General features: G+C 65.4%; 80 protein-coding genes, 1 pseudogene and 2 riboswitches. Of the genes and pseudogenes, 32 read left to right on the top strand and 49 right to left on the bottom strand.

Annotation, left to right across the window (positions count from 1 at the left end):
- The 4 genes and pseudogenes from KAK09_RS12535 to adh all read left to right on the top strand — a co-directional run.
- Positions 1–510: hypothetical protein (locus KAK09_RS12535; protein WP_210879287.1), on the top strand; the 510-nt coding region annotated here is incomplete at its 5' end.
- A complete protein-coding gene (locus KAK09_RS12530; protein ID WP_210879286.1) occupies positions 507–848 on the top strand; it encodes a hypothetical protein in 342 nt (113 codons plus the stop codon). The genes KAK09_RS12535 and KAK09_RS12530, both read left to right, overlap by 4 nt.
- Complete coding sequence (locus KAK09_RS12525; RefSeq protein ID WP_210879285.1) at positions 845–1,165, top strand: hypothetical protein; 321 nt, start codon at positions 845–847, stop codon at positions 1,163–1,165. The genes KAK09_RS12530 and KAK09_RS12525 overlap by 4 nt, the downstream gene beginning before the upstream one ends.
- A gap of 156 nt (positions 1,166–1,321) precedes the next feature.
- Positions 1,322–1,711: pseudogene (gene adh / locus KAK09_RS12520) on the top strand (aldehyde dehydrogenase); the annotation flags it as partial.
- A 43-nt stretch (positions 1,712–1,754) separates the two neighbouring features.
- On the opposite strand, the gene KAK09_RS12515 reads toward adh, so the two are convergent.
- From KAK09_RS12515 to KAK09_RS12485, 7 genes are all read right to left on the bottom strand, one after another.
- Positions 1,755–2,264, bottom strand: a complete 510-nt coding sequence (locus KAK09_RS12515) for a PhnA domain-containing protein (RefSeq protein ID WP_210879284.1) — start codon at positions 2,262–2,264, stop codon at positions 1,755–1,757.
- A gap of 150 nt (positions 2,265–2,414) precedes the next feature.
- The gene (gene lepA, locus KAK09_RS12510; protein ID WP_210879283.1) at positions 2,415–4,214 is read right to left on the bottom strand and encodes a translation elongation factor 4; all 1,800 of its coding nucleotides are present in this window, start codon (positions 4,212–4,214) and stop codon (positions 2,415–2,417) included.
- A 53-nt stretch (positions 4,215–4,267) separates the two neighbouring features.
- Positions 4,268–6,226 carry a sensor histidine kinase gene (locus KAK09_RS12505; protein WP_210879282.1) on the bottom strand — a complete coding sequence of 653 codons (1,959 nt, stop codon included), beginning with the start codon at positions 6,224–6,226 and terminating at the stop codon, positions 4,268–4,270.
- 124 nt (positions 6,227–6,350) lie between these two features.
- Positions 6,351–7,367, bottom strand: a complete 1,017-nt coding sequence (locus tag KAK09_RS12500) for an extracellular solute-binding protein (protein ID WP_210879281.1) — start codon at positions 7,365–7,367, stop codon at positions 6,351–6,353.
- Positions 7,368–7,429: 62 nt separating this feature from the next.
- Positions 7,430–8,239 (bottom strand): metal ABC transporter permease, encoded by an 810-nt coding sequence (locus KAK09_RS12495; RefSeq protein ID WP_210879280.1) that lies wholly within the window; start codon positions 8,237–8,239, stop codon positions 7,430–7,432.
- Positions 8,236–8,985: a metal ABC transporter ATP-binding protein gene (locus tag KAK09_RS12490; protein ID WP_210879279.1), complete on the bottom strand. Its 750-nt coding sequence runs from the start codon at positions 8,983–8,985 to the stop codon at positions 8,236–8,238. The genes KAK09_RS12495 and KAK09_RS12490 overlap by 4 nt, the downstream gene beginning before the upstream one ends.
- Complete coding sequence (locus tag KAK09_RS12485) at positions 8,976–9,467, bottom strand: transcriptional repressor (protein WP_210879278.1); 492 nt, start codon at positions 9,465–9,467, stop codon at positions 8,976–8,978. The genes KAK09_RS12490 and KAK09_RS12485 overlap by 10 nt, the downstream gene beginning before the upstream one ends.
- 95 nt (positions 9,468–9,562) lie before the next feature.
- Between KAK09_RS12485 and KAK09_RS12480 the strand changes: the two genes are divergently transcribed.
- Both KAK09_RS12480 and KAK09_RS12475 read left to right on the top strand, forming a co-directional pair.
- Positions 9,563–10,528, top strand: coding sequence for a zinc ABC transporter substrate-binding protein (locus KAK09_RS12480; protein ID WP_210879277.1), 966 nt, complete (start codon positions 9,563–9,565; stop codon positions 10,526–10,528).
- Between the two features lie 218 nt (positions 10,529–10,746).
- A complete protein-coding gene (locus tag KAK09_RS12475; protein WP_210879276.1) occupies positions 10,747–12,630 on the top strand; it encodes an acyl-CoA synthetase in 1,884 nt (627 codons plus the stop codon).
- Between the two features lie 83 nt (positions 12,631–12,713).
- Here the strand turns inward: KAK09_RS12475 and KAK09_RS12470 are convergent, their stop codons facing one another.
- Positions 12,714–14,279 (bottom strand): 2-isopropylmalate synthase, encoded by a 1,566-nt coding sequence (locus KAK09_RS12470; RefSeq protein ID WP_210879275.1) that lies wholly within the window; start codon positions 14,277–14,279, stop codon positions 12,714–12,716.
- Between the two features lie 251 nt (positions 14,280–14,530).
- Here KAK09_RS12470 and KAK09_RS12465 point away from each other — a divergent pair, with 251 nt between their 5' ends.
- Together KAK09_RS12465 and KAK09_RS12460 are read left to right on the top strand one after the other, a co-directional pair.
- Positions 14,531–15,196, top strand: a complete 666-nt coding sequence (locus KAK09_RS12465; protein WP_210879274.1) for an SDR family NAD(P)-dependent oxidoreductase — start codon at positions 14,531–14,533, stop codon at positions 15,194–15,196.
- Entirely contained in the window at positions 15,190–16,719 is a 1,530-nt protein-coding gene (locus tag KAK09_RS12460; protein WP_210879273.1) for a cryptochrome/photolyase family protein, read from the top strand. The genes KAK09_RS12465 and KAK09_RS12460 overlap by 7 nt, the downstream gene beginning before the upstream one ends.
- On the opposite strand, the gene KAK09_RS12455 is transcribed toward KAK09_RS12460, so the two are convergent.
- Positions 16,720–18,129 carry a 2-isopropylmalate synthase gene (locus KAK09_RS12455; protein ID WP_247651236.1) on the bottom strand — a complete coding sequence of 470 codons (1,410 nt, stop codon included), beginning with the start codon at positions 18,127–18,129 and terminating at the stop codon, positions 16,720–16,722.
- A gap of 189 nt (positions 18,130–18,318) precedes the next feature.
- Between KAK09_RS12455 and KAK09_RS12450 the strand changes: the two genes are divergently transcribed.
- Positions 18,319–19,977 carry an NAD+ synthase gene (locus KAK09_RS12450; protein ID WP_210879271.1) on the top strand — a complete coding sequence of 553 codons (1,659 nt, stop codon included), beginning with the start codon at positions 18,319–18,321 and terminating at the stop codon, positions 19,975–19,977.
- A gap of 72 nt (positions 19,978–20,049) precedes the next feature.
- Positions 20,050–20,844, top strand: a complete 795-nt coding sequence (locus tag KAK09_RS12445) for a CE1 family esterase (RefSeq protein ID WP_210879270.1) — start codon at positions 20,050–20,052, stop codon at positions 20,842–20,844.
- Between the two features lie 6 nt (positions 20,845–20,850).
- Here KAK09_RS12445 and KAK09_RS12440 read toward each other — a convergent pair whose 3' ends face one another.
- Together KAK09_RS12440 and KAK09_RS12435 are read right to left on the bottom strand one after the other, a co-directional pair.
- Positions 20,851–21,246 (bottom strand): metallopeptidase family protein, encoded by a 396-nt coding sequence (locus KAK09_RS12440; RefSeq protein WP_247651223.1) that lies wholly within the window; start codon positions 21,244–21,246, stop codon positions 20,851–20,853.
- 54 nt (positions 21,247–21,300) lie between these two features.
- Positions 21,301–22,218, bottom strand: a complete 918-nt coding sequence (locus tag KAK09_RS12435) for an MBL fold metallo-hydrolase (protein WP_210879268.1) — start codon at positions 22,216–22,218, stop codon at positions 21,301–21,303.
- A 146-nt stretch (positions 22,219–22,364) separates the two neighbouring features.
- Here KAK09_RS12435 and KAK09_RS12430 point away from each other — a divergent pair, with 146 nt between their 5' ends.
- The gene (locus tag KAK09_RS12430; RefSeq protein WP_210879267.1) at positions 22,365–23,684 is read left to right on the top strand and encodes an MFS transporter; all 1,320 of its coding nucleotides are present in this window, start codon (positions 22,365–22,367) and stop codon (positions 23,682–23,684) included.
- A gap of 65 nt (positions 23,685–23,749) precedes the next feature.
- Entirely contained in the window at positions 23,750–25,075 is a 1,326-nt protein-coding gene (gene gltX / locus KAK09_RS12425; RefSeq protein WP_210879266.1) for a glutamate--tRNA ligase, read from the top strand.
- A gap of 97 nt (positions 25,076–25,172) precedes the next feature.
- Here gltX and KAK09_RS12420 read toward each other — a convergent pair whose 3' ends face one another.
- Positions 25,173–25,784, bottom strand: coding sequence for a gamma-glutamylcyclotransferase family protein (locus KAK09_RS12420; protein WP_210879265.1), 612 nt, complete (start codon positions 25,782–25,784; stop codon positions 25,173–25,175).
- 48 nt (positions 25,785–25,832) lie between these two features.
- On the opposite strand from KAK09_RS12420, the gene KAK09_RS12415 reads away from it, so the two are divergent.
- From KAK09_RS12415 to gcvP, 4 genes are all read left to right on the top strand, one after another.
- The gene (locus KAK09_RS12415; RefSeq protein WP_210879264.1) at positions 25,833–26,285 is read left to right on the top strand and encodes an RrF2 family transcriptional regulator; all 453 of its coding nucleotides are present in this window, start codon (positions 25,833–25,835) and stop codon (positions 26,283–26,285) included.
- A gap of 30 nt (positions 26,286–26,315) precedes the next feature.
- Positions 26,316–26,402, top strand: a riboswitch (glycine riboswitch).
- 2 nt (positions 26,403–26,404) lie between these two features.
- Positions 26,405–26,470, top strand: a riboswitch (glycine riboswitch).
- Positions 26,471–26,560: 90 nt separating this feature from the next.
- Complete coding sequence (gene gcvT / locus KAK09_RS12410) at positions 26,561–27,685, top strand: glycine cleavage system aminomethyltransferase GcvT (protein WP_210879263.1); 1,125 nt, start codon at positions 26,561–26,563, stop codon at positions 27,683–27,685.
- 20 nt (positions 27,686–27,705) lie between these two features.
- Entirely contained in the window at positions 27,706–28,065 is a 360-nt protein-coding gene (gcvH, locus tag KAK09_RS12405) for a glycine cleavage system protein GcvH (RefSeq protein ID WP_210879262.1), read from the top strand.
- 96 nt (positions 28,066–28,161) lie between these two features.
- Complete coding sequence (gene gcvP, locus KAK09_RS12400) at positions 28,162–31,011, top strand: aminomethyl-transferring glycine dehydrogenase (RefSeq protein ID WP_210879261.1); 2,850 nt, start codon at positions 28,162–28,164, stop codon at positions 31,009–31,011.
- 65 nt (positions 31,012–31,076) lie between these two features.
- Here gcvP and prpE read toward each other — a convergent pair whose 3' ends face one another.
- Positions 31,077–32,969, bottom strand: coding sequence for a propionate-CoA ligase PrpE (gene prpE / locus KAK09_RS12395; RefSeq protein WP_210879260.1), 1,893 nt, complete (start codon positions 32,967–32,969; stop codon positions 31,077–31,079).
- A gap of 215 nt (positions 32,970–33,184) precedes the next feature.
- Positions 33,185–35,464 (bottom strand): NADP-dependent malic enzyme, encoded by a 2,280-nt coding sequence (locus KAK09_RS12390; RefSeq protein WP_210879259.1) that lies wholly within the window; start codon positions 35,462–35,464, stop codon positions 33,185–33,187.
- A gap of 176 nt (positions 35,465–35,640) precedes the next feature.
- Between KAK09_RS12390 and upp the strand changes: the two genes are divergently transcribed.
- Together upp and KAK09_RS12380 are read left to right on the top strand one after the other, a co-directional pair.
- Positions 35,641–36,273, top strand: coding sequence for a uracil phosphoribosyltransferase (gene upp / locus KAK09_RS12385; protein ID WP_210879258.1), 633 nt, complete (start codon positions 35,641–35,643; stop codon positions 36,271–36,273).
- Positions 36,274–36,539: 266 nt separating this feature from the next.
- A complete protein-coding gene (locus tag KAK09_RS12380) occupies positions 36,540–37,619 on the top strand; it encodes an SPOR domain-containing protein (protein WP_247651222.1) in 1,080 nt (359 codons plus the stop codon).
- Here the strand turns inward: KAK09_RS12380 and KAK09_RS12375 are convergent.
- Positions 37,616–38,632: a type I glyceraldehyde-3-phosphate dehydrogenase gene (locus KAK09_RS12375; protein ID WP_210879256.1), complete on the bottom strand. Its 1,017-nt coding sequence runs from the start codon at positions 38,630–38,632 to the stop codon at positions 37,616–37,618. The genes KAK09_RS12380 and KAK09_RS12375 overlap by 4 nt on opposite strands.
- A 95-nt stretch (positions 38,633–38,727) precedes the next feature.
- Complete coding sequence (locus tag KAK09_RS12370; protein WP_210879255.1) at positions 38,728–39,111, bottom strand: hypothetical protein; 384 nt, start codon at positions 39,109–39,111, stop codon at positions 38,728–38,730.
- Positions 39,112–39,350: 239 nt separating this feature from the next.
- Here KAK09_RS12370 and htpX point away from each other — a divergent pair, with 239 nt between their 5' ends.
- Complete coding sequence (htpX, locus tag KAK09_RS12365) at positions 39,351–40,211, top strand: zinc metalloprotease HtpX (RefSeq protein WP_210879254.1); 861 nt, start codon at positions 39,351–39,353, stop codon at positions 40,209–40,211.
- 106 nt (positions 40,212–40,317) lie between these two features.
- Positions 40,318–42,264: a threonine--tRNA ligase gene (gene thrS / locus KAK09_RS12360; protein WP_210879253.1), complete on the top strand. Its 1,947-nt coding sequence runs from the start codon at positions 40,318–40,320 to the stop codon at positions 42,262–42,264.
- A 9-nt stretch (positions 42,265–42,273) separates the two neighbouring features.
- On the opposite strand, the gene ribD is transcribed toward thrS, so the two are convergent.
- The 3 genes from ribD to KAK09_RS12345 form a co-directional block, all read right to left on the bottom strand.
- Entirely contained in the window at positions 42,274–43,368 is a 1,095-nt protein-coding gene (ribD, locus tag KAK09_RS12355) for a bifunctional diaminohydroxyphosphoribosylaminopyrimidine deaminase/5-amino-6-(5-phosphoribosylamino)uracil reductase RibD (protein ID WP_336244454.1), read from the bottom strand.
- The gene (gene nrdR / locus KAK09_RS12350; RefSeq protein WP_210879252.1) at positions 43,365–43,847 is read right to left on the bottom strand and encodes a transcriptional regulator NrdR; all 483 of its coding nucleotides are present in this window, start codon (positions 43,845–43,847) and stop codon (positions 43,365–43,367) included. Before nrdR ends, ribD begins: the two co-directional genes overlap by 4 nt.
- A gap of 317 nt (positions 43,848–44,164) precedes the next feature.
- Complete coding sequence (locus KAK09_RS12345; RefSeq protein WP_210879251.1) at positions 44,165–44,371, bottom strand: cold-shock protein; 207 nt, start codon at positions 44,369–44,371, stop codon at positions 44,165–44,167.
- 172 nt (positions 44,372–44,543) lie between these two features.
- Between KAK09_RS12345 and KAK09_RS12340 the strand changes: the two genes are divergently transcribed.
- Positions 44,544–44,864, top strand: coding sequence for an arsenate reductase family protein (locus tag KAK09_RS12340; protein WP_210879250.1), 321 nt, complete (start codon positions 44,544–44,546; stop codon positions 44,862–44,864).
- Positions 44,865–44,867: 3 nt separating this feature from the next.
- Positions 44,868–45,236, top strand: a complete 369-nt coding sequence (locus tag KAK09_RS12335; RefSeq protein WP_210879249.1) for a hypothetical protein — start codon at positions 44,868–44,870, stop codon at positions 45,234–45,236.
- A 7-nt stretch (positions 45,237–45,243) separates the two neighbouring features.
- Here KAK09_RS12335 and murD read toward each other — a convergent pair whose 3' ends face one another.
- The 14 genes from murD to KAK09_RS12265 all read right to left on the bottom strand — a co-directional run bounded on the left by murD (position 45,244) and on the right by KAK09_RS12265 (position 59,472).
- On the bottom strand, positions 45,244–46,641 hold the full coding sequence (gene murD, locus KAK09_RS12330) for a UDP-N-acetylmuramoyl-L-alanine--D-glutamate ligase (RefSeq protein ID WP_210879248.1): 1,398 nt from the start codon (positions 46,639–46,641) through the stop codon (positions 45,244–45,246).
- 151 nt (positions 46,642–46,792) lie between these two features.
- Entirely contained in the window at positions 46,793–47,875 is a 1,083-nt protein-coding gene (gene mraY, locus KAK09_RS12325; protein WP_210879247.1) for a phospho-N-acetylmuramoyl-pentapeptide-transferase, read from the bottom strand.
- On the bottom strand, positions 47,875–49,311 hold the full coding sequence (locus tag KAK09_RS12320) for a UDP-N-acetylmuramoyl-tripeptide--D-alanyl-D-alanine ligase (RefSeq protein ID WP_210879246.1): 1,437 nt from the start codon (positions 49,309–49,311) through the stop codon (positions 47,875–47,877). The genes mraY and KAK09_RS12320 overlap by 1 nt, the downstream gene beginning before the upstream one ends.
- On the bottom strand, positions 49,308–50,789 hold the full coding sequence (locus tag KAK09_RS12315) for a UDP-N-acetylmuramoyl-L-alanyl-D-glutamate--2,6-diaminopimelate ligase (RefSeq protein WP_210879245.1): 1,482 nt from the start codon (positions 50,787–50,789) through the stop codon (positions 49,308–49,310). The genes KAK09_RS12320 and KAK09_RS12315 overlap by 4 nt, the downstream gene beginning before the upstream one ends.
- 15 nt (positions 50,790–50,804) lie before the next feature.
- On the bottom strand, positions 50,805–52,589 hold the full coding sequence (locus tag KAK09_RS12310) for a peptidoglycan D,D-transpeptidase FtsI family protein (RefSeq protein ID WP_210879244.1): 1,785 nt from the start codon (positions 52,587–52,589) through the stop codon (positions 50,805–50,807).
- Positions 52,586–52,930 (bottom strand): cell division protein FtsL, encoded by a 345-nt coding sequence (gene ftsL / locus KAK09_RS12305; protein ID WP_210879243.1) that lies wholly within the window; start codon positions 52,928–52,930, stop codon positions 52,586–52,588. Before ftsL ends, KAK09_RS12310 begins: the two co-directional genes overlap by 4 nt.
- On the bottom strand, positions 52,930–53,919 hold the full coding sequence (gene rsmH, locus KAK09_RS12300; protein ID WP_210879242.1) for a 16S rRNA (cytosine(1402)-N(4))-methyltransferase RsmH: 990 nt from the start codon (positions 53,917–53,919) through the stop codon (positions 52,930–52,932). The genes ftsL and rsmH overlap by 1 nt, the downstream gene beginning before the upstream one ends.
- A gap of 3 nt (positions 53,920–53,922) precedes the next feature.
- Positions 53,923–54,426: a division/cell wall cluster transcriptional repressor MraZ gene (mraZ, locus tag KAK09_RS12295; RefSeq protein ID WP_210879241.1), complete on the bottom strand. Its 504-nt coding sequence runs from the start codon at positions 54,424–54,426 to the stop codon at positions 53,923–53,925.
- Positions 54,427–55,090: 664 nt separating this feature from the next.
- Positions 55,091–55,336: a hypothetical protein gene (locus tag KAK09_RS12290; protein ID WP_210879240.1), complete on the bottom strand. Its 246-nt coding sequence runs from the start codon at positions 55,334–55,336 to the stop codon at positions 55,091–55,093.
- 64 nt (positions 55,337–55,400) lie between these two features.
- Positions 55,401–55,907, bottom strand: coding sequence for a GNAT family N-acetyltransferase (locus KAK09_RS12285; protein ID WP_210879239.1), 507 nt, complete (start codon positions 55,905–55,907; stop codon positions 55,401–55,403).
- Positions 55,900–56,892 (bottom strand): acryloyl-CoA reductase, encoded by a 993-nt coding sequence (acuI, locus tag KAK09_RS12280; RefSeq protein WP_210879238.1) that lies wholly within the window; start codon positions 56,890–56,892, stop codon positions 55,900–55,902. Before acuI ends, KAK09_RS12285 begins: the two co-directional genes overlap by 8 nt.
- A 94-nt stretch (positions 56,893–56,986) precedes the next feature.
- Entirely contained in the window at positions 56,987–58,093 is a 1,107-nt protein-coding gene (locus KAK09_RS12275; RefSeq protein ID WP_210879237.1) for a dimethylsulfoniopropionate demethylase, read from the bottom strand.
- The gene (locus tag KAK09_RS12270; protein ID WP_210879236.1) at positions 58,093–58,722 is read right to left on the bottom strand and encodes a DUF1326 domain-containing protein; all 630 of its coding nucleotides are present in this window, start codon (positions 58,720–58,722) and stop codon (positions 58,093–58,095) included. Before KAK09_RS12270 ends, KAK09_RS12275 begins: the two co-directional genes overlap by 1 nt.
- Before the next feature lie 15 nt (positions 58,723–58,737).
- Positions 58,738–59,472 carry a DUF2182 domain-containing protein gene (locus KAK09_RS12265; protein WP_210879289.1) on the bottom strand — a complete coding sequence of 245 codons (735 nt, stop codon included), beginning with the start codon at positions 59,470–59,472 and terminating at the stop codon, positions 58,738–58,740.
- An 85-nt stretch (positions 59,473–59,557) separates the two neighbouring features.
- Here KAK09_RS12265 and KAK09_RS12260 point away from each other — a divergent pair, with 85 nt between their 5' ends.
- Positions 59,558–60,292, top strand: a complete 735-nt coding sequence (locus tag KAK09_RS12260; RefSeq protein ID WP_210879235.1) for a FadR/GntR family transcriptional regulator — start codon at positions 59,558–59,560, stop codon at positions 60,290–60,292.
- 89 nt (positions 60,293–60,381) lie between these two features.
- On the opposite strand, the gene KAK09_RS12255 is transcribed toward KAK09_RS12260, so the two are convergent.
- Positions 60,382–61,569, bottom strand: a complete 1,188-nt coding sequence (locus KAK09_RS12255) for a BaiN/RdsA family NAD(P)/FAD-dependent oxidoreductase (protein ID WP_210879234.1) — start codon at positions 61,567–61,569, stop codon at positions 60,382–60,384.
- Between the two features lie 121 nt (positions 61,570–61,690).
- Between KAK09_RS12255 and KAK09_RS12250 the strand changes: the two genes are divergently transcribed.
- From KAK09_RS12250 to KAK09_RS12235, 4 genes are read left to right on the top strand one after another with little or no spacing between them, the layout of a single operon-like run.
- A complete protein-coding gene (locus KAK09_RS12250; RefSeq protein ID WP_210879233.1) occupies positions 61,691–62,854 on the top strand; it encodes a peptidoglycan glycosyltransferase FtsW in 1,164 nt (387 codons plus the stop codon).
- Positions 62,855–62,897: 43 nt separating this feature from the next.
- Positions 62,898–64,001, top strand: coding sequence for a UDP-N-acetylglucosamine--N-acetylmuramyl-(pentapeptide) pyrophosphoryl-undecaprenol N-acetylglucosamine transferase (locus tag KAK09_RS12245; protein WP_210879232.1), 1,104 nt, complete (start codon positions 62,898–62,900; stop codon positions 63,999–64,001).
- A 4-nt stretch (positions 64,002–64,005) separates the two neighbouring features.
- Positions 64,006–65,415 carry a UDP-N-acetylmuramate--L-alanine ligase gene (gene murC, locus KAK09_RS12240; protein WP_210879231.1) on the top strand — a complete coding sequence of 470 codons (1,410 nt, stop codon included), beginning with the start codon at positions 64,006–64,008 and terminating at the stop codon, positions 65,413–65,415.
- Entirely contained in the window at positions 65,412–65,669 is a 258-nt protein-coding gene (locus tag KAK09_RS12235) for a DUF2484 family protein (RefSeq protein WP_210879230.1), read from the top strand. The genes murC and KAK09_RS12235 overlap by 4 nt, the downstream gene beginning before the upstream one ends.
- Before the next feature lie 84 nt (positions 65,670–65,753).
- On the opposite strand, the gene KAK09_RS12230 is transcribed toward KAK09_RS12235, so the two are convergent.
- Positions 65,754–67,253: a CoA-acylating methylmalonate-semialdehyde dehydrogenase gene (locus KAK09_RS12230; protein ID WP_210879229.1), complete on the bottom strand. Its 1,500-nt coding sequence runs from the start codon at positions 67,251–67,253 to the stop codon at positions 65,754–65,756.
- Between the two features lie 108 nt (positions 67,254–67,361).
- Between KAK09_RS12230 and KAK09_RS12225 the strand changes: the two genes are divergently transcribed.
- The 3 genes from KAK09_RS12225 to coaD all read left to right on the top strand — a co-directional run bounded on the left by KAK09_RS12225 (position 67,362) and on the right by coaD (position 69,307).
- Complete coding sequence (locus KAK09_RS12225; RefSeq protein ID WP_210879228.1) at positions 67,362–68,255, top strand: LysR family transcriptional regulator; 894 nt, start codon at positions 67,362–67,364, stop codon at positions 68,253–68,255.
- Positions 68,256–68,316: 61 nt separating this feature from the next.
- A complete protein-coding gene (locus tag KAK09_RS12220) occupies positions 68,317–68,751 on the top strand; it encodes a CBS domain-containing protein (protein ID WP_210879227.1) in 435 nt (144 codons plus the stop codon).
- Positions 68,752–68,815: 64 nt separating this feature from the next.
- Entirely contained in the window at positions 68,816–69,307 is a 492-nt protein-coding gene (gene coaD, locus KAK09_RS12215) for a pantetheine-phosphate adenylyltransferase (RefSeq protein WP_210879226.1), read from the top strand.
- A gap of 4 nt (positions 69,308–69,311) precedes the next feature.
- Here coaD and gap (KAK09_RS12210) read toward each other — a convergent pair whose 3' ends face one another.
- The 8 genes from gap (KAK09_RS12210) to KAK09_RS12175 form a co-directional block, all read right to left on the bottom strand.
- Positions 69,312–70,313 carry a type I glyceraldehyde-3-phosphate dehydrogenase gene (gap, locus tag KAK09_RS12210; RefSeq protein WP_210879225.1) on the bottom strand — a complete coding sequence of 334 codons (1,002 nt, stop codon included), beginning with the start codon at positions 70,311–70,313 and terminating at the stop codon, positions 69,312–69,314.
- Positions 70,314–70,404: 91 nt separating this feature from the next.
- Positions 70,405–70,548, bottom strand: a complete 144-nt coding sequence (locus tag KAK09_RS12205) for a hypothetical protein (RefSeq protein WP_210879224.1) — start codon at positions 70,546–70,548, stop codon at positions 70,405–70,407.
- A gap of 62 nt (positions 70,549–70,610) precedes the next feature.
- Positions 70,611–71,123, bottom strand: coding sequence for a helix-turn-helix transcriptional regulator (locus KAK09_RS12200; RefSeq protein ID WP_210879223.1), 513 nt, complete (start codon positions 71,121–71,123; stop codon positions 70,611–70,613).
- Complete coding sequence (locus KAK09_RS12195) at positions 71,120–71,659, bottom strand: cytochrome b/b6 domain-containing protein (protein ID WP_210879222.1); 540 nt, start codon at positions 71,657–71,659, stop codon at positions 71,120–71,122. The genes KAK09_RS12200 and KAK09_RS12195 overlap by 4 nt, the downstream gene beginning before the upstream one ends.
- A gap of 58 nt (positions 71,660–71,717) precedes the next feature.
- Entirely contained in the window at positions 71,718–71,966 is a 249-nt protein-coding gene (locus KAK09_RS12190; RefSeq protein ID WP_210879221.1) for a PepSY domain-containing protein, read from the bottom strand.
- 189 nt (positions 71,967–72,155) lie between these two features.
- Complete coding sequence (gene gap, locus KAK09_RS12185) at positions 72,156–73,157, bottom strand: type I glyceraldehyde-3-phosphate dehydrogenase (RefSeq protein WP_210879220.1); 1,002 nt, start codon at positions 73,155–73,157, stop codon at positions 72,156–72,158.
- Between the two features lie 154 nt (positions 73,158–73,311).
- Positions 73,312–74,028 carry a CbiX/SirB N-terminal domain-containing protein gene (locus KAK09_RS12180; RefSeq protein WP_247651219.1) on the bottom strand — a complete coding sequence of 239 codons (717 nt, stop codon included), beginning with the start codon at positions 74,026–74,028 and terminating at the stop codon, positions 73,312–73,314.
- Complete coding sequence (locus tag KAK09_RS12175) at positions 74,025–74,363, bottom strand: TraR/DksA family transcriptional regulator (protein WP_210879219.1); 339 nt, start codon at positions 74,361–74,363, stop codon at positions 74,025–74,027. The genes KAK09_RS12180 and KAK09_RS12175 overlap by 4 nt, the downstream gene beginning before the upstream one ends.
- Before the next feature lie 82 nt (positions 74,364–74,445).
- Between KAK09_RS12175 and cysE the strand changes: the two genes are divergently transcribed.
- The gene (gene cysE, locus KAK09_RS12170; protein ID WP_210879218.1) at positions 74,446–75,267 is read left to right on the top strand and encodes a serine O-acetyltransferase; all 822 of its coding nucleotides are present in this window, start codon (positions 74,446–74,448) and stop codon (positions 75,265–75,267) included.
- Between the two features lie 99 nt (positions 75,268–75,366).
- Here the strand turns inward: cysE and KAK09_RS12165 are convergent, their stop codons facing one another.
- The 4 genes from KAK09_RS12165 to KAK09_RS12150 all read right to left on the bottom strand — a co-directional run bounded on the left by KAK09_RS12165 (position 75,367) and on the right by KAK09_RS12150 (position 79,484).
- Positions 75,367–76,665, bottom strand: coding sequence for a pyruvate dehydrogenase complex dihydrolipoamide acetyltransferase (locus KAK09_RS12165; RefSeq protein WP_210879217.1), 1,299 nt, complete (start codon positions 76,663–76,665; stop codon positions 75,367–75,369).
- Between the two features lie 13 nt (positions 76,666–76,678).
- On the bottom strand, positions 76,679–78,055 hold the full coding sequence (locus KAK09_RS12160; protein ID WP_210879216.1) for a pyruvate dehydrogenase complex E1 component subunit beta: 1,377 nt from the start codon (positions 78,053–78,055) through the stop codon (positions 76,679–76,681).
- Between the two features lie 15 nt (positions 78,056–78,070).
- Entirely contained in the window at positions 78,071–79,081 is a 1,011-nt protein-coding gene (pdhA, locus tag KAK09_RS12155) for a pyruvate dehydrogenase (acetyl-transferring) E1 component subunit alpha (RefSeq protein WP_210879215.1), read from the bottom strand.
- Between the two features lie 106 nt (positions 79,082–79,187).
- Positions 79,188–79,484 (bottom strand): FtsB family cell division protein, encoded by a 297-nt coding sequence (locus tag KAK09_RS12150; protein ID WP_210879214.1) that lies wholly within the window; start codon positions 79,482–79,484, stop codon positions 79,188–79,190.
- 131 nt (positions 79,485–79,615) lie between these two features.
- Between KAK09_RS12150 and KAK09_RS12145 the strand changes: the two genes are divergently transcribed.
- Positions 79,616–81,244 (top strand): acyl-CoA dehydrogenase family protein, encoded by a 1,629-nt coding sequence (locus KAK09_RS12145; RefSeq protein ID WP_210879213.1) that lies wholly within the window; start codon positions 79,616–79,618, stop codon positions 81,242–81,244.
- 13 nt (positions 81,245–81,257) lie between these two features.
- Here KAK09_RS12145 and KAK09_RS12140 read toward each other — a convergent pair whose 3' ends face one another.
- On the bottom strand, positions 81,258–82,568 hold the full coding sequence (locus KAK09_RS12140) for an HlyD family type I secretion periplasmic adaptor subunit (RefSeq protein WP_210879212.1): 1,311 nt from the start codon (positions 82,566–82,568) through the stop codon (positions 81,258–81,260).
- On the bottom strand, positions 82,558–83,679 hold the full coding sequence (locus KAK09_RS12135) for an ATP-binding cassette domain-containing protein (protein WP_336244453.1): 1,122 nt from the start codon (positions 83,677–83,679) through the stop codon (positions 82,558–82,560). Before KAK09_RS12135 ends, KAK09_RS12140 begins: the two co-directional genes overlap by 11 nt.
- Positions 83,680–83,965 lie beyond the last annotated feature (286 nt).

Here is an 83,965-nt window from a genome sequence, read left to right as displayed (position 1 = left end):
ACCACGCCCGCGATGATCAGCCCTGCGCAGCTTGCTCAGGTTGGCGGCGGCGGCTGGGAATACTCGCCTGTTGTCGCGACCACCTCTGGCACGGCGTTCGACTTCACGGGAATCCCGGAGGGGGTGACTGAAATAGAGGCAATCTACCGCGACATCCGATTCACGGCCACGGACCATGCGCTCATTCAATTGGGCACCAATGCAGGATTCCAGACGACAGGCTACGACAGCGCATCCGGGACAGGTGTGAGGACATTTATCAAGCGGACAACGGGGTTTGCTCTAGTTGTGGATGGTTCGACAAACAGGGCCTACGGTAAAATGACCATCCTTAATTCCGGCTCTGGAGATTGGGACGAAACGCACAATGGGTCTGAGATGAGGGAGGGGCTTGGGATAAACGGTGCAGGGCATGTCAATATAACCGGAGCGGTTGACAGGCTACGGCTCACCCGAAGCGGCACGGCAACTTTCAACAGCGGCAGCTTTTACATTCGGTGGCGCAAATGACAATCGCGACAATCAATCTCAAGACAGGCGAGCGCGTAACCTCCCAGAATGACGCGCCGTCCTTCACCACGCCAGCCGAGGTGTTGGCACAAGAGCGCAAGACCATGGTCGCCAGCGCCATGCAGGTGCGGCTGGCCCTTCTCGCTGCGGGCCGTCTCGATGAGGTAGAGGCCGTCGTCGCGACAGCGGACCCTGCTACCAAGATCGCGTGGGACAAGGCGACCGAGTTCCGGCGGCTCAGCCCGACGATTGCCACATTTGCAACCATGGTCTCCCCTCCGTTCAGTGCAACTGAATTGGATACGCTGTTCACCGCCGCAATGGAGATCGAGGTATGAGAGACGTCTGGTTCGAAATCCGCTATCTGATAATGGCCCCGTTCACGCTGGCCCTGTTGGTGCAGTTCGCCGTGCTGATGTGGGTGCAGCGCCGGGTGCCGAAGCCGCTGCTCTACCTGTTCTACCCCGCTGCGGCGGTCTTTCTGGTGGAGGACTTCATCTATCAGGTTGTGGTCGGCACCTTCCTGTTCCTTGATCGCCCGCGTGACGTGTTGTTCACGGGACGGCTCAAGCGCCTGGACGCGCAAGACCCGGCTGATTATCAGGTCTGGCGGTTCAAGCGGGTGCTGAACGCGCTCGATCCGGGGCATGTGTGAAGTGGAAGAAACCACAGCGGACTACGCGACGGTGGATGAGGAGTTTCAGGCACCTTTGAAAGCGCTGTTCAAGGGTCTTCGCCCCGCCCTGTTTCAAAAAATCGGTTGCTATAATATAGCTGTAAATCTCTCTAAAGTATTTCGTCACGCTACAGCGAGATCGCGGGCGGTTATTATATCCAGCCCACCATCCTCAAGGGCCATAACAAGATGCGGGTCTTCCAGGAGGAAATCTTTGGCCCGGTCGTGTCCGTGACCACCTTCAAGGACGAGGCCGAGGCATTGGCCATCGCCAATGACACGATGTATGGCCTTGGCGCCGGTGTCTGGGCCCGCGATGGCACCCGCGCCTACCGCTTTGGCCGCGCCATTGAGGCGGGGCGCGTCTGGGTCAACAACTATCACGCCTATCCGGCGCACGCGGCCTTTGGCGGCTACAAACAGTCCGGCATCGGGCGTGAGAACCACAAGATGATGCTCGACCACTACCAGCAGACCAAGAACATGCTGGTCAGCTACAATCCCAACAAGCTCGGGTTCTTCTGAGGCGCGGCGGGAAAGAAGGGGCCGCCGGCGCGATTCGGCGGCCTCACCGCTTCCTGACGAACTCTGTCAGGATCACGATGCGCTGGCCCTCGACGCGGCCCTCGATATGGGCCGGGTTGTCGGCCACCAGCGAAATGCCCCGCACCGCCGTGCCGCGCTTGGCGGTGAAATTGGCACCCTTCACGGGCAGATCCTTGATCAGTACGACCGTATCGCCCTGAGCAAGGGGCACGCCGTTGCTGTCGCGGTGGCCGCTGTCCATGGCGACGTTCTCGGCCCAGGCGCGGGTCTCGTCGTCAAGCCAGAGCTGCCCGGCCAGATCGCGCGCCCATTCATGCGCCGCCAGCCGCGCCAGCATCCGCGCGGCAAGAACCTGCGTGGCCGGGTCTTCGGACCACATCGCAGAGGCCAGACAGCGCCAGTGATCGGGTTCAGGCGTGCCGGTGATCTGGTCCGCACATGTGGCGCAGAGCGCCGCGCTGGCCCCCTCGGGGCCGCCGGGGACAGGGGTGTCGGTCAGCGGGGCATCGGCAGAGCAAAGCGCGCAGGGCATGGGACAGGGTTCCGTCAAATGGGGGCTGTTGGCACGGCTATAGGCGCAATGACACGGCGGGGAAAGGGGGCGTAGGGCGGGTGGCAACCCACCATCACCAGCCCTCGCCGCATCCGTGTGGTGGGGTGGGCACAACCTTGCGCATTGCGCTTAGCTATCCATCTTCAGCGCCGAGATGAACGCCTCCTGCGGGATGTCCACCTTGCCGAACTGGCGCATCTTCTTCTTGCCGGCCTTCTGCTTTTCCAAGAGCTTCTTCTTCCGCGTGGCGTCGCCGCCGTAGCATTTCGCCGTCACGTCCTTGCGCAGCGCCGAGAGTGTCTCGCGGGCGATGACCTTGCCGCCGATGGCCGCCTGAATCGGGATCTTGAACATGTGGCGCGGGATCAGGTCCTTGAGCTTCTCGCACATGGCGCGGCCCCGCATCTCGGCGCGGTCGCGGTGGACCATCATCGACAGCGCGTCCACCGGCTCGTCATTGACGAGGATCTGCATCTTCACCAGCTTGTCCTCGCGGTAGCCTTCGAGGTGGTAATCGAAGCTGGCATAGCCCTTTGTCACCGATTTCAAACGGTCGTAGAAATCGAACACCACCTCGTTCAGCGGCAGGTCATAGACCACCATCGCGCGGCTGCCCGCATAGGTCAGGTCAAGCTGGATGCCGCGCCTGTCCTGACAGAGCTTGAGCACGTCGCCGAGATATTCGTCGGGCACCATGATCGTGGCCTTGATGCGGGGCTCTTCGATGCGGTCTACGTGCGAGGGGTCGGGCATGTCGGCGGGGTTATGCAACTCCCGCATCGTGCCGTCCTTCATGTGGAGGTGATAGACTACCGAAGGCGCGGTGGTGATCAACTCGATGCCATATTCGCGCTCGATGCGGTCGCGGATCACCTCAAGGTGCAAAAGCCCCAGAAACCCGCAGCGAAAGCCGAAACCGAGCGCGGCAGAGCTTTCCATCTCGGAACTGAACGAGGCGTCGTTCAAGGCCAGCTTCTCGATGGCGTCGCGCATGTCGTCGAACTCGGCCGAATCGACGGGGAAAAGGCCGCAGAACACCACCGGCACCGAGGGCTTGAAGCCCGGAAGCGCCTGCGCGCAGGGGCGCTTTTCATGGGTGATCGTGTCGCCTACCTTGGTATCGCGCACCTGCTTGATCGAGGCGGTGATGAACCCGATCTCGCCGGGACCGAGGCTGACGATCTGTTCCATCTGGGGACGGAATACGCCGATACGCTCGACATTGTAGGTGGCTCCGGTCTGCATCATTCGGATGCGGTCGCCCTTTTTCATGCGCCCGTCCATGATCCGCACCAGCACGACCACGCCGAGATAGGCGTCATACCAGCTATCGACCAGCATCGCCTTGAGGGGCGCGGCCTCGTCGCCCTTGGGTGCTGGCAGATGCTTGACGATGGCCTCCAGCGTCTCGGGGATGCCGACGCCGGTCTTGGCCGACACGCGAATGGCACCAGAGGCATCAATCCCGATCACATCCTCGATCTGCTCGGCCACGCGGTCGCATTCGCTGGCGGGCAAGTCGATCTTGTTCAGGATCGGCACAAGTTCGTGGCCCGCGTCGATCGCCTGATAGACATTGGCGAGCGTCTGCGCCTCCACCCCCTGCGTGCTGTCCACCACCAGAAGGCTGCCCTCGACCGCGCGCATCGACCGGCTCACCTCATAGGCGAAATCCACATGGCCCGGCGTGTCGATGAGGTTGAGCACATAGGTCTCGCCGTCCTGCGCCACATAATCGATGCGCACGGTGTTGGCCTTGATGGTGATGCCCCGCTCGCGCTCGATATCCATGGCGTCGAGCATCTGCTCTTTCATGTCACGATCCTGCACCGTCCCGGTCGATTGGATCAGCCGGTCGGCAAGGGTGGATTTGCCGTGGTCGATATGCGCCACGATCGAGAAATTACGGATATGAGCAAGGTCTGTCATGGCTCTGGCATATGTATGGGAAAGGGTTGCTGGTCAAGGTGCACCAGCGCGGTTCAGGTCTGTGGTTGCGCGGGAAGCCAGACGGTGAACGCGGCCCCGCCCTCGGGGCGGTTGTGCGCGGTGATGATGCCGCCCGCCTGACGAATCAGCGTCTGGCTGACCGACAGGCCAAGGCCCGTGCCCTCGCCCGGCTTGGTGGTGAAGAACGGGTCGAATACCGCCGCGATCTTGTCTTCGGGGATGCCCGGCCCGGTATCGGCGACAATGAGCGCCGCGCCATCATGCCCCTCGCGCGCCAGCGGGCGGGTGGCGATCATGAGCCGCCCGCCGCCCTTCATCGCCTGCGCGGCATTGGTGACAAGGTTGATGATCACCTGCTGCAACTCGCCGGGGTTGATGGTGACGAGCGGCGTGTCGGGGGCGTTGGTGATGGCCACCGTGATCCTGGCTTTCGAGAGAACATGATCGACCAGAACGAGGCAGTCGCGCAACACCTGCGCGATGTCCACGTCTTCCTCGAAGGTGCCGAACTCCGTGGGCCGCGCGAACTGCAGCAGTTTCGAGACGATGGCGCTGATGCGTCCCACCTGTCGGTCGATCAGGCCAAGCTCGTGCTGAACCGGCGCGGCGGCGTCGCCGAGGGTCTGGCGGATCACGTCGAGATTGCCCTGAATGACGGCCGCCGGGTTGTTGATCTCATGCGCCACGCCTGCCGTGATCTCGCCGATGGAGGCGAGTTTTTCCGACATGACAAGCTGCTGATAGGTGCTTTCAAGCTTGGCATTGGCCTCGCGCAATTCGGCGGTGCGTTCGTCCACGCGGGCGTTCAACTCCTCGTTCCAGGCCCGCAGGGCGCGGTCGCGCTCCTGCACCTGATCAAGCAGGCTGTCGAGATGCGCGGCCACGGTGCCGATCTCGTCGCGCGCGGGCACGGGGCCGATGCGCGCCTCCAGATCGCCCGCCTCGACGCGCTCCATGGTTCGCGTCATCCGCTCCAGCGGCGCGAAGATGTTGCGCGCAAGCCGCAGGAAAAGCGGCCCGCTGATCGCCAGAACCGCAAGGAAGGCCGCGAAGATGAGGATATAGGCGTTGCGCTTGGCGGCATCGAAGGGCGCTTGCAGAAAGCCCACATAAAGCATCCCCACCCGCCGGCCAAAGCTGTCGGTGATGGGGCGATAGGCCGAGATATACCAGTCATTGACCACAAAGGCGCTGTCAAGCCAGGTCTGGCCCTCATCCAGAACCGCGCCGCGCACCGCCGCCGACACCCGCGTGCCAAGCGCGCGGCTGCCCTCGAACAGGCGCACATTGGTCGAGACGCGCACATCGTCGAGAAACAGCGTCGCCGTGCCCTGCCGCGCGCCGGGCGCGTCGCTGTCGCGATAGACCAACTCGTTGACCGTATCGATGAAATCGAGGTTGCGATTGAGCAGGATGCCCCCCACCAGCACCCCCTCGCGTCCTTCGGTGAGGACCGGCGTGGCGCTGTGCACGATCATGCCGCGATCTTCGGTCCGGCGCGATGTGGGCACGGCGGCGCGGGTCGGAACCAGAGGCACGCGCGCCCGCGCGGCAAGACGCTGGCCGGTCTCGGGAAGGGCGGCGAGGGTGCCGGGCGAGAAGATGTCGATCTCGGTGGCGGGCTGACCGGCGAGCGCGGCGGCGATGACGGGCCAGTCCTGTCGGGCCATGGCGCGGGGCAGGTAATAGAGGAAATCGAGGCCGAGCGCATCGCGTTCCTGCGCAAGGAAGGTGGACAGGCTGTCGGGCGGGTTGCGCAGCGCCGTGTCGAAGCGCAGCGATTCGGCCAGCGCCGTCACATCGCCCCCGGTCGTCGTCAGGATGCGCTGCACATACTGATCCGCCACCCGCAGGTCGGTTTCCACATTGGTGATCAGCAGCGCGTCGTAATTGGCCGACCAGCGCCCGATGGCCAGCGCCAGAAGCGCGGGCATCAGTACCACCAGCGGCAGCAGCGCGAGAATGAGCAGGCGTAGCCGGACAGAGGTCATGTGAAAGGGCCGGGATCCAGTTGCGGAACCCGACCCTAAAGCAATCTCGGGAAAAGGTGGTAGACTTTTTCGGATCGAGATTGCGACAACTCAGGCCAGTGATGCGCAGCGCGCAATTCGCGTATCAGTTCCAGCCAACAGCGTTGAAGATCGTCTGCGCCAAGGCGGCGTGGGTAGCGAAAGTGGAGGTGGGCGTCACGGTATCGGGTTTGAAATCGCCCATGGCCGCCACCTGGCTGTCGATGGCCACGCCCGACAGAACCGGGTATTCGTTGTTGGTCTTGGCGAATTGCTCCTGCGCCGCCTCGCTGACGAGGAATTCCAGAAGTGCTGACGCCTCGGCCTTGTTGGGCGCGTTGGCCGCGATGCCTGCGGCGACAAGGTTTACATGCGCACCGCGCCCGTCCTGATTGGGCCAAACCCAGCCGATGCCGTCCACGCCGGCGCTCAGCCCCGAGACGCCGCCCGCGAGTGCGCGCGCGAAATAATAGGTGTTGGCCACGGCGATGTCGCACTCGCCCGAGACCAGCCCGCGCAACTGGTCGGTATCTCCGCCCTGGGGTGGGCGCGCCATGTTGGCGACGATGCCTTCGGCCCAGACCCCGGCCGCGTCAAAGCCATCGACCTCGATCATCGCGGCCATCAGTGACTGATTATAGACGTTCGACGACGAGCGGATGCAGACCTGGCCCTTGTAGGTCGGATCGGCCAGCGCCTCGTAGGTCCGGGGCGGGTTTTCCACCCGGTCCCTGGCGTAGAAGATGATTCGCGCGCGCTGCGACAGCCCGGTCCAGAGATTGTCGGGATGGCGCAGATGGGCGGGCACGTTGGCCACGATCACTTCGGATGCGAAGGGCTGGAGCAGCCCTTCCGCCTCGGCGCGGGCGATATTGCCCACATCCACGGTCATGAACACATCCGCCGGGCTGTTGGCGCCCTCGGCCTTCATGCGCTGGACAAGCTCGTTGGCATCGGCCTCGATGCGGTTGACCTTGATGCCGGTCGCCTTGGTGAAGGCGGCGTAGAGCGCGTCGTCGCTGTCATAGTGGCGACTGGAATAGAGGTTGACCTCCTGCGCGAGGGAGGGGGCGGCGAGGGCCACGAGGGCGGTCGCGCCGAGAAGGGTCTTGAGCGGGGTCATGGAAAACTCCCTTGGTCCGGGTTTATTGCTCGGGGCTTGTCTCGCAATTCCGACAAAAAGAGTCAACTGGTGTTTCCGAGTGCTCTGGTCAGGTGACTGCCCACCATCACCACGGCAAAGATCAGCGCCGCCACGCAGACGATCGTCGGCCCCGTCGGAGTGTCGAGCCGGAAGGACGCGGCCAGCCCGCCAAGCGCCGCCGTCGCGGCGATGATCGCGGCCAGCACCGCCATGCGCTCGGGCGTGGCCGATAGGGGGCGCGCGGCGGCGGCGGGCACGATAAGCATCGCGGCGATCAGCAGCACACCCACCACCTTGATCGCCACCGCCACCACCACCGCCAGCGCCAGCGTCAGCACAAGCTGTTCGCGGCGCGGGTCGATGCCGCTCGCATAGGCCAGATCGGGGCTGAGCGTCGCCGTCAGAAGCGCCTGCCAGCGCCACGCCAGCAGCGCCAGAACAAGGCCCGCGCCCCCCCAGATCACCGCCAGATCGCCTCGGCTCACCGCAAGGATATCGCCAAAGAGATAGGCCATGAGGTCAATCCGCACGCCCGAGAGGAACGACACGCCGACAAGGCCGAAGGCCAGTGCCGAATGGGCCATCACCCCCAGCATCGTGTCCATGGCAAAGCCGCGCCCTGACAGCGTCGATACGGCGGTGGCCATCACCAGCGACATGACCAGCGCGCCCGCGAAGACCGAGACCGAGAACCCCAGTGCCAGCGCCACCCCGAGAATCGCGGCATGTGCCGTGGCATCGCCGAAATAGGCCATGCGCCGCCAGACGACAAAGCTGCCAAGCGGGGCTGCGGCCAGCGCCACGCCCAGCCCCGCAAGCGCCGCGCGGATCAGGAAATCGTCGAGCATCATTCGGCGGCCTCGTGGGAATGGGGGTGGTCGTGATCGTGATCGTGCGAATGGCCGTGTTCGTGCCGGTAAAGCGCCAGTGCCCCCTCGGTGCCGGTACCGAACAGCGCGCGATATGCCTCGGCCTGCGCTACGATCTCGGGCCGTCCCTCGCAGCAGATATGGCCGTTGAGACAGATCACCCGGTCGGACGCGCTCATCACCACATGCAATTCGTGGCTGACCATCAGCACGGCGCATCCCATCTCCTGCCGCACCTCCGCGATGCGGCGGTAAAACGCCGCCGAGCCGGGTTGATCGAGGCCCTGTGTTGCCTCGTCGAGAATGAGCAGGTCGGGCCGCTCCAGCAGCGCGCGCGCCAGCAGCACCCGCTGAAACTGCCCACCCGAGAGGTCCGCCATCTGTCGTGGCCCCAGATCGGGCAGGCCTGCGCTCTCCAGTGCCATGCGCAAGGCCGCCGCCGGGCGGCGGCGCGGCAGGTTGAGAAACCGCGCCACACTCATCGGCAGGGTCGGGTCGATATGCAGTTTTTGCGGCACATATCCGATGCGCAGCCCTGACGCGCGGGTGATGCGCCCGCGCGAGGGCCGCTGCGCGCCGATGAGCACGCGCAACAGCGTCGATTTGCCCGAGCCGTTGGGGCCGACGATGGTGACGATCTCGCCCCGGTCGAGGGAGAGGTTCACATCGTGCAGCACCTCGTTGCCGCCCAGTCGCACGGCCAGCCCCTCGGCGGATATCAGGCGCATGGGGCCTCCTCGGCCTTGCGGCAGTTGGGGCAGCGGCCAAGCGCCTCGACCACCGCCTGCTCGATCTCGAACCCGGCCTCGGCCGCGGCGCGCCCGAGCATCCCGCGCGTCGGCTCGGCATGGGCCTCTGCCACGGCGTTGCAGCCCCGGCAGATCAGAAAGGCAGGGGTGTGGTCGGTCTCGGGATGGGTGCAGGCGATGAAGGCGTTGAGCCGTTCGATCTTGTGGGCAAAGCCATGGCTCACCAGGAAATCGAGCGCGCGATAGGCCACGGGCGGTTGCGCGCCAAGCCCTTCGGCGCGCAGATGGTCGAGAATGTCATAGGCCCCCATGGCGCGATGGCCCTCCAGCAGCAGTTCCAGCACCCGTCGGCGCACCGGCGTGAGGTTGAGCCGGTGGCGCGCGCAATGCGCCTCGGCGGCGGCCAGCGCCGCATGCACACAATGGCGGTGGTCGTGGTGCTCAAATCCGAGCGGGTCCATGGGGCTCTCCTGCGATGGATTGGGGCTTGATATGTTATATGGTAACGATTATCAAGCGACAACTGTTGTTATACCATAACATATGGAGTCGAATCATGCCGAGCCGTTTTCTTGCCCCGGTCGGGGTTCTTGGGGCACTGGCCGCACCGGCGATGGCGGGCCCGCAAGTGGCCACCGACATCGCGCCGCTGCATTCGCTGGTGGCGCGGGTGATGGCGGGGGCAGGTGAGCCCGCGCTGATCGTGCCGCCGGGGGCGTCGCCGCATGGCCATGCGCTGCGTCCTTCCGAGGCGGCGGCGCTTGACCGGGCGGAGATTGTGTTCTGGATGGGCGAAGGGCTGACGCCCTGGCTTGAGGATGCGATCGGGACGCTGGCGGGTGATGCGCATGTGATCGAACTCCTGGGCGCGGACGGATCGACGGTGCTGGCCTTTCGCGAGGGGCTGGAATTCACGCCATCCGAGGCGGGGCATGGCCATGACATGCCCGGACATGCGGCGCACACTGCGAAGGATGAGGACGGGCATGAAGCGCATGATCACGAGGGTGCAGACCCTCATGCCTGGCTCGACCCGGCCAATGCCCGCGCCTGGCTTGCCCTGATCGCGGGGGAACTGGCCAGGCACGATCCCGACAACGCAGCCCTCTACGCCGCCAACGCGGCAGAGGCGGTGGCCGAGCTTTCGGCGCTCGAGGCCGGGATTTCGGCCCGTCTCGACGCGGTGCGCGATGTGCCCTACCTCGTGTTTCATGACGCCTACCAGTATTTCGAATCGCGGTTCGGCGTCGCGCCTGCCGGGGCGCTGGCGTTGAGCGACGCCGCCGATCCCGGCCCCGCGCGTATTGCCGCTCTGCGCGATCTGGCGCGCGACAGGGGCGTTGCCTGCGTCTTCACGGAGCCGCAATTCGCCGGCGCGCGGGTGCGGGCGGTGTTTGGTGATACGGTGCGTCATGGGGTTCTCGACCCTCTGGGCAGCGCATATACGCCAGGGGCGGGTCTTTATCCTGCGCTGCTAGAGGATATGGCGGCGGCGCTTGTCGATTGCCTCGGCGGGTCGTGAGGCGCACGCCCTATCCTCCTCTTCCGGCCTGACCGCAGCACGTCCTGTCGCCCGAGATCCTCGGGACAGGCCCGAGGGGGACGCGCGCGAAAGGGTCGTCTTCGGTCCCCCACAACGCAGCGTAAAACTTGCGCCTTGGCCAATTCGCGCACATGCTGGTGCCCATGGAGAGGACAACCGTGCCGGGAAAAAGGCGCGGGATAGAGGGAGGAAAGACCATGACGTTCACCTCGCGGCAGGACGCGCTCGCGATTCAGGATGAGATGCCCTGGGAGACGCGCGAGACACCAGCGACGCTCTACCAGATGCTGAGCCAGACCGCGCGCGCCTTTCCCGACCGTCCGGCGCTCAGCTATCAGCTTCTCTCCGGCACGACCGACAAGGCTGTGACCCTCACCTGGCAGCAGTTCAACGACCAGTGCTGTCAGGCGGCCAACCTGTTTCGCAGCCTCAAGATCGGCGAGGGGGATGTGGTCGCTCTCGTCCTGCCCAACACGATCGAGACCGCCGTCGCCATCATCGGCGGCGCGATCGCCGGGATCGTTAACCCGATCAACCCGCTGCTGGAACCCGAGCAGATCGCGGCCATCCTGCGCGAGACCGGGGCAAAGGTGGTGGTGACGCTCAAGGCCTTTCCCAAGACGGATATCGCGCAAAAGACCGCCGAGGCGGTGCGCCATGCGCCCAAGGTGCATACGGTGCTGGAGATCGACCTCAACCGTTACCTCACCCCGCCGAAAAGCTGGATCGTGCCGCTGGTGCGCCCGAAAAATCCGACCGGCCATCACGCCACGTTGATGGATTTCAACAAGGCGCTGGCGGCGCAACCGAAGGCTCTGACCTTCCCTGACAGCACGGGCGACCGGATCGCGGCCTATTTCCACACCGGCGGCACCACGGGGATGCCCAAGGTTGCGCAGCACCGCTATTCTGGGATCGTTTATAACGGCTGGCTTGGTCATACGCTGCTCTTTACCGAGCAGGACAATGTGATGTGCCCGCTGCCGCTCTTCCACGTCTTTGCCTGCCATGTGATTCTGATGGCCTGCATCAAGTCGGGCGCGCATGTGGTCTTTCCCACGCCCGCAGGCTATCGCGGCGAGGGGGTGTTCGACAACTTCTGGAAGCTCTGCGCGCGGTGGGAGATCACCTTCATCATCACCGTGCCTACCGCCGTCTCGGCCTTGATGCAGCGCAAGGTGGATGCCGACCTGTCCACCGTCAAGAACGCCTTTTCCGGCTCTGCGCCGATGCCGCTGGAGCTGTTCAACCGCTTTGAATCGGCCACCGGCATAAAGGTGATCGAGGGCTACGGCCTGACCGAGGCCACCTGTCTGGTGTCGTGCAACCCGCCTGAGGGTGAGAAGAAGGTCGGCTCGGTCGGTGTGCCCTTTCCCTATACGGATGTGCGCATCATCAAGGAAACGCCCCATGGCCCGGTCGATTGCGAGGTGGACGAGTTGGGCGAGATCTGCGTCTCCAACCCCGGCGTCTATGCGGGCAATACCTATACCGAGACGGAAAAGAACAAGAAACTCTACCATTACGACAAGTATCTGCGCACCGGCGATCTGGGGCGGGTCGATGCCGACGGCTATCTCTGGATCACCGGGCGGGCCAAGGACCTGATCATTCGCGGGGGCCACAATATCGATCCCGCCGAGATCGAGGAGGCGCTGATGGCCCACCCTGATGTGGCCATGGCAGGCGCTATAGGCCAGCCTGACGCCCATGCCGGCGAAATGCCCTGCGCCTATGTGGAACTGGTGGCGGGCGGCACGGCGACGGGGGCGGAACTGCTCGAACATTGCAAGGTTCATGTCCACGAACGCGCGGCACAGCCGAAATATGTCGAGGTTCTGGACGAGTTGCCCAAGACCGCCGTCGGCAAGGTGTTCAAGCCAGATCTGCGCAAGCGCGCGATCACGCGGGTCTATAACGCTGCGCTGGAGGAGGCGGGGATCGCTGCGCGTGTGACCTTGGTCGTCGATGACAAGAAGCGCGGGCTTGTGGCCAAGGTCTCGCGCGAGGGCGAGGTGGACGAAGATGGCCTGGGCCATGTGCTCGGGGCGTTTGTGCGGCCCTGGGAGTGGGCGGAATAGCGGGCGCAGCCCCCGCGCAGCGGCCTGTCTTCAAGCGATGATGCGCGCCCCGGAGGTGACCCGGAGCGCGCGCGCGTCATACGTCAGGACACGTCCTTGTAGCTCACTTCGCGCGTGTCGCCGCCCGCTCTCTCGCGCCGCACCAGAAGGCGGTTGAGCGCGTGGACATAGGCGCGGGCGCTGGCCACCACCGTATCGGTATCCGCTGATTGCCCGGTGACGATGCGCCCCGCTTCTTCCATCCGCACGCTGACCGTGGCCTGCGCGTCGGTGCCCTCGGTGACGGCCGCCACCTGATAGAGTTGCAGCCGCGCCTCATGCGGGAAAAGCGCCTTGACCGCGTTGAAGGTCGCGTCCACCGGCCCGTCGCCCGTGGCCTCGGTGGATTTCTCCTCGCCGTCGATCAGCATGGTGAGCGTCGCCTGTTGTGGCCCCTCGGTGCCGCAGACCACACGAAGATGCTTGATCTGCAAGCGGTCGCTCTCGGCGTCGAGCCCGGCATTGACGAGCGCGATCAGGTCGTCGTCGTAAACCTCCTTCTTGCGGTCGGCGAGGTCCTTGAAGCGCACGAACACGTCGCCGAGCTGGTTGTCGGCCAATTCATAGCCCAGATCCTTGAGCTTGGCGCGCAACGCGGCGCGGCCTGAATGCTTGCCCATGACAAGGCTGGTGGCGGCAAGGCCCACATCCTCGGGGCGCATGATCTCGAATGTCTCGGCGTTCTTGAGCATCCCGTCCTGATGGATGCCCGATTCATGCGCAAAGGCGTTCTTGCCCACGATCGCCTTGTTGAACTGCACCGGAAAGCCCGAGACGGCGGCAACACGGCGCGAGATATGCATGATCTTGCGCGTGTCGATGCCGGTCTCATAGGGCATGATGTCGCCGCGCACCTTGAGCGCCATCACCACCTCTTCCAGCGCGGTGTTACCCGCGCGCTCGCCAAGCCCGTTGATCGTGCATTCGATCTGCCGCGCGCCGCCTGCAACGGCGGCAAGCGCGTTGGCCGTGGCAAGCCCAAGATCGTTGTGGCAATGGGTGGCGAATACCACCTCATCCGCCCCCGGCACGGTTTCGATCAGGCGCCGGATAAGGCTCGCGGATTCCTCGGGCGCGGTATAGCCCACGGTGTCGGGGATATTGATCGTCGTGGCCCCCGCCCGGATCGCGATTTCCACCACGCGGCACAGGTAATCCCATTCGGTGCGGGTGGCATCCATCGGCGACCATTGCACGTTGTCGCACAGGTTGCGCGCATGCGTCACCGTCTCGTGGATGCGTTCGGCCATCTGGTCCATGTCGAGATTGGGAATGGCGCGATGCAGCGGTGAGGTGCCGATGAACGTATGAATACGTGGCGAGCGGGCGTGTTTCACGGCCTCCCAGCAGCGGTCGATATCCTTGAAATTGGCGCGCGCGAGGCCGCAGATGGTTGCGTCCTTCGCGTTCTTTGCGATCTCGCTGACGGCGCGGAAATCGCCTTCCGAGGCGATGGGAAAGCCCGCCTCGATGATATCGACGCCCATCTCGTCGAGAAGTTGCGCGATCTCGAGCTTTTCCTCGTGCGTCATGGTCGCGCCGGGGCTTTGCTCGCCGTCGCGCAACGTGGTGTCGAAAATCACCACGCGATCCTTGGTCGGGTTGGTCATGTCGGGTCTCTTTCGGTTGATCCTTGGGCCTCTTGGCGCGAAACGGCACATCCTCTGAGCGCGTGCGCCGGGCGGCACGCTCAGAGGCGGCTAAGGCCTAGGCACAGCGCGCGCGCCGCGCGGGTGGCGCGGGCAGGGCGGGCGGTATGTGCGGTCGCGATCATGCGCGTGACTATAGGCAGGGGCGCACGGCTTGAAAACCCCGAAATTGGCGGCTTGAAGCGGCGCCGCTTTCGGCTAGCTCCCGCGTCATGGATAAGGCATTGATCATCGGCGCATCGGGTGGCATCGGGCGGGCGGTTTCGACGGCGCTTGCGGCGCGGGGCGTGGCGGTGACGGGGCTGTCGCGCAGTGGCAACGGGCTTGACCTGACCGACGAGGCGTCGGTCATGGCGGCGCTCGGGGCCCTCAAAGCCCCGTTCGATCTGATCCTCGTGGCCACAGGCGCGCTGGAAATCGACGGCGCAGAGCCGGAAAAGGCGCTCCGGCAGATCACGCCCAGGGCGATAATGGATCAATTCGCGCTCAACTGTCTTGGCCCCGCGCTGATCTTGAAACACGCGGTGCGCCTCTTGCCGCGCGATCGCCGCTGCATCTTTGCTGCGCTTTCGGCGCGGGTGGGGTCTATCGGCGACAACCGTTCTGGCGGTTGGTATGGCTACCGCGCGGCGAAGGCGGCGCTCAATCAGGTGCTGCACACCGGCGCGATCGAGCTGGCGCGCACCCACAAAGGAGCCATTTGCGTGGCGCTGCATCCCGGCACCGTGGCCACGCCCTTTACCGGGAAATACCTCGGTCGTCACCCTGCCGTCGCGCCAGACGCGGCGGCGGCGCGCCTGCTTTCGGTCCTCGACGGCCTCACACCGGCCGACACCGGTCAATTCTTCGACTGGCAGGGTAAGCGCGTGCCATGGTGAGGCGGCTTGTTCTGGTGCTTGGCGATCAGTTGAGCCATGGGCTGTCGGCGCTCAACGCTGCCAACAAATCCAGCGATCTGGTGGTCATGGCCGAGGTCATGGAGGAGGGCACCTATGTCCCCCATCATCCGAAGAAGATCGCGCTGATCCTCTCGGCCATGCGCCATTTCGCCGAAGAGCTGCGCGCGGCGGGCTGGCAGGTGGCCTATACCCGCCTCGACGACCGCGAGGCCACAGGGAGCATCGTAGGCGAGTTGATGCGCCGCGCCGAGGCGCACGGCACAAGCGACGTCATCGCCACCCAACCCGGCGAATGGCGGTTGATCGCGGCGCTTGACGCGGCCCCCCTGCGCGTGACGCAACTGCCCGATGACCGTTTCGTGTGCTCGCTCGACGCCTTCAATGCCTGGGCCGAGGGCCGCAAGGAGTTGCGGCTGGAATATTTCTATCGCGAGATGCGTCGCAGGACCGGCTTTCTGATGGAGGGCGCGCGTCCCGCAGGCGGCAAGTGGAATTACGATCACGACAACCGCAAGCCGGCGCGCGCCGACCTGCTGCGGGCCAGCCCCATGCGCTTTGTCCCCGATTCCATCACAGCGGAGGTTCTCGATCTGGTCGAGGCGCGCTTTGCCGGCCACTTCGGTCGCCTGCGCCCGTTCTGGTTCGCGGTGAGGGCCGATGAGGCGCGGCGCGCCTTCGATCATTTTGCCACCCACCTCCTGCCGGGCTTTGGCGATTTTCAGGATGCGATGGTCGCGGGCGATCACTTTGTGCATCATTCGGTAATGTCGATGTATCTGAACATCGGCCTGCTTGATCCTCTGGATATCTGTGCCCGCGTGGTGGCGGAATGGCAGGCGGGCCGGGTGCCGATCAATGCCGCCGAGGGCTATGTTCGGCAGGTGATCGGCTGGCGCGAATATGTGCGCGGCATCTATTTTCGCGAGGGGCCGGACTATGTGCGCCGCAATGCACTGGGGCACAGGCGTGCGCTGCCGGCGATGTTCTGGGGGGGTGACACCCGCATGAACTGCGTCGCCCAGGCCGTTGAACAGACACAGCAAGAGGCCTATGCCCACCACATCCAGCGGCTGATGGTGACGGGCAATTTCGCGTTGCTCGCCGGCGTGGACCCGGCGCAGGTCCACGACTGGTATCTCGCCGTCTATGCCGATGCGGTCGAATGGGTCGAGGCGCCCAACGTGATCGGCATGAGCCAGTTTGCGGACGGCGGCATCATCGCCTCGAAACCTTATGTATCATCAGGTAATTACATTGCGAAGATGTCGGATTACTGCGCCGCCTGCGCTTATTCGGTGAAGGCTAGAACCGGCCGTGACGCCTGCCCCTTCAACCTGCTCTACTGGGATTTCCTGATCCGTCACCGCGACCGGTTCGGGCGCAATCCGCGCATGGGGCCGGTCTATCGCACATGGGACAGGATGGATGAAGGCCACTGCGCAACGGTGCTGCGCGATGCGGCACGGGTGCTGGAAACGCTCGATGCGGGCGGCGTGGTCTGATCACTCGCTGCGCGTGATGTTCTCGCTCAGCACGCCATCGTCCCAGGTGCCGCTCTCTTCCTGGCCCCCGGCATAGCGCATCGTGCCTTCACCCTGCCGCTTGCCCGCAAGGAACATGCCCTCGTAGACATCGCCATTGGCATAGGTCGCCACGCCGCGCCCGGAAATCTCGCCATCGCGCCACTCGCCTTCATAGGCAAAGCTCTCGTTCTCGGCTGTGTCGGGATTGTCGGGAATGGTGATGCGGCCCTGACCGTGGCGCTGGCCCCGCGCGAATTCGCCCTCGTAGACCGAGCCGTCTGGATAGGTGACGGTACCTTGCCCGTGGCGCTGCCCGTTCTGCCACTGGCCCTCGTAGCGATAGCCGTCAGGATAGGTCATGACGCCGTGGCCGTGGTTGCGGGCATTGGCGAACTCGCCCTCGTAGACTAGCCCGTTGGGATAGGTGGCGCGCCCCGTCCCCTCGATCACGCCGCCGACCCACTCGCCCTCGTAGGTGGCGCCGTCGGGATAGGTGATCCGGCCCTGCCCGTTGGCCAGATCGTCGCGGAACTGCCCCTCGTAGACCGAGCCGTCGGGATAGCTTACCCGGCCTTCGCCCGAGATCTTGCCGTTCTGCCAGGCACCCTCGTAGCGATAGCCGTCGGTGCCGGTGAATATCCCCTGGCCGTGGCGCATGTCGTCTTTGAACTGGCCTTCATACACATCGCCGTTGGCATAGATCACGCGCCCCTGGCCCTGCCGCCGCCCGGCGGCAAGATCACCCTCGTAGACATCGCCATTGGGTTGCGTGAGCGTGCCGCGCCCGTCGATCTGCCCCTCTTTCCAGGTGCCCTCGTAGACAAGGCCATCAGGCATGGTGAGCCGGCCTGCGCCCTCGCGCGCGCCGCGCGCGACCTCGCCCTCGTAGATTGCGCCGTCAGGATAGGTGATCGTGGCGTCGCCTTCCTTGACGCCACTCACCCAGCCGCCCTCGTAGCGATAGCCGCCCGGGCTTTCCATGCGGCCGCGTCCGTGGTGCATGGCATTGAGAAACCCGCCCTCGTAGCGCACGCCATTGGCATAGATGGCGATGCCCGAGCCGGTGATCTCGCCCTCGGCCCATTCGCCCTCGTAGGTGCCGCCATCAGCAAAGACGATCTTGCCCACGCCATGCGGCTTGCCGCGCTCGAACTCGCCCTCGTAGACCGACCCGTTGGGAAAGCGCGCCACACCGCGCCCGCGAATCTCGCCCTCGACCCAGTCGCCGGTATATTCATAGCCGTTGGGCAGGGTATAGGTGCCGGTGCCGTGTTGCAGCCCGTCCTTGAACGTGCCCTCGTAGATGCCGCCATCGTCGTATTGCTTGGTCTGGACGTTGCCGTCCTGCGCCATCGTGCCTGTGCTTGCCACGCTGCCCAGGACGAGCATGGCGGCCAAAATCGTCTGTGTCGGATAGCGTGTCATCTGTGCCCCGGTGCCTCAAGCCTGCCCGATCCTGTGGCGGGTGGGCCAAATCTAGAGGACCGGCCCCGGCGTGACAACGCCCTTGTGGCAAATCGGCTTTCCCTCGCGCCCCGATCTGTTATCTCGATGGGCAGAAGCGGCAAGGGGGCGCGCATGGCAGACCGGTTTCGCCTGACACTGGCACAAATGAACCCCACGGTGGGCGATCTGGCGGGCAACGCGGCGCTGGCACGTCAGGCATGGGAGACGGGGCGCGCGGCGGGTGCGGATCTCGTGGCACTGCCAGAAATGTTTGTGACCGGCTACAACCCGCAGGATCTGGTGCTGAAACCGGCCTTTCATCAGGCGGCCATCGCCACCATCGAGGCGCTTGCGCGCGACTGTGCCCAAGGCCCCGCGCTGGCCATTGGCGGCCCGGCGCTCGACGGCGTGGGGCTCTACAATGCCTATTACATCCTGCAAGGCGGGCGCGTGAGTGCGCGTGTGCTCAAGCATCATCTGCCCAACGAGACCGTGTTCGACGAAAAGCGCCTGTTCTCAAGCGGTCCGGTGACCGGGCCCTATGCTGTCTCGGGCGTGCGCCTCGGCTCTCCGATCTGCGAGGATGCCTGGCACCCGGACGTGGCCGAGACCCTGGCCGAGACCGGCGCCGAGATCCTTCTTGTGCCCAACGGCTCGCCGCATTACCGCGAGAAGATGGCCGTGCGCCAGAACCTGATGGTGGCGCGCGTGATCGAGACCGGCTTGCCGCTCGTTTATCTCAACCTTCTGGGCGGGCAGGACGATCAGGTGTTCGATGGCGGCTCTTTCGTGCTCAACCCCGGCGGCGCGCTGGCGCTGCAACTGCCGATGTTCGAAGAGGCGGTGGCGCATGTGGATTTCACGCGCGGGGCTGGGGGCTGGCGCGCAGAGCAAGGGCCGCTTGCCCACCTGCCCGACGATCTGGAACAGGATTATCACGCGATGGTGCTGGCCTTGCGCGATTATCTGCGCAAGGCGGGGTTCTCGAAGGTGCTTCTGGGCCTCTCGGGCGGGGTGGACAGTGCGATTGTCGCCACCATCGCGGTGGATGCGCTGGGCGCGGGGAATGTGCGTTGTGTGATGCTGCCCTCGGAATATACCTCGCCAGAATCGCTGGAGGATGCGCAGGCGGTGGCCGAAAATCTTGGCTGCCGCTATGATTTCGTGCCGATCGCAGAGGGGCGCGCCGCGATCACCGCCACGCTCGCGCCGCTCTTTGAGGGCACGCAACCGGACCTGACCGAGGAAAACATCCAGTCGCGCCTGCGCGGCCTGTTGCTCATGGCGCTTTCCAACAAGTTCGGAGAGATGCTGCTGACCACCGGCAACAAGTCCGAGGTGGCCGTGGGCTATGCCACGATCTATGGCGACATGGCTGGGGGCTACAATCCGATCAAGGACCTCTACAAGACGCGCGTCTTCGACATCTGCCACTGGCGCAACGCCCATCACCGCGCCTGGATGGCGGGGCCCGAGGGCGCGGTGATCCCGCCGCGCGTGATCGACAAGCCCCCAAGCGCAGAGTTGCGCGCCGATCAGAAGGACAGCGATTCTCTGCCCGATTACCCGGTTCTGGACGGCATCCTGCAGATCCTCGTCGATCTGGATGGCGCGATTTCCGATTGCGTGGCCGCAGGGTTTGACGAGGCGGATGCGCGCCACGTTGAGCACCTGCTTTACATCAGTGAATACAAGCGCTTTCAGGCTGCGCCCGGCACGCGCCTCACCTCTCGCGCGTTCTGGCTCGACCGGCGTTATCCCATCGTCAACCGCTGGCGCGACCGGGGCTAGGGCCACGGGCTTGTGAATTGCGGACGCGGCCCGGGGTTTGCATCCTGATCCGGCAACCGAACGGGTCCTGCCATGCGCTTTGCTGCCCTTTGCCTTGCCATTGTGCTCGCCGCGCCTGCCCATGGCTGCGGGGAAAAGAGCGATTGCGCGCTGGGCGACCGGCATTACCGCATCGCCCTGCCCGAAGGGGCAGAGCGGCCGGCGGGGGCGGTGGTCTATGCTCATGGTTATCGCGGTTCGGCGGCGGGGGTGATGCGCAATGCGGCGCTGCGGCGGGCACTGTCGGACCGGGGGCTGGCGCTGATCGCGTTGAAATCGCTGGCGGATGACTGGGTGATCCCGCACGCGCCGGGCCATGCCGACGCAACCGGCGTCGAGGAAATCGCCTATGTCGCGGCCGTGCTCGATGATGTGGCGGCGCGGTTCGGCATCGACGAGGGGCTGATGGCGGCGGGCTATTCCTCGGGTGCGATGATGGTCTGGACGCTCGCCTGCGCCCTGCCGGATCGGTTCGTGGGCTTTGCCGCCGTGGCGGGAACGTTCTGGCAGCGCCCGCCCGACACCTGTGCCACGCCGCACGCCAGCATCGTGCATGTTCACGGCACGAACGATCCGACCGTGCCGCTTGAAGGGCGCGCGATTCGCGAGACAAGTCAGGGCGATGTGGGCGCGGTGATGGAATTCTACACGCGGTTCGGCGGGTTCCGGGACGCGGGCGCGGCGGTCACGGGTGATCTTGACTGCACGCAACGGCGCAACGCGGCAGGCGCGATCCTCGATCTCTGCCTGCATCCGGGAGGACATGCCTTCCGCGTCGAGTATATCCTGTTCGCGTGGGAACGGTTCCGTGCGGCGGGGCGGTTCTGAGACCGGTCATTCCCACCAGCGGTCGATGGCGGCTATATCGTCGTCGGACCAGCCGAAATGATGGGCGAACTCATGCACCACCACATGCGCGATGAGATCCTCGAGAGCGACATCGCCACGGTCGCGCCATTCGTCAAGGATCGGCTCTCGGAAAAGCCAGACCGTATCGGGGCCAAGCGGCTGATCGAACTGGGATTTTTCCGTCAGGGGAATACCCTCGTATAGCCCGGTCAGTTCATGGGGATCGTCGATTTCCATTTCGGCGAGGATATGGTCGGGAGGCCAGTCCTCGACCAGCAGCACCACATCGGAGGCGGGCCTGCGAAAGGCGGGGGGCAGCGCGTCGATGGCGGCGAGCGCGAGGCGCTCGAACTCGGCAAGGGAAGGCGGGCGTGTATCCATGCGCGCCATATGGGGCAGGGGGCCGGAATTGTAAATCCAGCCCCCGCGCCGCACTCAGAGCATGAGCTGGTAGCTCACCGGCACATAGCGAAAGCCTTCGCCCGCCGCCTCGACATAGCCTATCCCCGGCCAGGGCATGTGATAGCCCACGAACGGGATACGGTCGGCGGCAAGCATCCCCAACAGGCGCTTGCGCGTGGCCCCGGCCTGCGCCTTGTCCATGTCAAAACGCACCTCCCAATCGGGATGGGCCAACGACCAGACATAATGATTGGCGAAATCGGCGGCGAGCAGGAGCGTCTTGCCCTCGCTTTCCAGCATGTAGCCGGTATGGCCCGGCGTATGGCCCGGAGCGGCCATGGCGGTGATGCCCGAGGCCACGCTTGCGCCGTCGGCGATCATGGTGGTCTGCTCGGCCAGCGGACGCATGTTGGCGTCGAACCGTTCATTGCCGGCGGCGGCCCAGTGATCGAATTCGGCGCTGCCGGTGACGTAGCGGGCATTGGCGAAGGTGGGCGCGCCATCCCGCATCAGCCCGCCGATATGGTCGCCGTGCATATGGGTGATCACCACCACATCCACCTGATCGGGCGTGTATCCTGCCTCGTTGAGCGCGGCCACGATGCCGTCTGGATTGAGCCCGGTGTCGAAGAGGATAAGTTCCGCGCCGGTATTGACGACCGTGGGAGTAAAGAAGAACTGCGCCTGATCGGTCGGCAGGTTGGCGGCGGCAGAGACGGCGTTGAATTCTTCCGCGCTGACATTTAGGCCGAAGATCGTGTGCGGATCGGGGCGCGGCGTGGTGGCCGCCAGAAGCGTCGTGACCTCGAAACCGCCAAGTGTCACGCGGTTGAAGCGGGTGGTGCCCGTGCCCATCATCGGGGCCGCAGCGCGGGCGGGCAGGGCAGTGGCAAGCGGCAGGGCAGCGGTGGCGGCGATCAGGCCGCGGCGGGTGATCTGTCCTCGGGTCATCGACATCTCCTGTTCGTTGACATGAAGCGCTGACGATAGTGCCGCGCGAATCCAGGAAATCGTAGCGCGGATCCAGGGCTCTGCGGTGCGGTTCACGTCAAGTTGATCGTGCTTGCCGTGGCGCCGAACAGGCGTAATCTGCCCCCATGCTGAAAATCCTCGGAAACCGCGATTTCGCCCGTCTCTTTGCCGCACAGGTCGTGGCGCTTCTGGGCACGGGGCTTTTGACCGTGGGCCTCGGCCTGCTGGCCTATGATCTGGCCGGTGCAGCGGCGGGTCTGGTGCTTGGCGTGGCCTATACGGTCAAGATGGTGGCCTATGTGGGCCTTTCGCCGGTGGCGCAGGCCCTGGTGCAGCGCCTGCCGCGCAAGGCGGTGCTGATCGCGGCTGATCTCATCCGCGCCGGTGTCGCGCTCTGCCTGCCGTTCGTCACTGATCTCTGGCAGGTCTATGCGCTGATCTTCGTGCTGCAAGCGGCCTCGGCCACGTTTACTCCGGCCTTTCAGGCGGTGATCCCCGATATCCTCACCGATGAGGGTGACTATACCCGCGCGCTGTCGCTGTCGCGCCTGGCCTATGATCTGGAGAACCTGCTCAGCCCGGCGTTGGCGGGGGTGTTGCTTCTGGTGCTGAGCTATCACTGGCTTTTTCTGGGCACGGTGGTGGGGTTTCTGGCCTCCACATGGCTGGTGTGGCGCGCCACGGTGCCCCCCGTAGCCGACGGGACAGCGCGGCCCTTCCGCGAGCGGTTAGGGCGCGGTGCGCGCATCTATCTGGCAACGCCGCGCCTGCGGGGCCTGCTGGCGCTGAACCTCTCGGCCTCGGCGGTGGGGGCTTTCGTCCTGGTGAACACGGTGGTTCTGGTGCGGGTGGATCACGGTGGAACCGAGAGCGCTCTGGCGGTCGCCATGGCGGCCTTTGGCGCGGGGTCCATGGCGGCGGCGCTGGTGCTGCCACGGCTGCTGGAACGCGCGGGTGATCGGCCGGTGATGCTGGCGGGGGCTGTGGCGCTGGTGGGGCTGGCGCTCGGCCTTGGCGCGGTGCTCTGGTGGGGGCGGGCTCCGGACTGGGCGGCCTTTCTCGCGCTCTGGGCGGCGATCGGCTTCAGCTACGCCGCGATCCTCACGCCTGCGGGGCGGCTCTTGCGGCGTTCGGCCCATGCCGAGGACCGTCCCGCGCTTTTCGCCGCACAATTCGCGCTGAGCCATGCCTGCTGGCTTGTCACCTATCCGCTGGCGGGGGTGACGGGGCGCTGGCTCGGGATGGGGCCTGCTCTGGTGATCGCGGGGCTGGTGGCGGCGCTTGGTCTGATCGTGGCGCGCAGGCTCTGGCCCCGCGATCAGGCGCGCGCGCCGCTGCACGACCACCCCGATCTGCCGCCAGACCACCCGCATCTGCGCACTCATGGCCATGGCCCTCACGCCCATAGCTATGTCATCGACGACCTGCACCGGCGCTGGCCCTGAGCCGGGCCATTCTGGACAAACGCCCCCGCCTGTGACAAAGCCCCGGCCATTGTCAGGAGACGCCCATGACCACCACCCGCTTCGCCCCCTCGCCCACCGGTTATATCCATGTGGGCAACCTGCGCACCGCGCTGATGAACTATCTCATTGCCGCCAAGGCCGGGGGCAGTTTCATCCTGCGCATCGACGATACCGACCCGGAGCGCTCGAAAGAGGAATATGTCGACGCGATCAAGCAGGATCTGGACTGGCTGGGCCTGCACTGGGACCGGGTGGAGCGGCAATCGCTGCGTCTCGACCGATATGCCGAGGCCGCCGAACGGCTGCGCGCCATGGGGCGGCTCTACGAGGCGTTCGAGACCCCGACCGAACTTGATCTCAAACGCAAGAAACAGCTCAACATGGGCCGCCCGCCGGTCTATGACCGCGCGGCACTGGTGCTTTCCGACGAGGAACGCGCGCGGCTGCGCGCCGAGCGCGGCGCTGGCGTCTGGCGCTTCCTGCTCGATCAGGCGCGGATCGAGTGGCACGATGGCATCCTCGGGGATATTTCCATCGACGCGGCGAGCGTGTCAGACCCGGTGCTCATTCGCACCGACGGGCAGGTGCTCTATACCTTCGCCTCGGTGGTGGATGACATCGAGATGGGTGTGACCGACATCGTGCGCGGCGCGGATCACGTCACCAATACCGCCACGCAGATCCAGATCATCGAGTCGCTGGGCGGCACCGCGCCGCGCTTTGCCCACCATTCGCTGCTCACGGGGCCGCAGGGAGAGCCGCTGTCCAAACGTCTCGGCACACTCTCCTTGCGCGACCTGCGCGCGCGCGGCGTGGAGCCGATGGCGCTGCTGAGCCTTATGGCCCGGCTCGGGTCGAGCGATCCGGTGGAATTGCGCAGCGAGATGGCGGAACTGATCGAGGGTTTCGACATCGAACGATTCGGTGCGGCCCCCACGAAATTCGACGAGGCAGACCTCTTTCCGCTGACCGCGCGCTGTCTTGCCGCGCGGCCCTATGAGGCGGTGGCCGGGATCATCGCGGCGCTCGGTGTGCCCGATGATCTGGCGGAACGGTTCTGGGAGGTGACGCGCGAAAATATCACCACGCTGGATGATCTTCAGGCGTGGTGGACCCTGTTCCGCGACGGGGCCGAACCTGCGATCGACGACGAGGACCGGGTCTTTGTGGCGCAAGCCATGGCGCTTTTACCCGAAGGGCCGCTGGACGAGGACAGCTGGGGCAAATGGACCGCGGCCGTCAGGGAGGCCACGGGGCGCAAGGGCAAGGCGCTCTTCATGCCGCTCAGGAAGGCGCTGACCGGGCAGGCCCAGGGACCCGAGATGGCGCAGGTTCTGCCGCTTCTCCAGGTGATCCGGGTAAGGGGCTGACCGCCCGCCTTCGGCGCCACCGAATTTTTTTCTTGAAAAAAATTCCAACAAGAAAATTCGAAGAATTTTCTTGTGCGGAGAGGTGGATCGGGGCGTCTTACCCCGTCGTCGCGATCCTTGTGGCGCCCACCCGGTTCAGATGATCGTCGGTCAGCGCGCGTTCCGGCCCGGACATGGGCAGGTGGCGCGGATAACGGGGCGAAGCGCGGTCGTCGAGGATCGGTGCTTCCCATCCGTCGGTGGTGGAGAAAAAGCGCGCCACACCCGCCTCGCCGAACTCGCACAGATAGCCCTGCACCACCACGTCAATATAGCTCAGCAGGATTGGATGGGTCTCTGTCGGCGCGCCGTGATGGCCCTCGGGAATGGTGTAGACGGCAATCTCGGGCGCGTGGGGCAGGGGATGGCGCACCTGATGGGCGGCGGGCACGCGAATATAGGCCGCCTCGCGCGCATCGAGTTCGGGCCAGTGCGCTTCGGGCACGGGCGCCATCAGCCCGTCGATCTCGGTCCCCGCATCCGGCGCCACGGTGAGATAGGCCACGGGCCGCAGCGTGGTATGCCGCCAGACCCGCCGCCAGCCGCGCAGTTGCGCGGGCATGGCACCCGCGAAATCATGCGTCGCCTGGTTCACGAGACTGCCATAGCCGAAGAAATATGCATCCCGAACCAAGGTTTTTGCCCTCACTTGATTTGTATCAAGGTTCATTTCGATGGTCGGGCCAAACTGCGGCAGTTTCAAGCGAGAGCGTGCCCCATGCGGATCACCAAGCGAACCAATATCGCCATCCGGCTCCTGATGTTTTGTGCGGTCAACCCTGACCGGCTGGTGACCAAGACCGAGATTGCCCTGCGCTGCAACACCTCCGAGAGCCATCTGGCGCAGATCATCAACCGGCTGGGGCAGCTCGGGTTCCTGCGCACGCAGCGCGGGCGCACCGGCGGCGTGACGCTCGGGCGTCCCATGGCCGAGATATCGGTGGGTGACGTGTTCCGCCGGCTGGAGGAAAGCGTGCCGGTTGCGGAATGTTTCGGTGATGTGGACAATACCTGCCCGCTCAAATCCGCTTGCCGCCTGCGCGAGGCACTCACGGAAGCGGTCGAGGCGTTTTATGCCCGGCTTGACGGGGTGACGCTCGATGCGCTGGTGTGCGAGAACGAGGCGCTGCTCGACATCTTTTCCGCGCCGAGCTGTCTCAAACGGGCTTGATCGAAGGCGCGCGGTATACTAGCGTCCACCGTAATCGGACAGGGAGAACCGGCCTCGTGCCGGTGCCGAAGGAGCAACCGCCCCGGAAACTCTCAGGCGCAAGGACCTTCCGATATCGACACTCTGGAGAGACCCCGTTTGCGGGGCGCCGACGGGATAGCGATCTCAGGCCAAAGGACAGAGGGGGCATCGTGGCGCGGGTCCGTGCGGGCTTGTGCGAAATCGGTGCCGGTTCGATCCTTCGGGGGTCCGGCCCAAGACAGAGGAACGATCCGGTGGCCGATCTGCACATGACACCGCTCAATGCGATGCACCGCGAGCTTGGGGCAAGGATGGTCCCGTTCGCGGGCTATGACATGCCGGTGCAATATCCCATGGGCGTGATGAAGGAGCACCTGCATTGCCGCGCCCGAGCGGGGCTTTTCGACGTGAGCCATATGGGGCAGGTGATCCTGCGGGCGCCGGGGGGATATGCGGCGGTCGCCGCCGCGATGGAGCGCCTCGTGCCGGTCGATCTGCTGGGCCTGGCCGAGGGGCGGCAGCGCTATGGCGTCTTTACCGATGAAGCGGGCGGCATCCTTGACGACCTGATGATCGCCAACCGGGGCGATCACATGTTCGTGGTGGTCAACGCCGCATGCAAGGCCGATGACATCGCCCATATGCGCGCGGGGTTGAGCGGTGTGGAGGTCGAGGCGATCACCGGCCGCGCGCTTCTGGCGCTGCAAGGCCCTGCCGCCGAGGGCGTTCTGGCGGCGCTGGTGCCCGAGGTGGCGGCGATGCGTTTCATGGATGTGGGCGTTTTCGACTCGGCGTTCGGCGAGCTGTGGATTTCGCGCTCGGGCTATACCGGTGAGGATGGGTATGAGATTTCGATGACCGAAGGGCAGACCGAGGCGCTTGCCCGCACGCTTCTGGCGCATGAGGATGTGGCGCCCATCGGGCTTGGCGCGCGCGACAGCCTGCGGCTGGAGGCGGGGCTGTGCCTGTATGGTCATGACATCGACACCACGACAACGCCGGTGGAGGCAAGCCTGACCTGGGCCATCCAGAAGGTGCGTCGCGCGGGCGGTGCACGGGCGGGCGGATTTCCGGGGGCCGACAGGATATTGGCTGAGCTGGCCCATGGCGCGCCGCGTGCCCGCGTCGGCCTGCGCCCCGAGGGCCGTGCGCCGATGCGTGAGGGCACACCGCTTTTTGCCGCCGCAGAGGGGGGCAATCCCGTAGGGCACATCACCTCGGGCGGGTTCGGCCCCACCATCGAGGCGCCCATGTCCATGGGCTATGTGCCCGCAGCCCTCAGCCAGCAGGGCACCACGCTTTACGGAGAGGTGCGCGGCAAGCGTCTGGCCACGACGGTCACGGCGCTGCCCTTCACCCCCGTCCGTTTCAAACGCTGATCATCAGGGAGCTTACAGCGATGAAATTCACCGAAGAACACGAATGGCTGCGCGTCGAGGACGATCTTGTCGTCGTCGGCATCACCGAGCACGCCGCCGAGCAGCTGGGCGATGTGGTCTTTGTCGATCTGCCCGAGGTGGGCACGAGCGTCACCAAGGATGACGAGATTGTGGTGATCGAGAGCGTCAAGGCCGCTTCGGACATCCTTGCGCCGCTCGATGGAGAGATCGTCGAGGTCAACGAGATTCTGGCCGACGAGCCGGGCAAGGTCAACGAGGATCCGATGGGCGATGCCTGGTTCTTCAAGATCAAGCCAGAGGATCTGAGCCAGATGGACGATTACCTCGACGAGGCCGCCTACAAGGCCCTTGTCGGCTAGGCCCGGACGCCCGCCGGGGGATGCCTCCGGCGGGAGTATTTTCGGAACGATGAAGCCGGGCGCAGGCCGCCCGAGACATGCGTTGAGGAGAGTGCGATGCCCTTCAAGGCCACCGATTATCTGCCCTATGATTTCGCCAACCGCCGTCATATCGGCCCCTCGCCCAAGGAGATGGCGGGGATGTTCGAGGTGCTGGGTGTCGAAAACCTCGATCAGCTGATCGACGAGACAGTGCCGAAATCCATCCGGCAGGAGGCCCCGCTTGATTTCGGCAAGCCCAAGTCCGAGAGCGAGCTTTTGCATCATATGCGGATCGTGGCCTCGAAGAACAAGGTGCTGACCTCGCTCATCGGCCAAGGTTATCATGGCACGGTCACGCCGCCCGCGATCCAGCGCAATATCCTTGAAAACCCGGCCTGGTATACCGCCTACACCCCCTATCAGCCCGAAATCAGCCAGGGGCGGCTTGAGGCGCTGCTGAATTTCCAGACCATGGTGAGCGACTTGACGGGCCTTGAGATCGCCAATGCCTCGCTTCTCGACGAGGCGACGGCGGCGGCGGAGGCGATGACCATGGCGCAGCGCGTGGCCAAATCGAAGGCCAGGGCGTTCTTCGTCGATGAAAACTGCCACCCGCAGAACATCGCGGTGATGCAGACCCGCGCAGCCCCCCTGGGGATCGAGTTGGTCGTGGGCGCGCCCGAGACGATGGAGGCCGAGCGTGTCTTTGGTGCAATCTTCCAGTATCCCGGCACGCACGGGCACCTGCGCGATTTCACGGATGAGATCGCCGCGCTTCATGGCGCAGGTGCCATCGGCATCGTCATCGCCGATCCGCTGGCGCTTACGCTGCTGAAGGAGCCCGGCGCGATGGGGGCCGATATTGCCGTGGGCAGCACGCAGCGTTTTGGCGTGCCGGTGGGCTATGGCGGGCCGCACGCGGCCTACATGTCGTGCCGCGACGCCATGAAGCGCGCCATGCCGGGGCGGATCGTCGGTGTTTCCATCGACAGCCACGGAAACCGTGCCTATCGCCTCAGCCTGCAAACCCGCGAGCAGCATATCCGCCGCGAGAAGGCCACGTCGAACGTGTGCACCGCGCAGGCGCTTCTGGCGGTGATGGCGTCCATGTATGCGGTGTTTCACGGCCCCGAGGGCCTCAAGGCCATCGCGCAGCGCATCCACCGCAAGACCGTACGTCTGGCCAGGGGGCTGGAAGCGGCGGGGTTCAAGGTCGAGCCGAAGGCGTTTTTCGACACGATCACCGTGGATGTGGGCCTCTTGCAGCGCGGCGTGCTGCAATCGGCGGTGCGCGAGGGGGTGAACCTGCGCCGCGTGGGTGAGACGAAGATCGGCATCACGCTCGACGAGCGCACCCGCACAAAGACCGTCGAGGCGGTCTGGCGCGCCTTTGGCATTGTCATGGAGGACAGAGATTTCACGCCCGAATACCGCCTGCCAGAGCCGCTTGCGCGCGAAAGCGCGTATCTGACCCATCCGATCTTTCACATGAACCGGGCCGAGACCGAGATGATGCGCTACATGCGCCGCCTTGCTGACCGCGATCTGGCGCTAGACCGGGCAATGATCCCGCTGGGAAGCTGCACGATGAAGCTCAATTCCGCCGCCGAGATGATGCCGGTAAGCTGGCGCGAGTTTTCGCTTCTGCATCCCTTTGCCCCCGCCGATCAGGCCGAGGGCTACAAGGAGATGATAGACGATCTGTCGGCCAAGCTCTGCGACATCACCGGCTATGCCGCGATTTCCATGCAGCCCAATTCGGGCGCGCAGGGGGAATATGCGGGCCTTCTGACCATTGCCGCCTGGCACCGGGCACAGGGGCAGGGGCATCGCCGCGTCTGCCTCATCCCGGTGAGCGCGCACGGCACCAACCCGGCAAGCGCGCAGATGGTGGGCTGGGATGTGGTGGTGGTCAAATCTGCCGAGAATGGCGATATCGACGTGGAGGATTTCCGCGCCAAGGCCGAGAAGCATTCAAAGACGCTGGCCGCCTGCATGATCACCTATCCCTCGACCCATGGCGTGTTCGAGGAAACCGTGCGCGAGATATGCGAGATCACCCACGCCCATGGCGGGCAGGTCTATATCGACGGGGCCAATATTAACGCCATGGTGGGCCTTGCGCGCCCCGGCGATCTGGGCGGCGATGTGAGCCATCTCAACCTGCACAAGACGTTCTGCATCCCCCATGGCGGTGGCGGTCCCGGCATGGGGCCGATTGGGGTCAAGGCGCATCTGGTGCCGCATCTGCCGGGGCATCCCGAAACCGGCGGGCAGGAGGGGCCGGTCAGCGCCGCGCCCTTTGGCTCGCCCTCGCTCTTGCCGATTTCCTGGGCCTATTGCCTGATGATGGGCGGCGCGGGGCTGACGCAGGCGACGCGGGTGGCGATCCTCAATGCCAATTACATCGCCAAGCGGCTCGAAGGGGCGTTCGACGTGCTCTACAAGGGGCGGAATGGACGCGTGGCGCATGAGTGCATCCTTGACGTGCGCCCGTTTGCAGAAAGCGCGGGCGTCACTGTTGATGACATCGCCAAGCGTCTGATCGACTGCGGGTTCCATGCGCCGACGATGAGCTGGCCGGTGGCGGGCACGCTGATGGTCGAGCCGACCGAGTCCGAGACCCGCGCCGAACTTGACCGCTTCTGTGACGCGATGCTGGCCATCCGCGAAGAGATCCGCGCCATCGAGGAAGGCCGGATCGACCCCGAGAACAACCCGCTCAAGAACGCGCCGCACACGATGGAGGATCTGGTCAAGGACTGGGGCCGCCCCTATAGCCGCGAACAGGGCTGTTTTCCGCCCGGTGCCTTCCGGGTGGACAAATATTGGCCCCCCGTGAACCGCGTAGACAACGTCTATGGCGACCGGCATCTGGTCTGCACCTGTCCGCCGCTCGAGGATTATGCCGAGGCGGCGGAATAGGGCAAAGTGCATCACGCCCCTTGCCTGACGGCGGGGGGCGTGGCGACAGGTGGGGCAGGGGTGGATCAGCCCTTGGCCAGCCCGATCCCCCGAAGCGCGACGCGAATCTCATCGAGAATCGCCGGATCGTCGATGGTCGCGGGCATCTTGAACTCTTGCCCGTCGGCGATGCGGACCATGATCGCGCGCAGGATCTTGCCCGAGCGCGTCTTGGGCAGACGATCCACCACCACCGCCAGCTTGAACGCCGCCACCGGGCCGATCTGATCGCGCACCAGCTTGACGCATTCGGCGGTGATGTCGGCATGGGGGCGGTTCACACCTTTGGTCAGGCACAGAAATCCCACCGGCGTCTGACCTTTTAGCGCGTCCGCAGCGCCGATCACGGCGCATTCGGCCACGTCCGGGTGAGAGGCGAGCACCTCCTCCATCGCGCCGGTTGAAAGGCGGTGACCGGCCACGTTGATCACGTCATCGGTGCGCGCCATGATCCACAGATAGCCATCCTCGTCCTTCATGCCCGCATCACCGGTCTCGTAATAGCCGGGGAAGGTGTTGAGATAGGATTTGCGATACCGCTCCTCGGCATTCCAAAGCGTCGGCAGGGTGCCTGGCGGCAGCGGTAGCCTGACAGCGATGGCCCCAAGCGTTCCCGGCGGCACTTCATGCCCGCTTTCATCAAGAATTCGAACGTCATAGCCGGGCATGGCCACGGTCGGAGAGCCGATCTTGACGGGCAGCGCCTCACACCCTGCCGGGTTTCCTGCGATGGTCCAGCCGGTCTCGGTCTGCCACCAGTGATCGTAGACCGGCACGCCCATGACTTTTTGTGCCCATTCGATCGTGTCGGGATCGGCCCGCTCCCCCGCGAGATAGAGCGCGCGAAGATGCGAGATGTCGTATTTCGCCAGTTCCTTTGCCTCGGGATCCTCGCGCTTGATCGCGCGCAGGGCGGTCGGGGCGGTGAAGAAGCTCTTGACCTTGTGCTCGGAAATCACCCGCCAGAAGGTGCCCGCATCGGGCGTGCCCACCGGCTTGCCCTCGAACACGATGGTGGTGTTGCCATGGATCAGCGGGCCATAGCAGATATAGCTGTGGCCCACGACCCAGCCCACATCGGATGCCGCCCAGAACACCTCGCCGGGGTTCACATTGTAGATGTTCTTCATCGTCCAGTTGAGCGCCACCAGATGCCCGGCGGTGGGGCGCACCACGCCCTTGGGCGCGCCGGTGGTGCCGGAGGTGTAGAGGATATAGGCCGGATGGTTGCCCTCGACGGGCACACATTCGGCCGGCTCGACCCCGTATTGAAACGCGTGCCAGTCGTAATCGCGCCCCTCGATGAGCTTGGCCACTTCCTCCTCGCGCTGGAAGATCACACAGAAATCGGGTTTGTGCGCGGCCTGTTCGATGGCGCCGTCGAGCAGGGGCTTGTAATGGACCACGCGGCCCGGCTCGATCCCGCAGGAGGCGGCGATGATGCATTTGGGCGCGCAATCGTCGATCCGCACTGCCAGTTCATGCGCGGCAAAGCCACCAAACACCACCGAATGAACCGCCCCGATCCGCGCGCAGGCCAGCATCGCCTCCAGCGCCTCGGGCACCATCGGCATGTAGATGATGACGCGGTCGCCCTTTTCCACACCCTTGGCCCGTAGCGCACCTGCCAGCCGCGCGACGCGGCTGCGCAGTTGCGCATAGCTGATCTTGTGCTTGGTGCCGGTCACCGGGCTGTCATGGATGATCGCCGCCTGCGCGCCGCGCCCGGCCTCGACATGGCGATCGACCGCGTTCCAGCAGGTATTCACCAGCCCGTCGGAAAACCACTCGTAAAGCGGGGCCTTGTCGTCAAAAAGCGCCTTCGAGGGTTTTTGCACCCAGTCGATCTTGCCGGCCTCTTCCATCCAGAAGCTTTCAGGGTCTGCCAAAGACCGCGTATAAATATCCTTGTATGCCATGGTATCCTCCTCCGATCCGTTGCAATCCTGTTACGAGCAAGGTGCCTTTGCGGCAAGCGCCTTGGCGGCGGGCGTGGCAGAAGGCCGCGAAAAATTTGCAGAAACCGTGATGATCTGCCTGCAAACTTTTGCAAATAAGGTGAATAAATACAGTTTCGACGCGCCTCATGGAAAATTTTGCAAATTCAGGCAGGATCATCTGCGAACCCGCGATTCTACCCGTAATGTGCCACCGGCGTGCCGGCGATGGCCGCCATGTTGAGAAGGCCGCGCGCGGTGATCCCAGGTGAGACCACATGCGCACGGTTGCCCATGCCCATCAGGATCGGCCCCACTTCCAGCCCGCCCGCCTTCATCTTGAGGATGTTGCGCACCCCCGAAGCGGCGTCGGCATGGCCGAACACCAGCACATTCGCCGCCCCTTCAAGCCGGTTGCCGGGCAAGAGCCGTTCGCGCAACTCGGGGTCCAGCGCGGCATCGATGTTCATCTCGCCCTCGTAGGCGAAATCGCGCGGTGCGCTGTCCAGAAGCGCAATCGCCTCGCGCAGCCGTTTGCCCGACCCCTCGGCCTGATTGCCGAATTGCGATTGCGAGCAGAACGCGACCTTGGGGGCAAGGCCGAAGCGGCGCACATGGCGTGCGGCACCGATGGCGATCTCGGCAAGGTTCTCGGGCGTAGGGCGCGAATAGACATGGGTGTCGGCGATGAACAGGGGCCCGTCCTCCAGGATCATCATGCTGAGCGCGCCATGCGGGCGATGCGCCTCGTCCTGAAGGAGATGACAGACGTAATTGAGGTGCCAGCGGAATTCCCCGAAGGTGCCGCAGATCAGGCAATCGGCGTCGCCGCGCTTGACCATCACCGCGCCGATGGCTGTGGTGTTGGTGCGCATGACGGCCCGCGCGATGTCAGGCGTCACGCCGCGCCGTGCCATGATGGCATGATAGGTCTCCCAGTAGTCGCGGTAGCGAGGGTCGTTCTCGGGGTTGACGATGGTGAAATCGCGCTCGGGGCGGATCGTCAGCCCCGCGCGTTCGCAGCGCATGGTGATGACCTCTGGACGGCCGATCAGGATCGGCGTCTCGGTGGTTTCCTCCAGGATTGCCTGAGCGGCGCGCAGCACGCGCTCGTCTTCGCCCTCGGCAAAGACGATGCGGCGCGAGGCGCTGCGGGCGGCCTCGAACACGGGCCGCATGAGCAGGGCGGATTTGAACACGCTCGCGTCGAGATCGGCCTTGTATTGGGCAAGGTCGTCAATGGGGCGCGTGGCCACGCCCGTCTCCATTGCTGCGCGCGCCACAGCTGTCGAGACAACGCCCGACAGGCGCGGATCAAAGGGCTTGGGGATCAGGTAATCGGACCCGAATGTCATCTCTTCGCCGCGATAGGCCGCCGCCGCCTCGGCGCTTGTCGTGGCGCGGGCAAGCTCGGCAATCCCTTGCACGCAGGCCACCTGCATGGCGTCGTTGATCTCGGTCGCGCCCACATCCAATGCCCCCCGGAAGATGAACGGGAAGCACAGCACATTGTTGACCTGATTGGGAAAATCCGAGCGGCCCGTGGCGATGATCGCATCGGGAACAGCGGCGCGTGCCAGATCGGGCATGATCTCGGGATCGGGGTTGGCAAGGGCAAAGACGATGGGCCGCGGGGCCATCTGCGCGACCATCTCGGGCCGGAGCACATTCGGCCCCGAGAGGCCGAGAAAGAGGTCCGCGCCGGCGATCACCTCGTCGAGCGTGCGCAATTCGGTTGCCTGCGCAAAGGCGGCTTTTTCCGGGTTCATGTCGATCTCGCGGCCCTCGTAAACGAGTCCGTGAATATCGCAGAGCCAGATGTTCTCACGCCTCACGCCCAGCTTGAGCAGCATGTTGAGGCAGGCGATCCCCGCCGCGCCGCCGCCGGTGGAGACGATCCTGATCTCCTCGAAACGCTTGCCCGCCACATGCAGCGCATTGACCGCCGCAGCGCCCACAACAATGGCGGTGCCGTGCTGATCGTCGTGGAACACGGGGATGTTCATGCGCTCGCGGCAAATCCGTTCAACGATGAAACAATCCGGCGCCTTGATGTCTTCGAGGTTGATTGCGCCAAAGGTCGGCTCCAGCGCGCAAACGATATTGGCGAGCTTTTCGGGGTCCGGCTCGTTCACCTCGATGTCGAAACAGTCGATATTGGCGAACTTCTTGAAGAGCACGGCCTTGCCCTCCATGACAGGTTTGGAGGCCAGAGCGCCAATGTTTCCGAGGCCCAGAACGGCGGTGCCGTTCGTGACCACCGCGACCAGATTGCCGCGCGAGGTGAAGCGACGCGCGCTTTGCGGGTCGGCCTTGATCTCGAGACAGGCCTCGGCCACGCCGGGGCTGTAGGCGCGCGCAAGGTCTCGTCCGTTCGCCATGGGTTTTGTCGCGCGGATTTCCAGTTTGCCGGGTTTCGGAAACTCGTGATAGTCGAGCGCCGCCTGCCGAAGTCCGTCCCCGTGGTTGTCCGTCATGTCTGTCCCCCTCCGGCCAACTAGTTTAACGTTAAATCATCTCGGATGCAGTCATAACAGCCCCACATCGCAATACAAGGCAAGCTTGCACCGGTCCGGGCCGCGCGGCAATCCCGACATTGCCTCACGCTGTGATTTCTGGAAAGACGGAACAACCAGACCGCAAGAGGCCCGCCATGACCGAGCACCTGACCATCGTTACGCATCCGCTTGTGCAGCACAAGTTGACCTTGATGCGTCAAAAGGAAACCTCGACCGCTGTGTTTCGCCAGCTTCTGCGCGAGATCAGCCAGTTGCTTGCCTACGAGGTCACGCGCGGCTTGCCGATGACGTCGCGGGTCATCGAAACCCCGCTGATGGAGATGGAGGCCCCCGTGCTTGCCGGGCGCAAGCTGGCGCTCATCTCGATCCTGCGTGCGGGCAACGGGCTTCTGGACGGGATGCTGGAACTGATCCCTTCGGCGCGGGTCGGCTTTATCGGGCTTTATCGTGACGAAGAGACGCTGCAACCGGTGAAATACTATTTCAAGGTGCCCGATCAACTGGGCCAGCGCCTGTCCATCGTGGTCGATCCGATGCTGGCCACGGGCAATTCCTCGGTCGCGGCGATTTCGATGCTCAAGGAGGCAGGCGCGCGCGACCTGCGCTTCCTGTGCCTGCTGGCCGCGCCCGAGGGGGTTGCGCGGATGCGCGAGGCCCATCCCGATGTGCCGGTCGTCACGGCCGCGCTCGACGAGCGGCTCAATGAAAAGGGCTATATCCTTCCCGGACTAGGGGATGCGGGTGACCGCATGTTCGGCACAAAATAAGCCATCCACTGTTTACTCATTGCGGAAAATAATGCACTCTCGGATTGGTTTGTTCGGGGGGTGGAATGAGAGTTTCCAGACAGGCGATCCTGGTCACGGTCGCAACATGCATGAGCGTTTCCGGCGCGTTCGCGCAATCACTGCGGGATGTGCCCGTGCCGGCGGAGTTTCCTCCCACCTCCTTTACGGGCACGCAATATGTGGACAGCCAGGGATGCGTGTTTATCCGCGCGGGTGTCGGCCTGAACACCATCTGGGTGCCCCGCATGAGCGGCGCACGTGAGCACATGTGTGGCTTTGCGCCCTCGCTTGCCACGACCGCGCCACAGCCCCAGCCGCAGATCCAGCCGCAAGCCGCGCCCCGCATCGCTGACGCGCCCGCGCCTCGGGCGCAGCCGGCACCGCGGACAAGCCCCGCGCCCGTCTCGGCCCCGAAACCCGCCGCGCCCGCCCCCGTGCCGCCGCGCGTCTCGTTGGCCGCGGCTTCCGCTGGGACGGCGCGGGTTCTTACGCCCCCCGATCCCGCCCGCACCGCCTGTGCGAACATGACCGACGTTTCGGCGGCCTACATGGTGCAGCACAAGGGCTCGCCGGTGCGCTGCGGCCCGCAGACCGCCCATTACGCGACCTATCCGCAAGACGGCAGCGCCCGGGGAACCTATACCGTCCTGATCCCGGTCGCGCCCCCGGCTCTCGGCACCCGCGCCATACCTGGCAGCGTTCCGACCGGCACCCGTGTCGCCCCGTCCCGCGTCTACACGAGCCAGCGCACCAGCCTTTTCGGCATTTCGGTACCCGAGGGCATGAAGCCGGCATGGGAGGATGACCGCCTCAATCCGCGCCGTGCTCACCAGACCTTCGAGGGCAAGGCGCAGATGGAGGTGATGTGGACCAATACCGTGCCTCGCCGCCTCATCGACCGGCGCAGCGGCACGGATGTGATCCATCGGTTCCCGGGCCTTCAGCCACCCTTCACCAGTTTCGAGGGGCAGCGCGCCGCCGGTGTCACCGTGGCCACGCGCGGGGTTCATGTGCCCGATCCGGTCCCGGCGCGCCGCGCACCGACTGCGTCCGTCTCCTCTCGCTCGGTGCCGGGGATCGCAACCGCCCCCGATGTGTCGCGCCCGCATTATGCGCAGGCGGGGATCTACGCCGACCCGGAACAGGGTCGCGCCGCCGCGCAGCGTGTCGCCGCCGCTGGCTTGCCCGCGCGCCAGGGCAAGCTCAGCCGTGACGGGCGCGCGCTGACCGTGGTGCTCGCCGGCCCCTTCGCGTCACGGACCGAAGCCGAGCGCGGGGCGCAAAGGCTTCGCGGCATGGGGTTTGGAGAGGTGCGTCTGCGCTAGAGCGGGCCGACAGGGCGGCCCCTTCGCCCGATCAGCGCGGCCATGTCCAGCATTCGGGCCGAAAATCCCCATTCGTTGTCATACCAGCCGAACACCCGTAGCAGCCCGCCCACCGAAACCGAGGTCTGCGCCGCGCTCAGGATCAGGCTTTCTGAGCGCCCCCGCAGGTCGGAGGAGACCAGCGGCTGATCGGTCCAGCCCAGCCAGTGGTGATGCGCCGCCGCGTCGCGCAGCGTGGCGTTCACGCCTGCCTCGGTGACGCTGTTGCGGGTCTGCACCGTGAGGTCGATGCACGAGACCGACGCCACCGGCACCCGGATCGCGCGCGCCTCGATGCGGCCCCGGAGCGCGGGCAGGACAAGCCCGGTCTGGTGCTGCGCGCTTGTCGTCGTCGGCACCATCGAGAGAGCGGCGGCGCGGCTGCGTTCGGGCGCGCCGCGCGGTTTGTCAACGGTCGGCTGGCTGCCGGTATAGCAATGCACGGTGGTCATCTGGCCGCTCACGATCCCATAGGCCTCGTCCAGAAGCCTCGCCAGCGGCGCCAGCGCGTTGGTGGTGCAGGACGCGTTCGAGATGATGCGGTGATCGCCGAGCGCGGACTCGTTCGCCCCCAGAACCAGCGTGATGTCGGCCTCCTCCGATGGTCCCGAGACAAGAACCGCCGCCGCGCCCGCCGCCAGCCCCCGTTCGGCCATCGCCCGCACGCCTGCCATGCCGGTGCATTCGAGCACCAGATCGACGCCCGTAAGGTCCAGCGTGCTTAGGTCGCGCGCGCCATGAAACGGGATCTCGCGCCCGTTCACCACCAGCGCGCCGGGCCGCGTCGCCACGGTGCCGGGGAAGGGGCCAAAGACGCTGTCGTATTGAAAGAGGTAGGCGCAGGTGTCGAGCGGCTCGATCTCGTTGATGCAGGCCAGTTCGAACTCGGGGCGCTCGCGCATCAGGATGCGCAACAGCGTCCGCCCGATGCGCCCAAAGCCGTTTATGGCGATGCGGATTGGCGGTTGGGTCATGGCGCGCTCCTCGTGGCAAGGTCAACAGGGTTGACATTGTCGCAGGCGTGCGGGCTTGGCCAGAGGTGAAACAACATTTGATCAAATCTGGCCGCTCAGAACCTGTATCCGAACCGCGCGATGTCCTCGGCGGCAATGGCGGCAAGGGTCTCGGCATTCCGGTCGGTGTAAAAGCCCCGGTAGTCGCCCCGCGTCGAGGTATTGAGACGCGGCAGATCGAGACGGAACCCCAGGTGATCCCAAAGCGGGGCCGCATCCTCGTCGAACTGTTCCAGCCGGATGTAAAGGCGACACCGTTCCCGGCCGTCTGCCGTCGTCATGCAATGGCGTGCGGGGCTGGCCGCCCAAGCCGCGCGCGTCTCGGGTCTCGCCAGAAAGGCGGCGAAATCGACCGATTGCGCCAGCCGCACCGTCGGGTGATCGAAGCGTTGCGCGCGCGCCCGACCGCCCCCCGGGCGGGCGCTTTTGCAACGCTGCACCCCGTACAATCGTTCGATGTTCCTGCACCATAAACTGCCCACAAAAACCGTCGCAGCGCCCACCCGGCGGTCAGGCACTCGCGCGGCTCATCCCTCAATTGGGAATGTCCATGCGGGTCATCAACAGACACTTTGCAGCCGCTTTGCACCGGGTATATTGCGTCAGGTGGCGAACGCTAGCGCCTTGCCACGGCGGCAAAAGCCCCCATATTGCGCGCGTCGGACAAGGGGGACCACGGATGACCGGATATCTGCGAACGGCCGTTCTCATGGCGGCGATGACCGCGCTTTTCATCGGGATCGGCGCGCTTCTGGGGGGCGCGGGCGGCGCGTTGATCGCGCTTGTGGTGGCGCTGGCCATGAACGCCTTTACCTGGTGGAATTCCGACAAGCTGGTGCTCAGGATGCACGCCGCGCGCCCCGCCGATGGCCCCGAAGGCGCGGCGCTCACGCAGATGGTGCACAAGATGGCCGATGCCGCCGGGATGCCGCGACCGGCGGTCTATATCCTCGATAACGACCAGCCCAATGCCTTTGCCACCGGGCGCAACCCCGCCAACGCCGCCGTTGCCGCCACAACGGGCCTGTTGCGCAGCCTGAGCCGCGAGGAGATCGCCGCCGTCATGGCCCATGAGCTCGCGCATATCCGCAACCACGACACCACGATCATGACCATCACCGCGACCTTTGCGGGCGCGATTTCGATGCTGGCGAATTTCGCCATGTTCTTCGGGCGCGGGCGCAACGGCATGGGCCTCATCGGCACGCTGGCGCTGATGATCCTTGCGCCCATGGCCGCAGCCCTTGTGCAGATGGCGATCAGCCGCTCGCGCGAATACGAGGCCGACCGCGTGGGCGCCGAGATCTGCGGCAATCCTCTCTGGCTGGCCTCGGCCTTGCAGAAAATCTCGGGCCTTGCCGCGCGCATCGACAATGACGCCGCCGAGCGCAACCCGGCCACGGCGCATATGTTCATCATCAACCCGCTTCATGCCCATGCCCATGACCGGCTGTTCTCGACCCACCCCAACCCGGAAAACCGCATCCGCGCCCTGCGCGAGATGGCCGGGCAGGGCGCGCGGCGCGGTCCCTGGGCCTGAGCGCCGTCTTTCCCCGTCTTGACAGTCCGCGCAGCCCGCGCCATCAGGGGCGAAACAACCCGCAACCGGGCGTTTCGTAGGCGCCAGACCGACGAGGAGACGGACCATGTCCCAGATTTCCATGACATTTCCCGATGGATCGCAGCGCGCCTACCCGGCGGGCGTCACCCCCGCCGAAGTGGCCGAGAGCATCGCGCCCTCGCTCGCCAAGCGCGCGATTTCCGCCCATGTCGGCGGCGCGCATTGGGATCTGCAATGGCCCATTACCGGCGACGCCGAGATCAGCATCAACACGATGAAGGACGAGGCGCCCGCGCTTGAACTCATCCGCCATGACCTTGCGCATATCATGGCCCGCGCGGTGCAGGAGATCTGGCCCGATGTGAAGGTCACCATCGGCCCGGTGATCCAGAACGGCTGGTATTACGATTTCGACCGGGCAGAGCCGTTCACGCCCGAAGATCTGGGCCGGATCGAGGCGAAGATGAAAGAGATCATCAACGCCCGCGATCCCGTGCGCACCGAAGTCTGGGACCGCGCCCGCGCCATCGCCCATTACGAAGGCACGAATGAGCCCTACAAGGTTGAACTGATCGCGGCCATTCCGGGCGACGAGCCCTTGCGCATGTATTGGCACGGGGATTGGCAGGATCTCTGCCGTGGCCCGCATCTGCAACATACCGGGCAGGTGCCCGCCGACGCCTTCAAGCTGATGAGCGTGGCGGGGGCCTACTGGCGCGGCGACAGCACGCGGCCCATGCTGCAACGCATTTATGGCGTGGCCTTTCAGACCCGAGACAAGCTCAAGGAATACCTTACCTTTCTCGAAGAGGCCGAGCGCCGCGACCACCGCAAACTGGGTCGCGAGATGGATCTTTTCCACATGCAGGAGGAGGCCCCCGGCCAGATATTCTGGCACCCGAACGGCTGGAGCGTCTACACCACGCTTCAGGGTTACATGCGCCGCCAGCAGATGCGCGGCGGCTATGTCGAGGTGAACACGCCGCAGGTCGTGGACCGAAAGCTGTGGGAGGCCTCGGGCCACTGGGAAAAGTATCAGGACAACATGTTCATCGTCGAAGTGGACGAGGAACATGCCCGCGAAAAGGCCGTCAACGCGCTCAAGCCGATGAATTGCCCCTGCCATGTGCAGATCTTCAATCAGGGGCTGAAAAGCTATCGCGACCTGCCCTTGCGCATGGCCGAATTCGGCGCCTGCAACCGCTATGAGCCCTCAGGCGCGCTTCATGGTATCATGCGGGTGCGCGGCTTTGTGCAGGATGACGCGCATATCTTCTGCACCGAAGAACAGATCGAGGCTGAAACCGCGCGCTTCATCGCGTTTCTCTCGAACATCTACCGCGATCTGGGGTTCCCCGAATTCGAAGTGCTGTTTTCCACCCGTCCCGAGGTGCGCGCAGGCAGCGACGAGGTCTGGGACCGTGCCGAGGCGGCGCTTCTGTCGGCCACCCGCGCCGCCGGGATCGAGCCGAAGGTGAATCCCGGCGAGGGGGCGTTCTATGGCCCGAAACTGGAATTCACCCTCACCGACGCCATCGGGCGCAAGTGGCAATGCGGCACGCATCAGGTGGATTTCGTGCTGCCCGAGCGTCTTGACGCCACCTATATCGGCCCGGACGGCGCCAAGCACCGCCCCGTCATGCTGCACCGCGCCTGTCTGGGCAGCTTCGAGCGGTTCATCGGGATTCTCATCGAGGAACATGCCGGGCGGCTGCCGTTCTGGCTTGCCCCGCGTCAGGTGGTGGTCGCCTCGATCGTGTCCGAGGCGGATGACTATGTGCGCGAGGTTGTGGACACATTGCGCGCACACGGTGTCCGCGCCGAAGCCGATATCCGAAATGAGAAGATCAACTACAAGGTGCGCGAACACTCTGTCGCCAAGGTGCCGGTGATCCTTGCCTGCGGGCTGCGTGAGGTCGAGGAACGGTCGGTGTCGCTGCGGCGTCTGGGTGTGAAGGAGACGCGCAGCCTCGCCCTGGACGAGATGGTGCCAGAACTTGCACGCGAGGCGACGCCGCCGGATATGCTCTGACGCAGCGTGTCAGGCGCGCGCCCAGCGGTGCAGCACAGCACCCCCCAGCGCGCGTGTCTCGATCAGCCGAAAACGTGTGGCCTCGTCCAGCCGCGCCAGCCCCAGCGCGCCGACCCCCGGCAGCCCCTCGGCGCCGATGACCAGCCCGGCGGTAAAGCCTGCCAGTTCATCCACCAGTCCCGCCGCGAGGAGCGAGGCCGCAAGCGCGCCACCCCCTTCGCAGAATACCCGCGTCAGCCCTGCCGCGCCAAGCGCGCGCAGCATCGCGTCCGCATCGACCTGGCCCGCTACCACATCGCAGGGGAAAAGCCGCGCGCCCAGGCCGCGCCACGCTTCGGCAATGGCGTCGTCCACCTCGGTTCCGTGGCACAGCCAGAGCGGCACCTCGCGCGCGCTGCGGGCAAGCTGTGACATCAGCGGCAGATCGAGCCTGCGCGAAACCACGACGCGCACCGGTTGACGCGTGACGCCCATGCCGCGCACGGTCAGCATCGGGTCATCCGCCCGCGCCGTGCCCGCGCCAACCATCACCGCATCGTGGCGCGCGCGCATCGCATGGACCGCGCGCCGTGCCTCGGGCCCGGTGATCCATTGGCTGTGGCCCGAGGCGGTCGCGATACGCCCGTCGAAACTCGCCGCCAGCTTGAGCGTCACGAAAGGCCGACCCACCTCGTTGCGGATCAGGAACCCGGCATGGTCGTGCGCGGCCTCATCTGCCAGAACGCCGGTCGTGACCGCGACGCCCGCCGCGCGCAGCATCGCAAAACCGCGCCCCGAGACGCGCGGATCGGTGTCGTCGAATGGCGCGACCACCCGCACCACACCCGCCGCGATCAGCGCCTCGGCGCAGGGTGGCGTTTCGCCGTGATGGGCGCATGGCTCCAGCGTGACATAGGCGGTCGCGCCTAACGCGGCCGCGCCCGCCTGCGCAAGTGCCAGCGTCTCGGCATGGGGGCGCCCGCCCGCTGCGGTTGCGCCCCGCCCGACGATCCTGCCCGCGCGCACGATCACGCAGCCTACGGCGGGGTTGGGCGCGCATTGCCCCATGCCGCGCCGCCCAAGCGCGAGGGCAAGCGCCATGAAGCGGGCGTCTTGCGCGGTCACGCTTCGGCGTCTTTGGCGGCGGCCCCCTCGTCCGGGCGCAGTTCGCTCACGAAGCGGTCGAAATCGTCAGCTTCCTGGAAGTTCTTGTAAACACTGGCAAAACGAACATAGGCGACGGTGTCGATCCGCGCGAGCGTTTCCATCACGATTTCGCCTATGACCTTCGAGGAAATGTCCGTGTCGCCCATGCTCTCAAGTCGGCGCACGATGCCAGAGATCATCTGTTCGATCCGCTCAGGGTCTATTGGGCGTTTCTGAAGTGCAATGCGCACCGAGCGTTCAAGCTTGTCGCGGTCGAAATCCTCACGGCGCCCGTTGGATTTCACGACCACCAGATCGCGCAGTTGCACGCGCTCATAGGTTGTGAACCGCCCGCCACAGGCCGGGCAAAACCGCCGCCTGCGGATCGAGACATGCTCCTCCGCGGGGCGTGAATCCTTGACCTGTGTGTCGATATTTCCACAAAACGGGCAGCGCATGGCCGTCCCCCCCTTTGTTCTCTGCCTCTTGGATCATGGGTCTCGGGCCCGGTTATCCACAGGCACTATAGGGTGGCCTCAAGGTTTTGGGTAGAGGGTAATTCGTGCCCCCAGATGCAGGGGAGAGTGGCGCGATCTTGCGCGGCGTGGCCAATAAGGTGCCAGGCGACAGGCACGCCAATCTCCGAGGGATCGCACAACTATCCCTAAATGCCGCGTTTTATGCGCAGCCGCACCATGGTGATTGCCCGCCAGGGGCCCAGGGCTGCTGCTGCAGCTTCTGGCCGGGGGGCGCCGGTGGCGGCACCCCGCCGCGCTCAGAGCAGTTTCAGGTCCGAGGCCATCTGCCGCCCGTCCCGCCCGTCCTTCAACTCGTATCCGACCTTCTGATTGTCGGCCAGACCTGTCAGCCCCGACCGTTCAACGGCCGAGATATGCACGAATACGTCCTTGCCGCCGCCATCAGGCGCGATAAAGCCATAACCTTTTGTGGTATTGAACCATTTTACGGTGCCCGTCGGCATTCCGTTCTCCTTCGTCTTCGCGTCCCCGGGAGTATGCCGGGCCATATGCACCCGCGACAATCCGTCAAGGTACATGCGCAGATGATTGCACCGCCATTGTAAAAATCAAGCGAAACTCCGTGACGGGGCGGTCGCGGCACGCTAAGACGGGGATTGCGAAAGAGGGGACGTGATGATCATCTACGGGCTCAAGACCTGCGATACATGCCGTAAGGCCATGAAGTTATTTACGAAAGCAGAGTTTCGGGATGTCCGCACCGATGGCCTGCCTGAAAATGTGGCACAAGCCGCCCATGCGCGGTTCGGCGCGGCGCTGATCAACCGTCAATCGACCACATGGCGCGGCCTGAGCGAGGCGGAACGCGCGCGCGATCCGCTGGGCCTGATCGCCGCGCATCCGGCGCTGATGAAGCGGCCCTTGATCGAGGCGGGGGGCTGCCTCTATCTCGGATGGGGCAAGGATGTGCAGGCGGCACTGGCGGGAAAGGACTGAACGATGCGCAGCGCGGCAATGGTTCTGGGGGTGATCGGCGGCTGTCTCGCGGTGCTCGTCGGGTTCTTCAGCTATGGCTACACCGAGGTGGTCGACCGCTTTGGCGAGGTGGAGGGTCTGCTCCATCAGGTGCGCGATCCCTCGCTCGTTCGCGTGGCAAGTTTTGTGGCGCCGATTATGGCGATTGCGGGTGGGGCGATGGCGAAGATGCGCGCGCTCTGGGGCGGGGTGCTGCTGTTTGTGTCGGCGGGGCTGATGTATTACGCCTTTGGCTTTGGCGTCTTTACCATGTTCCCCATCGGCATGACCGGGCTGGCCGGTCTGCTGGCGCTGGCGGCGGGCAAACCGGACGAGCCCAAGTCGCATTTCTGAGGCGCGCCTAAAGCCGCGCGCGCACCTCGGCCATGAAATCCTCGCCGCGCTTCTCGAAATTGTCGTATTGGTCGAAACTGGCGGCGGCGGGGGCAAGCAGGACAACCTCGCCCGGCGCGGCCTCGGCCATGGCGCGCTCAACGGCGCGGGCCATGGTGGTGCAGATCTCGGTTTCCACCCCCGCAAGCCCCATGGCGAATTGCGCCGCCTCGCGCCCGATCACATAGGCCTTGGCGACATGGGGCAGGGCGGGGCCAAGCGCGCCCAGACCTCCGTCCTTTTCCAGACCGCCGCAGATCCATCGGATGCGCTCGAAGGCCAGAAGTGCCTTGAAGGCACTGTCCACATTGGTGGCCTTGCTGTCATTGACAAAGCGCACGCCGCCCCGTTCGGCCACAAGCTGCGAGCGGTGCGGCAGGCCCTTGAATTCGTGCAATCCCGCCTCGATCACGCGGGGGGCAAGGCCAAGGCTGCGGCAGGCGGCGTAGGCGGCGCAGGCGTTCTGGTGGTTATGTGCGCCGGGCAGGCCGGGAATGGCGCGCAGGTCGATGGACGCCACCTGACGGCCCTTGCGGTATTCGCTCAGAAACCCCTTGCGCGCAAAAACCGCCCAGCCGGCGCCTGTGAGTTTGCCACTGACCGAGATGCGGATCACCCGGTCATCGGCCGGTCCTTCGGAGAGTTGACCCGCCAGATAGCGCCCCTCCGCCTCGTCCACGCCGATCACTGCGCGGTCCGGCCCGCCCTCCGAGAACAGCCGCCGCTTGGCCGCGAAATAGCCGCCAAGTCCGGCGTGGCGGTCAAGATGATCGGGCGAGAAATTGGTGAAGACGGCGATATCGGGGGTCAGCGCGCGGGCAAGCTCGGTCTGGTAGCTGGAAAGTTCCAGCACCACGACACCGCCCTCTCCGGGCGGGTCGAGATCAAGCACGCCGCGCCCGATATTGCCCGCAAGTTGCGCGGGGTGGCCCGCCTGCGTCAGGATATGGTGGATCAGCGCCGAAGTGGTGGATTTGCCATTGGAGCCGGTAACCGCGATCACGCGCGGGGCGGTGTCGAGCCGGTCCCAGTCGGGCGTGGCGAACGAGCGGAAGAAAAGGCCGATATCGTTGTCCACGGGCACCCCGGCCGCCTGCGCCGCCGCGATGGTGGGGTGGGGCGCGGGGTAGAGATGGGGGATGCCGGGGCTGGTGACGAGCGTCGCGATGCCGTCGAACGCGCCTGCGCGGGTCAGGTCGGTGACGGTGAGGCCCTCGGTCTCGGCCTGCGCGCGGCTCTCGGGGTTGTCGTCCCAGACCACCACTTCAGCGCCACCCGCGAGCAGGGCGCGCGCCGCCGACAGGCCAGAGCGCCCAAGGCCCAGAACCGCCACTCTCACCCCATCGATGCCTCTGACCGGTATCATTGCGCCCCCCGCCCGTTGCACGGTATTTGCGCCGGATGGGGTGCGCGATGCAAGGGGGGGAAAACGGTTGTCATCCTCCGGCCTGACCGGAGGATCCCTTGCCGCATGAGACCCTCGGGTCAGGCCCGAGGGTGACGGGGAGAGGAGAGCCCTACCGCAATTTCAGTGTCGCGAGCCCGATCATCGCCAGAATGAGCGCGATGATCCAGAAGCGGATGACGATCTGCGGCTCGGCCCAGCCCTTTTTCTCGTAATGGTGGTGGATCGGCGCCATCAGGAATACGCGCTTGCCGGTGCGCTTGAAATAGAGCACCTGAATGATGACCGAGAGCGCCTCGACCACGAAGAGGCCGCCGACGATGCCAAGAACAAGCTCGTGCTTGGTGGCCACGGCGATGGCCCCGAGCGCGCCGCCCAGGGCGAGCGAGCCGGTATCGCCCATGAACACCGCCGCGGGTGGTGCGTTATACCACAGGAACCCGAGGCCCCCGCCGATCAGCCCCGCGACGAAGATCAGGATTTCGCCTGTTCCCGGCACATAATGCAGGCCGAGATATTCGGTGAAATCGGTCCGTCCCACTGTATAGGCGATGACGCCAAGCGTGGCCGAGGCAATCATCACCGGCATGATCGCCAGCCCGTCGAGACCGTCGGTGAGATTGACCGCATTGGCCGCGCCCACGATCACGAACATGGCGAAGGGGACGAAGAAAATCCCCAAATTCAGCAGCACATCCTTGAACACCGGCAGGGCAAGCTGGTTTTGCAGCGCCGCAGGGTGATTATAACTCGCCCAGAGCGCGGCGACGAGCGCGATGGCAAAGCCGAGCAGCAGCCGCACGCGGCCCGGCACGCCCTTCACATTCCCCCGCGAGACCTTGGCATAATCATCGGCAAAGCCGATCATTGCAAAGCCGAGCGTGACGAAGAGCACAAGCCACACGAACGGATTGTCGAGCCGCGCCCAGAACAGCGTCGAGGTCACGAGCGCGCCGACGATCAGCAGGCCCCCCATGGTCGGTGTGCCGGCCTTGGCGAAATGGGTCTCGGGGCCGTCGGTGCGGATCGGTTGGCCTTTGCTCTGACGGCGTCGCAACACATTGATGAGCGGCGGGCCGAAGAGAAAGCCAAAGACCAGTGCTGTCAGGAAGGCGCCGCCTGCCCGGAAGGTGATGTAGCGGAAGAGGTTGAATACATCGCCCCCGTCCGAGAGCCATGTGAGCCAGTAAAGCATTACGCGCGATCCTCTTCGACGCCCCGTCCCGCCCGGCGTAGTGCCGCGACGACAAGGCTGACCTTGCTCCCCTTGGAGCCTTTGACGAGCACGACATCGCCCGCGTCGATGAGGCGATGCGCCTCTGCGGCCAGCGCCTCGGCGGTGTCCACCTGCCGCCCGCGCTTGCGCTCGGGTAACGCCTTCCAGAGTGCGCGCATCCGGGGCCCGACGCAATGCACCTCGTCCACTGCCTGCATCGCCGGCAGGGCGGCAAGACCGGCATGAAGCACCGCTTCGGTCGTGCCCAGTTCCAGCATGTCGCCCAGAATGGCGATGCGCCGCCCGCGCGCGACGCGGCCCACGTCGTTGCGCGGTGCGCTTGCCGCCAGCACCTCGAGTGCTGCGGCCATGGATTCGGGATTGGCGTTGAAGGCGTCGTCGATCAGGTCGATGCTCATGCCGTCGGCGGCCAGATCGAGCACCAGGCGCTCACGCGTGCCGCGTCCCTCGGGGGGGGACCAGGCAGCCAGATCGGCGATGGCCACCGCGCGGTCCAGCCCGAGCGCCTGAACCACGGCCAGAACCGCCAGCCCGTTCATCGCGAAATGCCGCCCTGTGATGCCGATCTTGTAAAGGATGGGTGTGCGCCAGGCGCGCGCATGCGCCACGGTCGCGCCATCGTGCAGATCGACCCAAAGGAGGCGGTGATGCGCGCCGCGCGCCACGCCGAAGCCAATCACGCGAGCGGCGTGGCGCGTGGCGCTCTCATGCAGGATCGCGGCGGTAGAGATGTCGGTGTTGACAAGCGCCGTGCCGCCCGGTTCCAGCCCCTCGAAGATCGACGCCTTCTCGCGGGCAATGCCCTCAAGGCTCTCGAATGCCTCCAGATGGGCGGCGGCAACCGTGGTGACAAGCGCCACATGCGGGCGCGCCATGCGTGCCAGCGGCGCGATCTCTCCGGGGTGGTTCATGCCGATCTCGATCACGGCGAATTCCGTTTCGGCGGGCATCCGCGCCAGCGTCAGCGGCACGCCCCAGTGATTGTTGTAACTCGCCTCGGCGGCGTGGGTGCGGCCCTGATGCGAGAGCACGGCACGCAGCATTTCCTTGGTCGAGGTCTTGCCGACAGAGCCGGTGACGGAGATGACGCGGCCGCGCATCCGCGCGCGGCCCGCGCGCCCCAATGCCTCCAGCGCTGCCTGCACATCGGCGACCAGAAGGAGCGGGGCGCCCTTGGGGGCGCCCTCGGGGATGCGCGACACCAGCGCCGCTGCGGCACCCTTGGCCAACGCCTGCGCCACAAATTCATGGCCGTCGCGCGCCGCACTCAGCGCCACGAAAAGATCGCCGGGTTGCAATGTCCGCGTGTCGATGGAGACGCCGGTGGCCCGCCAGTCACCCGAGATGCTGCCCCCGGTGGCCGCTGCGGCCTCGGCTGCGGTCCACAGGGTCATGCCACGCCCCCGTCAAGCACGGTGACGGCAAGACTGGCCTGTTCGGCATCGTCGAAGGGTAGCACGTCCTGCCCGATGACCTGTCCGGTCTCGTGCCCCTTGCCGCAAATCAGCAGCGCATCGCCCGGCCCGAGCGCATCGACGCCGCGCAGGATCGCCTCGGCGCGGTCGCCTACCTCGGCGGCGCCGGGACAGCCCGAGATCACGGCGGCGCGGATCGTGGCGGGGTCTTCGGAGCGGGGGTTGTCGTCGGTCACGATCACTGCATCGGCGAATTGTGCGGCGGCCTGTCCCATCAACGGGCGCTTGCCCCGGTCGCGGTCGCCGCCCGCACCGATGATGGCGACAAGCCGGCCCATGACATGCGGGCGCAGCGCGCGAATGGCGGTCGAGACGGCATCGGGGGTGTGGGCGTAATCGACAAAGACCGCAGCCCCGTTGTCGCGCGTCGCGGCCAGTTGCATCCGCCCGCGCACCGTGGTCATGCCCGGCAGTTCCGCCAGAACGCGCGCGGGGTCCGCGCCCGCGCCGATGGCCAGCCCCGCCGCGAGTGCCACGTTCTCGGCCTGAAATCCGCCGATGAGGTCGAGGCGAAGCTGGTGAATGTGGTCCTCCCAAGCCAGCCGGATCACCTGGCCTGTGGCATCAAACCGCTGCGCCAGAAGCTGAAGATCGGCGCCGTCGCTGCGCCCAACAGTCAGAAGGTCCTGCCCCCGGTCGGCGGCAATCTCGGCCATGCGCGCGCCGTAGGGGTCGTCGATGTTGATCACCGCCACGCCGCTCTCGGGCAGGACGCGGGCGAAGAGGCCCGCCTTGGCCTCGAAATAGCTCTCGAAATCGGGGTGATAGTCGAGATGGTCCTGGGTGATGTTGGTGAATCCCGCCGCCACGAGCCGCACCCCGTCAAGCCGCGCCTGAGCAAGCCCGTGGGAGGACGCCTCCATCGCCGCATGGGTCACGCCCTGCGCGGCGCACTCGGCCAGGGTCCGGTGCAGCGTGATCGGCTCGGGGGTGGTGTGGGTCATCGGTGCGCGCACCGCGCCCTCCACCCCGGTGGTGCCGATATTGACCGCGTCAAACCCCAGCCGTTCCCAGATCTGGCGGGTGAAGGTAGCGACCGACGTCTTGCCGTTCGTGCCGGTGACGGCCACCATCGTCTCGGGCTGCGCACCGAACCAGAGCGCGGCGGTAAAGGCGAGCGTCTGGCGCGGGTCCTCGGCCACGACAAGCGCGGCCTGATGCGCGGCGAGCGCCCCGGCGGCGAGACGCGCGCCCGCCGCATCGGTCAGGATCGCGGCGGCCCCCTGCGCCAGTGCCGTCTCGACAAAGCGTGCGCCATGAATCTGCGTGCCGGGGAGCGCGGCAAAGAGCATCCCCTCGCGCACGGCGCGGCTGTCGGTGGCAAGGCCGGTGATGCGCGCCTGCCGTCCGGCCTGCGCGGTCAGCCCCAGCTCTGTCAATGTCCGTATCTGCCCCACGCGCGCATCCGCCCCTTACTGAGATGCGGGCCTTATAACAGGCGCTCCGGCGGGATCAATCGCGGGCCGCAGACCAAGCAGGGGGGCCGTGCGGCGCACGATTTCGGCGGCCACGGGCACGGCGGTCCAGCCTGCGGTGCGGTGTGGCTCGTCGCCTGATGTCTCGACCGGCTCATCCAGCGTGACGACAAGCACATATCTCGGATCGTCGGCGGGGAACATGCCAGCGAAACTGGCGATGACCTTGTCCTTGTAGTAGCCGCCGCCGCGCGTCTTGGGCTTGTCGGCGGTGCCGGTCTTGCCGCCGACGGCATAGCCGGGCACTTCGGCGAGGCTTGCCGTGCCTTCGCTGACCACCTTGCGCAGCATGTCGCGCATGGAGGCAGATGTGACCTCCGAGATGACGCGCGGACCCGGCGTGCGGGCAGGGTCGCGCAGAAGCGTAGGCGTGACCAGCCGCCCGCCATTGACGAGTGTGGCATAGGCGGCGGCAAGGTGCATCGGGCTTGTGGACAGCCCGTGTCCGTAAGAGATGGTCATGGTCGAAAGATCTGACCATTTAGCGGGCAGGAGCGGGCGGCTGCCCGAGGCTTCACTGATTTCGAGCGGCGAGGGCTGCATGAAGCCGAGCGCGTCGAGAAACGCCTTTTGCCGCGCCCCGCCGATCTGGAGCGCGATGCGCGCGGTGCCCACGTTCGAGGATTTCACCAGCACCTTCTCGGCGCTGAGCTCGGGGCCGTAATTGCGGAAATCGCGGATGCGGAACTTGCCCCATTGCATGGGCGAGCGGGTGTCGATCACGGTCGAGGGGGTAACAAGCCCCATATCGAGCGCCTGCGCCAGCGCGAACACCTTGAAGGTCGAGCCAAGCTCGTAGACGCCCTGAACCGCGCGGTTGAACAGCGGGCTGTCGTCGGGATTGCCCTCGGTGGGCAGGGGCGGGCGCTTGTTGGGGTCGAAATCGGGTAGCGAGGCCACGGCGATCACCTCGCCCGAGTGCGCATCCATCAGGATGCCCGCCGCGCCCTTGGCGTTCATGATCTTCATGCCGCCCAAGAGGACCCGCTCCATCGCCGCCTGCACGCTGAGATCAAGCGAGAGGGTCAGCGGCTCATGCGCACGGGCAGGGTCGCGCAGGCGCTCGTCCAGCTGCTTTTCGATGCCCGCAACCCCTACCACCTCGGCGGCGTGCACACCTTCGCGGCCAAAGCCCGCTCCGCCCAGCACATGCGCGGCCAGCCGGCCATTGGGATAAAGCCGCATCTCGCGCGGGCCAAACAGAAGCCCCGGCTCGCCGATGTCATGCACCGCCTGTTTCTGCTCGGGGCTCAGCGTGCGACGGATCCAGAGAAACTTGCGCGTGCCGGTGAAATCGCGCAGCAGGCGCTCGCCGTCGAGATCGGGGAAAATCTCCGCCAGCTTTTCGGCGGCGCGCACCGGGTCCACCATCTGCTGTGGCTGCGCATAGAGGCTGTGAGTGTCGAAATTCGTCGCCAGGACGCGGCCTTGCCGGTCCACGATATCGGCGCGCTGCGCAAGGATGCGCGCACCGGCGCTGCTGATGCGCGGCTCGGCGGGTTCGGACTGCGCCAGCACCGCCATCTTGCCGCCCACGGCGGTGAAACCGATAAAGAACAGCCCGGCCAGCACCAGAAGCCGCCCCTCGGCGCGCCGCCGCGCGCGGTCGCGCATCTCCTCATGGCGCAGGCGGATGTTCTCGCGCTCGATCGCGTCGGGGTTCTCGCCTTTGCGGCGCGCCTCCAGAATGCGTGCAAGCGGGCGCAGCGGCGTGCGGATCATGGCAGTTGCTCCGTATTCGCGACATCCACGGGATTGATGATCGCCATACTGGCAGGCGCGGGATAGGTCACCTGATCGAGCCGTCCGAACTGATGGGGTTGCAGCGGCAGAAGGCCAAGACGATCATAGTTCAGCTCGACCAGATCCATCAGCCTGTCGGGCCGGTTGAGATAGGCCCATTCGGCATTGAGCATCCTGAGCCGCTGGCGCGCCTCGGCGATGCCGGTCTGAAGCCGCTCGGCCTCGGCCAGCGCGGCCTGCGTGCGGTAATTCTCGCGATAGGCCCAGAAGGCGAGGCCGATCACGGCCAGAGCGGTCAGGACATGCAGAAGGCTGCGCATCATGTCTCTCCCTTAAGCAATGGCATTCCGAGGGCGGCACGGTCCGACCGGCCGGGGGGGGCATCGGTGCGGATGCCGATCCGCAACCGGGCCGAGCGCGCGCGGGGGTTTTCCGCCAGTTCCTCGGCATCCGGGCCGATGGCCTTGCGGGTTTTCAGCGTGAATTGCGGCGCGGCGCGCCGTGTTTCGGGGGCGTGGCGGCTGCCGCCTCCTTGTGCGCCCGCGCGGGTCTGCAGGAATCGCTTTACGATGCGGTCCTCAATCGAATGAAAGGTGACGACGGCCAGTTGCCCGCCCGGCTTGAGTGCGCGCTCGGCCGCTTCCAGCCCGGCGACAAGGGCACCGTATTCGTCGTTCACCGCGATGCGGATGGCCTGAAAGCTGCGGGTCGCGGGATGCGCCTGACCGGGTTTCGGGCGCGGCAGGCAACGCTCGACGATGGCCGCCAGTTGGGCCGTGGTCTCGACCGGTGCCGCCGCGCGCGCCTTGACGATGGCGCGGGCGATGCGGCGGCTCGCGCGTTCCTCGCCGTAAAGATAAAGGATATCGGCCAGATGCGCCTCGGGCGCGGTGTTGACCAGATCGGCGGCCGAGGGGCCCTCCTGGCTCATCCGCATGTCGAGCGGGCCATCCTTCATGAACGAAAAACCGCGTTCGGCCCGGTCAAGTTGCATCGAGGAGACGCCGAGATCGAGCACCACGCCGTCAAGCGCCTCGGCATGGCTGTCCATTTGCGCGAAATTGGCCTGCACCAGGCTCAACCGTGCGCCGTATTGCGCGCCCCAGTCCCGCGCCATGGCAATCGCCAGCGGGTCGCGATCGATACCGATGACATGATCCGCCCCCGCGCCCAGAAGCCCCCGCGCATAGCCCCCCGCGCCAAGTGTGCCGTCAAGCCAGGTGCCGCTCACGGGCGCGACAGCGGCCAGAAGCGGGCGCAGCAGGACGGGGATATGAGGGGCGGGCGGGGCAGGGGCAGCGGCGGCCATGGCTCAGCCCCCGCCGGGCGCGTCAAGCAGGGTGAGCGGGTCGAAATCCTCGGGGAATTCGTCAAGCCACTCGGTGACATCGGCCAGACGCTTGGCCTGATAGGTCTCGGGTTTCCAGATCTGGAACGTGTCGCCTGCGGCGATAAAGAACGCCTCATCCTCCAGATCAAGCTTCTTGCGCAGCTTGGCGGGCAGCACGATACGGCCTGTGTCATCAACCGAGGTGGGTAACGACTGGCCCTGGAACATGTGCTCAAGCAGGCGGCGCGGTTTCGAGCCACGGGGCAGGCGGGCGATCTTCTCGTCCACTTCCTGCATCGCCTCGATGGTGAAGCATTCAAGGAAATCGCGACGGTGATCGCCATAGACGATGATCAGTTCGGGCTGTTTGCCGGCGGTCCAGTTGGGGTCACTGTCCTGGATCACGGGGCGAAAGAGCGCGGGGATCGACACCCGGCCCTTGGCATCCACCTTGACGGTGTTTTCGCCTCTGAATATCCGACCCACTGTCCCGATGGCCTCTTTTGGTGCCCCCGGTTGATTACCGGTCCCCTAGACGGAAAACGGCGGGTTGATCTGCTGCCACTGATCAACCCGCCGCCCTCGTCCCGCCTAGCGGGGTTTCCGACTGCGCGCGCCACCTGGGGGGATGTCTGCTCGCTCGCGCGCCGGATTCTTTTTCGATGAAAGCGGGTGCCTGTATGAAGCCTGACTTGGGAGATTATGTCGGGGTCTTGTTGCCCCTTCGTCTGTCCCGTCCTCATCGTGTATTCTGGATAGCATGGGATTTTATCCCACCGCAAATGATTTTTGCACATTCGGTTACCACATTTCGTTTTCAAATAGCGTTTTGAGCAAGGTAATGTGGAGAATGGCAGATTTTTTATCGCCTATGTCGTTGTTGTGGAGATTTTTCTTACAATATATTGCGTTTTGTGCTTGAGATAACAAAATTCCCATGATTTCCCGAACTGTGATTATTTTCTTGCGCTGCCCCATGATTTCCGGCCCGCAAGACCCGGTTCGATGCCAAAACTCACCGAATCACAGCCGCGAATGCCCGTCAATCCGGGTGCCAGACGGGGCGGCCTGTCGCGCGGGGCCACGATTTCCCGCGCCGCGCGCCCCGTCCCACGATTTCCCGGAAAGGACATGGCCCCGCCGGGCGGGGTCAGGCATCGGGTGCGCGCGCTTCATCGGGCAGGGCCATGGCCGCGACTAGGCGGCAGGTCTCACAACCCGTTGCCTCGGCCTCATGCTGGTTGGGCGCGTGCTCGTCTGCGCACAAGTCTCCGGCAGAGCCTCCTGCTGCCAGATAGGCCGCGTAATCGGTATCCGGTAACGCCCCGCCGCGATGCGCAAAGCCCACAGCGGTCAGCGCCACCGCAAGGACGGCCACCAGCAGGGCCGCGATCAAGGGGCTTTTTATCAACACGTATCGTGGCGTGGATACTGGTATGGCCGCACGGGGCGCGCCAACCTCAATCTCCGGTTGCGCCCAGCCATTTGTACATCACCAGCGCATCCACCAGCCCCGCTTTCGGGTGGCAAAAGGCGCGCGGCAGGCGGCCCACCGTGTTGAACCCGAGGCTTTGCCAGAGTGCGATGGCCCCTTCATTGGTGCCGACGACAAAATTGAACTGCATCGCCAGATAGCCCATGGCGCGTGCTTGCGTCTGCGCGTGTTCGCACATGCGCCGCGCCACCCCGCGCCCGCGCGCTGCTTCGGCCACCATGAATCCCGCGTTGCACACATGCGCGCCGCCGCCTGACTGGTTCGTCTTGATGTATGAGGTGCCAACCACCTCGCCCCCCACCTCGGCGACAAAGGTGGCGCGCGGGGCCTCCATCCAGAGCGTGCGCACCGCCTCGGCGCTGAGGCTCTGGTCGATCGTATAGGTGTCGCCCGCGCGGATCACCGTGCGCAGGATCGGCCAGAGCGCGTCGAAATCGTCCGCGCGCGCCAGCCGGATCGAGAGGTCATCCATTCACATCCACCACCACGCGGCCGCGCACCTGGCCCTTTAGGATCTCCGCGCCGAGCCGGGGCAGGTCGTCTAGCGTGGCGGGCACGATCATCGCCTCCAACTTGTCCATGGGCAGGTCGCGCGCGATCCGCTCCCAGGCGCGAAGGCGATTGGCATATGGCTGCAACACGCTGTCGACACCCAGCAGGTTGACCCCGCGCAACAGGAACGGAATGACCGTCGCCGGCAGGCCCGCGCCCCCCGCCAGCCCCACGGCGGCAACGCTTGCACCATATTTCATCTGGCCCAGAACCCGCGCCAGCATCGCGCCGCCCACGGCATCGACACAGCCCGCCCAGGTCTCGCTTTCCAGCGGGCGCTTCACCGTCTCGTTCAACTCCTCGCGCGGCACGATCTGCGTGGCCCCCAGCCCGCGCAGATAATCGGCGGTCTCTGGGCGGCCCGTCACGGCGGCCACCTCATGCCCGAGCGCGGCCAGGAGCGCGGTGGCCACGCTGCCCACGCCGCCTGCGGCCCCCGTCACCAGCACCGGGCCGTGCCCCGGCCTGAGCCCGTGATCCTCCAGCGCCATCACCGCCAGCATGGCGGTAAAGCCAGCCGTGCCCACGGCCATGGCCTGGCGTGTGCTCAGACCTCCGGGCAGCGGCACCAGCCAGTCGGCCTTGACCCGCGCTTTTTGCGCATAACCACCCCAATGCGCCTCGCCCACGCGCCAGCCGGTCAGAACCACCTTGTCGCCGGGCTTGTAGCGCTCGTCGCTGCTTTTCTCGACGGTTCCGGCGAAATCGATCCCCGGCACATGCGGATATTTGCGGACCAATCCGCCCCCCGGCCCGATGCACAGCCCGTCCTTGTAATTCACCGTGGAATACTCGACCGAGACGAGCACCTCCGCCTCGGGCAGATCGCCCACGGAAATCTGTTTGACCGAGGCAGATGTCTTGCCGCTCTCTTCGTCCTTCTCGACGACCAATGCGTTGAACATATCGCTCTCCTTTTCCCTCGCAGGGCCAGCCCCCTGCTTCATCGTTCCAGAAATACTCCGGGGAGTGTGAGGGGCTGGCCCCTCACTCCCGCATTCAGGCCCAGAACCCGTCCTGCACCACCCCGCGCCGCTCACCATCCGGGGCGATGATGCGCAACTCGGTGCCTGCCTCCCAATGGGTCATCCGCACCATGCCGATGGCCACGTTGGTGGCGAAATCCGGCGACCATGCCGCCGAACTGATCCGGCCCACGCGCGCGCCCTTGTCCGTCAGAACCGGCCACCAGTCGCGGCAGGGCGGCACCGGCGCGCCCTCGATGGCGATGGCGCGGATCTGCTGTACCGGCCCTTCCTTGGCCACCCGCAAGAGCGCATCCCGCCCGATACAACCAATCGCCGTATGGGTGTTGCAGAACCGCCCCAGCCCGCATTCATGCGGCGTGTTGTCGTCGGTCATGTCATTGCCATAGCTCAGCAATCCGCCCTCGATCCGCTCGATCAGGTTGGGGCATCCGGCGCGCACGTCCCACTGCTTCCCGGCCTCCATCAGCGCATGCCACAGCGGCATGCCCAGATCGGACCCCTCGACATAGATCTCGAACCCGCCCTGTTTGGAATAGCCCGAGCGCGCGATCACCATATCCCGGCCCTGAAAATCGAAATGCCCAAAGCGAAAGAACCGTACATCGCGCACCTTGTCGCCAAACACCGCCGCCATCAGATCGTCGGCGCGCGGGCCCTGCACCGCCAGCGGGCTCACATCCGGCTCATCCACCAGCACATCCAGCCGCCAGCCCTGCGCGATCCCCTTGACCCAATAGAGCAGGTCCGAATCCGCAATCGAAATCCACCAGCGATCCTCGGCCAGCTTGACCGCCACCGGATCGTTGAGCATGCCGCCGGTCTCATCGACGATGGGCACATAGAAACACTGGCCCGGCGTCATGCCGCGCAGGTCGCGCGGGGTGAGCATCTGCATCAGCCGCCCCGCATCCGGCCCGCGCAATTCCACCTGCCGCTCACAGGCGACATCCCAGACCTGCACCGCCTCCTTGAGGTGGCGGTAATCCTCCTCAACGGAGCGAAAAACCGTGGACAGCAGCATGTGGTTATACACCGTATAGGCCTTGACCCCCGCCGCCTCGACCCCTTGGGAAAACGGCGTGCGGCGCAACCGGCGCGACAGGGACAAGGCCACCATCAGCGCGGACCTTTCCAGTCGATCTGACAGATTTCCGCGCTGCGCCCGTCGAAATCCCAGACCCGGCCAAAGGCGCGCACGCGGCCCTTGGTGGCGGTGGCCACGGTGATATCCGGCCCCATCCAGTATTCGGTATTGGTGACAACGATATCCTGACCCTGATGGCCCGGCACCGGCACCACCTCGCCCTGGATCTTCTTGCCCACCATCAGGCGGCGCGCATTGCCTTCGGTCTCGAAAATGACCGGCGCGCGTTCGGCGCCGAGAAATTCGCTGACCAGCACCCCGAAAAGGCCGGTGGTGCCGCGTGCCTTGCCCGAGAAAATATTGACCAGCGCCTCATACCCCGCCTCGCTCGCGCGCTCGTCGATAAAGGCCGCCGCCTTCCAGTTGCCGCGCGCCATCAGGCCGGGGATTTCCAGCATCAGACCCACGTTGAGGCCGCTCAGGTCCTCGTCGCCATAATGGCCCTCGTCGATGCGCACCCCCGACCAGGCCTGACAATAGCCCTCGGTCGGCGCGTGTTTGCCCAAAGACACCACGCAGGGGCAGAACACCGTGCAGTTGCAGTTGAGGATCAACTCCCCCTTGATCGCCCAGGGCACCGTGCCCACTGTATCCAATGCCATTTCCGGTCTCCTCTCTCAGATTGACGTGAACAGAACCCAGACCGACGCGGCCAGCAGCCCGACGCCCAGGGGACGTGTCAGCCAGCGCCCGAGGTTGGGCAGTTTTTCCAGAACCATGATCACCGTGGCCAGCCCCATGAAGGCAAGGTTCATCACCCCGCCCACAAAGGCCAGCGCCATCAGCGCCCAGCAGCAGCCCAGACAGACGAGGCCCAGCCGCAGGCCATTGCGCAGCGCGCCCTCATCCCAATGCTGCATGAAGAACGACAGCGGGCGGCGGCACTTTGACAGGCACGCCTCCTTGACCGGGCTGAACTGATAGGCCCCCGCCACCGCCAGCAAAACCGCCGACAGCACGCCAGAGCGGCTATCGCCAAAGGCCGTCAGCAACCCCGCCTGAAACAGCGCCATCTGCGCGCCCGCCGCCAACACGGAAAACCCCAGCCAGACGCCCAGATACCCCGCCACCAGCGCGCCGAACCGCGTCTCGCCGGTGTGGCTCAACTCCTCATAGGTGGCAAAGGCCGGGAGCGCGGTGGGCGCCATCATCGCCGCCGACATCAGCGCCCACATCAGGACAATCCGGCCAAACCCGGCGGCATCGGGCGTCACGATACACAGGCTTTGCAGGAAATCGGCCCCAAAGATCACCGCGCCGTCGCGCAGATCCTGCGGCAGCGCCATGGCATAGAGCACCCCCCAGGCCCCGAGAATGAGGCCGAACAGCACCAGCCAGTGCCCCCCGCCCATCCGCCTGACCTGTGCCGCAATCATCGCGCGCGCCCCCCGACTCACCTCTTGCGTTCAAATTGTCAGACATTTAAATGTAAGACAAATGAAAATTGATCCGCATAACAAAGCCGACCTTTCGGCCCAGATCGCCGGGGCAATCCGCGATGCGATTGTCTCGGGCAAGCTCATCGTCGATGAACGCCTGCCGTCAGAGGCGGAACTGGCCGATCACTTCTCCGTCTCGCGCCCCACGGTGCGCGAGGCGCTCAAACGTCTGGCGGCGCAATCGCTGATCCGCACGCAGCGCGGGGCCTTTGGCGGGGCGTTTGTCAACCGCCTCAGCTACCCCGAGGCGTATGGCCAGCAGATCACAACCGCCACGCTACTCCTCAGCATGAACGCGATCAGCTTCGATGTCGCCTGCGAGGCGCGCTATGCGCTGGAGCGTGCCTGCACGCCGCTGGCGGCAGAGCGGCGCACGCCCGACACGCTGGCGACCATGCGCGCGGAAATCCACCGGCAGGCACAGCCGGGGCTGACCGATGAGGCGTTCTGCGCCTCGGACGTGGCCTTTCACCGGGCTTTGGTGGACAGCGCCGGGAACCCGGTTCTGTCCTACCAGTTGGCGGGCGCAGTCGAGGCGATGCAGCCGCTGATGAACATGATCACCTTCACGGCGCGGTCGCGCGGGGCCATCGTCGGCTTTCACACCCGCATCGCGGATGCGCTGGAGCGCCACGAGGCCGAGGCGGCGCAGGCGGCACTGTCGGAGCTGGAGGCCTATACGCTCACGCTGGGGCGCGATGTGATGGCGGCACGGGCACGGCCGAAGGCGTAGGGCAAGGAACGCGCGCGACGGCGTGCAAGCAGGCCTTTGCTCCGCGCGGGGGCAAAGCTCTAATCTCAGCAAGAGACCAGTCCGGCCCGCTACCCCCGCGCCGCGATGGCCTGTCCCGCCACCCAGCCCGAGGACCAGGCCCACTGGAAACTGTAGCCGCCCAGCCAGCCCGTCACGTCCACCGCCTCGCCGATCGCGAAAAGGCCGGGCAGGTGGCGCGATTCCATCGTGGCAGATTCAAGCCCGCCAGTGGCGATGCCGCCCAGCGTCACCTCGGCGGTGCGGTAGCCCTCCGAGCCGGTGGGTTTCAGATGCCAGCCGCGCAGCGCCGCGATGATCGCGCCCAGCCGCGCGTCGGACTGGTCCCCGAGATTGCCCGCAAGGGCGAGCGAGGGCGCGAGATGGGTCACGAGCTTACCCGGCAGGTGCTGGCCCAGCACCGTTGTGAGGTTGCGGCGGCCCTCGCTCTGGCGCGCGGCGCGCAAGGCGCCATAAAGCGCGCCCTCGGGGTCGAGATCGAGGGTGATCGTCGCGCCCTCGCGCCAGAAGGACGAGATTTGCAGGATCGCAGGGCCGGACAACCCGCGATGGGTAAACAGCGCCGCCTCCTCGAAGGCCGCGCCGTTGCAGGTGGCGCGGACGGGCAGGGCGGTGCCCGAGAGCGGGGCAAAGGGTGCGTCCGAGAAGGTCAGCGGCACGAGGGCGGGGCGGGTCTCGGTCACGTCATGGCCGAACTGGCGCGCGATGTCATAGGCGAGCCCCGTGGCCCCCATCTTCGGAATCGACTTGCCCCCCGTGGCCAGCACGAGGTTGCGGGCGGTGATCGTGACGCGGATGCCTGCACGCTCCAGCACCGCGCGAAAGCGGTGGCCGTCATGGGCAATCTCCACAAGCCGCGTCGAAAGCCACAGATCGGCCCCCGCGCGCCGCGCCTCGGCCACCAGCATCGCCACGATCTGCGTGGCACGCCCGTCGCAGAACAACTGCCCCAGCGTTTTCTCGTGCCAGCCGATGCCGTGGCGCGATATGAGGTCGATGAAATCCCACTGGGTATAGCGCGCGAGCGCCGATTTGCAGAAATGCGGGTTCTGCGACAGGAAATTCTCTGGCCCCGCGTGAAGATTGGTGAAATTGCACCGCCCGCCGCCGGAAATGCGGATCTTCTCGCCTGGCGCGCTGGCATGGTCGATCACAAGTGCCCCCGGCCCGGCATGGGCCGCGCACATCAGCCCCGCCGCGCCCGCGCCAAGGATGAGGGTGGCAACCGCGCTTGTCATGGGGCGCGTCTGACGCGAAAACCCGCCCATTGGCAAGAGGTTCTGGCGCAGGGGCCGAAATGCGGCTAGACTGTGCCCCGAGACCCCGCAAAGGGGCGAACATAATCGAGGCGGCAGGCAGATGACGGAAATGGTCTATGGGGCAGTGCCCCTGCGGGACGCAGAGCCCGTTCTCCCCCGGTGGTGGCGCACGATCGATAAATGGTCGTTCTTCTCGGTGCTCATCCTCTTTGCCATCGGCATTCTTCTGGGGCTGGCGGCCTCTGTGCCATTGGCGGAAAAGAACGGATTTCCCCCCTTTCACTATGTTCAGCGACAGGTGTTCTTTGGCGGGCTTGCGCTTGTCGCCATGATGCTTGTCTCCATGCAGCGCCCCGAGACGGTGCGCAGGCTGGCGGTGCTGGGTTTCTTCGGCGCGCTGCTTGCGCTCATGATGCTGCCGGTCTTCGGCACGGATTTCGGCAAGGGCGCGGTGCGCTGGTACAGTCTCGGGTTTGCAAGCGTCCAACCTTCAGAATTCCTCAAGCCTGCCTTTGTCGTCGTCGCCGCCTGGATGATCGCGGCCAGCCACGAGATCGGCGGCCCACCGGGCCGGTTGTGGTCGTTTGTCATCATGGTGGTGATCCTCGGCTTTCTGGCAATGCAGCCCGATTTCGGGCAGGCGGCGCTGGTGCTGTTCGGATGGGGCGCGGTCTGGTTCGTGAGCGGCGCGCCGGTGACGCTGCTCCTGGTCATGGCGGCGGCGGTGGTTCTGGCGGGCTCTTTCGCCTATGCCAATTCCGAGCATTTCGCGCGGCGCATCGACGGGTTTCTCAGCCCCGAGGTGGACCCCACCACGCAGCTTGGATTTGCCACCAATGCGATCCGCGAGGGCGGTTTCTTTGGCGTAGGCGTGGGCGAGGGGCAGGTGAAATGGTCGCTGCCCGATGCGCATACCGATTTCATCATCGCTGTCGCGGCCGAGGAATACGGTCTCGTTCTGGTGCTCGCGATCATCGCGATCTATGCGGGGATTGTCGTGCGTTCCTTCCTGCGGCTCATGCGTGAGCGTGATCCGTTCATTCGCCTCGCGGGCACGGGTCTTGTCGCCATCTTCGGCGCGCAGGCGATGATCAACATGGGTGTCGCGGTGCGCCTGCTGCCGGCCAAGGGGATGACGCTGCCTTTCGTGAGCTATGGCGGATCGTCGCTGGTGGCGGGGGGAATCGCCCTGGGCATGTTGTTTGCCTTCACGCGCACACGGCCGCAGGGGCAGATCGGGGATATCCTGCGGGGGCGGCGATGATCGAGGCAGACGGTGGGTTGCCACCCACCCTACGAGGCATATGATGAGCGACAAGGCCCCCCTTCTGATCATCGCGGCTGGCGGCACCGGCGGGCACATGTTCCCCGCGCAGGCGCTGGCCGAGGTGATGTTGCGGCGCGGCTGGCGCGTGCGGCTCTCGACCGACATCCGCGGGGCACGCTACACCGGCGGCTTTCCACACTCGGTCGAAATCGCGCAGGTGTCCTCGGCCACCTTCGCGCGAGGCGGGATCGTCAACAAGCTGCTCGCGCCGCTGCATATCGCGGGCGGGATCCTTGGCACGGTGGTGCGGATGCTGCGCGAGCGGCCGGCGATGGTGGTGGGGTTCGGCGGTTATCCGAGCATCCCGGCGCTGGCGGCGGCCACGATCCTGCGCCTGCCGCGCATGGTGCACGAGCAGAACGGCGTGCCGGGGCGGGTCAACCGGTTTTTCGCGCGGCGCGTCGATCTTGTGGCTTGCGGCACCTGGCCCACCACCCTGCCCGAGGGGACGACGCGGGCCGAGCATGTGGGTAATCCAGTGCGCGCCGCCGTGCGCGAACGCGCAGGCGCGCCTTATATCCCGCCGGGCGATTACCCGATGTCGGTGCTGGTGATCGGCGGCTCTCAGGGCGCGCGCGTCCTGAGCGACGTGGTGCCAGGTGCCATCGCGGCTCTGCCCGACGAATTGTTGCGCCGCATCCGCGTGAGCCATCAGGCCCGTGACGAGGACGGGGCGCGTGTGGCACGCGCCTATGCCGGGGCGGGGATCGACGCGGATGTGCAGCCGTTTTTTCGCGATGTGGCGCGGCGCATCTCCGAGGCGCAGCTTGTCATCAGCCGTGCAGGGGCGTCGAGCCTTGCCGATCTGGCGGTGATCGGGCGGCCATCGATCCTCATCCCCTTCGCCGCCGCCGCCGACGACCACCAGAGCGCCAATGCGCGTGGGCTGGTCGGCGCGGGCGGCGCGATCCTCATTCCCGAGAGCCGGCTTGACACCGCCTCTCTTTCCACGCAGATCGCCGCCGTTCTGGGCGATGCGCGGGGGGCCACGCTGATGGCCGGGGCCGCGCTGTCGCAGGGCCGGCCCGAGGCTGCCGAACGGCTCGCCGATCTGGTCGAAGCGTTGGCAACGAAAGGAAACTGACACGATGAACGCCGCCACCAAGTTGCCCACCGATGTGGGCCCTTTGCATTTTGTGGGCATAGGCGGCATCGGCATGTCGGGCATCGCCGAGGTGCTGCTCAATCTCGGCTATGACGTGCAGGGCTCTGACCTCAAGGGGTCGAAGATCACCGAGCGGCTGGAAAGCCTGGGCGCGCGGGTCTTTGTCGGGCAGCGGGCCGAAAACCTCGATGGGGCCGAGGTGGTGGTGATTTCCTCCGCGATCAAGCCCGGCAATCCGGAACTGGACGAGGCGCGACAGCGCGGCCTGCCGGTGGTGCGCCGCGCCGAGATGCTGGCGGAGCTGATGCGGCTCAAGTCGAACATCGCGGTGGCGGGCACCCATGGCAAGACCACCACCACGACGCTGGTGGCGGAACTGCTGGTCAAGGGCGGGATCGACCCGACGGTGATCAATGGCGGTGTCATCCACGCCTATCGCAGCAATGCGCGCATGGGGCAGGGCGAATGGATGGTGGTCGAGGCCGACGAGAGCGACGGCACCTTCAACCGCCTGCCCGCGACCATCGCCATCGTCACCAATATCGACCCCGAGCATATGGAGCACTGGGGCACTATCGAGCGACTGCGGCAGGGATTTCACGATTTCGTCTCCAATATCCCGTTCTATGGCCTTGCGGTCTGCTGCACCGATCACCCCGAGGTGCAGGCGCTGGTGGGGCGGATCACCGACCGGCGGGTGCTGACCTTCGGCTTCAACGCGCAGGCCGATGTGCGCGCGGTCAATCTGCACTATGAGGCGGGGGGGGCGCGGTTCGATGTGGCGCTTCAGGCCGAGGGCAAGCTGATTGAAGGCTGTTCTCTGCCCATGCCCGGCGATCACAACGTGTCGAACGCGCTGGCCGCCGTCGCCGTGGCGCGGCATCTGGGCGTGCCGCGCGCGACAATCCGCGATGCGCTGTCGGAGTTCGGCGGCGTCAACCGCCGCTTTACCCGCGTGGGCGAGGTGGGCGGCGTCACGGTGATCGACGATTACGGCCATCACCCGGTGGAGATCGCGGCCGTGCTGCGCGCGGCGCGGCAGGCCTCTACGGGGCGCGTGATCGCCGTGCATCAGCCGCATCGGTATTCGCGGCTGTCGAGCCTTTTCGAGGAGTTCTGTGCCTGTTTCAACGAGGCCGACGTGGTGGGCATCGCCGATGTCTATGCTGCAGGCGAAGACCCGATCCCCGGTGCCAGCCGTGACGATCTGGTGGCAGGCCTCATCCGCCACGGCCACCGACAGGCGGTGGCCATCGGATCGGAGGACGATCTGGAACGGTTGGTGCGCGAGACCGCACGGCCGGGCGACATGGTGGTGTGCCTCGGCGCAGGCACGATTTCTGCCTGGGCCAACGGCCTGCCGGCGCGGCTCGGGCGGGCTGGGGCGAGGTGACGGGCTCGCTTCTTGTGGCCTGTCTCTGGGCCGTGGCTGCGAACCTGCTCGCGATGCTTCCCTCGCGCGACAATCACTGGAGTCGCGCCTACGGGCTGATTGCGATCGGGGTGCCGATCCTGGGGCTGGTGACGTGGCAGAACGGGCCGTGGGTGGGCCTTGTGGTGCTGGTGGCTGGGATGAGCGTGCTGCGCTGGCCGGTGATCTATCTTGCCCGCTGGTTTCGGCGGCGCCTTGGTCCGCGGGGCCTGTGACGGCATTGATTGCCTTATGACGGGTGCCCCGGCCCGACGGGCCGGGGCTTTGCGTATCGGGTGGGCGGCACCCCCCGGAACGGATCAGTCCATCGCCTTGAAGTTGAATTCGCCGCCTTCCTTGATCCCCGACGGCCAGCGCGCTGTCACGGTCTTGGTGCGGGTGTAGAACTTGAACGAATCCGGGCCGTGCTGGTTGAGATCGCCAAAGCCGGACTTCTTCCATCCGCCGAAGGTGTGATAGGCCAGCGGCACGGGGATCGGCACGTTGATGCCGACCATGCCGACGTTGACACGCGCCGCGAAATCGCGGGCGGCGTCGCCGTCGCGGGTAAAGATCGCGGTGCCATTGCCGTATTCGTGGTCCATCGCCAGTTTCAGGGCCTCCTCGTAAGAGGCTGCGCGCACGGTCGAGAGCACGGGGCCAAAGATTTCCTGTGTGTAGATGTCCATATCCGGCGTCACGCGGTCAAAGAGGTGCGGGCCGACAAAGAAGCCGTCCTCGTAGCCCTGCAATTTGAAATTGCGGCCATCGACAACCAACTCGGCACCCTGTGCGATGCCGGATTCGACAAGGCCAAGGATGCGCTGCTTGGCCTCTGCGGTGACGACGGGGCCGTAATCCACGTCATTTCCGGCCGTATACGGCCCCACTTTCAGCTTTTCGATACGCGGCACGAGTTTCTCGATCAGGCGGTCGGCGGTTTCGTCGCCCACCGGGACCGCGACCGAGATGGCCATGCAGCGTTCGCCCGCCGCGCCATAGCCCGCGCCGATGAGGGCATCGGCGGCCTGATCCATATCGGCATCGGGCATGATGATCATGTGGTTCTTGGCGCCGCCAAAGCACTGCACCCGCTTGCCGTTGGAACAGCCACGGCCATAGATATATTGCGCAATCGGGGTCGAGCCGACAAAGCCGATGGACTGGATCACCTCATGGTCGAGGATCGCGTCCACCGCAACCTTGTCGCCGTTGACGACTTGCAGGATTCCCTTGGGCAGCCCGGCCTCTTCCATCAGTTCGGCCAGCATCAGCGGCACCGAGGGGTCACGCTCGGACGGTTTGAGGATGAAGGCGTTGCCGCAGGCCAGCGCGGGCGCGAACATCCACATCGGGATCATGGCCGGAAAGTTGAAGGGCGTGATGCCCGCCGTCACGCCAAGCGCCTGACGCATGGAATAGATGTCGATGCCGGGGCCTGCGCCATCGGTGAATTCACCCTTGAGCATGTGCGGCGCGCCGATGCAGTATTCGACCACTTCCAGACCACGCTGAATATCGCCCTTGGCGTCGGGAAAGGTTTTGCCATGCTCGCGCGAGAGCGCCTCGGCCAGCTTGTCCATATCGCGGTTGAGCAGGCGGACGAATTCCATCATGACGCGCGCCCGGCGCTGCGGGTTGGTGGCGGCCCAAGCGGGCTGTGCGGCTTGGGCGGCGGCGACGGCGACGTTCATTTCCTCGACACTGGCCAGCGGGCATCTGGCCTGCACTTCGCCGGTGGCGGGGTTGAACACGTCCGAATAACGGCCCGATGTGCCCTTCACATGGGCGCCGTTAATGTAATGGGTCAGGTCCTGCATGGCTTTCTCCTCCTGAATTGCGCGTTGCCCGGAGCCTAGCCTTGCAAAACTCGATGAAAAAGAGGCAAGATCCCATTATGGATTTGCATTTGTGCAAAGGGGGCGGGGATGATGCCGCATTGGGATGATATGCGCATTTTCCTTGCCGTGGCGCGCGAGGAAAGCCTGTCTGGTGCGGGGCGTGTGCTGCGGATTGATCCGGCCACCGTGGGCCGCCGCGTCGCGCGGCTGGAGGAAGACCTTGGCGCGCCACTCTTTGCCAAATCTCCGACCGGCTATGCACTCAGCGAGGCGGGCGCGCGCCTCATGGTTCACGCGATCCGCGCCGAACAGGCGATGGAGGCGGCGGCGAGCGAGTTGGGTGGGCAGGCGGGCGGCCTCTCGGGGCAGATCCGTATCGGCGCGCCGGATGGTTGCGCCAATTTCCTTCTGCCGCAGGTCTGTGCAGCCATCGGGGCCGATAACCCGGATCTGGAAATCCAGATCGTCGCGCTGCCGCGCGTCTTCAACCTCACGCGGCGCGAGGCGGATATGGTCATTGCCGTCAGCCCGCCGACAGCCGGTCGCTTGACGGTGCAGAAGATCACTGATTATCGCCTGCATCTCGCGGCCTCGCCCGCCTATCTGCGTGCCCATCCCCCCATCGAGCGGCTGGAGGATCTGCGCGGCCATCGCATCGTCGGCTACATCCAGGACATGATCTTTGACCGCGAACTGGATTACCTGAGCGAGGCGGGGATTACGCATGTGGATCTCGCGTCCAATTCCGTCTCTGTGCAACTCAACCTTGTGCGGCAGGGGGCGGGCATCGGCGTGTTGCACGATTTCTCGCTGCCGTGGCTGTGCGCGGTCAAGGTGTTGCCCGACCAACTTTCGCTCATTCGGAGCTTCTATCTGGTGCGCCATGCCGATGACCGACGGCTGGAGCGGCAGAATCGATTTGCCACAGCCCTTGTCGAGGGGCTGCGCGCCGAGGTGGCGCAACTGGAGGCCGAGGCTTGACAGAACTTTTTTAGTGGATCACGCTGACGTTATCGACATTTTATTTCGGAAGGGTCCCGACATGCTCGTTCAGCAGATTCTGAAATCAAAGGGCGATAGCGGCGTGATCACCATCACACCCGAAACGCCGGTGTCGGAAGTGGCGAGCATTCTCGCCGAGCGCCGGATCGGCGGTGTGGTCGTTTCCTCCGATGGCGAGCGGCCCGAAGGGATCCTGTCGGAGCGCGATATCGTGCGGGCGTTGGCGGTCCGGGGCGCGCCCTGCCTTCAGGAAACCGCGAGCCAGATGATGACGCGCAACCCCGTCTGCTGCACGCGGCAGGATACTTCGGACGCGGTGTTGGCGCGCATGACCGATGGCCGGTTCCGGCACATGCCGGTGGTCGAAAACGGCAAGCTGGTGGGGATTGTCACCATCGGTGACGTGGTCAAGGCGCGACTGGAAGAGTTGTCGATGGAGAAAAGCGCACTGGAAGGGATGATCATGGGCTACTGAGGGGCTTGCATCGGCGCGCGCAATCTTGTTGCGTGCCCGGCAAATCCCAGAATGGAGCCGTCCCATGCGCATCGCCCTTTATCCCGGCACTTTCGACCCGATCACGCTTGGCCATATCGACATCATCCGCCGCGCGGCGATGCTGGTTGACCGGCTGGTGATCGGTGTGGCGATCAACCGCGACAAGGGGCCGCTGTTTTCGCTCGAAGAGAGGGTGGCGATGATCGAGGCGGAATGCGTGGTGCTGTCGGATCTGACCGGCACCGAGATCGTGGTGCATCCCTTCGAGAACCTGTTGATCAACTGCGCCCATGATGTCGGCGCGCAGATCATCATTCGAGGGTTACGCGCGGTGGCGGATTTCGAATATGAATTCCAGATGGTCGGCATGAACCGCGCGCTCGACAATTCGGTCGAGACGGTGTTTCTGATGGCTGATGCGGGGCATCAGGCGATTGCCTCGAAACTGGTCAAGGAAATCGCGCGGCTTGGCGGGGATGTGACGAAATTCGTCACCTCTCCGGTCAAGGCGGCGCTGGCTGGGAAATACGGCTGACGGCTCAGGCTGCGCGCGCCATCGCCGAGGCCACGTCAAGCATCCGGTTGGAAAAGCCCCATTCATTGTCATACCAGGCCAGCACGCGGGCAAGGTGGCCCTCCATCACGCGGGTCTGGTCGGTGGCGAAGATGGCGCTCATCGGGTTGTGGTTGAAGTCGGATGACACCAGTTCGCGCCCCGTGACATCGAGGATGCCATTGAGCGAACCGGCGGCTGCCTGCACAATCGCGGCGTTGATCTCGTCAACGCTTGTGTCGCGCGCGGCCTCGAATGTCAGATCGACCGCACTCACATTGGGCGTAGGCACGCGGATGGCGGTGCCGTCGAGACGGCCCGCAAGGGCCGGCAGGACCAGACCCACCGCGCGCGCCGCCCCGGTGGTGGTGGGGATGATGTTGATCGCTGCGCCGCGCGCGCGATAGAGGTCGCGATGCATGGTGTCGAGCGTCGGCTGATCGCCCGTGTAGCTATGGATCGTGGTCATGAAGCCGCGCGTGATGCCGATGACCTCATGCAGCACCTTGGCCACGGGGGCGAGGCAGTTGGTGGTGCAGGATGCGTTTGACACGATCAAATCTGCCGCTGTCAGGTCGCCATGGTTGACCCCGTAGACCACCGTGCGGTCCGCGCCCGTGGAAGGGGCCGAGACAAGCACGCGCCCGGCCCCGTTCTTCAGGTGCCGCGCGGCGGCATCGCGATCGGTGAAGATTCCAGTGCATTCCAGCACGATATCCACATCGCCCCAGGGCAGTGCCTCGGGATCGCGCAGGGCGGTCACGCGGATCGGGCCGCGCCCGACGTCGATCATGTCACCGTCAACCTTGACCGAACCGGGAAAGCGCCCGTGCACGCTGTCGAATTCCAGCAGGTGGGCGTTCGTCTCGACCGGTCCGAGATCATTGATGGCGATGATCCGCAGATCGTCACGCCCCGATTCCACAAGCGCGCGGAGCACGGTCCGCCCGATCCGTCCGAAACCGTTAATGGCGAGGGTCGTTGTCATGGCGTGGTCTCCCGCGTTTGTTAGCGCTAACGTGTCGGCGCGAACATACGCGAAAACGGGTGTCTGTCAATCCGCCCGCAAACGAAAGTGATCAGCGCCAGAAGGCGAGATAGTCAATCAGGTCCATCAACTTGCGCGCCACAAACAGCGATCCGGCCATGTCGTTTCGCAGAATATCATAGCCAAATCCGACGACGATCATAGCGCCGAGCGCAAGCGCGATCTTGTTGGTCATGGGCGGCCTTTCGACAAACTCGCCCACAATCTTGCCCGAGCGCGCACGCCCGCGCAAGCCAATCAGCCTGCGCGCCCCACCAGCGGCGCACCCATCAGGTCATCGACCAGAAGCCCTAGCAGCGCGCCGCGCCCCGAGACACCGGCCTTGCGATAGACGGCGTTCAACTGCGCCTTGACCGTGCCCTCGGCAGAGCCGCGCAACTGCGCCGTCTCGGCGATGGAAAAGCCCTTGATCGCGAACATGGCCACATCGGCCTCGGCCGGGGTCAGGTCCCAGCGGTCGAAATGCGCCAGCACGATCTCGTGAAACGCCCCGGCCGCAATCGAGACCTGATCCTCCAGATGTGCCTTGCGCCGCAGAAGCCGCATCAGATACCGCGTCTCGAACACGATGGCCGAGATCAGGGCCAGAGCGGCCAGCGTCTCGGTGGCGATATGCACATTGGCCAGCGATCGAATCCCGTAGGGGCGGATATCGGCCAGCACATCCCACAGGAAGAAGGCGGCGCAGAGGCTCTGCACCGCGATCAGCCCGATCAGCATCGGGATACTGTCCTGCGCGCTTCTGGTCATTCCACGATCCGGATATCATCCGGCACGCGCTTTGTCCCCGTGACCATCGCGCGCGGCAGGTTCACACCGGTGCGGCGGCTCTCGAAGATGACGGCGGCGATATGGGCGAGAACCGAGACGCTGGCCCAGATAAACAGCAACTCGTGCAGTTCCTCGACCCATTCCGATCCCCAGAAGGTGGTCGTGGTCATCATCCAGCCTGTCAGGCCAAGCGCCAGCATCGTCGCCAGCAGATTCACGATCATTAGCGCCCCCAGTGGGGAGTGGCCCAGATGTGCGCGGCGGCGGCCCGTGGCGATATCGCCGATCTGTCCGCTCACGGCGCCGGGGCGCGGCAGGAAGCTGGCAAAGCGCTGGCGCCTCGGGCCGACAAGGCCCCAGATCAGGCGCAGACCCACCAACGCGACGATCACGTAACCGACCCATTCATGGGCCTTGCTGTCATCGTCGATGGCAAGGGCATTGGCAGCGAACAAAAGGACCAGCGACCAATGGAACAGGCGCACGAACGGATCCCATATCTTGTGTTCGATCATGTCGGCAACTCCCGTTGCGAAAGGGGGCCGGGGTGGTTGACCGCCCCGGCGCGAAGGTTCAGTCGTCAATCTTGGTCCTGACGATCTCGAACTTCTCGTTGAGATAGATCTCGTATTTCACCCCGTCCTTGACGGCATAGGCTTCGTAAAGGCCGTCGTCTTTCTTGACGCGCCGCACCTCATAGCCCTGCTCGGTGAGCGTGGCGGTGATCGCGTCGGTCGTGGCCGGATCGATCTTCTTGTAGTCCGAGGCCAGCGCAGCGCCGCCAAGCGAGATGGCGAGAACAAGTGCGATGATGCGTTTCATGGGTGGCTCCTTTCGGTGACGTGTATGGCCGGCCGGAATGGCGTGGCTGAACCCCAGATGGCAGCGATGCGCCCCGCGCACCATGCAACCGAAGTGCGAAAACAGGCGCGTATAACCGGGGTTTAGGGCGGTCACCAAAAGAAAAGGCCCCGGCGCGAGGACCGGGGCCTTGTCGTGAAAGCGCTCGGCTTATTGCAGCCGGCCCATGGCCACGGCCACATCGGCCATGCGGCACGAAAATCCCCATTCGTTGTCATACCAGGCAAGCACCCGCACCAACCGCTTGCCGGTGACCTTGGTCAGGTCGGGCGCGAAGATCGAGCTTTCCTCGGTGTGGCTGAAATCGATCGAGACCTTGGGTTCCGGATCGTAGCCGAGAATGCCCTTCATTGCGCCCGTCGCTGCTTCGGCAACAACCTCGTTCACGTCAGCCTTGGTCACGTCGCGGGCCGCGATGAAGGTCAGGTCAACCGCCGAGACATTGGGCGTGGGCACACGGATGGCCGATCCGTCAAGACGGCCTGCCAGTTCCGGCAACACCTCGCCAAGCGCCTTGGCGGCCCCGGTGGAGGTGGGAATCATCGACATGGCCGCGGCACGCGCGCGGTAGAGGTCATTGTGGCGGCGGTCCAGCGTCGGCTGATCGCCGGTATAGGCGTGGATCGTGGTCATGATGCCGCTTTCGATGCCGATCCCCTCGTGCAGGACCTTGGCCAGCGGCGCGAGGCAGTTGGTGGTGCACGACCCGTTCGAGATCATCTTTTCGCCCGATTGCAGCATCGCATCGTTGACGCCGAAGACCACGGTGCGATCCACATTCTTGGCGGGGGCCGAAATCAAGACCTTGCGCGCGCCGCGCTCCAGATGCGCGCGGGCCTTGGCCCCGTCATTGAACTTGCCGGTGCATTCGAGCACAACATCGACGCCTTCCCAGTCCAGTTCGTCGAGATTGTAGGTGGACATGACCTCGATCGGACCACGCCCAAGATCGAGCGTGTTACCCGCTATCGTGATCGGGTGGCCAAAGCGGCCATGCACGCTGTCATAGCGCATCAGGTGCGCGGAGGTCTCGATCGGGCCAGTGGCGTTGACCTTGACGACCTCGATATCGTTGCGCAGGCTCTCGGAGATATGGGCGAGCGTGCAGCGGCCAATACGGCCGAAACCGTTGATGCCGACGGTAATGGTCATGGGGCGTCTCCTGTTCGGAATTTACGCGCGGTATAGACGGGGCACGCGCGTTCGGAAAGCCGCAATGCAGATATTTTTGGTCATTTTTCAGCGTGTTAGCGGTAACCGTTATCGCAAAACCGGGCTGCGCTGGTGTGGTGGCGCTAACGATGCCTCAGGCCGAGTCGGCAATCTCGCGCGCCACAAGGTCGGGCACGGCGGGGGCGGTGCCGATGGGCCGCAGGCGTTGTCCGGCAAAGCCTGTGGCGTCGAGCGCCTCGGGCACATCGTCCACGACATGCCCGCCCTCGGCGGCAAAGAAGGGCAGGCAGAGGCTCTTTTCGCCCAGCCCCCGTGCCGCATCGGCCAGATATGGCGCCTCTTCGACAAAACCCACACGGATTTCGGCCAGCGGCAGCAGCGCGCCAAGTGCGGCGGCAAAGGCGCGGGTGTCGCGCGCGGAATTGGGGCTGCGCCCGGAGCCATGCGCGGCGATGAATACCTGCACCTCTGACGGCACCCACCCCGCTGCCGCGATCCTGTCACGCAAGAGATCGGCGGCGAGCGCGGGCAGGGCGGGCGAGACGCCCAATGGCCGCAGGATGACGGCCTCGGGCGCGGCGCTCAGCCTCTTGCGCAGGGCGTCGCCGGTGAACCAGCCTTCTGTCATGAAAAGCGGATAGATGCGCGGCGCGGGGCCGGCGGCGGCCAGCGCCGCGTCAAGCGCGCCGGGCCTGGCCAACGTCGCTGCGCCGACATGCCAGCCTGGCAGGGCCTCTGATACGCGTTGCGCGAAGGCCACAAGCTCCGCCTCCGCCGGATCCGGGTCGGAGGGTTGGCCGTGGCTGACGATGATGGCGAATTGCTGCATGGCCTCCCTCAGCGCGGTCATCCCCTGGCGCAGGAGATGCAGCGCGTGATCGCGGGGTCAAGGGTGAGGCGCGCCGTGGCGATCTCTTCGCCGCAATCCTCGCACCAGCCAAACTCGCCTTCGTCGAGGCGCGTAAGCGCCGCGCGCAGGCGCCGCCGCTCGATATCGCGCCGGGCATGGGTGGCGCGTGCCATGGCCTGCGATTGCAGCGCGTCCTGCCGGCTCAGCCGCCCGACGGCCTGCTGATCCAGTTCCACCGTGGCCTGCCCCGCCTCGCCGCGTGCGTCCTCTTCGTCGATTTCGGTAAGCCGCGCGGTGATCCGCGCGCGAAAGGCGGTTTGCGTCTTGTCGTCCATCGCCCTAAATCCCCACAGCCGGAGTGGATTTTCACTGCCCCGGCGCTCTGTTATACTGAGAGCGTTACAAGGAGACCAGCCCGTGCCGCATATCAAATCCAAACTGGCCGAATTCGATCCCGTCTGGGTGCAGATCGCGCAGGAGGCGCGGGCAGCGATTGCCGATGAGCCGCTGATGGGCGGCCTCATTCATTCCAGCGTGCTGCACCATGGCAGCTTCGAATCGGCGCTGGCCTACCGGATTTCGCTCAAGCTGGCCTCGCCCGAGATGCCGGAGCAGATCCTGCGCGAGATTTGTGACAAGGCGCTGGCGGCCGATTCGGCCATCGGCCTGTCGGCGCGCGCCGATATCGTCGCGGTGCGCGACCGTGACCCGGCTTGCGACCGGTTCCTGTTGCCGCTCTTGTTCTTCAAGGGCTATCAGGCGGTGCAATGCCACCGCATCGCGCATTGGCTCTGGCGCGAGGGGCGGCGCGACCTGGCACGGTTCTTCCAGATGCGCTCGTCCGAGGTATTCGGCGTGGATATCCACCCGGCGGCAAAGATCGGCAAGGGCATCATGATCGACCACGCCCATTCCATCGTCATCGGTGAAACGGCGGTGGTGGGCGACAATGTCTCGATGCTCCATTCTGTGACGCTTGGCGGCACCGGCAAGGAGGAAGAGGACCGACACCCCAAGATCGGCGACGGCGTGCTGATCGGGGCGGGGGCCAAGGTGCTTGGCAATATCCGGGTCGGTCAGTGCTCGCGCATTGCTGCCGGTTCGGTGGTGTTGCAGGAGGTGCCGCCCTGCAAGACAGTGGCGGGCGTGCCCGCGCGCATCGTCGGCGAGGCGGGTTGCGATCAGCCAGCGGTCAGCATGGATCAGCTTCTGGGCGTGCGGGGCAGCGACGAGGGCTGACGCGCACGGGGCCGTCCAGTGCCGGCGCAACAACGCGTCAGAGCGCCGGTCGCGCCCATAAAGCGGGCGTATGCCCCGACCAAAGGCCGGGGCCCCCGTTCAGGCCAGCATCACCATCGGATTTTCAAGGTTTTCGACGATCTGCCGAAGCAGTTCCGCGCCGAGCGCGCCGTCGATCACCCGGTGATCCACCGACAGCGTCACCGACATGACCGTGGCCACGGTCAATTCGCCATCCGTGCCCACCACCGGCTTTTTCAGCCCCGCACCAACGGCGAGGATCGCGCCATGCGGCGGGTTGATCACCGCGTCGAAATTCTCGATCCCGAACATGCCAAGGTTGGAAATGGCGAAGGTGCCGCCCTGATATTCCTGCGGGGCCAGCTTGCGGTCGCGGGCGCGCTTGGCCAGATCCTTCATCTCGGCACTGAGGGCCGAGAGCGATTTCATCTCGGCATCTTTCAGCACCGGCGTGAACAGTCCGCCCTCGATGGCCACGGCCACCGCCACGTCAGAGGGTTTCAGGCGCAGCACCTTGTCACCGGCCCAGACGGCATTGGCATCCGGCACCGCCTGAAGAGCGAGCGCGCAGGCCTTGATGATGAAGTCGTTGACGCTGAGCTTGACGCCACGCGGCTCAAGCTGCTTGTTCAACTCGGCGCGGAATTTCATCAGCGCGTCGAGACGGATTTCGCGGCGCAGATAGAAATGCGGCACGGTCTGCTTGGCTTCGGTCAGGCGCGCGGCGATGGTCTTGCGCATTCCGTCCAGCTTGACCTCCTCATAGGCGCGGCCCTGATACATCGCCACCACGGCATCCGACGACGGGCCAGAGGGGGCAGCGGCGACCGGGGTCGCCGCCTTGGGTGCCGGGGTCTCAGCATCCGCAGCGGCGGGGGCGGCTTTGGCCCCTTCCACATCCGCCTTGACGATCCGGCCATGCGGGCCAGAGCCGGTAATCCCTGCAAGATCAATGCCCTTTTCCGCCGCGATCCGGCGCGCGAGGGGTGAGGCAAAGACCCGATCACCCTCAGCCGATTTCGGCGCGGCGGGGGCAGTTTTGGCGGCACTTGCGGCTTGCGGTGCGGCCTCAGTTTGCTTGGCCGCCGGGGCCTCGGCCTTGGCCGGGGCGCTGGAAATATCCGCAGCACTCTCGCCCTCGTCCAGCATCACCGCGATGGGGGTGTTGACCTTGACCCCTTCGGTGCCAGCGGCCACGAGAATCTTGCCCACGACCCCCTCATCCACCGCCTCGAATTCCATCGTGGCCTTGTCGGTTTCAATCTCGGCCAAGAGGTCGCCCGCCGCAACGGTATCACCCTCCTTGACCAGCCATTTGGCCAGTGTGCCCTCTTCCATCGTGGGCGAGAGGGCGGGCATCAGAATTTCAATTGCCATTGTCGTCTCTCCCTCAGCGATAGGTGACTTGGCGCACGGCGTCGATCACCTCGGCGGTAGAGGTCAGCGCCAGCTTTTCCAGATTGGCCGCGTAGGGCATCGGCACATCCTTGCCGGTGCAGTTGATCACCGGCGCGTCGAGATAATCGAAGGCCTTTTGCATCAGCACGGACGAGATATGGTTGCCGATCGAGGCCACCGGCCAGCCCTCTTCGACGGTCACGCAGCGGTTGGTTTTCATCACCGAGGCAATCACCGTGTCGGTATCCATCGGGCGCAGGGTGCGCAGATCGATCACCTCGGCACTGATGCCGTCCTCGGCCAGCTTGTCGGCGGCCTCGAGCGCATAGGTCATGCCGATCCCAAAGCTGACGATGGTCACATCCGTGCCCTCGCGCCAGATTTTTGCCTTGCCGAAGGGAATGGTGAAATCGTCGAGTTTCGGCACCTCGAAGGAGCGGCCGTAGAGGATTTCATTCTCCAGGAACACGACCGGGTTGGGATCGCGAATGGCGGTTTTCAGAAGGCCCTTGGCGCAGGCGGCCGAATAGGGCTGGACCACGCGAAGCCCCGGCACCTGCGCATACCAGGCGGCGTAGTCCTGGCTGTGTTGCGCGCCGACACGCGCCGCCGCCCCGTTGGGGCCGCGAAAGACGATGGGGCTGCCCATCTGCCCGCCCGACATGTAGAGCGTCTTGGCGGCAGAGTTGATGATCTGGTCAATCGCCTGCATGGCGAAGTTCCAGGTCATGAATTCAACGATGGGGCGCAGACCGCCCCAGGACGCGCCTACGCCGATCCCGGCAAAGCCATGCTCGGTAATGGGCGTGTCGATCACGCGTTTCGCGCCGAATTCTTCGAGCAGGTTCTGGGTGATCTTGTAGGCGCCCTGATACTCGGCCACCTCCTCGCCCATGATGAACACCGTGTCGTCGCGGCGCATTTCCTCGGCCATGGCGGCGTTGAGAGCCTCGCGGACGGTCTTCTTCTCGGTCTCGGTGCCCTCGGGCCAGTCGGGGCTGGTGTCGGATTGGGGGGCCTCGGGTGCCTTGGCCTGCGCCGGGGCGGATTTCGGGGCCTCTGCCTTGTCCTCGGTCGCCTGCGGCGCCGGGGCGCTCGCGGTGCTGGCAACGTTGTCGGCGCTCTCGCCTTCCTCCAGCAGTACGGCAATGGGCGTGTTGACCTTCACGCCCTCGCTGCCCTCCGCGACAAGGATCTTGCCCACGGTGCCTTCATCCACCGCCTCGAATTCCATCGTGGCCTTGTCGGTCTCGATCTCGGCAAGGATATCACCCGCCTTGACGCTGTCGCCCTCCTTCACCAGCCATTTGGCAAGGGTGCCTTCCTCCATCGTGGGGGAGAGGGCGGGCATGAGAATTTCGGTTGCCATTGTCGTCTCTCCTCCTCAGGCGTTCTGCGGTGCGGCGTCAGCGATGATATCGGTCCATAGCTCTTCGACCGCAGGCTCGGGGCTTTCCTTGGCGAATTCAGCGGACTTGTTGACGATGTCCTTGATGTCCTTGTCGATGGCCTTGAGATCGTCCTCCGACGCATGACTGCCCGACAGCAGAAGGTCGCGCACATGCTCGATGGCGTCCTTCTCGTCGCGCATCTTCTGGACCTCCTCGCGGGTGCGGTACTTCGCGGGGTCGGACATGGAGTGGCCGCGATAGCGGTAGGTCTTGATTTCAAGGATATACGGGCCCTTGCCCGCGCGGCAGTGCGCGACCGCCTTTTCGCCAGCCGCCTTGACGGCGAGCACGTCCATGCCGTCCACCGCCTCGCCGGGGATGCCGAACGCCTCGCCGCGGGTGTAGATATCGGGCGTCGAAGTAGAGCGTTTCTGCGAGGTTCCCATCGCATACTGGTTGTTCTCGATCACGAAGATCACCGGCAGCGCCCAGAGGGCGGCCATGTTGAAGGTCTCATAGACCTGTCCCTGATTGGCCGCGCCATCGCCGAAATAGGTGAAGGTCACGCGGTCATTGCCAAGGTATTTGTCGGCGAAGGCAAGCCCCGCGCCAAGCGGCACATTGGCGCCGACGATGCCATGACCGCCATAGAACCGCTTTTCGGTCGAGAACATGTGCATCGACCCGCCCTTGCCACGGCTATAGCCACCCTCGCGGCCCGTGAGTTCGGCCATGACGCCATTGGGATCCATCCCGCAAGCGAGCATATGGCCGTGGTCTCGGTAGGTGGTGATGCGGCGGTCGCCCTCTTCGGCGGCGGCCTCGAGTCCGACGACAACGGCCTCCTGCCCGATATAGAGATGGCAGAAGCCGCCAATCAGCCCCATGCCATAAAGCTGCCCCGCCTTCTCCTCGAATCGGCGGATGAGCAACATGTCGCGGTAATACTTTTTAAGGTCTTCGGCGGAAACATTTGGTTTTGCGGCGCTTTTCCGGGGGGCCATGCGGGTGCTCCTCCTTGGTGGCGGAAATGGTTTAACGCTAAACCATTTCTTACACCAATCGCGGTGCGGTTGCGAGAAGGAATTTTCCGTGGCGTCGTTTCCCGTGTCAGCGGATCACGATTTCGTCCGCGCGCAACAGGCCGAGCACGTCGCGGGCCTGCTCATCGAGCAGATCGAGATCGAGAAACCCGTCCGAGAGCCGCCGGGTCAGGATTTCCATCCGCGCCACCTCGGTCTCAAGCCGTGCGAGCTGTATCCGCAACTCGGCGCTTTGTGCCTTGATCTCGGCGCGGCGGAATAGGCCATGGTCCCCCTGCACTGCGGCAAAGGTGAAATAGGCCCCCAGAAAAAAGGCGACGGAGAGCACGGCAAGGCTCCCCCAGACTGTGTTTCGTGCGGTCATGCTGCTTTCGTGCCTCGGTTTGCGTCTCTTGGGGCGCTTTGCCACAGCATGACACAAGCGTGGTGGCTTGTGAATCCCTCTTTCGCCCTGCGCGCCCGCAGCTTAGCATTCCGGATGAAAGGAGTGCCGCGATGACCGATAGTCCCGCCCATGATCGCCTGAGCACCCATGAGGTGATCAATCAGCCTGGACAGCGGGGCGATCTCGACCTCTGGGCCGATGATCCGGCGCTCTGCGATCACGGCGCGGCGGCGGGGGCGGATGTCGGGCGGCTCATGGATTTCGGGGCGACGATCGGCACCGCCGAAATGCGCGCCCTGGGGCGCGACGCAAACCGCCATCCGCCGGAACCCGTCCTCTTTGACGCGGGCGGGCGCAGGCTTGACGAGGTCCGCTTTCACCCGGCCTATCACCGGCTGATGCAGGCTGGGCTGAGCGCGGGCTATGCCGCGCTCCCGTGGGAGGGGGCTGCGGGCGGCCACGCCACCCATGCCGCCATGGTCTATCTCATGAGCCAGGTGGAGCCGGGTGTGTGCTGTCCGTTGACCATGACCTATGCCGCGGTGCCCGCGCTCAGGGCCGACAAGGCGCTGCTTGCCGAATGGGTGCCCAAGCTGACCGCGCGGCTTTATGATCCCGCGACACGACCGCTTGCGCGCAAGGGCGGGGCGACCATGGGCATGGCGATGACCGAGAAACAGGGCGGTTCGGACATTCGCGCCAACACCACCCGCGCCGAGGCTGTCGGCGACCACTACCGCCTCACGGGGCATAAATGGTTCTGCTCCGCGCCCATGTCCGACGGGTTTCTCACATTGGCACAGGCCAAGGGGGGGCTCACCTGTTTTCTCGTTCCTCGCTGGCTCGAGGGGGGGCGCAATACCATCCATATTCAGCGGCTCAAGGAGAAACTGGGCAATCTTGCCAACGCCTCGGCCGAGATCGAGTATCACGGGGCCATCGCATATCGGCTGGGCGAGGAGGGCGATGGCGTGCGCACCATCCTCGAGATGGTGCACCACACGCGGCTCGATACCGCCATGGCCCCGGCGGGGCTGATGCGCGCGGCGCTCTCAGAGGCACATCACTGGGCGCGCCACCGCTGCGCGTTTCAGAAACGCCTCATCGACCAGCCGCTGATGCGCGCCGTTCTGGCCGATCTGGCGCTCGACTGGGAGGGCACGCTGGCGCTTGGCCTGCATGTGGCGCGCGCCTTCGACGGGCAGGGAGAGGCGGCGCGCGCCTTTGCCCGGCTCGGCGTGGCACTGGCCAAGTTTCTCGGCAACAAGCTCTGCCCCGGTCTGGTCTACGAGGCGATGGAGTGCCTGGGCGGCATGGGTTATGTCGAGGATACGCCCCTGCCGATGCTCTACAGAGAGGCCCCGCTCAATTCGATCTGGGAAGGCTCGGGCAATGTGATCTGCCTCGACATCCTGCGCACGCTGCGCCGCGAGCCGCTGGCGGGCGAGGTGCTGGCTGCCGAACTGGCGACCGTGGCGGGGCAGGACCGGCGCTTTGACGCTGCGATGCAGGCGCATATGCAGGCGTTTCCGAAACTGCCCGAGGAGGGGCAGGCGCGGTTCCATGCCGAGAGCCTTGCCACGCTGCTGACCGCGTCGGTGCTGATGCGCCACGCGCCGGGGGCGGTGGCGGGGGCCTATGTTGCCACGCGGCTGAGCGAGCCACGCGGGCGTGTCGCGGGCGCGATTGCAGGGATCGACACGGACGTGGTGCTGGCGCGGCTTGGTGATCCGGGCTGAGGGCGCGCCCGGTTCAGTCCCGCAGCGCGCGATCCTTGACGCGCACGACCGGCTTGAGGATATAGTCGAGCACGGTCTTGCGCCCGGCAAGGATATCGGCCTGCGCCACCATGCCGGGCATGATTTCGACCTCGACTCCGTCAGCGTCGAGGATGGTGTCGGTGGTGCGGATCTCGACGACGAACACCTCTTCCTCGCTGCGCTCCGAGCGGGTGATCGTGTCGGCGCCGATGCGCAGGATCTCGCCCGAGAGGCTGCCATAGCGCGCCGCGTCATAGGCCGTGATCGTCACCTTCGCCGGCTGGCCGGGATAGAGAAAGGCGATGTCATCTGGGCGCACATAGGCCTCGACCAGAAGCGTGTCGTCGAGTGGCACGATCTCGATCAAGTCCTCGCCCGGACGCGCCAGCGCGCCAAGGGTCGAGCGGTGAATGCGGTTCACGATTCCGCGCACCGGCGCTGTGATACGCGCGCGCGCGGCGCGGCTTTGCAGCGCGGGCAGCGCGGGCTTCAGCGCCGCGAGCTCTGCCGTCGCCGTGGCCAGATCGGTGAGCGCCGCGCTGCGAAAGCGGCTCTGCTGCGCGGCGATGCGGTCGTCGATTTCGTCGAGCGCGGATTGCAGCCGGTCAAGCGCGGCCCCGGCCCGCACTTCCCGGCCGCGCCATTCCGCCTCGGACCGGCGCAGCGACAGAAGCGTGGTCGCAGGCTCCATCCCGCGCTTGACCAGCGGCTCCATCATCTCGCGTTCCTCGCCAAGAACGGCCAGCGTTTCCAGCGCGGTCAACCGGTCCACCAGGCCCTCCTGGTATTCCTGCCGCCGTTGCAGGCGCTGGCGTTCGAGAATGTCGATCTCGGACTGCAATTCGGCCTGCCGACCGCGAAAAAGCGCCGTTTCCGAGGTCACTACATCCCCCGCGCGTCTTACCAGATCGGGGTTGAAGGTCAGATCGATGCCGTCGATCTCGGCCTGCAACCGCGCGATCCTGGCCATCAACCCGTAGGCGCGCTGCTGTTCCTGGTCCAGCTGGCTGTCCAGGATCGTGCCATCCAGTTCCATCAGCAGATCGCCCTTGTCGACCACCTGACCCTCGCGGACATGCAGCGCCTGAAGTACGCCCGGTTCCGCCGCCTCGATCACCTGCACCGAGGCCGAGGGCACGATGCGCCCGTCGGCGCGGGTCACATCGTCGATCTCGGTGCGCGCGGCCCAGATGACGGCGGTCGCCAGAAAGGCGAGTATGGTGAATAGCAGAAGCGATCCGCGCAGCGGCGAGCGCCCGCGCATCTCGCGGGCAAGCTGGTCGAGATCGTGGTTACGCGCCATCCTTGCCCCCCGCCGCCTGACGCGCGGCGCGCGCCAGGATCGACTTGTCGCCATCGGCGCCAACGCGCCCGTCCTCGATCACGATCACCCGGTCCACCAGATCCAGCAGGCTGGTGCGATGGGTCACCACGATCAGCGTCCGGTCGCGTGCCTCGTCCCTGAGGCGGGCGATCACCGCGCGTTCGTTCTGCACGTCCATCGCGCTTGTCGGCTCATCAAGCAGCAGCACCGGGGGGCGTCCGACCAGTGCGCGCGCCAGCGAAATTGCCTGTTTCTGCCCGCCCGAAAGCCCCTCGCCCCGTTCCGCCAGCATCAGGTCATAGCCCGAGGGGTGGCGGGCGATGAACGCCTCGACCCCGGCTATGCGGGCGGCCTCGAGGATGTCGGAATCACGCGGGCGGCGTGCGCCAATGGCGATGTTCTCGCGCACGGTGCCCGAAAACAGCCATACATCCTGCAAGACAGAACCGATATTGCGCCGCAGGTCACCAGGATCGATCTGTCGGATATCGGTGTCATCCATCAGCACCGCACCCTGATCGGGCGCGTAAAGCCCCAGCAGAAGCCGCGCCACCGTGCTCTTGCCCGATCCGATCCGCCCGAGGATCGCGACTTTCTCGCCGGGCTCGATGGTGAAACTCACGCCCTTGAGTGCGGCAACCGGCTGGTCTGGATAGGTGAAATGAACGTTGTCGAAACGGATCCGGCCGTCGAGGCGCGGACGGCTCAGCCAGTGGCGGCCCTGCGGGCGCTCGCTGTCGGCGCGCATCAGCGCATCAAGGCTGCGATAGGAATTGCGCGCCTGATTGAGCCGGGTCAGCGTCTGCGCAAGCTGGGCCAGCGGTGCCAGCGCGCGCCCGGTCAGGATCACGCTGGCAATGAGCGCGCCCATGCTCACCTCGCCCGCCGTGATCAGGAACACGCCGTAGAACACGATCATCACCTGCGCGGATTGTTGGGTAAAGCTGGTGGCGTTCATCGCCAGTTGCGTGACGCCGCGGGCGCGTGTGCCGTGTTCGGACTGGCGGGCGATCGCATCCTCCCAGCGGGCGCGCATTCGCCGCGCTGCACCCGTAGCCTTGATCGTTTCCAGCCCCGAGACGGTTTCCACCAGAACGCCCTGTTTCGACTGCCCATCCCTGAAACTGAGAACGGCGGTGCAAAATTAGGCCACGGTAGCGGCGGGATAGTCTCGCTGCGGGCGGAGTAAAATTCTGCCACTTTTCCCTTCTTGCGGCTGCAGGGAGGGTGGGGAGATCTATACCGTGGAACTTTACAAGAAGGTCCGTCTGGCGTGTGGCGAGGGCATGAGCGCGCGGGCGGCGGCGAAGCATTTCAACATTTCTCGCGGGACGGTTGAGAAGATGTTGGCCTTTTCGGTGCCGCCTGGCTATCGG

The sequence above is a fragment of the Roseovarius autotrophicus genome, assembly GCF_018069895.1.
GTDB classification, from domain to species: Bacteria; Pseudomonadota; Alphaproteobacteria; order Rhodobacterales; family Rhodobacteraceae; genus Roseovarius; species Roseovarius autotrophicus.
The sequence above is the reverse complement of the archived record's forward strand: the minus strand, read 5'-3'. Positions and strand labels throughout refer to the sequence as shown.

Coding starts and splice junctions, on each gene's coding strand:
- KAK09_RS12530 (WP_210879286.1), top strand. CDS start 507: ATGACAATCGCGACAATCAATCTCAAGACAGGCGAGCGCGTAACCTCC.
- KAK09_RS12525 (WP_210879285.1), top strand. CDS start 845: ATGAGAGACGTCTGGTTCGAAATCCGCTATCTGATAATGGCCCCGTTC.
- KAK09_RS12515 (WP_210879284.1), bottom strand. CDS start 2,264: ATGCCCTGCGCGCTTTGCTCTGCCGATGCCCCGCTGACCGACACCCCT.
- lepA (WP_210879283.1), bottom strand. CDS start 4,214: ATGACAGACCTTGCTCATATCCGTAATTTCTCGATCGTGGCGCATATC.
- KAK09_RS12505 (WP_210879282.1), bottom strand. CDS start 6,226: ATGACCTCTGTCCGGCTACGCCTGCTCATTCTCGCGCTGCTGCCGCTG.
- KAK09_RS12500 (WP_210879281.1), bottom strand. CDS start 7,367: ATGACCCCGCTCAAGACCCTTCTCGGCGCGACCGCCCTCGTGGCCCTC.
- KAK09_RS12495 (WP_210879280.1), bottom strand. CDS start 8,239: ATGATGCTCGACGATTTCCTGATCCGCGCGGCGCTTGCGGGGCTGGGC.
- KAK09_RS12490 (WP_210879279.1), bottom strand. CDS start 8,985: ATGCGCCTGATATCCGCCGAGGGGCTGGCCGTGCGACTGGGCGGCAAC.
- KAK09_RS12485 (WP_210879278.1), bottom strand. CDS start 9,467: ATGGACCCGCTCGGATTTGAGCACCACGACCACCGCCATTGTGTGCAT.
- KAK09_RS12480 (WP_210879277.1), top strand. CDS start 9,563: ATGCCGAGCCGTTTTCTTGCCCCGGTCGGGGTTCTTGGGGCACTGGCC.
- KAK09_RS12475 (WP_210879276.1), top strand. CDS start 10,747: ATGACGTTCACCTCGCGGCAGGACGCGCTCGCGATTCAGGATGAGATG.
- KAK09_RS12470 (WP_210879275.1), bottom strand. CDS start 14,279: ATGACCAACCCGACCAAGGATCGCGTGGTGATTTTCGACACCACGTTG.
- KAK09_RS12465 (WP_210879274.1), top strand. CDS start 14,531: ATGGATAAGGCATTGATCATCGGCGCATCGGGTGGCATCGGGCGGGCG.
- KAK09_RS12460 (WP_210879273.1), top strand. CDS start 15,190: ATGGTGAGGCGGCTTGTTCTGGTGCTTGGCGATCAGTTGAGCCATGGG.
- KAK09_RS12455 (WP_247651236.1), bottom strand. CDS start 18,129: ATGCTCGTCCTGGGCAGCGTGGCAAGCACAGGCACGATGGCGCAGGAC.
- KAK09_RS12450 (WP_210879271.1), top strand. CDS start 18,319: ATGGCAGACCGGTTTCGCCTGACACTGGCACAAATGAACCCCACGGTG.
- KAK09_RS12445 (WP_210879270.1), top strand. CDS start 20,050: ATGCGCTTTGCTGCCCTTTGCCTTGCCATTGTGCTCGCCGCGCCTGCC.
- KAK09_RS12440 (WP_247651223.1), bottom strand. CDS start 21,246: ATGGATACACGCCCGCCTTCCCTTGCCGAGTTCGAGCGCCTCGCGCTC.
- KAK09_RS12435 (WP_210879268.1), bottom strand. CDS start 22,218: ATGACCCGAGGACAGATCACCCGCCGCGGCCTGATCGCCGCCACCGCT.
- KAK09_RS12430 (WP_210879267.1), top strand. CDS start 22,365: ATGCTGAAAATCCTCGGAAACCGCGATTTCGCCCGTCTCTTTGCCGCA.
- gltX (WP_210879266.1), top strand. CDS start 23,750: ATGACCACCACCCGCTTCGCCCCCTCGCCCACCGGTTATATCCATGTG.
- KAK09_RS12420 (WP_210879265.1), bottom strand. CDS start 25,784: ATGAACCTTGATACAAATCAAGTGAGGGCAAAAACCTTGGTTCGGGAT.
- KAK09_RS12415 (WP_210879264.1), top strand. CDS start 25,833: ATGCGGATCACCAAGCGAACCAATATCGCCATCCGGCTCCTGATGTTT.
- gcvH (WP_210879262.1), top strand. CDS start 27,706: ATGAAATTCACCGAAGAACACGAATGGCTGCGCGTCGAGGACGATCTT.
- gcvP (WP_210879261.1), top strand. CDS start 28,162: ATGCCCTTCAAGGCCACCGATTATCTGCCCTATGATTTCGCCAACCGC.
- prpE (WP_210879260.1), bottom strand. CDS start 32,969: ATGGCATACAAGGATATTTATACGCGGTCTTTGGCAGACCCTGAAAGC.
- KAK09_RS12390 (WP_210879259.1), bottom strand. CDS start 35,464: ATGACGGACAACCACGGGGACGGACTTCGGCAGGCGGCGCTCGACTAT.
- upp (WP_210879258.1), top strand. CDS start 35,641: ATGACCGAGCACCTGACCATCGTTACGCATCCGCTTGTGCAGCACAAG.
- KAK09_RS12380 (WP_247651222.1), top strand. CDS start 36,540: ATGAGCGGCGCACGTGAGCACATGTGTGGCTTTGCGCCCTCGCTTGCC.
- KAK09_RS12375 (WP_210879256.1), bottom strand. CDS start 38,632: ATGACCCAACCGCCAATCCGCATCGCCATAAACGGCTTTGGGCGCATC.
- htpX (WP_210879254.1), top strand. CDS start 39,351: ATGACCGGATATCTGCGAACGGCCGTTCTCATGGCGGCGATGACCGCG.
- thrS (WP_210879253.1), top strand. CDS start 40,318: ATGTCCCAGATTTCCATGACATTTCCCGATGGATCGCAGCGCGCCTAC.
- nrdR (WP_210879252.1), bottom strand. CDS start 43,847: ATGCGCTGCCCGTTTTGTGGAAATATCGACACACAGGTCAAGGATTCA.
- KAK09_RS12345 (WP_210879251.1), bottom strand. CDS start 44,371: ATGCCGACGGGCACCGTAAAATGGTTCAATACCACAAAAGGTTATGGC.
- KAK09_RS12340 (WP_210879250.1), top strand. CDS start 44,544: ATGATCATCTACGGGCTCAAGACCTGCGATACATGCCGTAAGGCCATG.
- KAK09_RS12335 (WP_210879249.1), top strand. CDS start 44,868: ATGCGCAGCGCGGCAATGGTTCTGGGGGTGATCGGCGGCTGTCTCGCG.
- murD (WP_210879248.1), bottom strand. CDS start 46,641: ATGATACCGGTCAGAGGCATCGATGGGGTGAGAGTGGCGGTTCTGGGC.
- mraY (WP_210879247.1), bottom strand. CDS start 47,875: ATGCTTTACTGGCTCACATGGCTCTCGGACGGGGGCGATGTATTCAAC.
- KAK09_RS12320 (WP_210879246.1), bottom strand. CDS start 49,311: ATGACCCTGTGGACCGCAGCCGAGGCCGCAGCGGCCACCGGGGGCAGC.
- KAK09_RS12310 (WP_210879244.1), bottom strand. CDS start 52,589: ATGATCCGCACGCCGCTGCGCCCGCTTGCACGCATTCTGGAGGCGCGC.
- ftsL (WP_210879243.1), bottom strand. CDS start 52,930: ATGCGCAGCCTTCTGCATGTCCTGACCGCTCTGGCCGTGATCGGCCTC.
- rsmH (WP_210879242.1), bottom strand. CDS start 53,919: ATGGCCGCCGCTGCCCCTGCCCCGCCCGCCCCTCATATCCCCGTCCTG.
- KAK09_RS12285 (WP_210879239.1), bottom strand. CDS start 55,907: ATGGATGACCTCTCGATCCGGCTGGCGCGCGCGGACGATTTCGACGCG.
- acuI (WP_210879238.1), bottom strand. CDS start 56,892: ATGTTCAACGCATTGGTCGTCGAGAAGGACGAAGAGAGCGGCAAGACA.
- KAK09_RS12275 (WP_210879237.1), bottom strand. CDS start 58,093: ATGGTGGCCTTGTCCCTGTCGCGCCGGTTGCGCCGCACGCCGTTTTCC.
- KAK09_RS12270 (WP_210879236.1), bottom strand. CDS start 58,722: ATGGCATTGGATACAGTGGGCACGGTGCCCTGGGCGATCAAGGGGGAG.
- KAK09_RS12265 (WP_210879289.1), bottom strand. CDS start 59,472: ATGGGCGGGGGGCACTGGCTGGTGCTGTTCGGCCTCATTCTCGGGGCC.
- KAK09_RS12260 (WP_210879235.1), top strand. CDS start 59,558: ATGAAAATTGATCCGCATAACAAAGCCGACCTTTCGGCCCAGATCGCC.
- KAK09_RS12255 (WP_210879234.1), bottom strand. CDS start 61,569: ATGACAAGCGCGGTTGCCACCCTCATCCTTGGCGCGGGCGCGGCGGGG.
- KAK09_RS12250 (WP_210879233.1), top strand. CDS start 61,691: ATGACGGAAATGGTCTATGGGGCAGTGCCCCTGCGGGACGCAGAGCCC.
- KAK09_RS12245 (WP_210879232.1), top strand. CDS start 62,898: ATGAGCGACAAGGCCCCCCTTCTGATCATCGCGGCTGGCGGCACCGGC.
- murC (WP_210879231.1), top strand. CDS start 64,006: ATGAACGCCGCCACCAAGTTGCCCACCGATGTGGGCCCTTTGCATTTT.
- KAK09_RS12230 (WP_210879229.1), bottom strand. CDS start 67,253: ATGCAGGACCTGACCCATTACATTAACGGCGCCCATGTGAAGGGCACA.
- KAK09_RS12225 (WP_210879228.1), top strand. CDS start 67,362: ATGATGCCGCATTGGGATGATATGCGCATTTTCCTTGCCGTGGCGCGC.
- KAK09_RS12220 (WP_210879227.1), top strand. CDS start 68,317: ATGCTCGTTCAGCAGATTCTGAAATCAAAGGGCGATAGCGGCGTGATC.
- coaD (WP_210879226.1), top strand. CDS start 68,816: ATGCGCATCGCCCTTTATCCCGGCACTTTCGACCCGATCACGCTTGGC.
- gap (WP_210879225.1), bottom strand. CDS start 70,313: ATGACAACGACCCTCGCCATTAACGGTTTCGGACGGATCGGGCGGACC.
- KAK09_RS12205 (WP_210879224.1), bottom strand. CDS start 70,548: ATGACCAACAAGATCGCGCTTGCGCTCGGCGCTATGATCGTCGTCGGA.
- KAK09_RS12200 (WP_210879223.1), bottom strand. CDS start 71,123: ATGACCAGAAGCGCGCAGGACAGTATCCCGATGCTGATCGGGCTGATC.
- KAK09_RS12195 (WP_210879222.1), bottom strand. CDS start 71,659: ATGATCGAACACAAGATATGGGATCCGTTCGTGCGCCTGTTCCATTGG.
- KAK09_RS12190 (WP_210879221.1), bottom strand. CDS start 71,966: ATGAAACGCATCATCGCACTTGTTCTCGCCATCTCGCTTGGCGGCGCT.
- gap (WP_210879220.1), bottom strand. CDS start 73,157: ATGACCATTACCGTCGGCATCAACGGTTTCGGCCGTATTGGCCGCTGC.
- KAK09_RS12180 (WP_247651219.1), bottom strand. CDS start 74,028: ATGACCGCGCTGAGGGAGGCCATGCAGCAATTCGCCATCATCGTCAGC.
- KAK09_RS12175 (WP_210879219.1), bottom strand. CDS start 74,363: ATGGACGACAAGACGCAAACCGCCTTTCGCGCGCGGATCACCGCGCGG.
- KAK09_RS12165 (WP_210879217.1), bottom strand. CDS start 76,665: ATGGCAATTGAAATTCTGATGCCCGCCCTCTCGCCCACGATGGAAGAG.
- KAK09_RS12160 (WP_210879216.1), bottom strand. CDS start 78,055: ATGGCAACCGAAATTCTCATGCCCGCCCTCTCCCCCACGATGGAGGAA.
- pdhA (WP_210879215.1), bottom strand. CDS start 79,081: ATGGCCCCCCGGAAAAGCGCCGCAAAACCAAATGTTTCCGCCGAAGAC.
- KAK09_RS12150 (WP_210879214.1), bottom strand. CDS start 79,484: ATGACCGCACGAAACACAGTCTGGGGGAGCCTTGCCGTGCTCTCCGTC.
- KAK09_RS12145 (WP_210879213.1), top strand. CDS start 79,616: ATGACCGATAGTCCCGCCCATGATCGCCTGAGCACCCATGAGGTGATC.
- KAK09_RS12140 (WP_210879212.1), bottom strand. CDS start 82,568: ATGGCGCGTAACCACGATCTCGACCAGCTTGCCCGCGAGATGCGCGGG.